The 114,223-nt window shown below is 70.0% G+C and carries 99 protein-coding genes, 3 tRNA genes and 3 pseudogenes (2 of these 105 running past the window's edge); 55 read left to right on the top strand and 50 right to left on the bottom strand.

From position 1 onward, the window contains the following. On the top strand, window positions 1-1,020 hold the 3' portion of the coding sequence (locus tag EV385_RS05770; protein ID WP_242624730.1) for a diacylglycerol/lipid kinase family protein. The gene continues 324 nt to the left of window position 1, outside the view; 1,020 of the gene's 1,344 nt are visible here — the last part of the coding sequence; its start codon lies beyond the left edge, outside the window; it ends in the stop codon at window positions 1,018-1,020. Continuing rightward, window positions 1,017-1,799 carry a metallophosphoesterase family protein gene (locus tag EV385_RS05765; protein WP_130508504.1) on the top strand — a complete coding sequence of 261 codons (783 nt, stop codon included), beginning with the start codon at window positions 1,017-1,019 and terminating at the stop codon, window positions 1,797-1,799. Before EV385_RS05770 ends, EV385_RS05765 begins: the two co-directional genes overlap by 4 nt. A gap of 7 nt (window positions 1,800-1,806) precedes the next feature. Here EV385_RS05765 and EV385_RS05760 read toward each other — a convergent pair whose 3' ends face one another. The 4 genes from EV385_RS05760 to EV385_RS05745 form a co-directional block, all read right to left on the bottom strand. Then, window positions 1,807-2,265 (bottom strand): RDD family protein, encoded by a 459-nt coding sequence (locus EV385_RS05760; protein ID WP_130508503.1) that lies wholly within the window; start codon window positions 2,263-2,265, stop codon window positions 1,807-1,809. Next, on the bottom strand, window positions 2,262-2,969 hold the full coding sequence (locus EV385_RS05755) for a hypothetical protein (protein ID WP_130508502.1): 708 nt from the start codon (window positions 2,967-2,969) through the stop codon (window positions 2,262-2,264). The genes EV385_RS05760 and EV385_RS05755 overlap by 4 nt, the downstream gene beginning before the upstream one ends. Before the next feature lie 208 nt (window positions 2,970-3,177). Continuing rightward, window positions 3,178-3,726 (bottom strand): hypothetical protein, encoded by a 549-nt coding sequence (locus EV385_RS05750; protein WP_130508501.1) that lies wholly within the window; start codon window positions 3,724-3,726, stop codon window positions 3,178-3,180. Between the two features lie 147 nt (window positions 3,727-3,873). Further along, a complete protein-coding gene (locus tag EV385_RS05745) occupies window positions 3,874-4,149 on the bottom strand; it encodes a hypothetical protein (protein WP_130508500.1) in 276 nt (91 codons plus the stop codon). Window positions 4,150-4,526: 377 nt separating this feature from the next. Here EV385_RS05745 and EV385_RS05740 point away from each other — a divergent pair, with 377 nt between their 5' ends. Beyond that, a complete protein-coding gene (locus EV385_RS05740; protein ID WP_207229763.1) occupies window positions 4,527-7,259 on the top strand; it encodes a winged helix-turn-helix domain-containing protein in 2,733 nt (910 codons plus the stop codon). A 6-nt stretch (window positions 7,260-7,265) separates the two neighbouring features. On the opposite strand, the gene EV385_RS05735 is transcribed toward EV385_RS05740, so the two are convergent. Genes EV385_RS05735 through EV385_RS05720 form a run of 4 tightly spaced genes read right to left on the bottom strand, consistent with a single transcriptional unit; the run spans window position 7,266 to window position 10,185 of the window. After that, window positions 7,266-7,796, bottom strand: a complete 531-nt coding sequence (locus tag EV385_RS05735; protein ID WP_242624729.1) for a hypothetical protein — start codon at window positions 7,794-7,796, stop codon at window positions 7,266-7,268. Next, the gene (locus EV385_RS05730) at window positions 7,793-9,232 is read right to left on the bottom strand and encodes a hypothetical protein (RefSeq protein ID WP_242624728.1); all 1,440 of its coding nucleotides are present in this window, start codon (window positions 9,230-9,232) and stop codon (window positions 7,793-7,795) included. The genes EV385_RS05735 and EV385_RS05730 overlap by 4 nt, the downstream gene beginning before the upstream one ends. Next, window positions 9,229-9,678 carry a DUF7144 family membrane protein gene (locus EV385_RS05725; protein WP_130508498.1) on the bottom strand — a complete coding sequence of 150 codons (450 nt, stop codon included), beginning with the start codon at window positions 9,676-9,678 and terminating at the stop codon, window positions 9,229-9,231. The genes EV385_RS05730 and EV385_RS05725 overlap by 4 nt, the downstream gene beginning before the upstream one ends. 18 nt (window positions 9,679-9,696) lie before the next feature. Next, window positions 9,697-10,185, bottom strand: coding sequence for a DUF6069 family protein (locus EV385_RS05720; RefSeq protein WP_130508497.1), 489 nt, complete (start codon window positions 10,183-10,185; stop codon window positions 9,697-9,699). A 322-nt stretch (window positions 10,186-10,507) separates the two neighbouring features. Between EV385_RS05720 and EV385_RS05715 the strand changes: the two genes are divergently transcribed. The 10 genes from EV385_RS05715 (at window position 10,508) to EV385_RS05670 (ending at window position 21,444) form a co-directional block, all read left to right on the top strand. Next, entirely contained in the window at window positions 10,508-11,059 is a 552-nt protein-coding gene (locus tag EV385_RS05715) for a DUF1269 domain-containing protein (RefSeq protein WP_130508496.1), read from the top strand. A gap of 164 nt (window positions 11,060-11,223) precedes the next feature. Continuing rightward, window positions 11,224-11,622, top strand: a complete 399-nt coding sequence (locus EV385_RS05710; protein ID WP_130508495.1) for a hypothetical protein — start codon at window positions 11,224-11,226, stop codon at window positions 11,620-11,622. Next, window positions 11,622-12,104: a DUF7144 family membrane protein gene (locus EV385_RS33780; RefSeq protein ID WP_165449402.1), complete on the top strand. Its 483-nt coding sequence runs from the start codon at window positions 11,622-11,624 to the stop codon at window positions 12,102-12,104. Before EV385_RS05710 ends, EV385_RS33780 begins: the two co-directional genes overlap by 1 nt. 12 nt (window positions 12,105-12,116) lie before the next feature. Then, on the top strand, window positions 12,117-13,847 hold the full coding sequence (locus EV385_RS05700) for a SulP family inorganic anion transporter (protein WP_130508494.1): 1,731 nt from the start codon (window positions 12,117-12,119) through the stop codon (window positions 13,845-13,847). 58 nt (window positions 13,848-13,905) lie between these two features. Then, window positions 13,906-16,692 (top strand): MGH1-like glycoside hydrolase domain-containing protein, encoded by a 2,787-nt coding sequence (locus EV385_RS05695; protein WP_242624727.1) that lies wholly within the window; start codon window positions 13,906-13,908, stop codon window positions 16,690-16,692. Beyond that, complete coding sequence (locus tag EV385_RS05690; protein ID WP_130508493.1) at window positions 16,689-18,161, top strand: alpha-amylase family glycosyl hydrolase; 1,473 nt, start codon at window positions 16,689-16,691, stop codon at window positions 18,159-18,161. Before EV385_RS05695 ends, EV385_RS05690 begins: the two co-directional genes overlap by 4 nt. Before the next feature lie 4 nt (window positions 18,162-18,165). Continuing rightward, window positions 18,166-19,134: a YihY/virulence factor BrkB family protein gene (locus EV385_RS05685; protein ID WP_242624726.1), complete on the top strand. Its 969-nt coding sequence runs from the start codon at window positions 18,166-18,168 to the stop codon at window positions 19,132-19,134. A gap of 26 nt (window positions 19,135-19,160) precedes the next feature. Further along, the gene (locus tag EV385_RS34870) at window positions 19,161-19,433 is read left to right on the top strand and encodes a helix-hairpin-helix domain-containing protein (RefSeq protein WP_242624725.1); all 273 of its coding nucleotides are present in this window, start codon (window positions 19,161-19,163) and stop codon (window positions 19,431-19,433) included. A gap of 244 nt (window positions 19,434-19,677) precedes the next feature. Continuing rightward, window positions 19,678-20,040 carry an effector-associated constant component EACC1 gene (locus EV385_RS05675; protein WP_130508492.1) on the top strand — a complete coding sequence of 121 codons (363 nt, stop codon included), beginning with the start codon at window positions 19,678-19,680 and terminating at the stop codon, window positions 20,038-20,040. After that, the gene (locus EV385_RS05670; RefSeq protein ID WP_130508491.1) at window positions 20,041-21,444 is read left to right on the top strand and encodes a caspase family protein; all 1,404 of its coding nucleotides are present in this window, start codon (window positions 20,041-20,043) and stop codon (window positions 21,442-21,444) included. 59 nt (window positions 21,445-21,503) lie between these two features. Here the strand turns inward: EV385_RS05670 and EV385_RS33775 are convergent, their stop codons facing one another. The 4 genes from EV385_RS33775 to EV385_RS05650 all read right to left on the bottom strand — a co-directional run bounded on the left by EV385_RS33775 (window position 21,504) and on the right by EV385_RS05650 (window position 26,692). Next, window positions 21,504-23,540, bottom strand: a complete 2,037-nt coding sequence (locus EV385_RS33775) for a hypothetical protein (protein WP_165449401.1) — start codon at window positions 23,538-23,540, stop codon at window positions 21,504-21,506. A gap of 7 nt (window positions 23,541-23,547) precedes the next feature. Further along, the gene (locus tag EV385_RS05660; protein WP_207229762.1) at window positions 23,548-23,886 is read right to left on the bottom strand and encodes a PadR family transcriptional regulator; all 339 of its coding nucleotides are present in this window, start codon (window positions 23,884-23,886) and stop codon (window positions 23,548-23,550) included. 129 nt (window positions 23,887-24,015) lie between these two features. Beyond that, window positions 24,016-25,053: a PKD domain-containing protein gene (locus EV385_RS05655; RefSeq protein ID WP_130508490.1), complete on the bottom strand. Its 1,038-nt coding sequence runs from the start codon at window positions 25,051-25,053 to the stop codon at window positions 24,016-24,018. 115 nt (window positions 25,054-25,168) lie between these two features. After that, window positions 25,169-26,692: an MFS transporter gene (locus EV385_RS05650; protein ID WP_130508489.1), complete on the bottom strand. Its 1,524-nt coding sequence runs from the start codon at window positions 26,690-26,692 to the stop codon at window positions 25,169-25,171. Between the two features lie 163 nt (window positions 26,693-26,855). On the opposite strand from EV385_RS05650, the gene EV385_RS05645 reads away from it, so the two are divergent. Next, complete coding sequence (locus EV385_RS05645; protein WP_130508488.1) at window positions 26,856-28,724, top strand: glycoside hydrolase family 15 protein; 1,869 nt, start codon at window positions 26,856-26,858, stop codon at window positions 28,722-28,724. Between the two features lie 50 nt (window positions 28,725-28,774). On the opposite strand, the gene EV385_RS05640 is transcribed toward EV385_RS05645, so the two are convergent. From EV385_RS05640 to EV385_RS05630, 3 genes are read right to left on the bottom strand one after another with little or no spacing between them, the layout of a single operon-like run. Further along, entirely contained in the window at window positions 28,775-30,865 is a 2,091-nt protein-coding gene (locus tag EV385_RS05640) for an amylo-alpha-1,6-glucosidase (protein ID WP_130508487.1), read from the bottom strand. After that, window positions 30,862-31,239 carry an SCP2 sterol-binding domain-containing protein gene (locus EV385_RS05635; protein WP_130508486.1) on the bottom strand — a complete coding sequence of 126 codons (378 nt, stop codon included), beginning with the start codon at window positions 31,237-31,239 and terminating at the stop codon, window positions 30,862-30,864. Before EV385_RS05635 ends, EV385_RS05640 begins: the two co-directional genes overlap by 4 nt. Before the next feature lie 40 nt (window positions 31,240-31,279). Beyond that, window positions 31,280-31,612, bottom strand: a complete 333-nt coding sequence (locus EV385_RS05630; protein ID WP_130508485.1) for a carboxymuconolactone decarboxylase family protein — start codon at window positions 31,610-31,612, stop codon at window positions 31,280-31,282. A 237-nt stretch (window positions 31,613-31,849) separates the two neighbouring features. Between EV385_RS05630 and EV385_RS05625 the strand changes: the two genes are divergently transcribed. Next, complete coding sequence (locus EV385_RS05625) at window positions 31,850-33,448, top strand: CocE/NonD family hydrolase (RefSeq protein WP_242624724.1); 1,599 nt, start codon at window positions 31,850-31,852, stop codon at window positions 33,446-33,448. 79 nt (window positions 33,449-33,527) lie between these two features. On the opposite strand, the gene EV385_RS05620 is transcribed toward EV385_RS05625, so the two are convergent. After that, the gene (locus EV385_RS05620) at window positions 33,528-33,932 is read right to left on the bottom strand and encodes a hypothetical protein (RefSeq protein ID WP_130508484.1); all 405 of its coding nucleotides are present in this window, start codon (window positions 33,930-33,932) and stop codon (window positions 33,528-33,530) included. Window positions 33,933-34,117: 185 nt separating this feature from the next. On the opposite strand from EV385_RS05620, the gene EV385_RS05615 reads away from it, so the two are divergent. Continuing rightward, window positions 34,118-35,062 (top strand): DUF5995 family protein, encoded by a 945-nt coding sequence (locus EV385_RS05615; RefSeq protein ID WP_207229761.1) that lies wholly within the window; start codon window positions 34,118-34,120, stop codon window positions 35,060-35,062. A 98-nt stretch (window positions 35,063-35,160) separates the two neighbouring features. Continuing rightward, window positions 35,161-35,886, top strand: a complete 726-nt coding sequence (locus EV385_RS05610) for a peptidylprolyl isomerase (RefSeq protein WP_130513099.1) — start codon at window positions 35,161-35,163, stop codon at window positions 35,884-35,886. Window positions 35,887-35,940: 54 nt separating this feature from the next. Here EV385_RS05610 and EV385_RS05605 read toward each other — a convergent pair whose 3' ends face one another. After that, the gene (locus tag EV385_RS05605; RefSeq protein WP_130508483.1) at window positions 35,941-37,569 is read right to left on the bottom strand and encodes a methyl-accepting chemotaxis protein; all 1,629 of its coding nucleotides are present in this window, start codon (window positions 37,567-37,569) and stop codon (window positions 35,941-35,943) included. A gap of 255 nt (window positions 37,570-37,824) precedes the next feature. Here EV385_RS05605 and EV385_RS05600 point away from each other — a divergent pair, with 255 nt between their 5' ends. Beyond that, entirely contained in the window at window positions 37,825-39,117 is a 1,293-nt protein-coding gene (locus EV385_RS05600; RefSeq protein ID WP_130508482.1) for an extracellular solute-binding protein, read from the top strand. Window positions 39,118-39,178: 61 nt separating this feature from the next. Here the strand turns inward: EV385_RS05600 and EV385_RS05595 are convergent, their stop codons facing one another. Beyond that, entirely contained in the window at window positions 39,179-40,021 is an 843-nt protein-coding gene (locus EV385_RS05595; protein ID WP_130508481.1) for a class I SAM-dependent methyltransferase, read from the bottom strand. A gap of 112 nt (window positions 40,022-40,133) precedes the next feature. Here EV385_RS05595 and EV385_RS05590 point away from each other — a divergent pair, with 112 nt between their 5' ends. Next, window positions 40,134-40,811 (top strand): winged helix-turn-helix transcriptional regulator, encoded by a 678-nt coding sequence (locus tag EV385_RS05590; RefSeq protein WP_130508480.1) that lies wholly within the window; start codon window positions 40,134-40,136, stop codon window positions 40,809-40,811. Window positions 40,812-40,838: 27 nt separating this feature from the next. Here the strand turns inward: EV385_RS05590 and EV385_RS05585 are convergent, their stop codons facing one another. Then, the gene (locus EV385_RS05585) at window positions 40,839-42,728 is read right to left on the bottom strand and encodes a hybrid sensor histidine kinase/response regulator (RefSeq protein WP_130508479.1); all 1,890 of its coding nucleotides are present in this window, start codon (window positions 42,726-42,728) and stop codon (window positions 40,839-40,841) included. Between the two features lie 323 nt (window positions 42,729-43,051). Between EV385_RS05585 and EV385_RS05580 the strand changes: the two genes are divergently transcribed. Further along, complete coding sequence (locus EV385_RS05580; protein ID WP_130508478.1) at window positions 43,052-45,166, top strand: PKD domain-containing protein; 2,115 nt, start codon at window positions 43,052-43,054, stop codon at window positions 45,164-45,166. 43 nt (window positions 45,167-45,209) lie between these two features. Here the strand turns inward: EV385_RS05580 and EV385_RS05575 are convergent, their stop codons facing one another. Then, window positions 45,210-47,006, bottom strand: coding sequence for an AfsR/SARP family transcriptional regulator (locus tag EV385_RS05575; RefSeq protein WP_130508477.1), 1,797 nt, complete (start codon window positions 47,004-47,006; stop codon window positions 45,210-45,212). A 199-nt stretch (window positions 47,007-47,205) separates the two neighbouring features. Between EV385_RS05575 and EV385_RS05570 the strand changes: the two genes are divergently transcribed. From EV385_RS05570 to EV385_RS05555, 4 genes are all read left to right on the top strand, one after another. After that, window positions 47,206-48,876 carry a multicopper oxidase family protein gene (locus tag EV385_RS05570; protein WP_130508476.1) on the top strand — a complete coding sequence of 557 codons (1,671 nt, stop codon included), beginning with the start codon at window positions 47,206-47,208 and terminating at the stop codon, window positions 48,874-48,876. Beyond that, window positions 48,834-49,649 carry a hypothetical protein gene (locus tag EV385_RS05565; protein WP_207229760.1) on the top strand — a complete coding sequence of 272 codons (816 nt, stop codon included), beginning with the start codon at window positions 48,834-48,836 and terminating at the stop codon, window positions 49,647-49,649. The genes EV385_RS05570 and EV385_RS05565 overlap by 43 nt, the downstream gene beginning before the upstream one ends. 156 nt (window positions 49,650-49,805) lie before the next feature. After that, window positions 49,806-55,169 (top strand): peroxidase family protein, encoded by a 5,364-nt coding sequence (locus EV385_RS05560; RefSeq protein WP_130508474.1) that lies wholly within the window; start codon window positions 49,806-49,808, stop codon window positions 55,167-55,169. Window positions 55,170-55,280: 111 nt separating this feature from the next. Further along, entirely contained in the window at window positions 55,281-55,688 is a 408-nt protein-coding gene (locus EV385_RS05555; RefSeq protein ID WP_130508473.1) for a DUF1801 domain-containing protein, read from the top strand. A gap of 105 nt (window positions 55,689-55,793) precedes the next feature. On the opposite strand, the gene EV385_RS05550 is transcribed toward EV385_RS05555, so the two are convergent. Next, entirely contained in the window at window positions 55,794-56,168 is a 375-nt protein-coding gene (locus EV385_RS05550; protein WP_130508472.1) for a cupin domain-containing protein, read from the bottom strand. Window positions 56,169-56,226: 58 nt separating this feature from the next. Here EV385_RS05550 and EV385_RS05545 point away from each other — a divergent pair, with 58 nt between their 5' ends. Beyond that, the gene (locus tag EV385_RS05545) at window positions 56,227-56,697 is read left to right on the top strand and encodes a MarR family winged helix-turn-helix transcriptional regulator (RefSeq protein ID WP_130508471.1); all 471 of its coding nucleotides are present in this window, start codon (window positions 56,227-56,229) and stop codon (window positions 56,695-56,697) included. Here the strand turns inward: EV385_RS05545 and EV385_RS05540 are convergent. After that, window positions 56,694-58,643 carry a hypothetical protein gene (locus EV385_RS05540; RefSeq protein ID WP_130508470.1) on the bottom strand — a complete coding sequence of 650 codons (1,950 nt, stop codon included), beginning with the start codon at window positions 58,641-58,643 and terminating at the stop codon, window positions 56,694-56,696. The genes EV385_RS05545 and EV385_RS05540 overlap by 4 nt on opposite strands. Before the next feature lie 77 nt (window positions 58,644-58,720). On the opposite strand from EV385_RS05540, the gene EV385_RS05535 reads away from it, so the two are divergent. Together EV385_RS05535 and EV385_RS05530 are read left to right on the top strand one after the other, a co-directional pair. Next, complete coding sequence (locus EV385_RS05535) at window positions 58,721-59,095, top strand: MmcQ/YjbR family DNA-binding protein (RefSeq protein WP_130508469.1); 375 nt, start codon at window positions 58,721-58,723, stop codon at window positions 59,093-59,095. 205 nt (window positions 59,096-59,300) lie between these two features. Continuing rightward, window positions 59,301-60,902, top strand: coding sequence for a tetratricopeptide repeat-containing diguanylate cyclase (locus EV385_RS05530; RefSeq protein WP_242624723.1), 1,602 nt, complete (start codon window positions 59,301-59,303; stop codon window positions 60,900-60,902). Between the two features lie 70 nt (window positions 60,903-60,972). Here EV385_RS05530 and EV385_RS05525 read toward each other — a convergent pair whose 3' ends face one another. Together EV385_RS05525 and EV385_RS05520 are read right to left on the bottom strand one after the other, a co-directional pair. Next, the gene (locus EV385_RS05525; protein WP_130508467.1) at window positions 60,973-62,805 is read right to left on the bottom strand and encodes a VWD domain-containing protein; all 1,833 of its coding nucleotides are present in this window, start codon (window positions 62,803-62,805) and stop codon (window positions 60,973-60,975) included. A 108-nt stretch (window positions 62,806-62,913) separates the two neighbouring features. Beyond that, the gene (locus EV385_RS05520) at window positions 62,914-65,166 is read right to left on the bottom strand and encodes a tetratricopeptide repeat protein (protein ID WP_130508466.1); all 2,253 of its coding nucleotides are present in this window, start codon (window positions 65,164-65,166) and stop codon (window positions 62,914-62,916) included. A 185-nt stretch (window positions 65,167-65,351) separates the two neighbouring features. Here EV385_RS05520 and EV385_RS05515 point away from each other — a divergent pair, with 185 nt between their 5' ends. After that, complete coding sequence (locus EV385_RS05515; protein WP_165449400.1) at window positions 65,352-66,101, top strand: AfsR/SARP family transcriptional regulator; 750 nt, start codon at window positions 65,352-65,354, stop codon at window positions 66,099-66,101. Between the two features lie 73 nt (window positions 66,102-66,174). Further along, entirely contained in the window at window positions 66,175-67,509 is a 1,335-nt protein-coding gene (locus EV385_RS05510; protein WP_130508464.1) for a hypothetical protein, read from the top strand. A 3-nt stretch (window positions 67,510-67,512) separates the two neighbouring features. Here EV385_RS05510 and EV385_RS05505 read toward each other — a convergent pair whose 3' ends face one another. From EV385_RS05505 to EV385_RS34865, 3 genes are all read right to left on the bottom strand, one after another. After that, the gene (locus EV385_RS05505) at window positions 67,513-68,280 is read right to left on the bottom strand and encodes a hypothetical protein (protein ID WP_130508463.1); all 768 of its coding nucleotides are present in this window, start codon (window positions 68,278-68,280) and stop codon (window positions 67,513-67,515) included. Then, window positions 68,277-70,310 carry a GGDEF domain-containing protein gene (locus EV385_RS05500; RefSeq protein WP_130508462.1) on the bottom strand — a complete coding sequence of 678 codons (2,034 nt, stop codon included), beginning with the start codon at window positions 70,308-70,310 and terminating at the stop codon, window positions 68,277-68,279. The genes EV385_RS05505 and EV385_RS05500 overlap by 4 nt, the downstream gene beginning before the upstream one ends. Window positions 70,311-70,444: 134 nt before the next feature. Continuing rightward, the gene (locus EV385_RS34865; RefSeq protein ID WP_341273920.1) at window positions 70,445-70,714 is read right to left on the bottom strand and encodes a helix-turn-helix transcriptional regulator; all 270 of its coding nucleotides are present in this window, start codon (window positions 70,712-70,714) and stop codon (window positions 70,445-70,447) included. A 95-nt stretch (window positions 70,715-70,809) separates the two neighbouring features. Here EV385_RS34865 and EV385_RS05490 point away from each other — a divergent pair, with 95 nt between their 5' ends. Further along, window positions 70,810-72,402, top strand: a complete 1,593-nt coding sequence (locus EV385_RS05490) for a GGDEF domain-containing protein (RefSeq protein WP_242624722.1) — start codon at window positions 70,810-70,812, stop codon at window positions 72,400-72,402. A 71-nt stretch (window positions 72,403-72,473) separates the two neighbouring features. Here EV385_RS05490 and EV385_RS05485 read toward each other — a convergent pair whose 3' ends face one another. The 4 genes from EV385_RS05485 to EV385_RS05470 form a co-directional block, all read right to left on the bottom strand. After that, a complete protein-coding gene (locus tag EV385_RS05485) occupies window positions 72,474-72,806 on the bottom strand; it encodes a YnfA family protein (protein ID WP_130508461.1) in 333 nt (110 codons plus the stop codon). Between the two features lie 72 nt (window positions 72,807-72,878). Then, the gene (locus EV385_RS05480; protein WP_130508460.1) at window positions 72,879-73,127 is read right to left on the bottom strand and encodes a hypothetical protein; all 249 of its coding nucleotides are present in this window, start codon (window positions 73,125-73,127) and stop codon (window positions 72,879-72,881) included. Continuing rightward, window positions 73,124-73,558 (bottom strand): MerR family transcriptional regulator, encoded by a 435-nt coding sequence (locus tag EV385_RS05475; protein ID WP_130508459.1) that lies wholly within the window; start codon window positions 73,556-73,558, stop codon window positions 73,124-73,126. The genes EV385_RS05480 and EV385_RS05475 overlap by 4 nt, the downstream gene beginning before the upstream one ends. Beyond that, window positions 73,558-74,436, bottom strand: coding sequence for a hypothetical protein (locus EV385_RS05470; RefSeq protein ID WP_130508458.1), 879 nt, complete (start codon window positions 74,434-74,436; stop codon window positions 73,558-73,560). Before EV385_RS05470 ends, EV385_RS05475 begins: the two co-directional genes overlap by 1 nt. Window positions 74,437-74,564: 128 nt before the next feature. Here EV385_RS05470 and EV385_RS05465 point away from each other — a divergent pair, with 128 nt between their 5' ends. Beyond that, a complete protein-coding gene (locus EV385_RS05465; RefSeq protein WP_130508457.1) occupies window positions 74,565-75,134 on the top strand; it encodes a GNAT family N-acetyltransferase in 570 nt (189 codons plus the stop codon). Between the two features lie 150 nt (window positions 75,135-75,284). Next, on the top strand, window positions 75,285-77,546 hold the full coding sequence (locus tag EV385_RS05460) for an Orn/Lys/Arg family decarboxylase (protein ID WP_165449399.1): 2,262 nt from the start codon (window positions 75,285-75,287) through the stop codon (window positions 77,544-77,546). A gap of 100 nt (window positions 77,547-77,646) precedes the next feature. Here the strand turns inward: EV385_RS05460 and EV385_RS05455 are convergent, their stop codons facing one another. Then, window positions 77,647-78,468 (bottom strand): hypothetical protein, encoded by an 822-nt coding sequence (locus EV385_RS05455; protein ID WP_130508455.1) that lies wholly within the window; start codon window positions 78,466-78,468, stop codon window positions 77,647-77,649. A 304-nt stretch (window positions 78,469-78,772) separates the two neighbouring features. Between EV385_RS05455 and EV385_RS05450 the strand changes: the two genes are divergently transcribed. Beyond that, window positions 78,773-79,207, top strand: coding sequence for a hypothetical protein (locus EV385_RS05450; RefSeq protein ID WP_130508454.1), 435 nt, complete (start codon window positions 78,773-78,775; stop codon window positions 79,205-79,207). Window positions 79,208-79,374: 167 nt separating this feature from the next. Here the strand turns inward: EV385_RS05450 and EV385_RS34860 are convergent, their stop codons facing one another. Beyond that, window positions 79,375-79,695 carry a hypothetical protein gene (locus EV385_RS34860; protein ID WP_242624721.1) on the bottom strand — a complete coding sequence of 107 codons (321 nt, stop codon included), beginning with the start codon at window positions 79,693-79,695 and terminating at the stop codon, window positions 79,375-79,377. 111 nt (window positions 79,696-79,806) lie between these two features. Here EV385_RS34860 and EV385_RS05440 point away from each other — a divergent pair, with 111 nt between their 5' ends. Next, window positions 79,807-81,522: an alpha/beta hydrolase gene (locus EV385_RS05440; RefSeq protein ID WP_242624720.1), complete on the top strand. Its 1,716-nt coding sequence runs from the start codon at window positions 79,807-79,809 to the stop codon at window positions 81,520-81,522. Beyond that, a complete protein-coding gene (locus tag EV385_RS05435) occupies window positions 81,519-81,986 on the top strand; it encodes a hypothetical protein (protein WP_130508452.1) in 468 nt (155 codons plus the stop codon). The genes EV385_RS05440 and EV385_RS05435 overlap by 4 nt, the downstream gene beginning before the upstream one ends. Before the next feature lie 413 nt (window positions 81,987-82,399). On the opposite strand, the gene EV385_RS05430 is transcribed toward EV385_RS05435, so the two are convergent. The 8 genes and pseudogenes from EV385_RS05430 to EV385_RS05395 form a co-directional block, all read right to left on the bottom strand. Then, window positions 82,400-83,869 (bottom strand): glycosyl hydrolase, encoded by a 1,470-nt coding sequence (locus EV385_RS05430; RefSeq protein WP_130508451.1) that lies wholly within the window; start codon window positions 83,867-83,869, stop codon window positions 82,400-82,402. A 936-nt stretch (window positions 83,870-84,805) separates the two neighbouring features. Then, window positions 84,806-85,111 carry a hypothetical protein gene (locus tag EV385_RS35925; RefSeq protein ID WP_341273919.1) on the bottom strand — a complete coding sequence of 102 codons (306 nt, stop codon included), beginning with the start codon at window positions 85,109-85,111 and terminating at the stop codon, window positions 84,806-84,808. Between the two features lie 359 nt (window positions 85,112-85,470). Next, window positions 85,471-86,613: an FAD-dependent monooxygenase gene (locus EV385_RS05420; RefSeq protein ID WP_130508450.1), complete on the bottom strand. Its 1,143-nt coding sequence runs from the start codon at window positions 86,611-86,613 to the stop codon at window positions 85,471-85,473. Window positions 86,614-86,833: 220 nt separating this feature from the next. Further along, complete coding sequence (locus EV385_RS05415) at window positions 86,834-87,751, bottom strand: tyrosine-type recombinase/integrase (protein WP_207229758.1); 918 nt, start codon at window positions 87,749-87,751, stop codon at window positions 86,834-86,836. 91 nt (window positions 87,752-87,842) lie between these two features. After that, window positions 87,843-88,424: a TetR/AcrR family transcriptional regulator gene (locus EV385_RS05410; RefSeq protein ID WP_130508449.1), complete on the bottom strand. Its 582-nt coding sequence runs from the start codon at window positions 88,422-88,424 to the stop codon at window positions 87,843-87,845. Between the two features lie 9 nt (window positions 88,425-88,433). After that, a complete protein-coding gene (locus tag EV385_RS05405; RefSeq protein WP_130508448.1) occupies window positions 88,434-88,961 on the bottom strand; it encodes a hypothetical protein in 528 nt (175 codons plus the stop codon). 170 nt (window positions 88,962-89,131) lie between these two features. Next, window positions 89,132-89,767, bottom strand: a pseudogene (locus tag EV385_RS05400) (MraY family glycosyltransferase); the annotation flags it as partial. A gap of 28 nt (window positions 89,768-89,795) precedes the next feature. Next, entirely contained in the window at window positions 89,796-90,419 is a 624-nt protein-coding gene (locus EV385_RS05395; RefSeq protein ID WP_130508447.1) for a DinB family protein, read from the bottom strand. A gap of 257 nt (window positions 90,420-90,676) precedes the next feature. On the opposite strand from EV385_RS05395, the gene EV385_RS05390 reads away from it, so the two are divergent. Further along, entirely contained in the window at window positions 90,677-91,009 is a 333-nt protein-coding gene (locus EV385_RS05390; RefSeq protein WP_130508446.1) for a hypothetical protein, read from the top strand. A 291-nt stretch (window positions 91,010-91,300) separates the two neighbouring features. Here the strand turns inward: EV385_RS05390 and EV385_RS34855 are convergent. The 4 genes and pseudogenes from EV385_RS34855 to EV385_RS05370 all read right to left on the bottom strand — a co-directional run. Then, window positions 91,301-91,910: pseudogene (locus EV385_RS34855) on the bottom strand (transposase); the annotation flags it as partial. A 90-nt stretch (window positions 91,911-92,000) separates the two neighbouring features. After that, window positions 92,001-92,435: pseudogene (locus tag EV385_RS36055) on the bottom strand (IS3 family transposase); the annotation flags it as partial. A gap of 1,347 nt (window positions 92,436-93,782) precedes the next feature. Further along, a complete protein-coding gene (locus tag EV385_RS05375) occupies window positions 93,783-94,883 on the bottom strand; it encodes a DUF262 domain-containing protein (RefSeq protein ID WP_207229757.1) in 1,101 nt (366 codons plus the stop codon). 658 nt (window positions 94,884-95,541) lie between these two features. After that, entirely contained in the window at window positions 95,542-96,435 is an 894-nt protein-coding gene (locus tag EV385_RS05370; RefSeq protein WP_130508444.1) for an alpha/beta fold hydrolase, read from the bottom strand. 824 nt (window positions 96,436-97,259) lie between these two features. Between EV385_RS05370 and EV385_RS05365 the strand changes: the two genes are divergently transcribed. Then, the gene (locus EV385_RS05365) at window positions 97,260-97,646 is read left to right on the top strand and encodes an NADAR family protein (RefSeq protein ID WP_207229756.1); all 387 of its coding nucleotides are present in this window, start codon (window positions 97,260-97,262) and stop codon (window positions 97,644-97,646) included. Between the two features lie 220 nt (window positions 97,647-97,866). Continuing rightward, on the top strand, window positions 97,867-98,346 hold the full coding sequence (locus EV385_RS05360; protein ID WP_130508443.1) for a hypothetical protein: 480 nt from the start codon (window positions 97,867-97,869) through the stop codon (window positions 98,344-98,346). 109 nt (window positions 98,347-98,455) lie between these two features. Here the strand turns inward: EV385_RS05360 and EV385_RS05355 are convergent, their stop codons facing one another. Continuing rightward, the gene (locus tag EV385_RS05355) at window positions 98,456-100,330 is read right to left on the bottom strand and encodes a translocation/assembly module TamB domain-containing protein (RefSeq protein WP_130508442.1); all 1,875 of its coding nucleotides are present in this window, start codon (window positions 100,328-100,330) and stop codon (window positions 98,456-98,458) included. 309 nt (window positions 100,331-100,639) lie between these two features. After that, window positions 100,640-101,059, bottom strand: coding sequence for an NUDIX hydrolase (locus EV385_RS05350; RefSeq protein ID WP_130508441.1), 420 nt, complete (start codon window positions 101,057-101,059; stop codon window positions 100,640-100,642). Between the two features lie 376 nt (window positions 101,060-101,435). On the opposite strand from EV385_RS05350, the gene EV385_RS05345 reads away from it, so the two are divergent. The 16 genes from EV385_RS05345 (at window position 101,436) to EV385_RS05265 (ending at window position 112,905) form a co-directional block, all read left to right on the top strand. After that, the gene (locus EV385_RS05345) at window positions 101,436-102,647 is read left to right on the top strand and encodes a helix-turn-helix domain-containing protein (protein ID WP_130508440.1); all 1,212 of its coding nucleotides are present in this window, start codon (window positions 101,436-101,438) and stop codon (window positions 102,645-102,647) included. An 11-nt stretch (window positions 102,648-102,658) separates the two neighbouring features. Further along, window positions 102,659-103,219, top strand: coding sequence for a flavoprotein (locus EV385_RS05340; RefSeq protein ID WP_130508439.1), 561 nt, complete (start codon window positions 102,659-102,661; stop codon window positions 103,217-103,219). A gap of 151 nt (window positions 103,220-103,370) precedes the next feature. Further along, complete coding sequence (locus EV385_RS05335; protein WP_130508438.1) at window positions 103,371-103,745, top strand: hypothetical protein; 375 nt, start codon at window positions 103,371-103,373, stop codon at window positions 103,743-103,745. 155 nt (window positions 103,746-103,900) lie between these two features. Continuing rightward, complete coding sequence (locus EV385_RS05330; protein ID WP_242624719.1) at window positions 103,901-104,830, top strand: hypothetical protein; 930 nt, start codon at window positions 103,901-103,903, stop codon at window positions 104,828-104,830. Between the two features lie 18 nt (window positions 104,831-104,848). Continuing rightward, complete coding sequence (locus EV385_RS05325) at window positions 104,849-105,208, top strand: hypothetical protein (protein WP_130508436.1); 360 nt, start codon at window positions 104,849-104,851, stop codon at window positions 105,206-105,208. A gap of 86 nt (window positions 105,209-105,294) precedes the next feature. Continuing rightward, a complete protein-coding gene (locus tag EV385_RS05320; protein ID WP_130508435.1) occupies window positions 105,295-105,507 on the top strand; it encodes a hypothetical protein in 213 nt (70 codons plus the stop codon). Next, on the top strand, window positions 105,504-106,367 hold the full coding sequence (locus EV385_RS05315) for an FtsK/SpoIIIE domain-containing protein (RefSeq protein WP_130508434.1): 864 nt from the start codon (window positions 105,504-105,506) through the stop codon (window positions 106,365-106,367). Before EV385_RS05320 ends, EV385_RS05315 begins: the two co-directional genes overlap by 4 nt. 326 nt (window positions 106,368-106,693) lie before the next feature. Further along, a complete protein-coding gene (locus EV385_RS05310) occupies window positions 106,694-106,894 on the top strand; it encodes a hypothetical protein (protein WP_130508433.1) in 201 nt (66 codons plus the stop codon). A 16-nt stretch (window positions 106,895-106,910) separates the two neighbouring features. Next, window positions 106,911-107,102, top strand: coding sequence for a hypothetical protein (locus tag EV385_RS05305; protein ID WP_130508432.1), 192 nt, complete (start codon window positions 106,911-106,913; stop codon window positions 107,100-107,102). An 896-nt stretch (window positions 107,103-107,998) separates the two neighbouring features. Further along, a complete protein-coding gene (locus EV385_RS05295) occupies window positions 107,999-108,343 on the top strand; it encodes an RRQRL motif-containing zinc-binding protein (protein ID WP_130513094.1) in 345 nt (114 codons plus the stop codon). Continuing rightward, window positions 108,340-108,612, top strand: a complete 273-nt coding sequence (locus tag EV385_RS05290; RefSeq protein ID WP_130508431.1) for a hypothetical protein — start codon at window positions 108,340-108,342, stop codon at window positions 108,610-108,612. Before EV385_RS05295 ends, EV385_RS05290 begins: the two co-directional genes overlap by 4 nt. Then, window positions 108,609-109,517 carry a hypothetical protein gene (locus tag EV385_RS35920; protein WP_207229754.1) on the top strand — a complete coding sequence of 303 codons (909 nt, stop codon included), beginning with the start codon at window positions 108,609-108,611 and terminating at the stop codon, window positions 109,515-109,517. The genes EV385_RS05290 and EV385_RS35920 overlap by 4 nt, the downstream gene beginning before the upstream one ends. Beyond that, window positions 109,517-111,106, top strand: a complete 1,590-nt coding sequence (locus tag EV385_RS05280; RefSeq protein ID WP_130508430.1) for a replication initiator — start codon at window positions 109,517-109,519, stop codon at window positions 111,104-111,106. The genes EV385_RS35920 and EV385_RS05280 overlap by 1 nt, the downstream gene beginning before the upstream one ends. A gap of 178 nt (window positions 111,107-111,284) precedes the next feature. After that, the gene (locus EV385_RS05275; protein ID WP_130508429.1) at window positions 111,285-111,491 is read left to right on the top strand and encodes a hypothetical protein; all 207 of its coding nucleotides are present in this window, start codon (window positions 111,285-111,287) and stop codon (window positions 111,489-111,491) included. Continuing rightward, complete coding sequence (locus tag EV385_RS05270) at window positions 111,488-111,685, top strand: excisionase family DNA-binding protein (protein WP_130508428.1); 198 nt, start codon at window positions 111,488-111,490, stop codon at window positions 111,683-111,685. The genes EV385_RS05275 and EV385_RS05270 overlap by 4 nt, the downstream gene beginning before the upstream one ends. After that, window positions 111,685-112,905, top strand: coding sequence for a tyrosine-type recombinase/integrase (locus EV385_RS05265; RefSeq protein WP_130508427.1), 1,221 nt, complete (start codon window positions 111,685-111,687; stop codon window positions 112,903-112,905). The genes EV385_RS05270 and EV385_RS05265 overlap by 1 nt, the downstream gene beginning before the upstream one ends. A 71-nt stretch (window positions 112,906-112,976) precedes the next feature. Here the strand turns inward: EV385_RS05265 and EV385_RS05260 are convergent. The 3 genes from EV385_RS05260 to EV385_RS05250 form a co-directional block, all read right to left on the bottom strand. Next, a tRNA-Val gene (locus EV385_RS05260) sits at window positions 112,977-113,051 on the bottom strand. 17 nt (window positions 113,052-113,068) lie between these two features. Further along, window positions 113,069-113,139, bottom strand: a tRNA-Cys gene (locus EV385_RS05255). A gap of 37 nt (window positions 113,140-113,176) precedes the next feature. Continuing rightward, a tRNA-Gly gene (locus EV385_RS05250) sits at window positions 113,177-113,249 on the bottom strand. A 147-nt stretch (window positions 113,250-113,396) separates the two neighbouring features. Here EV385_RS05250 and EV385_RS05245 point away from each other — a divergent pair. Then, window positions 113,397-114,223 carry the 5' portion of a GNAT family N-acetyltransferase gene (locus EV385_RS05245; protein WP_165449397.1) on the top strand. 364 nt of this gene lie beyond the right edge of the window, so the window shows 827 of its 1,191 coding nt (coding positions 1-827); its start codon is at window positions 113,397-113,399; its stop codon lies beyond the right edge, outside the window.

Genomic DNA, 114,223 nt, shown 5'->3' with positions numbered 1-114,223 from the left:
CTGTGGACGGCGGCGCTGGCCGCCGGGCGGCGCGCGCTCGCGGCGCCCGCGATCACCGACGGCCCCGCCGAGCGGGAGACCCCGCCGCCGCGACGGCCGTACCTGATCATGAATCCGCGCTCCGGTGGCGGCAAAGTGGAACGTTTCCAGCTCATCGAGAAGGCCCGCGAGATGGGCGCCGAGGTGGCCGTGCTGGAGGGCGAAGTGGACGTCGTCGAGCTGGCCCGCCAGGCCGTCCGCGACGGCGCGGACCTGCTCGGCGTGGCGGGCGGCGACGGCACCCAGGCCCTGGTGGCGGGCATCGCCGCCGAGCACGGGCTGCCCTTCATGGTGATCTCCGCCGGCACCCGCAACCACTTCGCCCTCGACCTGGGCCTGGACCGGCAGAACCCGGCCACCTGCCTGGACGCTCTCACCGACGGGGTGGAGCTGCGGGTGGACCTGGGCCTGATCGGCGACCGCACATTCGTCAACAACGCCTCCTTCGGGGCGTACGCGGCGGTCGTGCAGAGTCCCGCGTACCGCGACGACAAGACGCGCACCACCCTGGACCTGCTGCCCGACCTGCTGGCCGGGCAGCAGGGCCCGCGGCTGCGGGTGCGGGCGGGCGACGTGGAGCTGTCCGGGCCGCAGGCGGTGCTGGTCAGCAACAATCCGTACGGGTCGGACGACCTGGCCGGGCTGGGTCGTCGGCCCCGCGTCGACGGCGGGGTGCTCGGCGTCCTCGCGGTCACGGTGCACGGCGCGATCGAGGCCGCGGGCTTCGCGCAGGGGCTGCGCCGGGCCAAGGCGCTGACCGTCCTCACCGCCGACGAGGCGGTCGTCGACGCGGACGAGCCCACGGTGCCGGTCGGCATCGACGGGGAGGCGGTCACCCTGCCGACCCCGGTGCGGTGCACGATCCGGCCCGGCGCGCTGCGCGTCCGCGTGCCACGGCACCGGCCGGGCGTGCCCCCGCCGCGCCCCGAACTGGACTGGGCGCGCCTGCGCCGGCTCGCCCTGTCCGCGGGCGGCGGATGACCGCGGCAGACCCCCCGGTTGTCATCGCGCACCTGTCCGACCTGCATCTGGGCGCCCACGACCCGGTGGCGGCGCGGACGCTGGCCGCGGACGTCGCGGCCGTGCACCCCACGGTCACCGTGGTCACCGGGGACTGCACGATGCGCGCCCGCACCGGGCAGTTCCGGCAGGCCCGGGAACTGCTCGACGGGCTGCCCGACCCGCTGCTCGTGGTGACCGGCAACCACGACGTGCCGCTGGACAGCCCGGCACGGCTGGTCTCGCCGTACGCCCGGTTCCGGCACTGGCTGGAGGAGGACCTGGATCCGGTGCTGCGGCTTCCGGCGGTGACCGTGATGGGCCTGGAGAGCACCCCGCGGTGGCGGTGGAAGAGCGGCCGGGTGTCGCGGCGGCAGGCCGACGCCGTGCGTACGGTGCTCGGCGCCGCCCCGCCCGGGGCGGTCCGGGTGCTGGCGCTGCACCACCCGCCGCGCGCCACCGGGCTGGCCCGGGTGGTCGGGCGCGACCGCCTGCTGCGGGCGCTGGCCGCCGCCCAGGTCGACCTGGTGCTGGCCGGGCACACCCACCTGCCAGCCGCCAGCAGCTACGAGCTCGACAGCTCGGCGCACCGGGTGATCGAGGTGGTGGCCGGTACGGCCACGAGCGTACGCACCCGCGGGGTGGGCCGCTCGTGGTCGGTGATCACCGTGGACAGCGACGAGATCGTGGTCGAGGAACGTCATCAGGCCGGATCCGGGTGGCACGCCCTCGGCACCACGCGGTACCCGCGCCACGGGTGAGCGCGCCTCAGTGGGCGGGTGCCGTGGTGGCGGGCGCGCGTACCCGGACCACGGCGGTGCGCGCCAGCTTGTCGTGGAGGCCCTGGTGGCGACCGTCCACCGGGATCCACGCGGCCCCGATCGGAAAGTACGCCAGCACGACACCCCGGATCAGCGCGGCGATCCAGGACAACCGCCGCCCGCTGACCGTGACCACCCGCAGGCCCAGCAGCGCCATCCCCGGCGTCCGTCCCGCCAGCGCCCAGAACACCGTGTCGTACAGCGCCAGCGTCGGCGGCAACAGCAGCAGGTACGCCGAGGCGGTGAGGCGCAGTACATCGGGATCGGTGGGGGAGACGACCGCGCCGACCAGGATCGTGACGAGCACACCACCGGTGAACACGGTCGCCACCAGCATGAGGTCCAGGACGTAGGCGATGACCCTGCTGACCGGACCGGCGTAACCCCCAGCGTCGGGATCGGTCATGGTGTGTCGGCGGGCGCGGGGCGCGGTCCGCGGTGGAAGACCCGGTAGGTGAACCGGTCGACCGCGGTGTCACCGGCTTCCGCGCCGGTGCGGATCCGGGTGACCAGCTCGTCCACCATGCTTTCACGCTGCCCGCGGATCAGATCCCGGATCCGGTCCGGCTCGCGCTCCAGCAGGCTCAGCACGTCGTCCAGCACCGTCAGCACGACGGGGCGCAGCACGCGTTCCAGTTGGGCGTCCACGAACCGGTCGACCACCGCGGAGGTGGCGACCGCGTTGACCGCCGACTGCACCGTCGCGCTCGCCCGCTGACGGCCGCGCAGGCGTTCACGGGCCCCGCGCTCGGCCAGTTCGGCGACGATTTCGGTGCGGCGGGCAGCGGCGCGCCTCAGGCCGTCGAGCATCCCGGCGGCGGCCTCCTCGGCCTCGAACGCCGCGCCGACGGCGGCGTCGCGCCACCGGAGGATTCCGGCCAGCAGGCCCGGCGCGGTGCCCTCCACGCTGGCGGCCGGTGGTTTCGCGGAATCGGCCGGGACGTCGCCGGCCGTGGCGGCCAGGGGGTCGCCGGCCGTGGCGGCCAGGGGTACGCCGTTGACGGGTGCCGGGTCGGCGGGCAGCCCGTCGCGCGGCGCGGTGGGTTCGGGGAGGATCGGCGGCACCGCCGTTGTGATCTCCATCGGCTGCTCCGGGTCGCTGGTCGTCATCTACCGACGGTGCGCCGCGGCGGCGGTCCGGGGACCACCCGCCACGGATGAGGGATGCGGCCGGGAAGTTCCCGGCCGCATCGATCGCGTCCGCGTTCAGCGGCGGCGGCGCTGCACCCGCCGCGCCGTGCGCCGCGAGGTACGCCGGGCCACCCGACGAGTTCCGAACATTGCCTGCACCTCCGTGTCCCCGTGACGGGTGGATGGTTCAGCGGGCCGCGCCCGCGGTCTCCAGGTCGTGCAGTTCCTTGGCCTCCTCGGCCGTCAACAGCCCGATCCCGACCAGGTCGAGCGGGTTGATGAAGCCGTCGCCGAGGCGGAAGCCGCCCGCCCGCGCGATCGCGTCGCGCAGCGGCACGGCCCAGTGGTGCTCGATCAGCAACAGCGCGGCCGCGCTGTCGTTGGGGATCTCCGCGATGACGTCCCAGGCGTCGGCATCGCTGAAGACCCGGACGCCGCCCTGCTCGGCCGCCGCCTCGGCGCCCGCCACGGCACCCGCCTCGAAGCCCGCCTCGCCCTCGATACCGAGGCCCACCAGCGCGCCGATCTTGCTGCCCAGCTCGATCGCCTCTTCGGTGGACAGGTTGCTCAGATGCTCGACCTCGATGTCGCCGTCGGCGTCCTTGTAGACCGCGAGGGCGTCGATCACGCGTACGGTGTCGCTCTTGCGCAGCCGCTCCAGTTCGGCGACGACCTCGCCGTGGAAGTTGGGATGTTCGAAGCCCAGCACGATCAGCTGGACCGGACCGATGGCCATCTGCTGCCGCTCCTTCGCTCGATCCGACAGGGGGCGATCCGCCGTCGGCCGAACGACACGGTGAGGCCAGGGGGTCACCGCGCAACGGTCACACGGCGCCGGGGGATCGTCCGATCTCGATCCTCGCGGCGCCCGCCGGGCGCCACCTCATCCGGCCGGGGTGACCACCGCCTGCGTCCAGTCCGGTTCCGCCGCGGTGTCGTCCGGGGCGGGCTCCTCGGGCCGGTCGTGCTGGTAGCGCACGCGGATCAGCTCCACCCCGCACCGGTCCAGCCGGACCAGCAGGGCCCCCAGTTGATCCGCGGACAGCCGGCCGCGGATCGTCCACTCCCGGGCCACGGACTCGCAGCGCAGTCCGGTGAAGGCGGCACGCAGCGCCGGTCCGACAAATCCCTGCACGCGGATCTCGTATCTCTCCTCCATGGCGCACACAGCCTCCGGCCCGTGGTACGTGATATCGGATGTTCTTCACGGTCTACCCATTGCGCCGTCTCCTGTTCCTCCACAAGGGGTGATAGGTGCGGCGAAGCCGGGCGGTAGAGCGCCGGGGCGTAGCGCAAATCGGATGATCGGGGCCGTAAAGCGGATGTTGCCACGCTGGTGATCCACGTGTTTGGCTGAGGACGGCAGTGGCCCCCCGCCCATCCGGCCCCACCGGCAACGGCGGTGGACTGCCGTGCTGGTGCCGAGGATGTCACCCGGCACGGCTGGGCCGGTGCCGCAAACCCCATCCCGCCCGGACACGCGACGCGGTTGCTTTCGGCCGGCGAAGGGCGCGGATGGCTGCCAAAGGGGGCGGCATGGAGGGTGACAACGTTCTTGACGACGTGACGAACCGAAAGCTGCGGACCGCGCGCGGCAAGCGCCCCAAGGGGCGGCGGCCGGCGCTGCCCACGATAGCGCCGTTCATCGCGGCCAAGACCGCCCGGCCGCAGATGCTGCGGGCCCGGATCCGGCGCCAACGCCTGTTCGACGCGCTGGACGCCGCGGTGCGGTGCCCGCTGACGGTGGTCTGCGCCGGGGCGGGCTGGGGCAAGACCGTGCTGGTCTCCGCCTGGGCCGACACCCGGCGCACCCCGGTCGCCTGGCTCACCCTCGACGCCCACGACAACGACGTCCAGCTCTTCTGGTCGAGCGTGGCGGCGGCGCTGCGGGCGGCGGGCGCGGTGCCGCCGGACAGCCCGCTGGCCGAGCTGGGCACCGTTCCCACCGATCATGTGGAACGCCTGCGGCATGTGGCGCGCGGCCTGGGCCGGCTGGCCGCACCGACCGTCCTGGTGCTCGACGACTTCCACGAGATCACCGACGACGACGTGCTGCGGGAGCTGTCCGGGCTGCTGCGCCACCCGCCGGCGGGGCTGCGCCTCGTGCTGCTCACCCGTACCCAAGTGGTCCTGCCGGTGCACCGCATGCGCGCCACCGGGGAGATGGCCGAGATCCGGGCCGGCGAACTGGCCTTCACCGTGCCGGAGGCGGCCGATCTGCTGTCCCGGCACGGCCTGGCGCTGCCCGACGACGAGGTGGTCGCGCTGGTCGAGCACACCGAGGGGTGGGCGGCCGGCCTGCAGCTCGGGGCGACGTTCCTGGCCGGGCCGGGCGGTCCGCGTACGGTGGCCGACTTCGCCGGGGACGTGCGGGCCGTCGACGAGTACCTGGCGGACGAGGTGCTGGCCGGGCAGTCCCCGCACCTCTACCGGTTCCTGCTGCAGACGAGCATCTGCGAGCACGTCTGCGGTGACCTGGCCGACGCGATCACGCTGGGCTCCGACGGGCAGCGGACCCTGGAGGAGCTGGAACGGGTCAACGACTTCGTCGTCCGGCTCGGCGCCAAGCCCCGCTGGTTCCGGTACCACCACCTGCTGCGCGACGTGTTGCGGCACCGGCTGCTGCTGGAATCTCCCACGGCGCTGCCGGAACTGCACCGCCGCGCGGCCGGCTGGCACGCCGCGCACAACTCGGTCTTCGAGGCCATCGAACACGCCGTGGCCGCCGGGGACTGGCCGTACGTGGGCCGCCTCGTGGTGACCCAGGCCGCGCCGCTGATCGCCTCGGCGCACCGGGCGGCCCTGGTCCGGCTGCTCGCCCAGATCCCGCCGGGGGCGTTCGCGGCCACCCCGGAGCTGATGGTGTGCGTCGCCCTGATGCTGTTCCACGCGGGCGACTACGACGCGATCGAGGCCCAGCTGGCCGGTACGGACGAGCTGCTGGCGGGCCGCGCCGAGGCGGAGCGGCTGCCCGTGGAGATCACGTCGCGCTCGTTGCGGGTGGCGGTGCACCGGGCGGGCGGCGACATGCCCGCCGTGGTTGCGGAGACGACGCAGCTGCTGGCGATGCTGGCCAAGGTGCGCTTCGCCGAGGTGCCCTCGGCCGTGCAGTACCGCGCGATCGCCTTGAACAACAAGGGGTTCGGCCTGCTGTGGACCGACCGCCCGGACCGGGCCCAGCGCTACCTGTGGGCCGCTTCGACCGCGGCCCGGGCGGCCGGGGTGGAACTGGTGGAGATCAGCGCGCTCGGCAACCTCGCCCTGGTGGAGGTGATGTCGGGTTCGGTGCAGGAGGCGGCCCGGCTCGCCGGCGACGCCCGCGACCTGGCCGAACGCCGGGGCCTGCTGTCCGCGCTGCAGACCGGGGCGGCGCATCTCGCCCTGGCCCTGGTGCACCTGGAGAGCGGGGACCTGGCGGCGGCCGAGCGCGCCGTGCAGCAGGCGACGCGGTCCCACCGTGGGGAGCCCGCCGCGGCGCAGTGGCTGATCCGGGTGGGTGTGCAGGCCCGGCTGGCCCTGGCGAAGGGCGATCCGGGGGCGGCCCGCGCGTTTCTCGACGAGGCGCGCCGGGGCGCGGACCCCCGGCTGCGGGCCCCCGGCCTGGAACGCTGGCTGCTGCTGGCCGAGTCGGAGGTGGATCTCGCCACGGGCGACGCCGACACGGTCGCCCGCCGGTACGCCCTGCTGTCGCGCACGGACCGGCTGACCAGTCCCGAGCGGGTCTGCGCGGCCCGGGCCGGGTACGCGACGCACGACCTGCGGAGCGCGATGGAGCTGCTGGCCGGGCTGCGCGCGCCGATGTCGGACACGGCCGCGACCGTGGCGGCGGGGATCGTGGGCGCCCAGGTCGCCGACGCCGCCGGGCACGGGTTGCGGGCCACCGACCGCCTCGCCGAGGCGTTCGCCCTGGCCGACTCCGAGGGCATCCGCCGGCCGTTCCTGGCGCTGCGTGACGCGCGCCTGGACGCGCTGGTGGCCCGGCAGAACCTGCTGACCCACCGCAACGCGGACTTCGTCGCCGAGATCCAGGCCGCGATGCGCACCAGCGCCCCGGCACACCGCGCGGCGCTGCCCGCGGGCCCGCTCAGCGAGCGGGAGACGGAGGTGTTGCGCTACCTGCCCACGATGCTGACCGCCGGGGAGATCGCGGGAGAGCTGGGGGTCTCGGTCAACACCATCAAGGCGCACATGCGTTCGATCTACCGCAAGCTGGAGGCTCCGCGCCGCAGCGCCGTGGTGACCCGCGCCCGCGAGTACGGCCTGCTCTGATCCGGCTCAGTGCAGGAAGGACTTCAAGGCGATCATCGTGAGGCCGAAGATCCCGGCGATCGCCGAGGAGACCAGGCGCTCCGCCCGGGTCAGCCGCCCCTTGCGGCCGACCCGCCACCCGGCGATGCACAGCAGCACGGTGCTGGTGCCCAGCCCCCACAGGATCGCGGTCCGCTGGGTGGCGCCGAACCAGTAGGCGAGCATCAGCACGATCAGCGGGAACAGCGACGCCGTGACCATCTCCCAGCCGCCGGTGAGCTGCTGCCGGAGGCTGTGCCAGCGGGGCCGGTGGCCGACGTGGATGCGCTCGGCCACGATCCGGGCGTACCGTTCGGCGGCCCAGTAGATGACCAGGGTGACGAGGACGGCCACCACCGTGGCGGGCACGGTCGGCTGGTGCGCGGCGGCCATCACCGCCGCGCTGATGATGACGCCGTAGATGCCCGCCGTGGTGGCTTCCTGCGCCTCGCTGATCACCACCATGTGGGTTTCGGCGGGATCGGTCTGGGACTCGTCCACGATCCGTTCTCCGCTCACGCGGGATCACCGGCGGCGACACCCGGGGGCGGCTCCGCGTCGTGCCCGGCCGCCGCGCGGCCGACCAGGGTGACCAGCACCTCGTAGGCCGCGAGCGCCACGACGATCACCAGCAGGGACGTCCACGACGACAGCACCAGGGCCAGCACCACGGCGACCCCGAGACCACCGACGCGCAGCGCGTCCAGGTGCCGGGCCGTGAAGCCGGGCCCGTGCGTGACCACGGCACGCCCGCCGGTGCGGGTCCAGCGGCCGACGGCCCGCGCCCCGGCGGCGATCTGGTGGCGCAGCCAGGTCGGGCCCCGGCCCGGACCGATCAGGTACATCACCGCGGCCAGCACGGCGCCGATCCAGATGATCTGGTCGCCGCGCGTGCGCAGCTCGCTGAAGACCGTCGTGACGGCCGCCGCGGCGCCGTCGCGGTACAGGCCCGCCGGGACCTCGTTGAGGATCTGGTCGCGGACGGCGCGGATCACCGCCGCGACGGTCACCGCCGCCACGACCAGCCACAGACCGAGCTGCAGCAACGTACGCCGCCGCCCGGGCGAGATCAGCAGGGCCAGTCCGAGCAGCACGAACGTGGCGACCACGAAGAGCACCAGGTCCCGTTTCGCGGTCTTGATCATCTGCTGGACGGCCGCCAGCTGGCCGGAGTCGTACACGGTGAACTGGGCGAAGTTCGCGGGTAGCGTGACCCCGAGGGCGTTCTCCACCCGCAGGCGCAGGTTCTCCGGGATCTCGCCGCTGCTCAGGTCGGGCAGCGTGAGCTGTCTGCCGAACATGGTGGGCAGCTGGGCGCTGAGCGCCCGCAGCACCTGGTTGATCAGCGGCAGCAGGTCGATGTCGACCCGGTCGTTGCGGGCCACCGCGACGTCGCTGGTGCCGTTGAGGATGGCCACGGCCCGGTCATGCGTCCGGCGGTTCAGTTCCAGCCAGATCCGCTGGAACTGGTCGCTCTGCAGCACGTTGTAGACGGTCCGCTCGATCACGTCGTGCAGCTGGCCGGTGACCGGCCCGGCGATGAACCCGGCCTGCGCGGGCAGCACGTTGCGCACCCGCTGCTCCACGTCGATCGCGGTGAACACCTCGTTCGTTGCGTAGTCCGCCACCGCCGCGGCGACCGTCGGGTCCTGCGGCAGCGGGGCGATGGTGGCCATCCACTTGTCGGTGTTGAAGGCGGTGCGCGCGGACCACACGCCGACGACGCTGGCCACGAGCGCGAACGCGGTGATCGCGATGAGCACCGCGGCGGCGATCCGGCGCATCGTGGTGATCGCGGAGGCGCGGCGCTGCCGGGTGTCGAGCCGGGTGTGCAGGTCGGCGACCTCGGCCCGCAGCCGGGCCAGTTCCTCCACGTCCGAGGCCCACGCGGGCTCACCGGTACGACCGGGCGGCGTGATGTCCTGGGTGGTGTCCGGGGTCGGCTTGATGCTCATCGCCGCTGCTCCCGCGGCGCCCTGACCTCACCGCCATGCACCACCAGCGTGTAGATGGCGATGAAGTCGAACGTCACCGCGAAGATCGTCCACGCCGGGTAGGCGGTGACGAACCCGATGTTCACGAACGCGTTGACCGAGGCCGCGATGACACCGACCGTCCGGGCCCACGTGCTGCCGCGCAGGACGCCGATGCCGGCGGCCACCAGGGCGGCGCCCATCAGCAGCAGCGTCCACCCCCACACGGCGTAGCTGAGGTTGATCACCAGTTTCGACGCGGGTTGGAGATAGAAGTTCTCGTCGAGGAGCGCGATTAGGCCCTGCATGACGTTGATCAGGCCCGCGCCGACCAGCACGATGCCGACGAAGAGCACCCAGCCGAACCAGGCGGTGGCCGGATTCGCGTAGTTGCGCAGATGCGCGGGTGTCTGCTGTACGTGAGCCATGGCGAGTCCGTTCTCCGGTCACCGGTACGGGCGCGGCGCGGGCCGGGCCGGGGCGGTGGGTTGGACGGCGGTGTGCGCCGTGCCGGCCAGCAGTGAGCCGATCGCGACGCCGAGGATGAAGTTGAGCCCCGCGGTGAACATGCGCGAGCCGAGTCCCGTTTCCGTGACGAACGGCGCCAGCATGGCCACCACAGTCGCCAGTGTCATCACCCAGCCGAAGAACCGCAGCGGTTTCGGCGTGTAGAGCAGCAGCAGATGCAGCACCCCGGTGGCCGCGAGAGCACACATGGCCGCGCCGACGGCGTACCAGCCGGTGTCGGCGTCGCCCCAGACCCCTGCGCCCTTGGGGGCGAGGATCTCCACGCCGAACAGGCCGCGCCCGACCAGGATGCCCACGATCGCCAGCAGCGCGGCCACCAGCGCGGTGGCCACCCCACCGGCCCACAGTTTCGAAGCGTTCACCACCGGGTGCGACGATGCGCCGGCCGAACCGTACATCGCGGTCATGGCGTCCTCCTCGGGCGGTTTCGGCGCGTGCGGCCGTGTCCCGCCGAGCCTCATCGACGGCCGGGCGGCGCTGCCTCATCCGGCGGGGATGAACGGATTCCGGGCCTGGCCACCGCCCCGGAAACCCTGCCGGGGGGCAATCGGGGCACCAGCCGGATGCCCGGCAGCTTCATTCGCCCGGAATGAGGTCCCGGGGTGCCCTGTCGTGGCTGACTGACCTTGACGCCAGCGACCGCAACTCAGCGGCGCGACCGCCGGGCGGGCGGGGCCCGCCGCCGCGCGGCGGCGGACCGGTTCAGTACAGAAGGGATGTGTACGGATCATGGCAACACTCGTCGCCATCGGCTACCCCGACGAGACGACCGCGACGGCCGCGTCACTGGAGGCTCAGCGGCTCAGCAAGGATCTCATCATCCAGCCCGACGCGATCGCGGTGATCATCCGGGACCGGGAAGGCAAGTTCCACGTCACGACGAACCACCACGCGGTGGGCGGCGGCGCGACCTGGGGCATGTTCTGGGGCCTGTTGTTCGGTCTGCTGTTCTTCATCCCGTTCCTGGGCATGGCGGTCGGCGCCGGGCTCGGCGCGCTGATGGGCAAGATGACCAAGGGCGCGATCAACAAGGAGTTCCAGGACCAGGTCCGTGACCTGGTGCAGCCCGGAACCTCCGCGCTGTTCCTGGTCGTCGAGAAGGTCACCCCGGACAAGGCGATCGACGCCCTGTCGAAGTTCGGCGGCACGGTGCTGAAGTCCTCGCTGCCCAAGGAGACCGAGGCCAAGCTGCAGGAGGCCCTGCACAGCGGCACGGACACCGAGGAGATCATCAAGACGGCCGAGGCCGAGGAGGAGACCCAGGCGACGTCCACCCCGTGACCTGCGTTCCGGCGGGCCAGGTCCGGGCGGCGAGCGCCACCCGGCCCGATCGGACACCGGATGCCGGTCCGCGCCCGCGGGCCGGCATCCGCGCGTCTGCCCCGTCCGCCGTTCATCCATCGCAGATGACGTGCGGACACCGCCGCGGTGGCCATCCTTCCGCCATGAGACGGATGACATGGGTTTCGGCCGGCGCGGCACTGGTGCTGCTGGGCGCCGGCGGGTGCGGGTCGGATTCGCCGGCGGTCTGCGACGGCTTCGACCAGGTGCAGAACTCGATCAATCAGGTCAAGAACACGAACGTGTCCGAGAACGGGCTCACGCAGCTCAAGACGAACCTGCAGGCGCTGCAGACGAATCTGCAGCGGCTGAAGGTCGACGCCAAGACGCAGTTCACCACCCAGCTGAGCTCCGTGCAGGCGGCCGCGGACCAGCTCAAGGCCAGCGTCGACTCGGCGAAGACCACGCCGAGCGCGGCCACCCTGGGCAACGTGCGTACGGCCGTGGCAGGGCTGGGCACCAGCCTCCAGCAACTCGGCGACAGCATGTCGGGGACCTGCTGATGGGCATGGTGACGCCGGCTTCCTATGGCCCGAGCCGGCCCTGGCCGGGACCGGACCCGCCGTACACCCGGGTGCAGCACAGCGAGGCGACCGACTGGGTCGCCTGGGTCCTGTTCGGCGGGATCCTGCTGGTGCTGTTCGGCGCGGTCCACCTCGGGTCCGGGCTCGTGGCGCTGTGGCGCCCGGAGATCCTGCACGGAAGCCGCGCGGACATGTTGCTGCCGATCGGCCTGACCGCACTGGCCTGGACGCAGGTGGTGCTGGGCGCGGTCGCGCTCGTGGTCGGCGTGGGGCTCATGCGGGGCCCGCGGTGGGCCCGGGTCGGCGCGGTCGTGCTGGGCGGCCTGTCGATGCTGGTGGACTTCGCGTTCATCGGGGTCTATCCAGTGTGGTCGGTGACGGCGATGATATTGGCGACCGTGGTGATCTACGCGGTGGTGGTGCACGGAGGCGAGGTGGCTTCCGCGTACGCCGACCGCTGACGGGAGGGCGGGATGACGTCGATCGGCCAGTGGGTGCCGGGGCTGCACGCCGTCTCGACGTACCGCCGGGAATGGCTAATGAAGGACCTGGTGGCCGGGCTGGTCCTGACGACGCTGCTGGTGCCGCAGGGCATGGCGTACGCGGAACTGGCGGGCCTGCCGCCGATCACCGGCCTGTACACGTCGATCCTGTGCCTGATCGGCTATGCGCTGTTCGGGCCGTCGCGGATCCTGGTGCTCGGGCCGGACTCCTCGCTCGGCCCGATGATCGCCGCGGTGCTGGTCCCGATCATCGGGTCGGGTGGCGATCCGGCCAAGGCGATCGCGCTGGCCTCGATGCTGGCGCTGATGGTCGGCGTGACGATGGTGGTGCTCGGGATCGCGAAGCTCGGCTTCATCGCCGACCTGCTGTCCAAGCCGACCCAGATCGGCTACATGAACGGCCTGGCGGTGACCATCCTGGTCAGCCAGTTGCCGAAGCTGTGCGGGTTCTCCGTGGACGCCGAGGGCCTGATCGGCGAGGCGGTCGGCTTCGTGCGCGGCCTGGCCGACGGCGAGGCAGTGGGAGCGGCGGTCGCGGTGGGCGTGTTCACCCTGGCCGTGATCCTGGTACTGCAACGCCTTCTGCCGAAGATTCCCGCCGTACTCGTCGGGGTGGTCGTCGCGATCGCCGCGACCTGGGTGCTGGACCTGGGGGAGCGCGGGGTGAAGCTGGTGGGGGCCCTGCCGCAGGGCTTTCCACCGCTCACCCTGCCGCACGCCTCCTGGTCGGAGCTGGGGTTGCTGCTGGTCGGCGCGTTCGGCATCACCCTGGTGTCGCTGACCGACACGATCTCGACCGCCTCCGCGTTCGCGGCCCGCACCGGCCAGGAGGTACGCGGCAACCAGGAGATGATCGGCATCGGGGCGGCGAACATCGCGGCGTCGTTCTTCCAGGGCTTCCCGGTCAGCACCAGCGGTTCGCGCACCGCGGTGGCGGAACAGTCCGGCGCCCGCTCGCAACTGACCGGGGTGGTCGGCGCGGGCCTGATCCTGCTCATGCTGGTGCTCGTCCCCGGCCTGCTCAAGGACCTGCCGCAACCCGCCCTGGGCGCGGTGGTGATCGCCGCGTCGCTGTCGCTGGCCGACATCCCCGGTACGGTCCGGCTGTGGCGGCACCGCCGCACCGAGTTCGCCGTGGCGATGATCGCGTTCCTCGGCGTCGCGCTGCTCGGCGTGCTGCCCGGCATCGTGGTGGCCGTCGTGCTGTCCGTGCTGAACGTGTTCCGCCGCCTGTGGTGGCCCTACCAGGCGGTGCTCGGCCGCGTGCCCGGCGTCGGCGGCTACCACGACGTGACCTCGTACCCGCACGCCGAGCGGCTGCCCGGCATGGTGCTGTTCCGCTTCGACGCACCGCTGATCTTCGCGAACGCCCGGGTGTTCCGGGAGCAGATCCGCGAACTGGCCGCCACCGAACCGGCACCACGGTGGATCGTCATCGCGGCCGAGCCGATCACGGACGTCGACACCACCGCCTCCGACGTGCTGGAGGATCTCGATGAGGAGCTGAACGCCCGCGGCGTTTCCCTGGTTTTCGCCGAACTCAAGGACCCGGTGCGCCGTAAGATCGACCGGTACCACCTGACCCGCACGATCGAGCCGGAGCACTTCTACCCGACGCTGGAGGACGCGGTCACCGCGTACCAGGCGCTGACCGGTGCGCAGTGGACGGCACCCGACGCCGAGCGGCAGCCGCGCGGCTGAACCCCGTCATTCGTCCCGGATGACGCGGCCGGACCGGGCTGCGCCGAGCATGGCGGGCATGAGCAGCGCAGCCTCCCCCGGATCCTTCGGCGCTGACCAGCAGCGCCCGCACGAGACCGGCGCCGACCCGGCGCACCAGCCCGATACCGGCGCCGAACAGCGGCGTCTGCACGAGGCCGATGCGGCCGGCGTCGGATGGCGTCGATGGGGCCCCTACCTGAGCGAGCGGCAGTGGGGCACGGTCCGCGAGGACTACAGCGCGAACGGCGACGCCTGGGCCTACTTCACCCACGACCAGGCGCGCTCGCGTGCGTACCGGTGGGGTGAGGACGGCATCGCCGGGTTCTGCGACGAGCAGCAGTTCCTCTGCCTCGCGGTGGCGATGTGGAACGGCCGCGACCCCATCCTCAAGGAACGCCTGTTCGGCCTCACCAACGCCGAGGGCAACCACGGTGAGGACGTCAAGGAGTACTACTTCTACCTGGACTGCACCCCCACCCACTCGTATCAGCGGATGCTGTACAAGTATCCGCAGGCCGAGTTCCCGTACACGGATCTGGTGGCCACCAACGGCGCCCGCAGCCGGGAGGAGTTCGAGTACGAGCTTCTCGACACCGGCATCTTCGACGACGGCCGCTACTTCGACGTCGTCGTCGAGTACGCCAAGGACGGCCCGGAGGACGTGCTGCTGCGGATCACCGTGCACAACCGGGGCCCGGAGGAGGCGCATCTGCGGCTGCTGCCGACCGCGTGGTTCCGCGACATCTGGTCGGCGGCGCCGGACGCGCCCCGCCCACGGCTGAGCGCGGAGCCCGGCACGTCGGTGATCGCGTTGTCCCACCCGCACCTCGGCGAGCGCTGGCTGCTGTCGCTGGATGGCGACCGCCTGCTGTTCACCGAGAACGCGACGAACACCGAGCGCCTGTTCGGCAGCCCGAACGCCACCCCGTACGTCAAGGACGCCTTCGACCGGTACGTGGTTCACGGCGACGACGCCGCCGTGAACCCCGACCTGACCGGCACCAAGGCCGCCGTGGACGTCCCGTTGACGCTCCCGCCCGGCGGCAGCGCCGCGGTGCGGCTGCGGCTCACCGACACCCCGCCCGCCCCGGACGACCCCCGGCTGTCCGCGTCGGGCTTCGACGACGTCGTCGAGCGGCGCCGCGCCGAGGCCGACGCGTTCTACGACGGCATTCTCGACCCCGAGCTGGCCGAGGCGGAACGGCCCGTGGTGCGCCAGGCGATGGCCGGGATGCTGTGGAGCAAGCAGTACTTCGGCTACGACGTCGAACAGTGGCTCACCGAGCACGGCCTCGACCCGCTGGACGCGGACGGCGTCCGCAACGGCGACTGGTTCCACCTGGTCGCGCACGACGTCATCTCGATGCCGGACAAGTGGGAGTACCCGTGGTTCGCGGCGTGGGACCTCGCCTTCCACGCGATCACCCTCGGCCTGGTCGACACCACCTTCGCCAAGCACCAGCTCGACCTCCTGCTGAGCCGCCGCTACCTGCACCCCAACGGCCAGATCCCGGCGTACGAGTGGAACTTCGGCGACGTGAACCCGCCGGTGCACGCCTGGGCCACCTACCTGCTGTACGAGCTGGAGAAGGCGAACACTGGCCGCGGCGACCGTGCCTGGCTGAAGAATGCGTTCCTCAAGCTGGCCAAGAACTTCACCTGGTGGATCAACCGCAAGGACGTGGACGGCCGCAACGTGTTCCAGGGCGGCTTCCTCGGGCTGGACAACATCGGCGTCTTCGACCGCAGCGCCCCGCTGCCCACCGGCGGGCACCTGGACCAGGCCGACGGCACCGCGTGGATGGCCCTGTACTGCCAGAACATGCTGCAGATCGCGCTGGAACTGGCCGACGACGAGCCGGTCTACCTGGAGCAGGCGCAGACGTTCCTGCAACATTTCATGCTGATCGCGGTGGCGGTCAACCGTTCGGGCGGCAAGGCCGAGAGCATGTGGGACGAGCAGGACGGCTTCTTCTACGACCTGCTGCGGCTGCCCGACGGCAGCGCCACCCGAATGCGGGTCCGTTCCATGGTGGGGCTGCTGCCGCTGGCCGCGGCCACGGTGCTGCGCCCGGAGGTGGCCGACCGGCATCCGGAACTGCTGGCCGGCGCTCAGGAATTCGTGACCCGCCATCCCAGCATCGCCTCGGTGCTCACTCCCGGCCGGTTCCGCGGCGACGGCGGTCACTACCTGCTGGCCCTGTTCGACCGGGACCGGCTGCGCCGGGTGCTGGCCATCCTGCTGGACGAGCAGGAGTTCCTCAGCCCGTACGGCATCCGCTCGGTGTCGCGCTATCACGCCGATCATCCGTACCGCCTGGACGTGGACGGGCAGCGGCACGAGGTGTCGTACCAGCCCGCCGAGTCGGACTCCGGGATGTTCGGCGGCAACTCGAACTGGCGCGGCCCGCTCTGGGTCCCGATGAACGCGCTGCTGATCCGCGCCCTGCTCAACCTGCACGTCGGCTACGGCGACGAGTTCACCGTGGAATGCCCGACCGGCTCGGGGCGCCAGCTCACCCTGTTCGAGGTGGCGCGGGAGATCTCCGACCGGCTGACCCGGATCTTCGTGCCCGACGAGCAGGGCCGCCGCCCCTGCTACGGCGGCCAGTCGATCTTCGCGACCGACGAGCACTGGCGGGATCTGCTCACGTTCTCCGAGTACTTCCACGGCGACAACGGTGCCGGGCTCGGCGCCAGCCACCAGACCGGCTGGACCGGACTGGTGGCGGTGTTCCCCAACCTGTTCGCCGGGCTGCAGAGCCAGGATCTGCTGGCCCATGGGATGATCGGCGTCCGGCGCACGCGACAGGAGAGACGATGAGCGGCTGGCCGTCCCACCCGGTCGTCTACGAGGTCGACACCTGGCCGTGGCTGGCCGAGCTGAGCCGCCGCGCGGGCGCCCCGGTGACTCTCGCCCAGGTGCCCGCCGACGCCTGGGACGAGCTGGCTCAGCCCGGTATTGACGCGGTGTGGCTGATGGGGGTGTGGCAGCGCAGCCCCGCCGGGCTCGCCGTGGCCCGGCAGAACGCGGGCCTTCGGGACGCGTTCCGCGCCGCCCTGCCCGACCTCACCCCCGAGGACGTCGTCGGGTCGCCGTACTGTGTCCGCCGGTACGTGGTGGACGACCGCCTGGGCGGCCCCGCCGCCCTGGCCACGGCCCGCGCCGAACTGGCCCGCCGCGGCCTGCGCCTGATCCTGGACTACGTGCCCAACCACGTCGCACCCGACCACCCGGCCCTGCTGGAGCACCCGGACTGGTTCGTGCGCGGCACGGCCCGCGACCAGGCCGCCGCCCCCGACGACTGGCTCGACATCCGCGGGCTGACCGTGGCGCGCGGCCGGGACCCGTTCTTCCCGGCGTGGCCGGACGTGGTGCAGCTGAACGCGTTCCGCCCCGAGCTGCGCCAGGCCACCACCGACGTACTGGACCGGATTCTGCAGCAGTGCGACGGGGTCCGGTGCGACATGGCGATGCTGGTGACCAACGACGTGTTCGGCAAGACCTGGGGCGGGCACGTCGGCGCGGCCCCCGCCGAGGAGTTCTGGCCCGCCGTGTTGGGACCGCTGCGGCTGCGCCACCCCAACGCGGTGCTGATCGCCGAGGCGTACTGGGACATGGAGTGGGCCCTGCAGCAGCAGGGCTTCGACTTCTGCTACGACAAGCGCCTCTACGACCGGCTGGCGCACGGCGACGCCGCCACGGTACGCAGCCACCTGTCCGCCGGGTACGACTACCAGCGCCGCCTGATCCGCTTCACCGAGAACCACGACGAGCCCCGCGCCGCCGCGGAACTGCCCGCCGGGCGGGACCGCGCCGCCGCCGTCGCCGTGGCCACCCTGCCCGGCGCGACACTGTGGCACGAGGGCCAGTTCGAGGGCCGCCGGGTACGCCTGCCGGTGTTCCTCGGGCGGCGCCCCGACGAGCCGGCCGACGAGGACCTGCGGCGCTTCTACCACCGGCTGCTGGGCGCGGCCACCGATCTGCGCCGCGGCGGCTGGACGCTGCTGGACGTGCACGGCTGGCCGGACAACCCCACGCACCGCGACGTGCTGGCCTGGGCGTGGCATGCCGGGGATCCGCACCACCTGGTGGCGGTGAACCTGTCCGGCCATCCCTCCCAGGGCCGGGTGGCGCTGCCGTGGCAGACGCTGCGCGGACGGTCGTGGCGGCTCACGGACCTGCTCGACGGGCGGGTCTTCGACCGCGACGGCGACGAGTTGGCCACCGACGGCCTCTTCGTCGACCTGCCCGCGTGGGGTTTCCACGTCCTCGCCGTGGAGCCTCTCTGACGCCGTGGGCGGGCTCGTCGGCCGGGTGGACCGCCTGCAACAGCAGCACCGGGTGCTGGGGTTCGGGTACGCCGTCGTACGCAAGTACCTCGACGACGGCGGCGGCCGGGAAGCCGCGCTGATCACGTACTACGGCTTCCTCAGCATCTTCCCGGTGCTGCTGCTCGGTGTCACCATCGTGTCCCGGGTGCTGGCCGCGCGGCCGGACCTGCGGCACCGGCTGATCGAGGCGTTCGTGCCGTCGTCGTTACGGTCCAGTGTGGACAGCGCGGCGGCGGCCATGCCGACCTCCGCCGTGCCACTGACCATCGGCATCATCGGCCTGCTGTTCTCCGGCGCCGGGGTGGTCTTCTCGGCGTACCACACGGTCAACCACCTCGCTGCCGTCCCGTACCGGCTGCGGCACGGCATCGTGTCGTGGCTGCTGCGGGTCCTGGTCGTCCTCGTCCTGCTGCTGGCCGGGGTGGTGGCGGTAGGCGGGCTCACCGTGGCGGTCACGGTCGTGCCCGGCCTGAGCGCGATGCCGCAGGCCGCCGCCGCGCTCGGCTCCTGGCTCATCGGGTACGGGGTGCTCCTGCTGGCCGCCCGCCTGCTGCTGTCGCGCCCCGCCCCGGTGCGGGCACTGTGGCCGGGCGCCGCGCTCGGGGCGACCGCGTTGACGGTGGTGCTGACCGTGGGCGCCGCGGTCCTGCCCGGGCTGGTCCGCCGGGCGGGCGCGGTGTACGGCGGCTTCGCCGCCGTGGCCGGCATGTTCTCCCTGCTGTACGTGCTGAGCCTGGCTCTGGTGTTCGCGGCCGAGGTCGCGGCGGTGCGCCAAGGGCGGCTGTGGCCGCGCGCCCTGGACCGGGACCGGCCTACCGTGGCGGACGCCCGCGCCCTGGCCCTGCAGGCCCGCGAGCAGGAACGCGACCCCGCCGACCGCATCGAGCCCCGGACGGCCGCACCCTCCGCCGCGCGTGCCGGCCCAAGCTGACGGCACGGATCGCTAGGCTTCAACACGTGACAGGCATTCTTCAGGTGACAACCGCCGTCGAAAGTGAGGAAGCCGCGTCCTCACTCGCTGAGGAGGCAGTCCGCCGCCGGCTCGCCGCCTCGGCCTTGCCGAAGATCGGCGCGCCAGCGACAAGGGCGTTGAACGGGGCGGGCTATACGTCACTGCGTCAGCTCGCAGGGGTGCCGCGCGCGGAGCTCGCCCTGCTGCACGGCATGGGGCCGAAGGCGCTGGGGATCATCGAGGCTGCCCTCGCCGAGCACCGTCTCCGGTTGGGCTGACGTGAGTGGGCCAGTGAGATCTTGAAGAGTTCGGGTGCGAGGCTGACCGGAACTCCACATCTCACCGTGCCGCCGACGCAAGGGTGCACCGACGGTGGTCAGCGCAGCGTCGACCGCCCTGTGGCTGTGTCCAAGATCTGACATCCCTCCGGGGGCCCCGATCGGCTATGTGGACTGTCCAGTGCGCTCACCGGCCGTTACCCTTCCCTCGACCAAGGGCGGGACGGCCGGAGAGGCGACACGGGTGGTTGAAGCCGAGATCAGAATCGAGAGCGCCGACGCCGACGTCGAATCGCTGTGGTTGCGGCTCGGCGAGATTCCGGAGTTGCGAGGGCACCTGCGTCTGCGAGGCATGTCGTCCGCCCCCGGCACGATGGGCGCGGAGACCGTCATCGGCGTGATGGCGACGGCGGCCGTGCTGGCCCGCGCCTGCACCCCGATGGTCCAGGCGGTGTTGGACTATCTGAAGGAGCGTGCGCGGCTCAAGCGCTCCGACGTGGTCATCGTGAGCGGCCCGAACGGCAAGGCGCAGCTCAGCGTCAGCAACACCGCCGACCCAGCGCGGCTGGTGCGCGAGGCCTTGGGCGTCATCGAACCGGGCCCATAGGTGCACACCAGACTGCCAGATCCGGCTCGATCGTTCGCGGTCCTCATCGGCGTCAGCAGGTATCGCCATCTCGACGACCTGCCGACGGTGCGCGACAACCTCGTCGACCTGCGGGCCGCGTTGACCGATCCGGGCCTTGGCGGCCTGCCGCCCGACCGCTGCGAGTTGATCCTCGACCCGCCCGACGCGGGCCATGTCCTGCAGGTGCTCCACGATCGGGCGGAGCGCGCCGGGGACACCCTGCTGATCTATTTCGCCGGGCATGGGCTGGCCGGTCACCGCAGCGGCGAACTGCATCTGGCGATGCGCGACACTCACCCGGACCGTCCTTTCGTAACCGCGCTGAACTACCGCGACATCCGGGAGATCTTCCTCGCCAGCCCGGTCTACCCGAGCGCGAGCCGGGTGGTCGTCCTCGACTGCTGCTACAGCGGGCGGGCGTTGATGAGCGGTGACGTCCTCGGCATGATCGAGATTTCGGGCACCTATGTGATGACCGCGACGCGCTGGCACCAGGCGGCCCTGGCGACGTCGCCGGATGGCCGGCACACCCGGTTCACCGGCGAACTCCTGCGTGTCCTCGAGAAGGGCATACCCGGGCCGTTTCCGCTGCTGTCACTTCACGCGATCTACCACCAGATTCAGCTCTCCATGCGGGCGCAGAACCTGCCGGAACCGAGCCAGCTGAACAAGGAGACCGTCGGAAACCTCGCGTTGGCGCGTAACCGTGCGTTCGATCCGGCCGCGCCCGTACCCGTGCCGCCGCAGGCACCGCCGCCCGCGGCGCCGGCCGTTCCCATGGCAGTCGCCGGACGTGCGCTGACCGCCGCCCGGCCCGTCGCACCGGCGCCGTCGCGTCCGTCCATGCCCGCCGTTTCCCGCCGGCCACGGCGCTACCGCATGCTGTGGGTCGTCGTGCTCCTGGCGGCACTGGGATTCGCCGTCCAGCAGGCGGTCGTCAACAAGGACGAGATACTGGGTTGGCTGCCGTCGTCGCCGTTCACCCCGGCCCGGCAGATCACCGTCGACGCTGTAGGCCAGGGGCCCTGGAAGGTCGAGGGATACGGCTACCGGTTCGAACTGACGAGCATCAAACGGACGACCAACGAGGGCCCGAAGTCCCGGCATCAGGCCTCCATCACCATCACCGGCTACGTGACGGTCACCGAGGGAACGACCCACTCCAGGATGCAGTACACGGTCACCGCGAAGGACGGCACACTGCTCGAAAACGTACCCTTCACCGGCAGCGGAACCGGAAATCCACCCGTCAATCAGCGCACCAAGCTGGTCCTCGTGGACTGGGACACCAACCCCCGGACCAAGGCGGTCACGGTGGTGATCCATGACTTCTTCTGGCCGCAGGGAAAGGATCTGATCCTGCGCAACGTCCCGGTCACCTGAACGTGCCGCCGTTGAGATCTTGATGGCTTCGGGTGCGTGGCCGACCCGAACTCCACATCTCAGCGCGGCGCCGACCGCTGCGCGGACTCGGGTGCGGGCAACGGATCGGGGTCCGGCGAGGGAGCACGCCCCCGCGATCCGTCGAGGCGCGCCGCGGCCAGCGCGGCCAGCGGCAGCATCAGCGTCGCCGCGCCCGGCACGAACGACAGCCCGTCGAACGAGTAGCCGCCGCCGTCGATGGCGAAGACCAGATTCGGCACGAAGTTCAGCAGCAACCCGCCACCGGCGATGATCAGGACGGTGCCGGGCAGCGCGGCCAGGGCCAGCCCGGTCCACACCGCGGCGGTCCGGTACGGGCGGCGCGCCCGGTGCCGGCGCAGCAGCGCGAGACACCCGACCGTGAGCGGCAGCGCGGCGAAGGCGGCGTACGCGCCGACACCGGTGTCGTCTTCGGACGGCGGCGGCGGGATCAGTCCGGCCCCGACGGTCAGCGCGACGGGCACCACGACCAGCAGGATCGCGGCCCAGACCGGTACCGGGCGGCGGCTGAGCGCGAGCGCCGGGACGATCCCGAGCAGCATCCCGGCCACCGCCAGGCCGATGGTCGTCACCGTCAGGCCGACCGGCAGGAACGGGTGGTTCACGCCGGGAGTCCCCTGCAGGGTGATCAGGGGAACGACGCTCACCGCCACCAGCGCGCCGACCGTCACGCGGCGCAGCGCGGCGTCGGGTTGCCGGCCGTGCGGGGCGCGCCCGGCCACCACCCAGCCGGCGATCACCGGCACCACGCCGACCAGCAACGCGAGCCGCAGACCGCCCGGTCCGCTGACGTTCATCCGGTTGAGCACCGCGTTCGCCAGCGTGAGTCCGGCGCCGACCAGCAGTGTGCCCGCCGGGCCGAACCGGCGCTCGGCGGTGGCGACCAGCATGCCGAGCGTGGCCAGCAGGATCGTGGTGGCGCGCAGCTCCGCGGTCCACATGTAGAGCTCGCCATCGCCGCCGGGCATCGGCGCGGACTGCGACACGTCGAGCATCCCCGGCGTGAGGACGGCCAGGGTGTACGCCCAGCCGATCACGGCCACGGCGAGCGCGCCGGCCCCGGCCACCACGACGGCCAGCGGGAACGGCCCTCGCCGCGTGGCCGCATTCGGCGCCGCGACCGTCGTCGGCGCGGGTGCCGTTGCCCGGCGCGGGCGCAGCGCGCCGAAGCCGTAGGCCAGTGTGAACGCCGCGAAGCAGGCTAGCGCCAGCGCCCACGGACCCTGGTAGTAGAAGCCACGGCTGGTGAGGCCGTTCACGATCTCCCCGAACTCCGGGGGCGGCTCGGTTCCGGTCAGCGACGCCAGCATCGTGGCCTGCCCGTCGCGGCTGCTCAGCGCGAACGGAACGGCGGACGCCGCCGCGGCGAGTGCGCTGACCGCCGGCACGCCGAGCAGCATCAGCAATGCGACCCGGCCGCGTCCGGCGGCACGCACCGCGGCGACGCTCACCGCCGCGGTGCCGGTCGCCCAGACCAGCAACCCGACGAGTACGCCGAGCAGGTGCGGCAGGTCCCCATCGGGGAGCGCGCCGAGGAGCACCATCGGCGCGAACCCGACCGGTGCGAGCGCGGCCGGGCCCGCGTCGCCGAACCGGCCGGTGCGCGACAGCGGCCAGCGCCGGCCCAGCCAGCGCCCGGCCGGGAGGCACCAGGCGAGTGTGATGACGGCTGCGACCAGGGCGACCAGCCAGTCGGCGCCGAAGGAGGCCGGCACCGCGCCGGCCAGGTCGAGCAGCCAGGAGGCGAGGTTGCCGGCGTAGTCGGAGACGGCCAGCGTGATCAGTGCGGCGACCAGCAGGCCGACGGCCGGCGCGCCGGGTGCCAGCGACTCGCCCCAGCCGCGCGGCGCTCCGCTCGCGTCGCGGACCGGTGGCGCGGTGAGCAGGCTGAAGGCGAACCCCAGCCGTTGCTTCGCGGTAGCCTGGTCCGCTTCTAGCGCGGCCAGCTCGGCGAGCCACTCCGCATGCATCTCGTCGCGCAGCTCGGCGGGCCAGCGCCGGGCGGCTCGCGCCAGGCACCAGCGGGTGAACCGGTCCAATGCCGACCTCGCCTTCACCGCGCGCTCACGCGGTCCGTGGGTTCGTGGTCGGCGTCGCCGCGCCGAGGCCTCGGTTGAGCTGGGCCTGCAGGGCCGCGAGCTCGGTGCGTGCCGAGAGCTGCCCGTCCGGCGTGAGGCGGTAGTAGCGGCGGGCGGGGCGACCGGCCGCGACCGGGTCGATCTTCTCCCAGTGCGCCTCGACCCAACCGGCGTTCTGCAGGCGCAGCAGGATCGGGTAGAGCGTGCCGCTGGGATGTCCGCTGGCACGCATCAGGTCCAGGCCGTAGCGGTCTGCCTCGGGGTCTTCGAGGAACGCGGCCAGCACCTTGGAGACGGCCGCGGTCACCCGTATCGGGTTCGCCATGCCGGACACCGTAACCGACCCTCGCAAGATTTTCTACATAGGGTCCGAGCTGGCCCTATCGATTCCGGACCATCCCCATGTACGGCGAAGGCCGGGCATCCCGCAAGGGGATGCCCGGCCTGCGAACGATCAGCTCCGGGTGAGCTTGGCCGTGGTGAAGGCGGACCTGCTGCTCCAGTTGCCGGCCCGGTCCTGCACCCACACCTCGACGTAGAGCTTGCCCTTGCGGATGCCGGGCACGCGCAGCGACCACTTGCCACGGCTGACCTTCACGTAGAGCGGCGGCGTGCAGTACTTGTTGAACTGCGCCTCGGACCGCACGCGCTTCCACTTCCGCGCAGAGGTGAAGCAGTAGACCTTGCTGCCGGTGACCCGGGTGACGTGGACCTCGGCTCGGAAAGCACCGGCGCCCCGGTCGGTCGCCGTTCCCTTGACGTACTTCCAGGAGCTGACCCGGCTGGGGCGCAGCGGCCTCTTGATCTTCGGGACGGGGCGCCAGCTGTCCACCTTGACGTTGATCGTGCCGATCCGGATCGGGGACGAGGCGCCGTACTTGTTGTAGAACGTCGCCCGCAGCGTGACCGGGCCCTTGACGAGCCCGCCGTTCTTGCGGGTGTGGTAGAGGATCGTGACGCTCTGGTTCTTGCCCTTCAGGATCGGCACCCACCCGTCGCCATTGTCGAAGGCGATCTTGGTGGTGCCGGCGGGGACGTTCGAGAACGTGACGACGGTGTCCTCGTACCACCAGACCGAGGTCTTGCTGATCCGGAAGGTGCCCGGCGTCGTGACGGTCACGGCGGAGGCGGCGGTGCTGCTGTTGCCCGCCTCGTCCGTGTAGGTCACGGTCACCGTGAAGCGGCCGTTCGACGCGTACCTGTGCGCCACCGTGGCCGCGCCGGCCGCCACCGTGCTGGACGTGCCGTCACCCCACGTAACCTTGCGCGTGATCAGCTCCGGGGCGCTCACGTCGTCGGTGACCGCGCCCTGGGTCAGGACGACGGACTGGCCGATCCAGAGCGCCGGCGTGTTCAGCGTGAACGCGCCGACCGGAGCGGTCGTGTCCGGCAGCGTGTCGGCGAAGGCCGGCGAGGGTACGGCGGCGCTGCCCGCGATCATGGCACCGCTGAGGGCCATGGTCAGCAAGGGGCGGGTGAGGCGTGAGTTCATCAATCTCCTCCGAGGCTCGACCTCATGAAGGAGAGGTACGGCAACGTCCTACCGACGTGTGCTTGTGTAACTCCCCGTGATCGGCGCCGAAGCTACCTCACGCTCAGTGGCTAGATCAATCAGCTTTGGAGTCAGGCGTCGCTGTGCTCTTGTCCACACCATCGGGGGAGGTGAATCCCGGTATACCGCGTTCGCTCCGTTTCGCGTGGGGATGGGGCGTGGTGGGCAGCCCGTCCGCCGCCGGGGCGGCGGGGCGGGTGGACGGGAGGAAGGACGCGGCGATCAACCCGCCGACGGCGATGGCGGCCAGCACGGTCAGTGCCAGCGCGTACGACCGCTCCGGGGTCTTGGTGATCCCGGCGACGAGGATGGTGCCCGCGATCGCGGTGCCCAGCGACGAGCCGAGGTTGGAGACGCTGCGGGACAGCCCGGAGATCTCGCCCTGCTTCTCGTCCGGGAAGGCCGACTGCACGACGTTCACCGACGGGGTGAGCATCGCGCCGACGCCGACCCCGATCAGGAACAGCCCGGGCAGGAACGCCCAGACCGACGTGGAGACCGAGACCAGGGCGATGCCGAGGACGATGCCGGTGGCCGTCAGCACGAAGCCCGCCATGACCAAAGTGCGCTGGGCGCGGCGCTTCGCGAGCCGTTCGGCGGCGGCGGACGACAGCAGCAACCCGACCGTGGCGGCGGTGAGGATCAGGCCGGTCTCGATGGAGTTGTAGCCGCGCACCACCTGCAGGTAGGCCGAAATCGTGAACGAGATGCCCAGCAGCACCAGCCACTGCATGTTCTGGGTGACCAGGCCCAGGTTCGACGTGCGGTTGCGGAACAGATCGAGGGTCAGCAGTGGCTCGCGGCCGGAGCGCTCCTTTGCCCGTACGGTGAGGAAGAACCAGGCCAGCACGAGTGCACCGGCGACCATCAGTCCCAGCATCAGCCAGCCGTTGTTGTCCGCCGCGAGGATGCCCATGACGATGAGCACGAGCCCGAGCGCGGACAGCGCCGCGCCCGTGTAGTCGAACGGGCGGTCCGGCTCGGCGGGCAGTGGGTCCCGCACGTCGCGGCGGCTCAACAGCACGATCACCACGATGATCGCCGCCTGGAACACGAACGCGGCCCGCCAGCTGATCGCTGTCGCGATGATGCCGCCGATCAGCGGGCCGGTGGCGGCGCCGATGCCGCCCATCCCGTTGATGGCGCCGAACGCGCGGGCCCGCGAGGTGATGTCGGTGAACAGCATCGTGGTGAGGATGTAGACCGGCGGGATGAGCAGCGCGGTCCCGATCCCCTCCAGGATCGAGTAGCCGATGATGAGCGTGGGCAGGCCCTGGGCGAACGAGCTGATCAGCGCGCCGAGGCCGAACACGGCGAGGCCCAGGTTCAGGCACCGTTTGCGGCCGAACTTGTCGGTCAGCTTGCCGCCCGGGATCATCAGCGCCGCCATGACCAGCAGGAACAGCGTGATCGCCAACTGGATGCCCTGGACCGTGGTGCCCAGGTCCTTGGCGATCTCGTTGATCATCACGTTCATGTTGGAGCCGGCGAAGCTGCAGATGAACTGGGCCAGCGCGAGCGGGATCAGCACCCGGCGCAATGCGCGCGACGGCCGCCCCGACGTGACCTTCTCAGCCATCGTGTACCTGCTTCCCGTACGAGTCGGCCACGCTGCCGAGACCATCGGACGTCTCCGCGCAGCCTGCACCCTGCGCGGGCGGGCGGGCATCATCCTCCGCGCATGATGCCGCCGCTCGGCCGCGGCCGAATGATCGGACGAAAGCACGGGAAGGGTGACTGCCATGCCTGACTACCCGCTCATCGCCGACCACGGCCTCATCGGTGACCTGCAGACCGCGGCACTGGTGAGCACGGACGGCTGCGTCGACTGGTTCTGCGCGCCCCGCTTCGACTCGCCCAGCATCTTCGGCGCCCTGCTCGACGCGGCGCGCGGCGGTCACTTCCGGATCCGGCCGGCGGCCGGTGCCTTCACCACCAAACAGCTGTACTTCCCGGACAGCGCGGTGCTGGTCACCCGGTTCCTCACCGAGGCGGGGGTCGGCGAGGTCGTCGACTTCATGCCGGTCGGGGGCGCGGTCGCCACGACCAGTCACCGCCTGGTGCGGATGGTCCGGTGCGTACGCGGCGAGATGACGTTCGCCGTCGACATCGCCCCCCGTTTCGACTACGGCCGGGAGAACTTCGAGACGCACCTGAGCGAGGACGGCGCGGTGTTCGAAGGCCCCCGCACCGCCGTGACGGTGCATCTGGTCCGGCAGGCGGACGACGAGCGGATCGCGCGGACCTGGGTCGAGGACGGCGACGTGCGGGGAGAGGTCCGGCTCGCCGCGGGGCAGATGCGCGGACTGATGCTGCAGACCGGTACGGCGGGCCCGGTGCGCCAGATGCGGGTCGCGGAGGCGCAGCACCTGTTCGAGGAGACCGTCGACTTCTGGGAAGGCTGGCTGCGCGGCTCCACGTACGCGGGGCGGTGGCGGGAGACGCTGAACCGTTCGGCGATCACGCTGAAGCTGATGACGTACGCGCCGACCGGGGCGCTGGTCGCCGCGCCGACCGCGGCCCTGCCGGAGCAGATCGGCGGCGAGCGCAACTGGGACTACCGCTACACCTGGGTCCGCGACGCCTCGTTCTCCGTGTACTCGTTGCTCGGCATGGGCTTCACGGACGAGGCGGCGGCGCTGGGCCGGTGGCTGCGCGACCGGGTCGACGAGCAGGCCGACAAGAACGGCGGCGGCCCGCTGAAGATCATGTACCGGGTGGACGGCTCCAGCGACCTGCACGAGGAGACGCTGGAGCACTGGGAGGGCTACCGCGGCTCGGCCCCGGTGCGCATCGGCAACGGCGCGGCCGACCAGCTGCAGCTCGACATCTACGGCGAGGCGCTGGACAGCCTGTACGTCGCGGACCGGCACGGGCTGGCCCCGGGCCACCAGGGCTGGCTGCGGATCTGCGAGCTGCTCGACTGGGTGGCCGGGAACTGGGACCAGCCCGAGGAGGGCATCTGGGAGACCCGCGGCGGGCGACAGGACTTCACGTACGGGCGGCTGATGTGCTGGGTGGCGCTGGACCGCGGCATCCGGCTGGCGGCAGAGCACGGCCGTCCCGGCCCGGTGGCGCGCTGGGAGCGCGAGCGCGACGCGGTGTACCAGCAGATCATGGATCGGGGGTGGAGCCCCACCCGGCGCGCGTTCCGTCAGCACTACGCCACGGACGTGCTGGACTCGGCGCTGCTGCGGATGCCGACGGTCGGCTTCGTCACCCCCGCCGACCCGATGTGGCTGTCCACTCTGGACGCTATGGACACCGAGCTGGTCACCGACAGCCTGGTGTACCGCTACGATCCGGCCGCCTCACCGGACGGGTTGCGCGGCTCCGAGGGCACGTTCTCGCTCTGCACGTTCTCGTACGTGACGGCGCTGGCCGGTGCGGGCCGGCTGGGCAAGGCGCGGGTGACGTTCGAGAAGATGCTGACGTACGCGAACCATCTGGGTCTGTATTCGGAGGAGATCGCGCTCACCGGCGAGCAGATCGGCAACTTCCCGCAGGCGTTCACTCACCTGGCTCTGATCGACGCGGCGATCGCGCTGGATCGGGAGCTGGACCGGCACCCGTCGGTGGGGCGGCGCGGCACCGTCCTGGCCGGCCTCTGACCGCAGGGCCTGACGGGACACGTCCGTCAGTCCCTGCGACCGGCATTTCGTCAGGGTGCGCTCGCGTCCGCCCGCTCGGACTCCGTGGCGTCCTTCTTGACGGACGAGGGCGCGCGGGCCACCCGGCCCCGGCCGAACGCGTCCAGGCGTCCCCACCTGCCGGGGATGTCGAGCAACTCCACCCGGCCCACCCCTTCGGGCAGCGCCGGGTCCACCACCAGGTGCTCACCCAGCGGTTCGAGGCCCAGCATCGTACGCAGCAGCAGCAACGGCGCACCCGACGACCAGGCTTGCGGGCTGCAGGCGGTCGGGTACTGCACCGGGTACTTCGTCAGCGCGCGCTCGTAGCCGCCGAACGCCTCGGGCAGCCGGCCGTTGAAGAACTCCGCGGCCTCCAGGATGCCGTCCGCGACCCGGGCGGCCTCCTCCTTGAAGCCGTAGCGGCGCAGGCCCCACGCGATGATGGAGCTGTCGAACGGCCACACCGTTCCGACGTGGTAGCCGATGGGGTTGTACCGGTGCTCGCCCTCGGCCATGGTCCGCACTCCCCAGCCGCTGAACAGCCGGGGCCCGAGCAGGTGCTTGGCGATCGACTGTGCCCGCTCCTGTTCGACGATCCCGCTCCACAGCAGGTGGCCGACGTTGGAGGCGAGCGCGTCGACCCGGCTGCCGTCCGCGTCGAGGGCCAGCGCGAAGTAGTCGCCGTCGGCGACCCAGAAGTCCCGGTTGAAGCGGCGCTTCAGGTCGGCGGCCTCCCGTTCCAGGCGGTCGGCGTACGCGTTGTCGTGCCAGACCAGCCGGGCCAGCCGCGCTCCGCGCACCTTCGCGTCGTACGCGTAGCCCTGCAGTTCCGCGGTCGCCCGCGGGAAGCCGGGGATCCGGCCGTCGCGGTAGGCGATGGAGTCCCACGAGTCCTTCCAGCACTGGTTCTCCAGGCCGGTGTCCTTGTTGCGCCGCTCGTACGAGATGTAGCCGTTGTCCATCAGGTCGGCGTACTGGTCGATCCAGTCCAGTGCGGCGCGGGCCTCGTACTCCAGGTCCCGGACGAGGTTGGTGTCGCCGGACCACCGCTCGTACTCGTCGAGCAGGACCACGTACAGCGGGGTGGCGTCGGCGCTGCCGTAGTACGGCGTGTGCGGCCGTTCCTCGAACGCGCTCAGCTCGCCGTAGCGCATCTCGTGCAGGATCCGGCCCGGGTCCTCGTCGCGGAAGTCGTCGACCCGGGTGCCCTGCCACCGGCCCAGCACCCGCAGCGTGGTCTCCGCCAGTTCGGGGACGAACGGCAGCGCCTGCAGGCTGGTGAAGATGCTGTCGCGGCCGAACATCGTCATGAACCACGGCAGGCCCGCGGCGGGCAGGCTGTGCCGTCCCGCGATCGCGGGCGCGAAGCGCAGCGCGGCCAGGTCGACGATGCTGCGCCGGTAGGTGACCTTCAAGGGCTCCCAGTCGCATTCCAGCTTCGGCGCCCGCGCGATCCACTCCTGCAGGTCCATGTGCAGGTCCCGAGGTTCGCGGTGTTTGCCGTTCGCGACGATCGGGTTGCCGTTCCGGTGGGTCATCAGCGGGTTGGCGCGCAGTTCCGTGGACCACTCGTCGTGCGGCTGCACCTCGATCTCGTAGGTGAGTCCGTCCTGGGTGATCTGCGCGGGCTCGCTGGTGGTGATCTCGGTACCCCGGTGGAAGGGACCGCGCTCGTAGTGCAGCACCAGACGGTTGCCCTCCACCTCGGTGCGGTACGTGCCCTTCTTCTTCAGGGCGTCCTTCACCTCGAACAGGTCCGCGAAGTCGCTGCCGGCGGCGATCTTGAGGGTCAGCTTGGCGGGCTCGTCGGCGTGGTTCAGCACGCTGACCCGCTCCTGGAAGCCGTCGCTGATGGTGCGGTGCCGGATCACCGAGACCTTGGCGTCGACATACACCGTGCCGGTGCCCACGACGAGGAAGAAGCGCGTCTCGAAGTACTGCAGGTCGTCGACGGACAGCGCGGAGAGCTGGTGGCCGTCGACCGTGAGCACCCAGGTCGACAGGTACCGGGTGTCGTTGGCGAAGAAGCCGTCGGGGTCGGTCGGTGAGGCCTCGATGTCGCCGCGGCCGTCGCTGACGACGAAGTGGTTGCCGTCCAGGATCCGTACGTCGTCGGTCATGAGGAGGCACCCGCCTTCGCGGGGATCGTCCGTGGTGAGCGCCCGCCGGGTGGCCCGGGGAAGAGCCGCTGGACCGACACGATGAGGTTCGCGTTTCCTTCCAGGAGGAGTTCGCCGCGCAGCAGGGCCGCCATCGCATTGACCGTGCCGCTGACGAGGCCCTCGAAGACGGTCCGTTCGGCGGTGACGGTGGCGTCGGCGGCGCCGTCACCGGGTTCCACCTCGAGCTGTCCGTCCCGCACGACGAGCCGCCAGGAGTCGGTCTGCCGACCGTCGACGATGTCGAAACGAACCGTCGCCGTGACGTGGCTCAGTCTGGGGTCGTGCTTGCGTTGGCTCAGGTCCTCGAAGAAGTCGCTGATCGGATCAGCCATGGTGTGTGTTCCCCTCGCTGTGCGCGCCGCCCAGCGGCGCTCACCCGGACGCGAGCTGGATCGCTCGCTCGATGTTGGCGGCCGCGGAGACGATGCGGGCGCTGCCCACCACGGGCGCCAGTTCGATGAGCACGCCCCGGATGTCCTCCGGTGCGATCCCGAGCTGGTCGGCCATCCCGAGGTGGACCAGGTAGGAGGCGGGTGAAGCGTCCAGCGCGATGAGGGCGGCGAACCGCGACATGACCGCGGTCCGCTCGTCGAGGCCGCCCTGCAGCATCGTGTCGGCGTTCATCTTTGCCAGGGTCTCGAGTACGGGGCCACTGCCCTGCGTCAGGTCGTGGATGAGTTCCTGCAGCTGTGCCTGGGCTGGCATCCGGCTCTCCGATCGTCGCACAGATGTGGTGTGACGTCGCGAGAATCGCAGCACCGGAGCGCGGACGCGTCATCCGTCCAGGGCGAAATCGCGAGGCATAAAAATTGACAACTGTCAATGTCTTGTGTCACGCGAAACATCTCGGTTACCGTACGGTAACATCCGCCCGGTAGGCGCCGCCGGACACCCCCAGCCCACCCCTGACCGGGGTGTGGCTCCGTTCCTGTGAGGCCCGGCATGACGCTGCGCAGAATCCTGACCTCGCTCGCCGCCGTGATGTTCCTGATCGTCGGCGGCCCGGCAACGGCGGCGGTCGCCACCACCACCGCCACCAGCACCGTCGCCTCGGCGCGTCCCGCGCTGCGGCTCGTCGACATCACCGCATCCGACGGCGTCGTCCTCAAAGCCAACGTGATGACCCCGGTGATCGGCAACAACCACCCCGCGATCGTGTTCGCTGCCAGCTGGGGGCTCAGCGACGCCGAATACCTCGTTCAGGCGACGAAGTTCGCGCAGGACGGGTTCGTCGTCCTGTCGTACACCACGCGCGGCTTCTGGTTCTCGGGCGGCAAGATCGACGTGGCCGGCCCGAAGGACATCGACGACGCCAAGGTCGTCGTCGACTGGCTCATCGCCAACACCCCGACCGACCCCACGCGCATCGGCTTCGGCGGGGTCTCCTACGGCAGTGGCATCAGCCTGCTGGCCGCCGCCAACGACCCGCGCATCAGGAGCGTGGTCATGATGTCCGGCTGGACCGACCTGGTGCAGTCGCTGTACGCCGACCAGACGCGGCATGTCCAGTCCACCTGGCTGCTGCTGACCGTCGGCCGGATCGTCGGTCGCCTCAGCGACGAATTCAAGGCGATCGCGGACGACTTCTTCGCCGGGCGCAACGTCCCCGCCCTCATCGAGTACGGCGCCAAACGCTCCGCGATGACCTACCTCGCCCAGCTCCAGCGGAACCGCCCCGCGATCATGATGGCCCAAGCGTACGGGGACAGCGTGTTCGGCCCCAACCAGCACGTCGACTTCTTCAACGCCTACCACGGGCCCAAGCGCCTGGAGTACGCCCCGGGCGACCACGCCATACCCGAGATGAGCGGCCTCGCCGGGCTGCCCAACCACGTGTGGACCAGCACCCACCGCTGGTTCGGCCACTACCTCAACGGCGTCGACAACGGCATCGACACCGATGACGCGCTGGTGCTGCAGGTCCGCAACGCACACGGCAAGGTGGAGCAGTACCCGGACTGGGCGCACGTGACCGGTTCCACCACCCGCTACCACCTCGGCGACAAGCGGTGGACCGGCAGCGGCCCGATGAGCACCAACGAGATCACCGGGAACTGGTCCGAGCGGATCTCGACCGCGGGTGACACGGTCGCGGACTCCGGGGTCGTGATCCTTTCCAACACCGTCGAGGGGCTGACCGGCCGTACGCCGCACGCCTGGCTGCCCGCGGTGGACCGGCGCCGGGGCGTGGTGTGGAGCACCGACTGGCTGCGCGCCACGCCGATCCGCGGCATGCCCCGGATGCACCTGACCGTGCGGCCCAGCGCGGCGAACGGCACCGTCGTGGCGTATCTGTACGACGTCAACGCCGTCGGCCGGGGAGCGCTGATCACGCAGGCGCCCATCAGCTGGGTGGATGCCAAGCCGGGCGAGCCGATCACGCTGGACCTGCGGCTGCCACTGACCGCGTGGGACGTGCCGTCCGGGCACTACCTCTCGCTGGTCGTCGACACGAAGGACCCGCTCTACCAGGGCACCAACTCACGGAACGCGAGCGTGACGGTGACCGGACCGAGCTGGTTCGAGCTGCCGCTGCGCTGAGCGGCACAGCCTGAAGTGGCGGCGACCTCCGTCCGGTCGCCGCCACTTCCTCGCCGCATCTTGATCTTGTCGGGGCGGCTCAGCCCGCGCCCGCCTCGATCAGCAGCACCTCGTCGGTGCCCACCACCGGTACGTGATGCCTGTCCTGGTGGGTCCGGACCGCCGCCGCGTACGCCGGGTCGTCGTGGGGCAGGATCCGGCCGCTGCCGTTGCGGACCAGCCCGCCACGGCGCAGTTCGACCGGCGCCTCCCGGCGGAAATGCCGCCACCACTTCTTGTCCGGGGCGTCGCCGACGAGCACCACGTACCGGTCGCCGTCGGCCGCGTACAGCACCGGCAGGGCGACGGTACGGGTGCCGTCGGCGGTGCGGTACCGCAGCTCGCACAGTTCCGCGTCGAGCAGCCGGTGCAGCCGGGTCGAGCGCAGCACGGCCAGGACCGCACGGTTGATCAGCGCGGGCGGCCGGTGCGGACGGCGGGCCAAGCGGTTTCGCCCCCTTCGCGCGCTTTCGCCGGTTATCGGTACGGTGGCTTCCGTCATCGTGGCCGACCGCACGCCGTGTCGCGCAGGGTCTTCCGGCCTCTTTCGTCCGAGAAGTGTGAGCTTCACTCGACCTTTTTCCGACATCACAGTGGTGCGGCGCCCCGGCAATCGGCAGGCTGGCAATCGTGATTTCCTTCGATCGGGACTTGGCCCGCAGCAGCGCAGACATGCTCCGGGAAAGGCGGCGTACGCTGTCGGACCTGCCCATCCCGGCGGGGCGCGGCTGGGAGCCGTTACGGCTGCGGATGACCGAGGCGCTGCACGAGCCGCCGACCGGGATCGCCGGCGTGATCTCCAAGCTGGAGACGGTGCAGGGCATCCTCGACGACCTGCCCCCGAGCCCCGCCAACAACCGGGTGTCCGCCTTCAACGACCTCTACCTGACCATCACCCGCCGCGTCGACGGGGCGCTGCGCACCGATGCCACCTCCCCGGAGTTCCTCGAACTGCTCGACGTCGAGTTCGCCAAGCGCTACTTCGCCGCGCTGGACCTGTGGAACTGCGACGACGAGGACACCCCCGACGTCTGGGAGGTGCTGTTCAAGCGTGCGCACGACCTTGAGGTGAGCCAGCTCGTCGCCGCGATCCTCGGGGTCAACGCGCACATCAACCACGACCTGGCGCTCGCGCTGATCTCCACCTGGGACCAGCTCGGCGCGCCCGACGGCGACCGGATCGAACCGGACTACCTGCTGGTCAACTACATCTTCTACGACGAGATCCAGCCGTTGCGACGGGGCTTCTCGGACGCCTGGCAGCTCGAACTGGACAAGCTCGTCGGGCCGCTGGACGACTGGAGCCAGCGCGTGCTGGTCAACGTCACCCGCGCGCACGCCTGGCAGCAGGCGCTGCGGATGTGGGAGCTGCGCGCCGACCCGGACGACTTCGAGCAGGCCCGGCGCACGATGGACCGCGCCGCGTCGCTGCTCGGGGAGTGGATGCTGACCGCCGACCGGGTCGTCACCGACGCCGGTGACGTGGTCGAGGGCGGCTGGCGTTTCGTGCGCGGCCTGTTCGGCTGGGACGACGCCGAGCGGCCCGCCGACGTGGCCGCCGCCCGGGCGCGGTGAGCCGCCCTTGACCGATCCATGAACTTCGATTAAACCGAGGGCTGGTGTCAGCCAAGCCCAAGGAGGACGAAGTGGTCCGCAATCGTCCGCGTCGCCGCATGCGGCCGCTCAGCCAGGTGCTCGCCGCGTTGGTCATCGCCGGGTCCAGCCTCGCCGGAGCGTCCCCGGCGGCCGCGAACGGCGCCGACCCGACGGAACCCACCGGCGGTCCGTGCGCGTTCACACCGACGCCGGACGACCCGGCCGCCCGGCCGGTGCCGCTGCCCCCCGACCCCCGGCGTACGCCGAGCCGGGGGACCGTCCATGTCGTCCTGCGGACCAACCTCGGACCGATCCCGTTGGTGCTCGACCGCGCCCAGGCGCCCTGCACGGTGCTGAGCTTCCTGCACCTGACCCGTCATCGGTTCTACGACCGGACCCACTGCCACCGGCTCACCGCGTACCCGACGCTCAAGGTGTTGCAGTGCGGTGACCCGACCGGGACGGGAGAGGGCGGACCGGGCTATCGCTACCAGGACGAACTGCCCACCGACCTGCCGCCGGCCCCGACCGATCCGACCGGTGCCCGCCGCGTCTACGCGCGCGGCGTGCTGGCGATGGCCAACGCCGGCCCGGACACCAACGGCAGCCAGTTCTTCCTGGTCTACGCGGATTCCGCGCTTCGGCCGAACTACACCATCTTCGGCACCGTCGATCCGGCGGGCCTGGACACGCTCGACCGGGTGGCGGCCGGGGGAGTGGCGCCGACCCCGGACGACCCGGCACCGGTCGACGGCGCCCCCGCGCTGTCCACCGAGATCAGAGTGGCGCGGATCCACCGGTAGCAGTACGCCCACGGACCTCTCGTCGGCGGTCTCAACCGAGGTCAGGCGTACCGATCAGAAGCGGAAGCGGCCGATCATCGCGTCCAGTTCCTTGGTGAGATCGGCCAGCTGGGCCGCGGCCACCTGGCTGTCCTCGACACCCCGGGCGGTGGCCTCGGCGGCACCGGCGAGGCCGTCGACGTTGCCCGCGATCGTGGCGCCGCCGGCCGCGGCGTAGCCGACGCTGCGGTTCATCTCGTTGGTGGTGGCGCTCTGCTCCTCCACCGCCGAGGCGATGGTGGCCTGCAGGCCGTTGACCCGGCTGATGATCTCGCTGATCTCGGCGATGGCCGCGACCGCGCGTTCCGTGTCGCTCTGGATGGCCTCCACCCGGCGCGAGATGTCCTCGGTGGCCTTGGCGGTCTCCTGGGCGAGGTCCTTGACCTCACCGGCGACCACGGCGAAGCCCTTGCCGGACTCGCCCGCCCGGGCGGCTTCGATGGTCGCGTTCAGCGCCAGCAGGTTGGTCTGCGCCGCGATCGAGGTGATCGTGGCGATCACGCTGCCGATCTCGGCGGAGGAGGCGCCCAGGCTGGCGATGGTCTGGCCCGCGGACTCGGCCACCTCGACCGCCTGCGCGGCGACCTGGGCACCCTCGTTCGCGCTGCCCGCGATCTCCCGGATGGAGGCGCCCATCTCCTCGCTGCCGGCCGCGACCATCTGCAGGTTGCGCGAGACGTCCTCGGCGGTCTGCGCCACCGTGGACGCCTGGGCGGATCCCTCGCGGGACAGTTCGCGGATCGACATGCTGGTCTCGGTCAGCGTGCTGGCGTGGTTCGCCACACTGTGGACGCTGGTGGAGATGGTGCCCATGGCGGCGCGCAGGGCTTCCGAGGCGCGCTGCATCGCGGAGGCCATCTGGCCGAGCTCGTCGTTGCTGTGCACCTGCGGCGTGTGCGTGTAGTCGCCTTCGGCGGTCGCCTCCAGGGCCGTGGCGACCTCGCGAAGCTGGCGGACCATCGGGCGGGCGATCAGCAACGACAGCGCCAGGCCCAGCAGCAGCGCGGCCAGGGTCAGCACGATGGTGACGGTCAGCGCGGTGTGATACTCGCTGCGGCCCTTGTCGGCGGCCGCGTCGGCGCTGGCCCGCTCACTGCCGATCAGGGCGCTCAGGGCGTCGCCCATCCGGTCGGCGTTCTGCCGGAACTGCAGGATCACCGACGGGCCCGGGGTGCCGGTGGACTTGAAGACCCAGTTGTCGCGGACCTTCTGGTAGTCCGTCCAGGCCTGGGTGAACTTGGCGATCTCCACCTGCCGTGGATCGTCGGAGCGGATGCCGGCCCGGTACGAGGCCAGCGCCTTGTCCAGGTCGGCCCCGTCCTGCTTGGCCTGGCCGACGACCTGCGCCTTGGCGTCGATGCCGCGCGCGGCCAGGTACGCCGCGAGGTCACCGTTGGCGAGCTGGACGCCCTTCCGGACGGTGTCGAGGCGCTCCTGGCCCGCCACGTTGACCGAGCGCATCCGGTCCAGGCTGTTGCTCAGGTGGGCCATCCGGGTCATCGCGAAGATGCTGACCAGCACCGCGGCCAGGGCCACCGAACCCACCGCGAGCATGATCTTGGTGGCCAGCCGGCGGTTGGCGAACCACCTCGTGACGAGCCGGGTGGGAATGCGGTGCGGCGGCTTGACGGCGTCGATCTTCATGGGCCCTCGTTCCAGATCGCCCGGCAGCACGGGTCAGCCGGGACGACCGGCGGTGGCGGCCCGCGCCGGGTTGGGCGCCACGTTCCGCCGATCGGCCAGTGGTCACCTCCGGGTTAGTCAAGTGCGAAATCATGGAAAATCTCACATTGGTGGCAGGTCTGTCATGTCCCGGCGTCGGGGCCCGATGGAGCGCTGTACATCGGCGAGCGCCGGGCCCCGGTGCGGGGAATCCGGCTGGAAAGACAGGTGGGCACCATGCGTCGTACGGGATTGTCGGCGGTCGCCGCCGTGGGGGTACTCGGACTCACGCTGACCGCGTGCACCTCCGTCGGCGAGGTCGCCAACCAGCAGGCCGCGATGCGGGCCACCGAGGTGTCGGGCACCCTCACGTACTGGGACACCGCCGACGCCAAGGCCGAAGGCCCGGTGTACGACCAGCTGATCTCCGCCTTCCAGGCCAAGTACCCCGCGGTGAAGGTCAACCACGTCTACGTCGACTTCAACGAGGCGCAGAGCAAGTTCATCGCCGCCGCCGGCGCCGGCAAGGACGTCCCGGACGTGCTGCGGATCGACGGCGGCGCCATCCCGGCGCTGGTCAACGCGAGCGCCATCGCACCTCTGGACGGCACCCCCGCCCTTGAGGACCAACCCGACTTCCTGCCCGGCCCGCTGGACACCACCGTCTACAAGGACCACGTCTACGGCGCCCCACAGGTCACCGACACGCTCGGCCTGCTGTACAACAAGGCGCTGTTCAAGAAGGCCGGCGTCGCGAACCCGCCGCGCACCTGGGCGGAGCTCAAGGCGGCCGGCAAGGCCATCAAGGCCAAGACCGGCGCCGACGGCCTCTACCTCAACAGCGCCGCGTACTTCTTCCTGCCGTTCCTGTACGGCGAGGGCACCGACTGGGTCGACGCCGACAACAAGAAGATCACCGTGAACTCGCCGAAGGTCACCGCCGCCATCCGCACCGCCCAGGACCTGATCGCCTCCGGCGCGGCCGTCGCGCCGAACTACGCCGACCTGTACGGCGGCATGCAGTCCGCCTTCAAGGAGGGCAAGGTCGCCATGGTGATCAACGGACCGTGGTCCGTGCCGGACGACTACTCCGGCCCGGCGTTCAAGGACAAGAGCAACCTCGGCATCGCCCCCGTACCGGCCGGCGGCTCCGGCACGGCGGGCGCGCCCACCGGCGGCCAGAACCTGGTCGTGTACGCCAAGAGCCAGAACTCGGCCGCGGCGCACGCCTTCATCCGGTTCATGAACTCGGCGGCCAGCCAGGCCACCGTCGCGGTCAAGAACGGCACCCTGCCCACCCGCGCCTCGGCGTACACCGCGGAGGTCAAGCGGAACCCCACCATCGCCGGGTTCCAGCCGGTGCTGGAGATCGCCCGGGCCCGGCCCGCGGTCGCCAAGGGCGGCGAGCTGTACACCCCGTTCGAGACCACGCTCGGCCGCATCCTGCAGGGCAAGGTCGGCGTCCAGCGGGGCCTGGACGAGACCGCCAAGCAGTTCCGCGAGATCCTCACGGACTACCACGCAGGCTGATCGCGGCAGAAAGTCGGGGCCAGCACCGCGACCGACGGGCCGTTCACCGAGGCCGAGGAGGTCAGCGGCGGCGGCCGGTGACCAGCAGGTACTCCCACTCCATGACGCCGTCGCGCAGGAACCGGTAGGCCAGTTCGGTCAGGGCCCGGTCGAGCGCGGCCACCGACTCCGGCTCACCGGCGATCGACCGGTACACCGCGATCGTGGGCCCGTAGTTGGCCTTGAAGTACTCGACGAACGCCGCCGGCTCGGCGAACCGGTCGACCCGCAGCGACCCACGGCGCGCCGTGAGCCCGTCGAGGTGATCACCGAGCAGCCCCCGGACGTGCTCCTCGCTGCCCCACAGCGGCGGCGGCTGGGCGCCCGGCGGGGGCGGCGGCGCGTACGGCTTCATCGTCGCGAACATCTGGCCGATGAACCCCTCCGGCGTCCAGTTCAGCACCCCGACGGTCCCGCCGGGGCGGCACACGCGGGCGAGTTCGTCCGCGGCGCTGCGGTGGTGCGGGGCGAACATCACCCCGAGACACGACAGCACGGTGTCGAAGTCCCCGTCGGGATACGGCAGGTTCTCCGCGTCCGCCTGCGCCCAGGTGAGCTCGGCGCCGTGCTGGGCGGCCCACGCCTGCCCGGGCTCGAACAGCTCCGGCGTCAGGTCGCTGGCGATCACCCGCCCCCCGGCCAGTGCCGCGCGGATCGCGGCGCTGCCGGACCCGGCGGCCACGTCCAGCACCCGGTCGCCCGGGCGCACCGCGCAGGCGTCCACCAGCACGGCGCCCAGGTCGCCGACCAGCTCGGCGGCCACCCGGTGATAGTCGCCCAGGGCCCACATGGCCCGGTGCTTGGCCTTCAACGTACGGTCGGCCTCCGCGGTGGTGGGCGCCGGCGCGATCGTCTGCGTGTTCATCTCTTCTCCCCCTCGTCGGTCCCTGCGACCGGAACCGACATTAGGAATCCGGCGTCCCCCGAACTAGTACGAAATCTGTACCGGGGGGCGTCGCCACCCCTAGCCTTTCGGCATGGGGTCTCCGTACCGGCAGTTCTGCCCGGTCGCCAAGGCGATGGAGTTGCTCGACGAGCGCTGGACGCTGCTCGTCGTCCGGGAGCTCGTGTCGGGCTCGGAGCGTTTCAACGAGCTGCGGCGCGGGCTGCCGCGGATGTCGCCCACCCTGCTGTCGCGGCGGCTACAGCAGCTGGTCAAGGCCGGTGTGGTGGAACGCCGCGCGGACGGCGGCGACGTCCGGTACGTGCTGACTCCCGCGGGGCGCGAGTTGCGTCCGGTGGTGGAGGCGCTCGGCGCCTGGGGTACCCGCTGGATCGGTGAGCTGGGCGACGAGGACCTCGACCCCAAGCTGCTGCTGTGGGACATGCACCGGCACGTCGACCAGGAGGCCGTCCCGGACGGCCGGACGGTAGTGCAGTTCCGGTTCCCCCATGCGCGGCCGCAATCGCGCGACTGGTGGCTCGTCATCACCCCGGACGATGTGGATGTCTGCGACGGCGACCCGGGCCACCCGGTGGCCGTCACGGTGACCGCCGACCTGCGCAGCCTGGTGCGGGTGTGGCGGGGCGACCTGAGCTGGTCCGCCGCGTTGCGGGCGGGTGACGTGGAGATCCAGGGGCCCGCCGCCCTGCGCCGGTCGTTGCCCGGTTGGTTCACGCTCTCGCCGTTCGCCGCGGTGGCCCGCCCGGTCTGACCCTCCGGAATGGACGGAGGCCGGACGCTAGGTCGCGGCCGGCGTGGTGCCGGCGGTCGCTTGGGTGCATTCGTGGACGGCCTGCAGCAGTTCCTCGGCGGTGAACGGCTTGTAGATCATCGGGACCCCGTCGGTGCGCAGGCGCCGGGTCGAGGAGGTGTCCTCACTGGACCCGGAGATGAGCATGATCAGGGTGGTGGGGTGGTCGCGGAGGGCGGTTTCGGCGAGTTGGTAGCCGGACATGCCGGGCATGACGATGTCGGTGAGGAGGAGGTCGTAGGGGTGTTGTTTGAGGTGTTCGAGGGCGGTGTAGCCGTCGGCGGCGGCGGTGGTGTGGTAGCCGTGGCGTTGCAGGATGCGGGTGGTGGCCTGGCGGACGTCGGGGTCGTCGTCGACGACGAGGATGTGTTGGCCGTGGCCGGGTGGGGCTTTGGTGGTGGGGGTGGGGTGGGTGGTGGCGTTGGTGGTGCTCAGGGGTAGGAGGATGCGGAAGGTGGTGCCGACGCCGGGTTCGGTGGTGAGGGTGATGGTGCCGCCGGCTTCGGTGATGATGCCGTAGACGGTGGCGAGGCCGAGGCCGGTGCCGTGGTGTTTGGTTTTGGTGGTGAAGAAGGGTTCGAAGACGTGGGTGGCGACGTCGGGGGGCATGCCGGTGCCGGTGTCGGTGATGTTGAGGTGGGCGTGGGGGTGGGGGTTGTCGTCGGGGGTGGTGGTGCCGGTTTCGATGATGATCATTCCGCCGTCGGGCATGGCGTCGCGGGCGTTGATGGTGAGGTTGAGCAGGACCTGTTCGAGGCGGCTGCGGTCGGCGTGGATGGGTAGGGGGTGGGGGTGGAGGTGGGTGATGAGTTCGTTGGTGGTGCCGATGGCGCGCTCGAGCAGGGTGTGGTTGTCGGTGATGATGGTGTTGAGGTCGTGGGTGTGGGCGGTGGTGGGGACTTTGCCGGCGAAGACGAGGAGTTGGCGGGTGAGGTCGCGGGCGCGTTCGGCGCTGGCTTTGGCGCGGGCGAGGTCGTTGTGGATGTCGGGGTCGGTGGTTTGTTCGAGGGCGAATTCGAGGTAGTTGAGGTTGATGGCGAGCAGGTTGTTGAAGTCGTGGGCGATGCCGCCGGCGAGCTGGCCGAGGCTTTCGAGGCGTTCGGCGCGGGCGGAGCGTTCGAGGATCTGTTGACGGCGCCGCTCGGCGCCGAGCTGCTCGGTGACGTCACGTTCGATCCCCGCGGCGCCGATCACCGTGCCGTGCCGGTCCCGCACCGGTGATGCGGTGACCGAGACGTTGATGAGGGTGCCGTCCTTGCGGATCCGCGGCGACTCCATGGACACGGCGCTCTCGCCGGCGGCGAGCCTCTCCAGGATCGGCCGAACGGCACGCATATGCTCGGGCGGATTGGTGATGGCGATGCTGCGTCCGATGGCTTCCTCCGCCGTCCAGCCGTACAGGCGCGTGGCGCTCTCATTCCACGTCATGATCGTGCCGTGCGGGTCCGTACTCATGATCGCGTCTTCGGACGATTCGACGATTCCGGCAAGCATGGACTCGTCTTCGGCGGCCCGGATGGCGTGGCGTTCCAGGATCTGTTGACGGTATGCGACCGCGACGCTGATCAGGACCATGCCCGTGATCACCCAGAGGCGCAGCGACTGGTTGAGGCTCCCGCCCGACCCGTTCCAGGTCGAGGTGCCCCAGCCCACCAGCAGCGCGAGGACGCCGACGGCGGCCACCGCCCACGGCCGGGCGGTCGCGGCCGCCAGCACCGGCCCGACCACGACGAGGCCGAACAGCATGAGGTGCGGTGGGGCCAGCAGCTCGGCGACGCCGGCGATCAGGATGATCAGCACCGCGAGCAGCAGAATCCCAACCCGCCACCAGCGGCGGGTGAGAGCGCCGCTGTCGCTTCGCAGATCCGCCAGCTTCACGCGTAGCCCCTCACGGCGCCCGGATCGATCGGGCGCGGTTCCGAGTCCTAGTCCACCCTAGGTGGGAAAGATGGGAAATCCGACGCTTCCGAGCAGTACGCGGTTTTAGCGGTATGCGGCCTTCCGGCGGTAGATAGCTGGCAGTGGCGTTATAGGCGACTTGGCCCTCGGGAGAATTCCCGGAGCGTCCACCCCTGGCCGGAAGATCACCGTCAACCTCAGCCGGACCTCAGCGCAACCTCAACCGAACCTCAGCCGGACGAGACCGCTGCCACGGGCCGTTCGGCCATCGTCGGCGGACCCGGAAACTGCTGAGGAGTTCCATGAAGAAGACATTGGCCCGCCTGCCGGTCACGCTGGGCGTGATCGCGGCGGTGTTGGCGCCGCTGGCCGGTACCGCGGCCGCGGTGGTCGTCACCCCGAGCGCCCCCCGGTCCGGCAAGCTCACGCAGGTCGGCCCGATCGCCGACCACGGCTTCCCGGCCTGGTACCGCGACAGCAACAACGTCCGGCTGGAGCTGTGCACCGACCCGGCCGACCTGCTCTGCCCGGGCCCGGCCGACGAGATGCCGGACCCGGACGCACCGGTGTCCTTCCCGGACAACTTCCCCGGTGAGTCCTTCTACCAGCTCGCCGGCTCCGAGGTCACTCTGACCAACGGCGTGCGCGCGGTCATCGGCATGAACCTCGAAGCCGCGTTCGCCCGCGAGGAGCCGATCGACGGTGACCAGATGGTCTTCGGCCGGGTCCGGATCCGCTTCGACGCCACCGCGGGCCAGCGCTTCCGCATCACCCACCCGTACGGGATCGACGACATCGTCGCCGACGACCGCGGGGTGAACATGACCGAGGACATCGGTGCCGCCCCGCTCGCGTTCGGTTCGGCCTTCAACAGCCGGATCGGTCCGTTCCTGAAGTGGGACCCGGCCGTGGCCCCCGCCGCGCCCGCCGGGTACACCGGCGACCCGGGCGTCGACCACAAGGTCGTCGGTAGCCCGTACAACACCAACTTCGTGCGCATCGAGCAGCTGGACCCCAGCACGGGTGCGGTGCTCGGTCAGGTCGGCTTCTCGGACCTGTTCAGTGTCCAGGGCCGCTACGCGACCAACGCGGGCGTCGACATCGACCAGGCCACCTACACCCGGGCCGCGAACGGCACCGGCACGGTAGAGGTGTTCGCCAGCAGCGAGCCGGGCCAGGTCATCGAGATCCAGGCCGACCCGGCGCTGGGCTTCCACAACACCAAGCTGCGGGGCGACAACGGCCGCTACTACGGCCGGTTCCCGCTCACCGGGACGCTGCCGGCGGACCCGAAGGTCGAGGTGGTCAACGTCAGCGACCGTCCGACGACGCACAAGACGCGGGCCCTGGTCGACGTCGTGACGGCCACGGCCGCGTACGACGCGGACACGCAGCAGCTCACGGTGGTGGCCAGCTCCAGCGACAAGCAGGCCAACCCGGCCCTGTCGGTCGCCGGGTTCGGTCCGGTCACCGCGACGCCGTTCAGCAACGTCGCGGCCCCGCCGGCCGCGATCACGGTCACCTCCGCCGCGGGTGGTTCCACCACCGTTCCGCTGGTCAGCACCGGTGGGGAGTTCCTGCCGACCGCCCCGGTGGCCGCGGCGACCGCCGACACCCCGGCTCTGGTCAACCAGACCGTGCGCCTGGACGCCACCGGCTCGGCCGGTGAGATCACCAAGTACACCTGGACGCAGACCGCCGGTACGGCCGTCACGCTGACGAATGCGGCGACCTCGCTCGCGACGTTCGCGCCGACGGCACCGGGCCGGTACGAGTTCAAGGTCGTCGTCGAGGGGCCGGGCGGTACCGGCCAGGCGACCACATCGGTCGACGTGACCGATGTGGTCGCGCCGAAGGCCGACGCCGGTGTCGACCAGAGCATCCTGCGGGGCCGCGCGGTCACCCTCGACGGCTCGAAGTCGACCGCGGCCGAGACCTACTCGTGGACCCAGGTGTCCGGCCCGGCGGTGACGCTGGCCGGCGCGACGTCCGCGAAGCCGTCGTTCACCTACCCGGTGCAGGCGCTGCCCGCGGCTCCGGGCCCGAACGCGACGTACGTCTACAACAACGCCCCCGTGGTGCTGGAGCTGACGGTCCGCAACGCGGCCGGGGTGAGCACCGACCGGGTCGTGGTCACGCCGCAGCCGGAGACGTTCTCGGGGCTGGCGGTGCGCTACCGCACCGGCAACAACGAGTGGCGGATCTCGGGCAGCAGCAGCATCCTCGCGGGCCAGCGGGTCTCCGTGGTGCTGGGCAGCACGCTCACCGGCCGGGTCATCGGCACGGCGAACGTGGACGCGACCGGGGCGTTCAGCCTGCGGGTGACCGGCCCGAACCCGGGCACGGTGCGTACGGTCAGCTTCGTCTCGACGACCGGCGGCCGCCAGCTCGGCTTCGCGGTCAGCGTGACCAACTGACGGGCTGAGCGAAACAGCAACACCAGCGGCGGCGGTCTCCTGCTCAGGAGGCCGCCGCCAGCTTTTCCCGCAGGTGCGCGCTGGAGGCCTGCGACACCTGTTCCCGGATGGCGTCGCGGACCAGCGAGCTGCGGTGCTGCACCGTGCCGCCGGGGCCGTCGCTGAGCAGGTGCGCGTGCACCAGGTCGTCGATGGCGGTCAGCACCTCCGGCACGGGCCGGCCGGTCAGCGGGGCCAGGTCGGCGGCGCTGAGCGGGCCGAGCACGGCGCACAGGCGCAGCACGTCCCAGGCGGGCTCGCGCATCCACCGGGTGCGCTGCCGGGCGATCTGCATCGCGACCGCGCAGGCGATCTCCGGCGGCCGGGTCGCGACCGGCACGAGAGCGGGGATCCCGCCGCTGCGTTCGGCCACCCGCTCGTCGCCCAGGGGCGCGAGTTCGGCGTGGGTGAGCGGGCCGAGCCGCAGCACCACCGCCGTGTCGAGGGCCGCCAGCGGCCGGTCGACGACCTGCGACGGGTAGCGGTACGTCAGCACCACGCGCAGCTGCGGGCAGTGCCGGCTGAGCCAGGCGAGTTCGGCGACGCCCGCGGCGTCCAGGTCCGCCGCGTCGTCCACGGCCAGGAACACCCGCTCGGGACGGTCGAACACCGTACCGATCAGCTCCAGGTCCTCCGGGCCGAGCGCCCGGTCCGGCCGGGCGCCGTCGACGGCCGCAAGGACGTCGGGGCCGGCGCCGAGGTCGATCAGGGCGGCGCGCAGCCACGCCAGCCGGAACACCCCGGCCAGCGATCCCGCGTGCCCGATGCCGACCCGTCCGGGGGCGCGCCGGGCCAGCTCGGTAAGGAAGGCCGACTTGCCCGCGCCGACCGGCCCGACGACGTGCATCATCAGCGGGGCCGCCGGTTCGAACAGCACGTCCAGCAGCGGCTGGCGGCCCACGAAGCCGCCCAGTGCGACGGCGGCCCGGTCCAGCTCGGAGGTCTGGGGGGTGGCCGGCCGCGCGGAAACGGCCGGCTCGGTCGGGGGTGGCGTCGGTGCGGGCTGGGCCTCGGCGGGGCGGGGGAGGCGGTGCGCCAGGGCGGCGGCCTGCAGCCGGACCAGTTCGGCCGATGGCGGCACCCCCAGCTCCTCGTTGAGGACCCGGCGGCACCGGTCGAAGATCCGCAGGGCCTCGTCGGGCCGGTCCATGGCCACGGCCGCGGACATGGCGGCCTGGTAGCCCGATTCCAGGAACGGGCTGAGCCCGACCGCCTCCTGGGCCAGGCGCAGGGAGCGCGCGGGGTCGTCGGGCAGCGCGGCCGCGGCGAGTGCCAGCAGCGCGTTCACCGCCGCGAACTGGACCTCGGTGCGGGCCGGCTCGGCCCAGTCGGCGTACGGGTCCTCCGGGAACGGCAGCTGGCGGGCCAGGGCGAGGATCTGGCCGTGCGCGGCCAGCCGCTCGGAGCCCTCCGGCGGGAGGTCGTCGAGGCCGCGGATCCGGGTACGCAGCTCGGCGAGGTCGAGTTCGGCGCGGCCGGTGTCGAACAGGTAGCCGCTGCCCCGGGTCACGATGAACCACGACGCCGCATTGCTCCCGGGCTGCAGCCGCCGCCGGATCATCGACACGTAGTGTTCCAGCGTGGCGACGTGGTTGCCGGGCAGGTCGTTGCCCCACACCGCGTCGGCCAGGGCGTCCTTCGACTGGATGCGGTCGTGCCGGGCGGACAGCACCGCCAGCACCTGACGGGCGCGGCGGGGCAGCTCACCGGCGGGCAGCACGACGCCGTCGCCGTCGGCGACCGTCAGTGGTCCCAGCACCGTGACCCGCATCGCCTGAATGACCTCCTCTGCAGGATGCATCGATCGGTGAGTCCCCGGGGATCCTGAGCCTTTCGCTCCCGTCCCGGCCGGATCCTGAGGTCTTATCCAGCCGCGGCTGAGGTTCTGCTGTGTGTCCTTTCGGCCACTCCCGGTGCCGGCGACAGGATTTCCACCGGGACACCTCAGCGCCCGCCGCTAGCTTCTCGCCCACCTGGTACGTGGAAGGCGGAGAATGCGGATGACTGACTCAAAGCTGACCCGCCGCGGTCTGCTCAAGGGCGCACTCGCCATCGGCGGTGGCGGTCTGATCGTGGCGGCCTCCGGCGGTGAGGTTGTCGCCGCCTCCAGCGCGCTCGCGGCGAAGAACAGGCCCACGCCGTACACGAACATGTTCCGGCGTCCGCCGGTGCTCCTGCCCTACGCGCAGGGTGTCGACGCCAAGGGCCCGTTCGCCCGGTACGCGCTCACCCAGAAGGTCGGCACGGCCAGCATCGTCCCCGGCCTGACCACGAAGATCGCCGGGTACAACGGGATCTTCCCCGGCCCCACCCTGAAGGTGCAGCAGGGCACCCGTACCGAGGTGCGGATCGCGAACAAGCTGACCGTGAACCCGCTGCACGGCCGCGAGTTCAGCACCGTCACCCACCTGCACGGCTCCGCGTCGCTGCCGCAGTACGACGGCTACGCCAACGACCAGACCCGCCCGGGCCACTGCAAGGTCTACCAGTACCCGAACTGGCAGCAGGCGCGCACGCTCTGGTACCACGACCACAACCACCGCACCACCGCCCAGAACGTGTTCGCCGGCCTGGCGGCGATGTACCACCTGCACGACAAGTACGAGCAGGCGCAGTTGCCGCAGGGCGAGTTCGACGTGCCGCTGATCGTCAGCGACATGGCGTTCAAGGCCGACGGCTCGGTGGCCTTCGACGGCGAGGACAACGCCGGTTTCATGGGCGACGTGATCCTGGTGAACGGGGTTCCGTGGCCCAAGATGAAGGTCAAGCCGCGCGTCTACCGCTTCCGGGTGCTGGTGGCCAGCATCTCCCGGTCGTTCCGGTTCGCGCTGAGCACCGGTGACGCGTTCCATGTCGTCGGGACCGACGCCGGCATGACCCCGAAGGTCAACGCCGTGACGTCGTGGCGGCACGGCGCCGCCGAGCGCTACGAGGTGCTGATCGACTTCCGGAAGTACAAGCCCGGCCAGAAGATCGAGCTGCGGAACCTCAGCAACAAGAACAACGTCGACTTCGCCAACACCGGCAAGGTCATGCAGTTCGAGGTCGTCGCGGACTCCGGCCCGGCGGACACGTACAAGATCCCCACGGTGCTGGACCTCGGCCCGCAGCCGTACGCGAACCTCGGCGCGATCGACGTCAACAAGCTGACCCCCGCCATGGCCAAGGCGCGCCGCTCCATGCGCCTGGAGCGCAAGCACGGCGTCTGGACCATCAACGGCGAGACCTGGGACGACATCGAGAAGACCAACTTCCAGCGGGTCTTCGCCAACCCGAAGCCGTACGACGTCGAGATCTGGGACCTGGTCAACGAGTCGGGCGGCTGGTTCCACCCGCTGCACATCCACCTGATCGACGCCAAGATCATCGCCCGGAACACCACCGCCAACCGCCAGGCACACGCCTGGGAGGGCGGCGGCAAGGACGTCTTCTACCTCGGCGAGAACGAGACGGTCAGCGTGCTCATGCAGTTCACCACGGGTCCCGGCAACGCCGGTGGCCGGTACATGATGCACTGTCACAACCTCATCCACGAGGACGACGACATGATGATCCAGTTTGCGGTGGGCGACATCAACGCAAACGACCCGATCAAGATGGACGCCCCGAAGTACGACGCGGATGCGACGTGGCCCGCGACGTACGCCCCCAGCTACCCGCTGGGCACCTGATGGACCGCCGGAAGCGGGACACCGGCCTGCGCTGGTGCCTGGCCGTCGCGCTGATCCTGTGCGGTGCGGCCGCGCTGGGCGGCTGGGGTGGCTGGAGCGCCACGCCGGCCCCCGCCGTGGCGGCCGGGCCGGTCAACGACGACGCCGGTGACGAGCTCGCCACGACGAGTTATGACGGCCCGATGCTGCGCCTGCGGGCGGCCATCGGTATCCACCCGGTCAAGGGCGCCGACCGGCGCCAGATCGCCCGCGACCTGCGCGCCGCGGCGAAGCGGGACGGGTACGGCGAGCTGACCGACGCGACGTTCGCGGTGTTCGACAAGGGGCTGCTGGAGACGGTGGTGCCGGAGTTGACGCTGGTACTGCCCGAGGGCGCCTCGGCGGGCGACGCGGACCGGTTCATGCGCGACCACCAGCCCGCCACCGTCGGGTTCTACACGGCGCGGCCGGTGCTGGTGCACCACCTGACGTTCGCGGTCGTCCCGGCTGCCGGGGTCACCCCGGCCCAGGCGCAGGCGGCCGAGGACGCCGAGGGCGTGCTGTCCGACTCGCTGAACAGCTACGTCACCACGGTGCAGCCCGCCGGGCTGACCGTGCGGTACTTCGGCGCGGTCCTTTCCGACGGCCAGATCGAGGCCGTACGGCAGGCGATGGGCCGGGCCGCGCGGGTGCCGGCCGAGCGGGTGGCCGTCGCGGCCAGCGAGCCCGGTCCGGGCGTGGACCTGGCCCACGGCATGCCCGACCTGACCAAGCACGGCGGCGGGCACCACTGATCGAATAGCACAGCCTGAAGGGCCGTTCCCGGAGTCGGGGACGGCCCTTCAGCGTGTCCTCAGCCGGACGGGAGCGGGACGGCAGCCGGACCACACCGGCGCTGCCCAAGATGTGCGAATTCAGCGCTTTTCCCCGACTCCCACGGAGATGCGTCAATGAGGCTCCCCCTCCGCACCGCCATCGGTGCCCTGGTCACCACCCTGGTCGCCGGTGCGGCCGTCGCCACCCCCGCCGCCGCCGCGCCGATCGGCCAGGGCTTCACCGTCACCCCCGCCGACCTGGCGTACATCCTCAAGCAGATCAAGATCGCTGAGGCGCACGTCGCGAACACCACCAGCGCGACCGGCCCCTGCGGCGCCCTGCTCGGCGACGGGCCGGACCAACTGCCCAGCCCCCTGCTCTCGCAGGGTCTGCGCACGGTCGATGGCAGCTGCAACAACCTCACCGCCGGACAGGAGATGTTCGGCGCCGCCGACCAGAAGTTCCCCCGGCTCGCCAGCAAGACCTTCAAGGCCGCGGAGACCGCCCCGGCGAACATGTTCGGTCCGGGCAGCCCGGCGATGTCCACCACCTACGCGGACAAGACCAGGAACAACACCGTCGTCGACTCGCAGCCCCGGCTGATCAGCAACCTGATCGCCGACCAGACCGCGAACAACCCGGCCGCCGTCGCGGCCGCGGGCAACCCGGTCCGGTCGCAGAGCGGCGCGAAGCCCCCGACGACCGAGGGCCAGACGCTGTTCATCCCCAACGTCACCACCGACGTCGGCCTGTCCGCCCCTTACAACTCGTGGTTCACGCTGTTCGGGCAGTTCTTCGACCACGGCATCGACCAGACCGTCAAGGGCGGCGGGACGGTCATCGTGCCGCTCAAGGCCGACGACCCGCTGATCGCCGGGCCGGACACCACCCCCGGCACCGCCGACGACCCCAAGCCCGGCGACGCCAGGTACGTGCCCCCGGCGATGCGGTTCATGGTGCTCACCCGGGCCGCCAACCAGCCCGGTCCCGACGGCAAGCTCGGCACCGCCGACGACGTGCAGGACGCGGTCAACACCGACACCCCGTTCGTCGACCTCTCCCAGGCGTACACCTCGCACGCCGCGCACCAGGTCTTCCTGCGCGAGTACGCCAACGACCCGCAGGGCCGCCCGGTGACCACCGGCAACCTGCTCTCCGGCCCGCTCGGCGGCATGCCCACCTGGGAGGACACCAAGCGCCAGGCCCGTGAACTGCTCGGCCTCGAACTCACCGACGCCGACGTCACCAACGTGCCGATGATCCTCGCCGATCCCTACGGCAGGTTCGTCCCGGGCCCGGAGCGCGGCCTGCCGCAGTACGTCACCGGATCCGGCCTGGTCGAGGGCGACACCGCGAACCCGGTCCGGGTGCCCGCCGACGCGCTGCACTTCAACACGCCGTTCCTGACCGACATCGCGCACCACGCCGACCCGAGCCCGGTCGACACCGACCACAACCCGGCCACCGCGCCGGTCGCGCCCCGCAAGGACGACGACGACACCGCCAGCGCCGACTTCGCCAGGCAGCCGGCCGGCACGTACGACGACGAGATGCTCGACGCCCACTACATCGCCGGTGACGGCCGGGCCAACGAGAACATCGGCCTCACCGCCGTGCACGAGATCTGGCACGCCGAGCACAACCGGCTCGTCGGCGACATCGAGCGGGTCCTGACCGAGGACGGCACCGCCCTGTCCGAGTGGCAGATCGGCGACGCCTGGAACGGCGAGCGGATCTTCCAGGCCGCCCGGTTCGTCAACGAGATGGAGTACCAGCACCTGGTCTTCGAGGAGTTCGCTCGCAAGATCCAGCCGGGGATCAACCCGTTCCAGCCGTTCGCGTTCACCCAGACCGAGCTCAACCCGGCCGTGTACGCCGAGTTCGCGCACGCCGTCTACCGCTTCGGCCACTCCATGCTCACCGAGCGCATCTCGCGGATCCGCGAGGACGGCTCCGACGCCTCGTTGTCGCTGCTCGACGGGTTCCTCAACCCGATGGCGTACACCGACAACGGGACGCTGAGCCCCGAGCAGGCCGCCGGCCAGATCGTCATGGGCATGTCCGGCCAGGTCGGCAACGAGCTCGACGAGTTCATGACCGACACGCTGCGCAGCAACCTGCTCGGCCTCCCGATGGACCTCGCCGCGATCAACATCGCCCGGGGCCGCTCCGAGGGTGTGCCGTCGCTGAACAACTTCCGCCGCGAGCTGCACGAGAAGACCAACGACGGCCAGCTCGCCCCGTACACCAGCTGGGTCGACCTCGGTGAGCACCTCAAGCACCCCGAGTCGCTGGTGAACTTCGTCGCCGCGTACGGAAAGCACCCGAGCATCGTCGCGGCCACCACGGCCGCCGCGAAGCGGGCCGCGGCCCGCGCCATCGTGGACCCGCAGACCGGTGACACGCCGCCGGCCGACGCCGCCGCGTTCATGAACGCCACCGGCACCTGGACCCCGGCCACCTCCGGACTCGACGACGTCGACCTGTGGATCGGCGGTCTCGCCGAGGTCACCAACCCGTTCGGCGGCCTGCTCGGCAGCACTTTCAACTACGTGTTCGAGGAGCAGCTCACCCGCCTGCAGAACGGCGACCGGCTGTACTACCTGGCCCGTACGCCCGGCATGAACCTGCGCGCCCAGCTCGAGGGCAACTCGTTCGCCGAGCTGATCGGCCGCACCACCACCGCGCACAGCCTGCGGGCCGACTCGTTCGCGACCGCCGACTGCACCTTCGAGCTGTCCCAGCTCGCCGGCACCCCGGCCGGGTACGAGCAGTTCGGCAACCTGGTCGCCGACGACCCCGCCACCGCCTGCGACGAGAAGGCGCTGCTGATCCGCATGCCGGACGGCACCATCAAGTACCGCTCGCGCAACACCGTCGACAAGCCCGGCATCAACGCCCAGTCGACCTTCTCCGGCACCGACGAGCGGGACCGGGTCAGCGCGGGCAACGACAACGACACCGCCTGGGGTGGCGAGGGCGACGACGTCATCGAGGGCGGCGCGGGCAACGACATCGCGCTCGGCGGGGAGGGCGACGACGTCCTCACCGACCTCGGCGGCGACGACATCAGCAAGGGCGGCCCCGGCAACGACGCCATCGACGGCGGCCCCGGCCTCGACATCGTGCTCGGCGGCGACGGCAACGACTTCACCAACGGCGGCGCCAACACCAACGAGACGTTCGGCGGCGAGGGCGACGACATCATCAACGCCGGCGACGGCGAGGACGCCGTCTTCGGCGACGCCGGCGACGACTGGCAGGAGGGCGGCAACTCGCCCGACCTGCTGCAGGGTGACAGCGGCAACCTGTTCTTCCTGGACGACTCCAACAAGCCCGGCCACGACGTGCTGATCGGCCAGGGCGGCGACGACGACTACGACATGGAGGGCGGCGACGACATCGGGGTCCAGGGCCCCGGCATCGAGAAGAACGCGGGCGGCTCCGGCTACGACTGGTCCATCGCGGCGCGCCCCGAGCAGGGCGGCGACGACCAGCCGATGGACGCCGACCTGGACCTCCCGCTGCTGCCCCTGAGCATCCTCGCCGTCGGGGTCCGCGACCGGTACAACGAGCTCGAGGCGCTCTCCGGCGGCGTGCACGACGACACCCTGCGCGGCGACGACGTGACCCCGTCCACCCGGGGCGGCGGCGGCTTCCTCGGCTGCGACGCCCTCGACGCCGACGGCATCGCCCGGATCAAGGGCCTGGACCAGGTCGTCACCAGCCTGCCCATCGCGGCCTCCGCGGTGGGCAACCAGACCGGGCGCCCCTGCGACCTGCACGGCAACGTGTGGGGTGAGGGCAACATCCTGCTCGGCGGGCCCGGCAGCGACACCATCGAGGGTCGCGGCGGCGACGACATCATCGACGGCGACCGCTACCTGACCGTCCGGCTCAGCGTCCGCGACGCCGACGGCAAGGAGATCCGCACCGCGAACAGCATGGCCGAACTGCAGGCCGACGTCTTCGCCGGCAAGATCAACCCCAAGGACATCGTCACCGTACGGGAGATCCGCACCGGCACCGGTGGCGAGGACACCGCCGTCTTCTCGGGCGACCGCGACCAGTACGCGGTCACCCCGGTCGGCGACGCCCTGATCGTCTCCGGCCCGGACGGCACCGACACGATCCGCAACGTCGAGAAGCTGGCCTTCGCCGACCAGACCGTCGAGGTCACCGCGGCGACCGCGGCCACGGCCGTCACCGCCTTCGCGGGCGACGCCGAGGCGACCGTCCTGTGGACCGTGCCCGTGGACGCCAGCGGGGCGACCGTCACCGGCTACGAGATCGAGGTCAACGACGGCACCACGACCCGGCTGGTCGAGGCGCCCGCCACGGCGACCAGCATGGTCGTCACCGGCCTCACCAACGGCGTACCGGTGACCTTCCGGGTCCGTCCCGTCACTCCCGCCGGTCCGGGCGAGTTCAGCGCGCCGTCGGCGCCGGTCACCCCCGTGGCCGCGCCCGACTCGCCGGTGACCCCGGTGGCCCCGGACGCGCCCACCATCGGCACGGCCACGACCGGCAACGGCACCGCGGTGGTCCGGTGGACCGCGCCCGCCCGCAACGGCGGCAGCGACATCTACGGGTACGAGGTGCAGGCGCTCGACGCCGAGTCCGGCATCGTGCTCGACGTGGACGTCGCCGGGCCGGACGCCACCGAACTCACCTTCAGCAGCCTGGTGCCGGGCGGGTCGTACGTCTTCTGGGTCCGCGCGGTCAACGCCGCCGGGGCCAGCGACTTCTCGGCGACCTCCAACGCCGTCACGATCGGCGCCGGTGACCCGGGCACCCCGACGGACCCGGGCACCCCGACGGACCCGGGCACCCCGGTGGACCCCGGCACCCCGACCGACCCGGCCGACCCGGTGCCGCCGGTCACCCGCACCGCGCCGGGCCAGCCGACGATCCGCCAGGCGTCGGCGGGCAACGGGGTCGGCACGGTCCGGTGGACCGCCCCGGCGCAGGACGGCGGCGCGCCGATCACCCGCTTCGAGGTGCAGGTCCTCAACGCGAAGGGCAGCCAGGTCGGCGCGCTGCGCACCACGTCGGCCGCGGCCTCCGTCCTGACGGTGACGGGTCTGTCCAACGGAGTGGCCTACCGGTTCCGGGTCCGCGCCGTGAACTCGGTCGGTACCGGCGCCTTCTCGGCCGGCTCGGCCGCGGTGACCCCGCGGACCGCGCCCAGCGCACCGGGGCGCCTCACCGGCACCCGGGGCCCGCAGGGTGGCAAGCTCACCGCCACCCTGCGGTGGACGGCCCCCACGTCGACCGGCGGCGCGCCGGTCACCGCGTACCGGATCACCCGGCAGCGGCTGGACGCCAAGGGCCGCCCGTACGGCGCCCCGGTGGTGACCGTGGTGTCGGGTAGCCGCCGCGCCCTGTCGTTCACGGTCACCGGTGTCCGGGCGGGCACCCGCTACCGCTGCACCGTGCAGGCCGTCAACGCGGCCGGTACGGGCCGGGCCCGGGCGGTCACCACGACCGTCCGGTAAGGGCAGGACGAGCGGAACCGGCGGTGCTGTCGACCAGCACCGCCGGTTCCGTGCGTTTCGGCACGCCATCGTTGCCGCCCGGCGCGGGCGAAAGGGCGGATGATCGGAGTCATGGCCACCTTGAAGACCACACGTACGGATGCCAGTGTCGATGAATTCCTCGACGGCCTCGCCGATGAGGGCAGGCGCCGCGACGCCCGCACCGTGCGGGATCTCATGACCCGCGTCACGGGCGAGCCCGGCGCCATGTGGGGCGATGCCATCGTCGGTTTCGGCGAGCGGCATCTGCGCTACGCCAGCGGCCGGGAGCTGGACTGGTTTGTCGTCGGGTTCTCCCCGCGCAAGCAGGCCATCACCATCTACCTGTCGGAGGGCTTCGACGCCTTCGACGACCTGCTGACCCGCCTCGGCAACCCGAAGACCGGCAAGGGCTGCCTCTACGTCAAACACGTCACCGACCTGGACCTCGATGCCCTGCGCGAGCTGATCGACCGCTCCGTGTCGCAGGCCGGAGGCTGAGTCGCAGGCCGACCGGTACCAGGGCCGGCGGCCTGACGACTCCCTACCACCGTCGTTCCTGACTCGACTATCGCCGGCCGTCCCCCGTGCGGCGGCCGGCGACTGTCACTGCGCCCAGGGCGGCGTGCCGATCGGGGTGCCGTCGGCGGTCCGGGCGGTGAACCCGGCGCGGATCGCCACGTACACCTCGGCGGGCTGGGCGCCCGGGTTGCACACCTGGATCGGCTCGCCCGCCGGTACGACGGCCGCGTCCCCGGGGCCGAGCGGTTCGGCGTCCAGGCCGAGTTGGACGGTGCCGGACACGACCATGAAGACCTCGTCGGCGTCGAGGGTGTGCGGCTCCGGTGACTTGAGGCCCGGCTCCACGGTGAGCAGCCAGGTGCAGATGTCGGCCGAACCGCGGCTGGGCGCCGCCATCGCGGTGAACGCGACGCCGGGCACCTCGAAGCGCGGGGCCTGCGCGGTGCGGATGATGTGCATCGGTTTCCTCCAGATAGACAAGCCAGCTTGTCCAAGCTGACTTGTCTATCATGAGGACATGGCGGCACAAGCGCAACCCCTTGATCTCGGCATCCTGCTGGCGCTCGCGTACCAGAACTTCGTGCGCGACCTCCGAAGCCACCTGGCGGAGCAGGGCTTCGACGACCTGGGCCGCTCCGACGGGTTCGTGTTCCGGGCTCTGGGCGCCAGCCCGATGTCCATCAGTGAGCTCGCCGTCCGGCTCGAAGTGACCAAGCAGGCCGCGGCACAGATCGTCGACGACATGCAGCGGCGCGGCTACGTCCGCCGTACCCCGGACCCCCACGATCGGCGCGCGCAGCGCCTGGAGCTCACCGACCGGGGCGCCGCGGCGCTGGCGGCGGCGCGCCAGTTCCACCAGCGCTACGAACGGCGCCTGGCCCGCGCACACGGGGCAGCGGCGATGGCCGCGCTGCGCGACGTGCTCAACGCGGTCGCCGGTGGACCCGACGAGACGCTCGCCCCCCGGCTGCGCGCGATGTACCTCTAACCGGCGGCCGGTGGCGGCGTGACCAGCAGGACGCGGTCCGGTCGGACGATCAGCACCCGGCCGTCCCCGCCGACCGCCAGCGCCTCCCGCCCGGGCGGGTCGGCCGGCAGATCGAGGGGCACGCGCTCGGGCTCCGTGCACTGTGCCCGCGGGCACCGCCACAGGATCTGCTGCCATGGCCCGCGCGGCCTGCCCACCCTGACGCGCAGGCCCGGCTCCCGATCCGCGACGGCGGTGGTGGCCACGGTTGCCGTGGCGTACAGCTCGGAACCCGCGACGGCGATCGCACCCGACTGCGCACCGACGTCGCCGGCCAGGACGACCCCGCCGCCGCCGACGCGCAGCTCGCCGTGCCGCAGCGACACGACATCCTGACCGAGCCCGGTCGGCGTGCTCCACCGGGCGTCGGGCGGGGCGGCGTCGGCATCCGTCGCCCGGGGGTTGGCGCAGGTGACCGGGTCGCACGTCACCACGTGCACGGAGTGCCCGATCCAGAACGCGGCGACGGGACGCCCGTCGGCGCCGATCGACAGCCGGCCCCGCCGGCCGTCCGGAAAGCCGTCCGCCGGCGTCCGCTCGGTGGTGCCGACCACGTGCCGCTCGGGCTTGGCGCAGGGGACCTGCGCGCACCGGATCAACGAGATCGTGTACGTCGGCCGCCCGGGCCGGTCCTCCGGCGACGGCATGGCCAGGGCGAACCAGACGGCGCCGTCGGGCGCGCTGGACACGGCCAGTTCGGGCCAACCGAACGGCTCCCTGGCCGAGGCGCGGACCGGCAGCCACTGCCGGATGCAGCCGGCGCGCGTGCACCGCCCGTACTCGATGAAGGGTCCGCCCCTGTCCTCGCTGCCGGTCACCGCCGCCGTGACCACCGCGCCGTCGGGTCCGATGCCGGCCGTGCCCCAACCCTCCACCACCGGCGGACCGCCGTCGCGGTCGATGTAGCGGTCGCACAGGTCGGTGTCGCAGAACCGCACCGCCGTGTCGGTGACGATGACCGGATGCTGCCCGGCCGGCCACGCGACGGCCACCGCGCCCCCGGGCGAGCCGGTGGTCCGCAGCGCGGGCGCGTCGAAGGGGTTCGCCGCGGCGACGCCGGTCGACAGCACCACGGGCAGCGCCAGCGCGGCCAGGCCGAGCCAGGCCCAGCCCACCCGCCCGCCGGCCAGCGGCGCCAGCCGGGCGTCGAGCGCGCCGAGATCCGCCCCGTCCGACCGCTGTTCGACCCGCCGCACGTAGACGTGGGCGAGGATGCCGGCCTGCACGGCGACGACACCGGTCAGCAGGACCGCGTCCAGCACATCCGCCAGCACGGGCGAGGCCGTCAACGTCGCCAGCCGGTAGGCGAAGGTCGACGCGAGAACCGGACACACGACGCCGCCGAGCAGGAACGCCCCGGCGGTGCCGAGCACCCTGCCCCGGGTCAGCTCCCACGCGGAGCCGCCGAAGACCCGGGTGGCCACCCCCAGCAGCGTCCGCGCCACCGCCAGCGCGATCATCGCCCCGGCCGCCACCACGAGGACGATGCCGAACGGATGATCGACCGCGCCCGCGACACCGACCACCGCCCACGTCGCCAGCACCGCGACGCCCCCGACCGCGCACGTGCCGAGCGCCAGCGCCGGGAACTGCCGGACGGCCACCGCCAGCGCCCGGAGCGGATCCACCGGGCGTTCGCGCAGCGCGCCGACCACGGTCACCGTCCCCGCCGTCAGCGCCAGCAGCCAGGCGGCGACGGCCAACGCCAGCTTCAGCCACCACCGCGGGTCGGCCCCGCCGCCGACGAGCAGGCCGCCGTCGACGATCACCACCTGGTCCCGGCCCATCGACAGATCCAGTGCCAGTGCCCCGATCAGGGACAGCGCGAGCGGGGGCAGTATCGCGGCCAGCAGCCGACCCCCATGGATCAACGCCAGCCGATAGCCGCTCAGCGCGTTGGCCAGCACGGGAAGCCGATCGAGGGGGGACGCATCGGGGCAGGATAGCCTCGGTACCGCGAACCGCGGGTACCGGAGGAGGACGGGTGGCTGACGCCGACGACGTTCGCCGCCTGGCGCTGGCCTTGCCGCACGTGGTGGAGATCGACAGCGACGGGTTCGACTTCCGGGTCGCCGGCAAGGGATTCGTCTGGTCCTACCCCGAGCGCAGTCCCGGAAAGCCACGGGTGATCCGCACCGACATCGCGGTGCTGTACGTGGGCGACGAGGCCGAGAAGCAGGCGCTGCTGCTCGGCGAGCCCGACCTGTTCTTCACCACCGCCGGCTACGACGGTCTGCCGCTGGTGATGCTCCGCCTGACCCGGGTCGGTGTCGAGCGGCTCCGCGAGCTCGTGACCGATGCCTGGCGGATGCGCGCACCGGACGAGCTGCACGCCGAGCTGGACGCGGCCGGCAACTGACGCTCACCCGGCCGCCAGCCCGTCCACGTCGGCACTCGCCCATGCGGTGAGCATGCCACCGCCGAACGGCCGGTCGTCGCGATCCGCGCCGCCACCACCGGGAGGTGCGTCCGGACGTGTCCCCGCCCACGTGCCTCCGAATTGCTTCAGCCCGGTGGGCAGGGGACCGATCGGTACCCGCAGCGACGAAGGGGGTGGTGGACCGGTGGACGAGGGCGCGCTGGGCCCGGCGGAGCTGTCGGCTGCGCTGGAGACCCTCGAAGATCAGATCGTCCTGAACATCGAGGCCTGCCACGCCACCGCGGTCGAGCTCGAACGCCACGCCACGGCCCTCGGCGACGAGCGGCTGCTGGTCCGCGCCCGCCTGTGCGCGGCCGGGATGCTGCTGCGCACCGGCGAGACTGCCACCGCCGCCCGGCAGATCCACGCGCTGCACCAGTGGGCCGTTACCCACGGTGACCGGCGGCTGCAGTCGCGCACCCACATGGCCTGCGGGAACGTCCAGCGGCTGGCCGGCGACGCGGCCAAGATGCTGGAGCACGCGCTGAGCGCGGTCGAGCTGCTCGACGAGACCGCGACCCCGTACATGCAGGTGGCGCACCGGCTCCGGCTGGCCGAGTCACTGGCCCTCAACGGCCCGGTCGACGCGGCCCGGCCCCGCTTTCACCAGACGGAACAGCTGGCCCGGGAGCTGGAGCAGTGGGAACTGCTCACGGTCGTGCTCAACAACTGGGCGTACGTCGAGTACACCGGCGGGGAGTTCGCCCGCGCCGAACAGGTGGCGGGGCGGCTCCTGGCCCACGCGGCGGCGCACGGCTTCGACCTGGATCCCACGGCCCTGGACACCATCGGCGGGATCCAGATCGAGAACGGCCAGTACGCCGAGGCCGAACAGACGATGCGGTTGTGCATCGCCCGCTACCACGCCGGGTACAGCGACGACGCCGACGACATGGCCGAATATCTGCTGACCCTGGCGCGGGCGCTGCGCGGCCTGGGGGAGCTGGACCAGGCTCAGGCCAGCGTGGACTCGTCCCGCGACCTGTGCACCGAACGGAATCTGGCCGAGGTCATGGTCCGCGTGCACCAGGAGCAGGCGGAGCTGCATGCGGCCCGCGGTGACTTCGGCGCGGCGTTCGCGGAGCAGAAGGTGTTCTTCGAGGCCCGCGAGAATCTGCGCTCGCAGCAGCGGGAGGCGCAGGCGCAGACCCGGCAGGTCATGTTCGAGACCGCCGAGGCCCGCCAGGAGGCCGAGCAGTTCCGCGAGCAGGCCCGCCGCGACCCGCTGACCGGGCTGCGCAACCGCCGGTACGTCGACGAGGAGCTGCCCGGCCTGGTCGCCGCCGACCCGGACCTGGTCGTGGCGATCGCCGACGTCGACCACTTCAAGCGGATCAACGACACGCTGTCGCACGACGCCGGCGACCAGGTCCTCGTGCGCGTCGCCGCGCTGCTGGACTCCGGGCTGGCCCGGGTCTCGCCGGGCGGGTTCGTCGCCCGGCTCGGCGGGGAGGAGTTCCTGCTGGTGCTGCCCGCCACCCGGGTGGGGGCGGCGACCGAGCACCTGGACGGGATCCGGCGGGCCATCGGCGACCACGACTGGCGGGACATCGCCGCGGATCTGCCCGTGACGGTCAGCATCGGCGTGGCCGGGGTGAACGAGAGCACGCCGCGCAGCCAGGGGGCCGCGCTGTCCACCGCCGACCGCAACCTCTACGCCGCCAAGCGCGCGGGCCGCAACCGCGTCGTCGCCGGCACGCCCCGCGAGCGGCGCCCCCGCGCCTACCGCGACCGCGGCGCCACCTGATCCACCGGTTCGCCAGCACACCTCTGGCCGGCCACGCGGGGCCGGCCAGAGGGTCGGTGCGGCGATGCCGTTACCGGTTACCGTCGAGGACCGGTGGCGGCTTGCCGACGTACACCGCCGCCGCCTTCTCGCCGAGCACCGCGACGTCGAGCGTGCAGGCGCCGATCCAGGCATCCTGGACTCCGGCCTGGCGGCAGATCGACATTCCCCGTTCGCGGATCTTCGGCTCGAGGTCCTCCGCGAAGAACGGCTTCGCGGGGTTGCTCTCCTCGACCTTGGTGCCGCACGGAGCCAGCAGCGAGTCGGTCGGCTTGACCCGCCAGCTGTCGCCGTAGCGGTAGTACAGGTCGTCGAAGGACAGCGGCACCTTGAACACGGTCCCGTCGCTGGCCTCCAGCAGCTGGACGTTGTTGTCCGGGTTGCCCAGCAGCCCGCGCACCCTCGTCGGCCAGGTGCCGAGGCCGACCGCCACGTCCATGTAGTCGGGCGAGTGGTGCGGCGTCACCCGGACACTGTTGCCGTCCGGATCGGTCACCACGTACGCCCCGCCCGCCAGCGTGATGTCCACACCGGACGGCAGCGACAGCGGCTTGCCCTCCCGCAGCTGGACGTCGCGCCCGTCCACGACGAGCCTCGGCCCGCCGCACACGGCCACCGTGGTGCCGCCCATCCGCGTCGCGACCGCCTGGTTGACCGAGGCGTTCGGCCACGTCGGCGCCCCGGAGATGTGCCGGGCCTGCACCTCGAAGTCCGGGCCGACCTGGGCCAGCTCGAAGTCGCCGACGGCCTGGAAGTCGTAGGACAGACCGGCGACGGTGTGCGCGTGGACGTCGCCGATGGTGGTGGCCGCCGCGCAGTTCGTGGCGGCGCCGCCGACGGTGTCCTCGACGAACTGGACGGCCGGGCCGGGCGGCGTCATCGCCGGGGCGGGCGTACCGAAGCTGAGGTTGTTCTTCTCCGCCGTGAAGCCGGTGGCCACGCAGAGCGGCGCGGCCGTGCCCCCGTAGATGGTTCTGGTCCGTACGGTCAGGGCCGCCCCGGCGTTGAAGGTGGCCGTGCCGCCGCCGGAGCTGTTGCCGCCGTAGCCGAACACGTTGAACTCGGCGGTGTCCCAGCCGGTGGCCGCGTCGACGGCGTTGTCGCCGACCCGCGAGTACGCCGTGGCCCCGTTGAACAGCGTGACGCTGTCGCCGCCGCCGCTCACCTGGCCGGACAGGCTCAGCGCACCGAGGTTCGTGATCGGCTGGTTGGGCACCCCGACCGCGCCACCGGTGTTGTTCTTCCAGCAGTAGATGTCCGGGTCACCCGTGAACGAGAAGGTGTTCCAGCCGGCCCCCGCCGGGCACGCCGCGTTGTACCGCAGCAGCCAGTACTGGATGAAAGCGGCCCCGGAGGAGCCGTCGTTGCCGTACACGAACTGCTGCCAGCCCTGGCATCCCGGGTTCGGCGAGCCCGCGCAGGCCGTACTGGCGAAGAAGTTGGTGTTGAGCTGCAGCGTGTAGGCGTTGGCGATCGACGGCCCGGTGTTGCCGATCGGCCCGCTCTCGCTGGTCACGTTGACGACGCTGTCGAACGAGCCGATCGCGGTCGAGATGAACCCGCTCGGCACCCGCGCCGCGATGTCACTGCCGTTGCCGATCACCAGGGGCCGGGGCCCACGGCGCGGTGGCTGCGGAATGTCCGGTGCGGTGACGCACCCGACCGGCCGCCACACGAGCCTCGGATACGTGGCGGTGTAGCAGCCCCGCCCCGGCCGGGGGGCCGTGGCGATGCTGTTCTGCCAGTCCTGCCGGCCCGGACGTGGGGGCTGCGCCGCGCTGGCCGGCGCCCAGATCGTGGATGCCACCAAGGTCAGCAGCGCCACGACGCCGAGCACCGTGGGCCGCCTGTTCTGTGATCTCATGGCCGTTCCTCTCCTGAAGGAGCTGCTGACGAACGCCCGGGGTGGACCGACCAAGCAGACGGCTACCGCCGCTGGCGAAGCAATGCCGCGGCTGCTTCCGATGTGCCGTCAGTCCGCCGGTGTCAGATAGCCGAACTGGCGCATGAGCTGGCGCACCTTCGCCTCGCGTTGGGTCTGGCCCAGCCGCCCGTAGAGTCGCAGCGCCTCGGCGAAGTTCTGCCGGGCCCGGTCGAACTGCTCCTGGGCGTGGTAGTCGGCGCCGATGCACCGGTGGGTGATGGCGAGGATGTGTTCGTTGCTGGTGTCCACGGCGATCGCCTTCGCCTCGTGGTGGTAGCGCAACGCGGTCTCGACACCCAGCTCGAAGGTGGCCGAGCCGAGGTTGTTGAGGAAGATGGCCTCCGCCGCCCGGTCACCCAGGGCGCGGCTGAGCTGGACGCCGCGCTCGGTCAGCTCCCGCACCCGGGCATAGTCGTGTCGCCGGAACGCCGCGACGCTGTGCGCCTCCAGCACCCGCATCGTGCCGACCTCGTCCGCCTCGGCCTCGGCCAGCGCGTACGCCTCGGCGAACGTCTCCTCGGCCGGCTCGTGCCGCCCGGCCTCGGCCAGGGCCTTGGCGATGACACTGAGCATGATCACTCGGCGTTGCGCGGTCGGCGCCAGCGCGAGCGCGTCCCGGTAGAAGCCGACCGCCTCGTCGAACTCGCCGGCGTTGAAGCTGGCGTTGCCGCGCTTGCTCAGCAGCAGATGCAGCCGTTCGGTGCCGGGTTGGGCCCGGCTCAGGTCGATGGCCGCGTCGAGCAGCCGCAGCAGTGCCAGGGTGTGCCCGTGGGTGTCGAGGTATCCGCGCGCGGCCAGGGTCTCCACGATCGCGACGAAGTCCTCGACCGCGCTGTGCCGGGCCCGGCCCGCGGCCGCCACGATGTTGTCGAGGTCGCGGGCGATCACCTCGTGGTCGTCGGCGTAGGCCGCCACGAAATCGCGGACGGCGGCCACCGCCGACTTCGCCCCGGCGCCGTCGTCCCGCAACACCGTGCGGGCGTAGCTCACGGTCAGATCATGGATGACGTACGTGCCGCCCGAGCGCTTCGCGAAGCTCACGTCGACCAGGGCATTGAGCGCCGACCGGGATCGGCCCAGGCCGACGCCCAGGTAGCAGGAGAGCAGCTCCGGTGTGACGCTGCCGCTGAACAGCGCGCCGACCGCGGCCAGCGCGTCCCGGGCGTCGGCGTGGGGCAGCGCGCCGATCGTGGTGTCCAGCAGCCGCCGGCCGCTCTGCCGCCCGGGGGCGGCGAACCCGGCGGGCATCTCCAGCTCGTGCGGGGAGCCGTCGACGTCGCGGCGCAGTTCGGCCGGGGTCAGCGCGTACTGGCGCAGGCGGTGCCCGGCGATCTCGATCAGGTAGGGGTGGAATCTCAGGTCCCGGCACAGCGCCTCGGCGTCGGGATGCGCCGCGACGGCGTCGTCGTGCGCGTGATGGGCGAGCAGCCGTACCGCCTCGCCCGCCTCGAGCCCGTCCACCTCCACCTGGTGCTCGACGCCCAGCCGGAGCCGGGAGGTGACCAGGACCGCGACGTTCGCCGGTATCGCCTGCAGGACGGTGTGCAGGGCGGCCGGGTTCCACACGTCGTCGAGGACGCACAGGCCGATCCCGGCCCGCGACACCTGACCCTCGATCGCCAGCAGGCGGGCGTCACCCGGCGGCGGCAGGGCACCCCCGGTACCGAAGGCCGTGGACAGGCACCGCGCCAGCCCGTCCAGGACGACGTCGGCGTCCGCGTCGCCGACGCGCATCCAGACGTACGGGCCCCGGTGCGCGTCGACGTACCGGTCGGCGACGGTCGCCGCGATCGCGGTCTTGCCCGCGCCGCCCAGCCCGTACAGCAGGACCCGGCCGTTGACGTCCAGCCAGGCGGTCACCGTCTCGATGAGGCGCTGCCGGCCGACCATCAGCTCCGGGCGGTTCAGCCGGTTCGCGGCGGTGTCGAACAGGATGACGTCGAGCCGCGTCGTACTGTCGTCGGTGGCGGCGGCCGACCAGCCGGGCCCAGAACCGGACCGCGCGGCCGGGACCGGCAGGCCGGCGCGCCGGTCGTTGCGGACCGTGGCGGCCGAACGCCGCAGCCGCTCCGCGCGCGCCGCGTCACCGCCCAGGAACCCGACGACGGCCTCCAGCCGTTCCGGCCCGATCGGGCGGGCCGCGGTGAAGAAGGCCGACACCGTGCCGGCCGCCAGCCCCACCGCCTTGCCGATGCGGGCCATCGAGGGCTGGCCGTGCGCGCGGTGCAGCTCGTCCAGGTACTCCAGCAGCTCGCGCTCCGGGCCGTCGGCCGGCCACCGGTGCTTGCTGAATCCGGCCACTGCTCCTCCCGCGGCTCGAGCCGATGGTCCATCCAACCGCACGCGCGGGCCGCGCCGCACATCGCTGTCGGCCTGCCGATCCTCAGCAGTCCGTCCGCAAACCGTCAGCATTGCCGCCGCATCCCTGTCCTGGGCCGGCAGCGGCGGCGCAGGCTGGGCGGCATACCGACCACGGGAGGAAACCGATGACCATCGCCGCTCTCGCACGTGACACCGACCGCGTCCCGTCGGCCCGTGGCGCCGACGTGGGTGACCGGGTCGCGCTGGCGCCGCACTACCGGAGCGCCACGGCGCGGACCCGCCTGCGGTTCACCGGGTTCGGGGTGTTCCGGGCCGACATCGACGGGGCCCGGGTCCTGCTGCCGCCGATCAGCCGGACCATGCTGGCCCGCCTGGTGCTGGCCCGGGGCGGCCTGGTCTACGCCGACGACCTCTACCGGGACTGCTGGAGCGACCCGACGGCGGTGGTCCGGCGCGAGCAGCGCGTCGCCGTGCACAAGCGCATCGGCGAACTGCGGCGCTGCCTCGCGCCGGGGCCCGACGCCGACGGTACGGCCCTGCTGGTGACCGAACGCTCGGCCCGCACCGGTTACCGGCTGCTGCTCGACGACGACCAGGTGGACCTGCACGTGTTCGCCGATCTCGTGTACCGGGCCGCCGCCGTCCAGGACGTCGTCGCCGTGGACCTGCTGATGCGCTCGCTGGCGATGTGGACCGAGCCGCCGCTGCTCGGCCTGCCCGACGCCGGCTTCGTCCGCGACCGCGTGTCCTGGCTGACCCAGCTGCGCGACCGCGCCTGCCGGGAGCTCGCGGTGGCGTGCCGGGCGCTCGGCCGGGGCCGCGACGCGCGGGCCGCGTTCGACCGGCTGCAGGCGCGGCACAGCGACGACGCCGGTCTGCGGCAGGCCATCGACCGGCTGCGCGGCGATCGATAACCCGTCACATCCATTGCGTACGGCGGCCGGGCCGACGAGGCTGCCGGTAGTCGCGGAATCGCCGGAGGTTCGCATGAAGCGCCCGTACGGGACCCTGCTGGCCCTGCTTGTCCTGATCGGACCGGCCGTCGCCGGTGGCGCCGCGGCGGCCGCACCGGGTGAATCCCGGCCCGGCGACGTCGCCGTGCTCGTGATCGACGACTTCGGGCTGGGCAAGGATCCCCAGGCCGAGCCGGGCGACCGCGACGAGAACTGCACGGTCGGCACCAACGACGTCGGATCCAACGGCGCGGGCGACGACCTGCCGGTCTCCACGTACGGCCACGGGGAGCTGGTGTACCGGGTGCTGGCGGACGAGCTGACCGCCGTCCTGGGCCAGCCGCCGGTCGGATCCACGACGATGCCCCGGCCGGTGCCCGGCCCGCCCATCGAGACGACGACCGAGTGGAAGTTCCCGATCGGCGGGGCCCACCACGCGGCGCGGCTCGTCGCCGTGCACACCGACCGGTACCGCACGGACGACCTGCTCGACGGAATCCGGGACCGGATCACGGCCCTGCGGCGCGACGGGTTCCAGCGCTTCGTGCTGAACCTGAGTTTCGTGGTCATCCCGTGCGACGTCGTCGGCTGGCTGAACGACGCCGACCTCGACGCGCTGCTGCGGACCTACGATGCCATGATCCAGAAGGACCCGGCGTTGAAGGCCGGTCTGCTGGGCTACCTCGACGCGGCGGGCAAACTCGACCCGGGCCTGGTGCGCTCCGGCGGCTTCACCGCGACCCTGTTGCGCGACGACGGGCTCGGCCCGATGCGCCCCTACCTGGCGGGCGCGTTCTACCAGACCATCGACATCCAGGAATTCAGCGTGGAGCAACGTCCGCTGTCGACGATCTACGACGACCCCGGCTGGCGCGGCTTCCGCAAGCAGTTCGTCGAGCCCGGCGCGTCCGGCGCCACGCTGAAGGTCATCCCGGTCGGCGCGGCGGGCAACGGCGTGAAGTACCCCGACCCCAAGGCGGACCCCGACACGGCGCACGACCCGGCCAACCTCATCCGCCGGGGCCTGCCGTTCCCGTTCGCGCCGGCCCTGTGGGACTTCGTGGTCAGCGCCAGCGCGGACGGCGACAAGGACGTGACCGCCCGGCTCAACTCCGGCGAGGTCAAGCTCGACGGCACCGGGCCGGGTCTGGTCCCGGGCAGCTTCGGCACGTCGTTCGCGGCGCCGAGGCTCAGCACGCTGGAAGCGAAGTACCTGGCGGAGACCGGAACGGTGGCGTGCGGGGGCACCCCACCACTGGGGTACGTGGATCTGAGCGGCAGCCCCGTACTCAACCTGGCCGTCGACTCGCCGTGGAAGAACCGCGAGCGGGCCGACTGGCCGAGCATCTGCGCCACGTTCCCGACGTAGCCCTCACCGGGTGAAGCCGAGCGACGGGTGCGCCGGGCCGCCCAGCCGGGTCGAGATCTGATCCAGCAGCCGCCACAGTGCCGACCCGTCCGGGATCCCGTCGCCCTCGGCCGCCATCTCGTCGGCGATGCTGGCAGACGAGGCCAGTTCCGTCGCGACGCTGACCCACTGGGCTCCGGTCAGGCTGACCGGCACCGGGCGGCTCGCGCTCGCGGCGCGGATCCGGCCGCGGACGGCCGCCACGATCCCCGGCACGTGGTCCGTCGCCGCCCCGTCCGGGTCGTCGGGCAGGTGGGAGACGAAGTCGAGCGGTTCGAGGACCGCGCGCCACTGCCGGGCCGTCAAGGTGACGGTGGACGACCGTCCGGGAGCCAGCCCGAGTTCCAGCAGGGCGGCGATGTCGGTGTCCGAGCCGACCGGGCGCGGGTCCGGCGCGTCGGGGGAGACGGCGGGCTCACACGAGCCCGACCAGCCCAGCATCGCCGCCAGGTCGTCGGCGCCGACCCGCCGCCGGTACGACTCGCCCGGGCCGAGACGGTTGGGCCCGATCTGCGTGGCCGGAATCTCGCCCGGCTCGTATCCGCCCGCCGGGGTCGAGTCGTGCTGCCCGTTCAGGCGCCGTAGTTCGACGGCGACCTGATCGACGCTCGCCTCCAGACAGACCTTCCCCGGATCATGCGGCGCCCTGGCGGCCGGGCGCGGCGGCACCGGCAGTGCACCGGCGACGATCAGCAGGACCACGGCCACCAGCACGTACGGGCGGCGGGTCATGCGGGTCTCAACTCGTCCGGGGCGGCGGCTTCCCGGCGCTCGGGGTGCCCGTAGGCGCGGGGAGTCCGGCGCCGGTTCTGGGCCGGTGCCGGCGGTGCGGCGGTGCGGCGACGCTTGCGCGCGTACAGATCGGCGTCGGCGTGGGCGTACAGGGCGTCGAAGTCGCCGCCGTGGGCGCCGAGGGTGGCCGTACCGATGCTGGCGGAGGTCCGCTCGGCCAGCGCCGACCGCAGCCGGTCGGCGGTGGCCGCGGCCTCGGCCGCGTCGGCGGAGGTGAGCAGCACCACGAACTCGTCACCACCGAGGCGGCCCACCACGTCGGTGGGCGCCACGGTGGCCCGCAGCGTGCCGGCGACCCAGGTGAGCAGCGCGTCACCCGCCGCGTGCCCCTGCTGATCGTTGACGTCCTTGAACCGGTCCAGGTCCAGAATCAGCAGCGAGAGGTCGGAGCCGGCGCGGGCCAGCGCGGCGGCGAACCGCTGCTCGAATCCGTGCCGGTTGAGGATGCCGGTCAGCGCGTCCATGCGGGACAGTTCGGTCAGCCGTCGGCGCTGCCGCCCGGCCTCGGCGCCCTGGGACCCGCAGGCCATCGTCACCGCGATGGTGCCGCCGAGGTGCACCGCGACGTGCCAGGGGCTGTCCGCGCCGACGAACACCGCGACGGCCAGGTAGCAACTGGAGACGACGCCGAGCAGCGGCACCCCGATCCGGGGTGGGGTGCTCAGCGCGATCAGCGGCATCGGCGCCAGCAGACCGACCGCCAGCGTGCTGGTCGCGCCGCCGCTGAACGCGACGATGCCGGTGGAGAGCACGAACTCCACCAGGCCGAAGCCCACCATCCACCACCGCAGCGCCGTGGAGCGGCTGAGCTTCTCGGCGCCCGCGACGACCATGGCCCCAAGCAGCCAGCCGGCCGCCAGCAGGGTGCCCATGCCGAGGCGGTGCGGATGCCCCTGCGCGAACAGGACGACATAGCCCAGCCCGATGGCACAGATCGAGACCGCCAGCCAGCCGCCGTCCGCGACCGAACGCCGCCGCCGTTCCCGCCCGGAGACCGCCGGGGCCGTGCGCCGCTCGATCTGGACCCGCGCCCGCGCCGCGGACTCACCGGCTGGCGGGCCGGGCTGGCGGGCGAGCTTGTCGGCGTAGAGGCGTTCGTCGGCGAGCTGCCGCAGCGCCGCGAGGCTGTCCGCGTCCGCGGGGTACGACGCGTAACCGATACTGGCGGGCGAGACCGGGTCGAGCTCGGCACGCAGCCGTTCCACCACCGAACGGGCGTCGTCTACGTCCGCGTCGACGAGCACCGCGGCGAACTCGTCGCCGCCGATCCGGCCGACGGAGTCGTTGCCGCGGATGCCGCGCGCCAGCGTCCGGCCCGTCCAGGCCAGCAGTTGGTCACCCGCCCGGTGACCGTGCCGGTCGTTGACGTCCTTGAACCGGTCGAGGTCGGCCAGGATCAGGGTGACCGGCTCCCCGCGGCGGGCCGCGGCCGAGAAGTCGGCGTCCAGCCGCTCGTCGAAGCCGCGACGGTTGAGGCAGCCCGTCAACGCGTCGATCCGGGAGACCGCGCCCAGCCGGCGGCGCAGCGAGGCCAGCGTCGCCGTGTGCCGCATGGCGAGGTAGGCCACACCGGCGTAGGTGAAGGCGAAGACCCACGCGAAGCCCGGCGGCGCGGCGCCGCCGGCCAGCGCCACCGTCGCGTACGCCGCGACGCAGAGCAGCGCCATCGGGGCGAACATGCGGGTGGGCAGCACGACCGCGAAGAAGACCAGCGAGAACAGTTCCAGGGCTGCGAGTGGGCTGGTCACGCCACCGTCGAGCAGGGCGAGTCCGGAGGCGCCGACCAGGGTCATGACCGCAATGGCGAGCTGGATCGGCACCCGCAGCCGCGAACGCGCCACCGCGGGGGCGCCCGCCCAGGCCAGCAGGGCCATGACAGCCATACCCGCCGAGATCGCCAACATGACCCGGCGGTGCGGCCCGTCCGGCGTACCCAGGACATAGATCATCGCCGCCGCTGGCGGCAGCATGGTACGCAGGGCGCTCGCCCTGATCCTGCCCTGGCGAGCGGAGGTGGCACCCCTCCACACCGAGGGCAACATGTGCGCTGACCTTCTTCCAGTCGAGGTGCCCCAAACATCGGCCGCGCGGGGACGGATCTGAGCTAAGGCCTGCCTGGCCCGGCGGGCCGGTCGTCCGCCGGACCGCCACCGGTCGGTGCCGGTGACGGCTCCCGCCGTGGTGACCGGGCCGGTCGGCAAGTGTTGATCCACATCTCGACCTCCACGGCGAGCCACACGTTCCCCATCGCCAGCTTGACCGCCGGGGCGGGGAAGTCTTTCCGGCTCGTGAGCTGGTAGGCCCGCTGCCGGCTGACCCCCAACCGGACGCGGATCTCGTGTGCACCCATGAGGTGCGGTCCCAGGTCAACCATGCGCACGACTATAGCGTGAGACTAGGTAGGTATGAAGGGTGAATGTCTCAGCGCAGGACGCCCGGGGCCGATGAGAGATGGTTGGGGGTGGGCCGGTGAACGACGTCGGAATGAGCGCCGAGGAACTGTCGGCTGCCCTGCTCGCGCTCGAGGTGGACCGGACCGGGGACCCCGAGGCCGCGCACGCCGCAGCGGTCGGGTACGAAAAGCGGGCCCTGGCCCTGGGGGACGAGCATCTGCTCATGCGCGCCCGCCTCTGGCAGGTCGCGATGCGGGTGCGGACCGGCGACGTCGCGGGGGTGGACGGGCAGCTCGGCGAGATCATGGACTCGGCCACCCGCTGCGGCGACCGCCTGCTGCAGGCCCGCACGCACATCCTCTTCGCGACCATCCGCTGGATCTCCGGTGATGCCGCCAAGTTCCTGGAGCACTCCCTGAGCGGGGTGGAACTGCTGGACGACACCGCCCCGGCGGTCCTGCGCATCAGCCACCGCGTCACGTTGGCCGACGCGCTGGCCTTCACCGGCGACATGGACTCGGCCCGGCTGCGCTACCGGCAGGCGGAGAGCCTCGCCCGCGAGGCCAACGAATGGAACCGCCTGGTGCTCCTGCTGAACAACTGGTCCTACGCGGAGTACAAGATCGGGGATTTCGTACGAGCGGGACAGGTCGCGCACCGGATGGTGGACCTCGCCGCAACGCACGACATCGAGCTCGTTCCCGGACTGCTGCACACGATCGGCGACATCCAGGCCGCCAACGGCGAATACGCGGAGGCCGAGCGAACCTTGCAGACCTGCCTCGCCCGCCACGAGGCCGGGGAGGTCGATGAGATCAACGACCTCCCCTACTACCTGCTCAGCCTGGCGCAGGTCCAGCGCGCTCTCGGCGCCACCGACCGGGCCCAGGACAGCCTGGACGCCTGCCGGGTGCTGTGTACCCAGAGCGACCAGCAGGGTCTCTTGCTGCGGGTGCACGAGGAGCAGGCGGAACTGCATGCCGCGCGCGGTGACTTCGCCGCGGCGTACGCGGCGCAGAAGACGTTCCGGACCGCCAGCGAGGGCCTGCGCTCCCCGTCGCGGGAGGCTCAGGTGCTGGCGCGGCATGTCGAATTCGAGACCGCCGAGGCCCGCACGGCGGCCGAGCGGTTCCGCGAGGAGGCCCGCCGCGATCCCCTCACCGGCCTGCACAACCGCCGCTATGTCGACGAGGTGCTGCCCGCGCTGATCGCCGCCGACCCCGGACTGACCGTGGCGATCACCGACATCGACCACTTCAAGAAGATCAACGACGAGCTGTCCCACGACACCGGCGACCAGGTGCTCGTACAGGTGGCGAAGCTACTGGAGAACGGCCTGGCCGTGGCCGCCCCGGACGGGTTCGTCGCCCGCCTCGGCGGGGAGGAGTTCCTGCTCGTGCTGCCCGCCACCCCGGTCGCCGAAGCGGCCGCGCGGGTCGACGGGATCCGGCAGGCCATCAGCGAGCACGACTGGCAGGGCAGCACCCGCGGCCGGAGCGTCACCGTCAGCATGGGCGTCGCCGGAGCGGGGGAGACCTCGCCGCCCAGCCCGGCGGGCGCCATGTCCACCGCCGACCGCAACCTCTACGTCGCGAAACGGCAGGGCCGCAACCGGGTCGTCGCGGGACTGCCACCGGAACCCCGGCCCCGCGCCTGCGACGTCGACTGACGTAATTGACGGAGATGCCGATGGGTACGGACGCCAACATGGTTGAACCACCAGCTCACCGCGGGTGTGAGTCAGGTGCGCGGGGCGTACATGATGACGGTGACGCCGGCCAGGCAGAGTAGAGCGCCGGCGATGTCGTAGCGGTCGGGGCGGAACTTGTCGACGACGACGGCCCAGCCCAGCGAGCCGGCGACGAATACGCCGCCGTATGCGGCCAGGACCCGGCCGAAGTGCGGGTCGGGTTGGAACGCGGCGACGAACCCGTAGGCGCCGAGGGCGATGACCCCGGCGGCGGCGAACCAGGCCGAGCGGTGTTCGCGCACGGTCTGCCAGATCAGCCAGGCCCCGCCGATTTCGGCGAGGGCGGCGATGCTGAACAGCAGCAGCGAGCGGATGATCGTCACAGTGGTATCGCAGCAGACTCGTCCCGGCCGGGGCGCTCGGGGCTTGCTCCCAAGTCGCCTCCCGCCGCAAGGTCAGCAGCCGCAGGTGCCGCCCGCGCAGCCACCCGCACCGGCCGCCGTCTTGCGGGCGGTACGGCGCCGGTGCAGCCACCACATCCCGGAGGCCGCGGCCACCAGCACCCCGGAGGTGGCGAGCAGGAGGTTCTCGGCCAGGGCGGCGCCGGCACCGGTGAGGACCCCGGCGGCGATGAGCAGCGGCAGCGCGCAACAGGCGGCGCACGCGAGGGCGGCGAGCCCGGTGGTGACCTTCTGGACGGTCATCGCGGGTCTCCCTCGGCGAGTTCGGCGAACGGCAGGGGGCAGTCGTGGCAGGTGCAGTGGGTCAGGCTGTCGCAGCCGGCCGCGACCACCTTCCTGAGCGCGTCCCGGATGGTGGTCAGGTCGGCGATCTTCCGGTCGACCTCGGTGATCTTCTCCGTGGCGCGGGCTTTCAGGTCCCGGGTGGGGTGTCCGCGCCGGCCGGTGTCGAGCAGCTCGGCCACCTCGTTGAGGGTGAAGCCGAGGCGTTGGGCGGCCTTGATGACCCCGAGCAGGGTGACCGTGTCGGCCGGGTAGGTGCGGTGCCCGCCGGGGCTGCGCTGCGGTTCGGCGATCAGCCCCCGTCGTTCGTAATAGCGCAGGGTCTGGATGTTCACTCCCGCGCGTGCGGCGACCTCGCCGGTACGCAGGCGCCGGTTCTCGATGTCGTGCATCAGGCAGCCGCCTTCCCGCGCGTACCCAAGGGCAGCCCGGCCTCGGCCCGGCCGCCGAACAAGGCGGTCACCACATCCTGCGCGTCGGGCGGGGCGGTCACCGTGAACCGCACCCCGTCCGGGCCCACGATCAGGGTGAAGGTGAAGAACGAGCAGCAGGCGTACTCGGCGGCGGCCAGCCGGGCCAGCTCGACAGTCACCGCCGGGTCGTGGCTGAAGCTCAGGACCACTCCACCGTCGGCGGGCTCGCGCCCGGTCGCCCGGCCCAGGACGGCCTGCCACTCGGTGATCCTGGCCCGCATCGCGTCGATCCCGCCCTCGATCGTGCACACCAGGTCCGGACCGTTCAGCTCGCTGCCGGACAGGGCGGCGCGGCTCGCGGGGATCCGTGGACTCGATACTGCCGATGCGGCGGTCACGCACGGGCAGTCCGCGTCGCACGCCCCACTGCCGGTGGGCTGCGCCAACCGATGCGCGGCGCCCTGCAGCCGCGCCACCAGCGCGGTCAGCTCGGTCACCGCACCCGGCAACCCCGCATCCGCCGGACCCGATCCAGGACCGAGCCCGCCCGCCCCGGCCTGAACGCGGGCGGCCTGCTCGATCTGCTCCACCACCCGCAGCTCGGCGGCGGCCAGCCTCGCCTGCACCAGTTGCGCCATGTGCCGCCGCACCGCCGCGCAGTCCCCACGATGGAACAGCGTCACCAGGGCGGCGAGGTCGTCGCCGGCAATGCCGAGCTGCTCGGCCCCCGCGACGAACCGGATCCGCGTCGTGGAGCCGTCCTCGTCGGCGCCGGCCCCGCTCGCTGCACCAGTTGATCTATCGGCGGGACCGCAGCACCCGCACCCACCGCTCTGCCTCAGCTCGATTAGCGCCATGCAACGACGGTAAGCCTGTACCTAGGTACCGAATTCAAGTCCCCACTTCCGAGTAGCCCGGGTTGGGGGGATCGGCATCGCCATTCTCGTTTGCGGGGCCGCCCCGCACGAGAGGCAACATGGCACGTATGTCCCTGCCTACGCCCACGCTCCAGACCGCGCGCCTGCGACTGCGCCCCTTCAACGACGCGGACGCGGACGCCCTCTTCGCGCTGCACAGCAGTGCGTACGTGCTGCGCTACTGGGACGCGCCGCCCTGGACCGAACGTGCCCGGGCCGAGCGGTTCATCACGGCGTGCCGGCAGATGGCGGAGGAAAGCACCGGGGCGCGGCTAGCTGTCGACCGTGCCTCCGACGGGGCGTTCATCGGCTGGTGCAGCCTGAACCGGTGGAACCCGGACTACCGCAGCGCGGCGATGGGCTATTGCTTCGACGATGCGGCATGGGGCCACGGCTACGCGACGGAGGCCGCGCGCGCCGTGCTGCACTGGGCATTCGACACGCTGAACCTGAATCGGGTCCAGGCCGAGACCGACACGCGCAACGCGGCATCGGCCCGGGTCCTGGAGAAGCTCGGCTTCGTACGTGAAGGCACGCTGCGGGAAGACTGCGTCGTGAACGGCGACGTCTCGGACTCCTGGGTGTACGGGCTACTCCGGCGGGAGTGGCGGTCGGGAAGCGAGGGCCCTCTGAAATGAGAGTCGCGCAGGCTCTGCGACACCGCATGTGGATGTCACCCGGCTCGGGGACCCGCACGGGTTCCCCGCCCGGGCCGCCCACGTCCTGGCTAGGTTCACGGCGATGCACCTGCCCCGCTGCGCCAGCCACCCGCCGAGAGGGCGTTCACCTTGTCGTTCCCGGTCACGATCGTCACCCCCGCGGAAGGCCCCGCCGGGGCGCAACGGCCACTGGAACTTCTCGAGGCAGCGCTGATCCGGGCTGGTCTGGAGATCGCGCGGTTCGGCTACGAAGGGCGGGGCACCGAGCGGCTGGCGACGCTGGCACACGTAGCCCGGTCGAGCTCGGCTGTTCTCTACACGCTGCAGCTCACCGTCGGCCGGTCTCACGACGGGCCCGAGGAACCCTCCGACGTGGCCGCCGTCCGCGCGGCAGCCGAGTTCGTGCAGGCCGTCCGCGTACACAATGACCGTGTTCCGCTCCTGCTGTTCGGCGAGCAGGTGACGGCACGACGAATTCCGCAGACGGTGCTCTCCCGCATCGACGGCGTCGTCAACGCCTACGAGGACACTCCCGACTTCGTGGCCCGCAAGATCCTGCGGGAGGTCAGCCACTATCTCGGTCAGTTGGCACCGCCGTTCTTCGCGGCGCTGATGCGCTACGCCAACGACGGCGCCTACTCCTGGCACTGCCCCGGCCACTCCGGCGGCACCGCGTTCCTGAAAAGCCCCATCGGCACCCTCTTCCACGAGTTCTTCGGCGAGAACCTGCTGCGTGCCGACGTGTGCAACGCCGTCGAGGAACTGGGGCAGTTGCTCGATCACACCGGCCCCATCGCGGACAGCGAACGCCTCGCCGCCCGGACGTTCCGCGCCGACCACCTCTACTTCGTCACCAACGGCACCTCCACCTCGAACAAGATCGTGTGGAACTCGCTGGTCGGGCCGGGCGACGTCGTGGCGGTGGACCGCAACTGCCACAAGTCGGTCCTGCACGCCATCGTGCTCACCGGAGCCGTACCGATCTACCTGATGCCGACCCGCAACAAGGCCGGCACCATCGGACCCATCCCACGCAGCGAGTTCACCGCCGCCGCACTCCAGGCCAAGATCGACGCCAGCCCTCTGGTCGCCGACAAGAGCAAGCGGGTCCGCCTGCTGGCCCTGACCCAATCCACCTACGACGGCATCATCTACCGCGCCGACGAACTGAGGAAAAGCCTGGACGGCATCGTCGACGCCCTCCACTTCGACGAGGCCTGGCTGCCGCACGCCGCCTTCCACGAGATGTACGAAGGCATGCACGGTGTCGCCAACAACCGCGACCGCACCGACCGGACCGTGGTCTACTCCACCCAGTCCACCCACAAACTCCTCGCCGGGCTCTCCCAGGCGTCCCAGATCCTCGTCCAGGACACCACCGGCGGCCACTTCGACAGCCGGGTTCTGGCCCAGGCGTACCGCATGCACACCTCGACCAGCCCGCAGTACGCCATCATCGCCAGTTGCGACGTGTCCGCGGAGATGATGGCCGGCAAACGTGGCCCCGCCCTGGTCGAGGAAAGCATCATGGAGGCGATGGAGTTCCGCCGCACCATCATCCGCGTCGGCGAGGAACGCGACGACTGGTGGTTCGGCGTCTGGGGACCGGACACCCCGCCCCGGACGGGACTGCCCGAACGCTCCGAGTGGGAGCTGACCACTGACGCGCCCTGGCACGGCTTCGACCAGGTCGACGACCGTTTCACCATGCTCGACCCGATCAAGGTCACGCTGACGACGCCGGGCCTGACCGTGCGCGGCGAGTTCAGCGAACCCGGCTCACCGAGCATCCCGGGCGTGGTGCTGGCGCGCTATCTCGCCGAACACGGTGTGGTGGTGGAGAAGACCGGCCTGTACTCGCTGCTCGTGCTCTTCACCATCGGTATCACCAAGGGCCGCTGGAACTCCCTCGTCGCCGAACTGCACCGCTTCAAGAGCGCCTACGACGGCAACGCCGCGATCGAACGGCTCATGCCGGCGTTCGCCGCCGCGTATCCCGGTTACGCGGGGCTCGGACTACGGGACCTCTGCGCTGCCCTGCACACCACCTACCGCGACGCCGACCTCGCCGAGCTGACCACGACGATCTACACCGAGCCCGTGGAGCAGGTGACGCTCCCGGCCGACGCGTGGACCGCCATGGCCGCCGGGCACGTCGAACACGTGCCGTTGGACAAGCTGGCGGGCCGGACGACCGCGGTGCTTCTCACCCCGTACCCGCCGGGAATTCCGCTGCTGGTTCCCGGCGAGCGGATCGGCGCGACGATCGTGCGCTTCCTCCGGCACGAACAGGTCCTGGCCCAGCGCTGGCCCGGCTTCACCGGCATCACCCACGGCGTCGATGACGAGGGCACCGGCGATCGTACGGTCGCTTGCCTGCTTGACTCGTAGACCAGCCCGGCAGCACGACAAGTGACGTCAGGGTGCTCGCCTGCCGAAAGGGGATTCGCAGGCTGAATCCGGGCCTGTCGCAGCACTGCTCGCCGATGAGTCAGGAGCGGGGGTGCTGGCGCCGCTCGAAGCCCGGCATGTCGATGTGCGGATCGAGGCCGTCGCCGGAGGACACCTGGGCGGCCAGGCGCTGGGTGAGGCGGCGGGCCCCGGGCCGGCGGCGGCCGTTGGCGTCCGGGACCTCGGGCTGGCTGAGCAGCTCGGCCATATCGCCCATTGAGCGGGCAATCTCCTCGAACGGGATGTACAGGGCGCGGTTCGCGGGCGAGCCGAGGTACTCGAACGGCGTGGAGCCGGCCATCGGGATGAACCGGACGCCCAGCATGTCCAGGTTGCGGAAGGCGGCCGAGTCGAGCATGCAGACGACGTGCCGGACGTCCCAGCGGTGGCCGGCATTGATGAACGAACGGTAGAGCATGCTGCTGACCGTCAGGCCGTTGCGATCGGCGCGGTAGCGGGGGAGTACCGCGAGCGTGGCGTAGTCCCAGATCTTGCCGCCGTCGTGCATGCCGTGCGTCTCGACGATCTCGGACAACGACACACCGATCAGGTCGGGCGCGTCGTCCAGGGTCTTGCCGCCACCCTCGATCGCCCGTGCGGCGCCCGCCGGCATCCCGGTCTCCCGGTCCAGGACCAGGAAGAAGTAGCTCTGCTCCTCGTACGGGGTGTACTCGGCGATCATCGCGGCCTCGTCCAGCCCGAACGACTCCTCGAACACGATCCGCTCGACGGTCCGCGCGATGTCGGCCAGCGGGTCGTGCGTGGCGAGGGCCAGGGCGACGAAACGGTTCTCCGACGCGTGTTCGCTCAGCGCCACGGCGCAGAGCTCACGGAGGGTGTCGTCGTCGAGGGCATAGGACATCTGGGGGCTCCTTGACGGTGCCAGCGGGGGATGCTGGGTGCACCGGGCATGACAGGGGGGGAATGAGCCCATGCAGCATTAAGGATAAATAGTGCTATGTCAAGAAATTGGGTATCACCCCGCCTGCTCCCGCACGGAGGGTGCCCCAATGGATCTGTCTGGTTCAGGTGGGGACGTGCGGCGTCGACGACCGCGGACATCAGCGTGTATAGCTCTCGGACCGACGTGCCGACGCGAGCGGCTCGCTGGTGGGCGCCGGCGGGACGTAGGCCGGCCGGAACCTCTGGCGGCCGAGACGCGTCACATGGTCGTGATGCGTCTCGTGGGTGTGGTCCTTCTGCTGGTGGTCGCCGGCTGTGCCGCCCCGCCGTCGGCCGGGCCGGTGTCGCCTTCTGCGGCGACCCCGTCCTTGTCGCCAGCCTTGTCTCCGGAGCCGGCCGTGTCCGACTGCGGCAGCTTCACTCTCCGCCAGGGCGAGGAGATGCCGGAGCCGCCGGTGACGTGCTTCCTCGACGCGCATCGAGCGAAGCGGGCGGCCAGGCTCGAGCGGACTGCGCCTTCAACCGAGGGCAATCCGGTGCGTGAGGAGTACGTCACGGACGATTCGGGCCTGATCGCCGTCACCATCGACATGAGCCAGGACCCCTACGGCGGCTTCCGGATCGACCGCAAGGTCTGCACCGAGGTCGCGGCCACCGCAACTCGTTCTCTCGCCTTCGAAGGCTGCAAGCTCAGGTAGGCCTTGTCGCGAGCCGGCTGGTAGCGGTGCACCGTCGTCCAGACACATGCAGACCATCTCCGACGAAGGCCGACACCGTGACGCTCGGTGAGATCCTGCTGCAGGCAAACTGTCGGCAATTGCACGGTGAACCCGGGCGCATCCGGACATTCGAGTACGCGAGTGGTTCACGACGGCGTCAGCGCCCCCATGATCGTCCGGCGGGTGTTGTACCGTCCGTGTGCGCGGCCGTGGCGGCTTGCGTGCCACGGGGAGGCGGCGGGGTCATGGGTTATCCGACCGGACAGGTCGATCCGGCGGCGCTGGAGAGAGTCGGCGCCGCGGTGCAACAGTCGTCGGCGAAGTTCTCGAAGGCGTTCGGCGCTCATGCCGGGCAGGTGGGTGCCGTCGGTGCTCTGCGGGGTTGGGGGACCGGTGACGCGTTGGCCGAGGCCGAACACGCGTGGTCGACGTTCGTGGGCAATCTCGCCGCCCAGGTCGATGCCCACGGGGCGTCCTTGAGTCAGTCCGCCAGGGAGTACACGAGTACCGACCGTGCTGCCGCCGGTCGAGTCACCGCTGCTGGGCACCTTCACCCCGGCGTTCGGTAGGCGGCGCAGATGGCATTCACCATGCAAACCCTGCTCGATGCCGACCCGGGCCGCATCCACATCGCGGCTGAGGCGTGGCTGGCGATGGCCGGTGACCTCGACGACGCATGCGAGGAACTGATCCGAGGCAGCCGGGACCTGCCCGACGCGTGGCAGCTCGGCCCCGCCGCGGAGGCCGCACAGGCGGCGAACCGGGATCTGCTGGCCGAGGCCAGTAACACCGAGCCGCCGGCACGGCGCATCGGTCAGGCGTTGCGTACGCACGCGGACACGGTGCGTGGCCTGCAGGAGATGGCCCGGCAAATCGCCGCCGAAGCGACCGGCCGGGGTTTCGTCGTCGACCTGGCCGCCGGCACGGTCGCGGCGGGTACGGCGCTGGCGTCGGACTCCAGCGGCGGGCAGCAGATCGGGCAGACGATCTCGTCGTACGTGCAGCAGTTGCAGTCAATCATCGAGCGGGCCGTGGACCTCGACGAGTCGACGATGAACGCGATCCGGGTGAACCTGCCGAACGCGCGCACCGGTTTCGGCACCGGGCGCCTGCAGAACGTTTCCCGGACCGATCTCGAGGCGCAGGCCAAGCGTTCGCCGGCCGAGGTCAAGGGCTGGTGGGACTCGCTCACTCCGCTGCAGCAGGAGCAGGCGATTTTGGAGTTCCCGTACCTTGTCGGGTCGATGAACGGCGTCCCGGTCACCGACCGCGACACCGCTAACCGGTCCGTGCTGCAGCGCGAGATCGATCTGTCGAAGCAACAACTCTCCCCGATCGACGCCCGCCTGCAGTACCTGCAGAGCATGTTCGACCAGGGTCGGATCCATGAGGTGTACCCGGACACGTCCGACCCGCGAACCTCGATGGACGTCGAGATGCTGAAGCTGGGAGTTCAGCGGTCGGAGATCGCGGACAAGCTCCATGGAATGGAGGCGATCAGTTCCCGCCTCGATGACCCCGACAAGCCGGGTGCGTACCTGATGGGCTTGTCCGCCGCCGGTGACGGCAGGGCGATCGTCGCCGTCGGAAACCCGGACACCGCCGACAACGTCGTCACCTTCACCCCTGGTACCACCTCGGACGTGGCCGGGATCGCCACTGACCTGGAGCGCACCGACCGGATGGCGGTCGACGCCAACCAGATGGACCCCGGGCGGAAGACCTCGGCGGTCTACTGGCTGGACTATGACGCTCCGGACGCCGTGACCAACGCCGGGTCGTCGGACTATGCGGACTCGGGCGCACCCGCCCTGCGGGAATTCCAGGCCGGTCTGCGTGCCACCCACGACGGCCCGCCGTCGCACAACACGGTCCTCGGGCACAGTTACGGCAGTACCGTCGTCGGGTACGCCGCCCGTGAGGGTCTGGCCGCCAACGACATCGTCTTTCTGGGTAGCCCCGGGGTGGGCTGGGTGGAAGGCGCCGACGGGTTCAAGGTGGAGAACCAGGTAACGGAGCCCGGCGGTCAGGTGTCGTGGCAGAAGGCGGGGAAGGAACACGTGTACGCCAGTACCTCACCCCTCGACGCCATCGACGTCACCGGCATTGGCGATCTCAAGCGTTTCGGTGTCGACCCGACCAACTCTGCCTTCGGCGCCACTACGTTCACCACGGACAACAAGTCGTGGTGGAACCCGGTCGAGAATCACTCCAACTCGTACTGGGAGCAGGGCAACCCGAGTCGTGCGAACATTGCCAAGATCGTCATCGGGAAGGGTGGGCAGGTGTCATGACCCGCATCCGCCGAAGGGCAGCCGTCATCGTCACCGCGCTCACCGCAGCGCTTCTCACGACTGGATGTGACATGGAACCGACCGTGACCAAGCAGCAAGCGATCGAGCGGGTCGCTCAGCGCGCGCAGGAGAGTTTCGCGCAGCTTCCGCCGGGGGCCACCCTGGTCAAGGAATTCGCGCAGGACGGCTTGCCGTGTGACGACGGGAACGTGATGGTCGAGACGGACTACAACATCGCGTTCTCGTCGGGCTGGCCGGTGGACCAGACCATCGCGACCCTCGCCAAGTACTGGGAGAGTGCCGGCTACAAGGTTGCCCGTGACGATCGCTCGAGCCCGGACGTGCCGGAGCTCGTGGTCGAACATCCTGACGACGGATTCCAGCTGGGTATCCTCGTCGCTCGCGGCAGCGATGGCACCATCAAAGCCACACTGCGCAGCAGTTCCAGCTGCGTCAAGCCGTAACGCCGGTCTTGCCGGAACCGCAGCTGGCCTCGGTGCTGACGGACTGTGCGCAGCAGGACGTGCAGGCGGAACGGCATACCGGGTCGGCCCCCTGGGGCCACCGCCGTTAGGTGGGATGTCCGTCAAGGGGCCGCGCCTGCCGATCAGCGCCAACCAAGACTTCCTGGCCGGAGCTGTTGGGTGCGTACGGCTAAGCGGGCAACGAAATTGACTGGTGGCCTGCGACAATAGTGTGTGGCGATGTTGCTGACGAACTTGACCGCCCTGGCGGATCCGCCGGACGAGGCGATCGACGTTCCGCTTCCCGAGGACTTCACCGTTTGTGAGTCGCAGAGGCCCGCGCGAACGGCCGCTAGCGGATTCCGGTCGGTCACCTCCCCGGACGCCCGGCATGGGTCTCCTGGGTGCGGGGTTCAGTCGCCGTACACGCTTATCGACCAGAGCGAATAGCCGTACCTCGCGTCGAGCCGCTCCCAGGCGTAGATCTTCACGTACCTCGCGGGGGTTGAGTCGTCGATGATGATGTCGCGCAGTGTCGGCGAGGTGCTGGTGTCGGTCAGCGTGGCTACCGTCCGCCAAGTGCTGCCGTCGGCGGAGAGCTGGACCTGGTACTTCTTGGCGCGTGCCGTCTCCCAATCCAAGCGGACGCGGCGGACCACCGCGGCCTCCGCCAGCTCGACGTAGATCCACTGATCGTCCAAGTAGGTGCTGCCCCAGCGGGTGCGGCTGTCGCCGTCCGTGGCCCAACGCGCCCCCATCCAGGAATTCTCGCTGGTCTTGGCATAAGCCGGCCGATTCCTCGCAAGATCGGCGCCGGGCTCGGCTGGCGTGGCACGGCGCAGGTCTGCCTGGTCGAGCACTGCCTTGGCGGCGTAGGTCGCGCGCAGCCGAGCCGGCGGGTTCTCGGCGTCGTATTCCGGCCACTGCATGAACCACGACCAACGAGGCTGGCGGGTCAGCAAGGCCTCGGTCGGCACCTTCTTCGTCTCGCCGAGGGCGACCGGGCGACCCGCCGCGAGGCGGACGAGCATGTCGTATTCGGTGGTGGTGGGCTCATCACCGTCCCACTCTTGGCAGTTGTCGACCGTCCCGACGATGCAGCTGTGCCAAAGGTCGAGCGACAGCACGTCGACGTAGGGCGCGGACGGCAGATAACTGGCCCACGCGTCCGTTTCCTTGTCAACGACGTTCCAGACCCAGACGAGATTGGTCAGGCCCAAGCTGTCGTAGTAGTGGTGCATCATCTGGTAAAGCCGCCGGCTGCGCTCGCCGTGCCCTGCCCACCAGATCCAGTCGTCGTTCATCTCGTGATAAGGCCGCCACAGCACGCCGACGCCCGCATCGCGTAGCTGGAGCAGGTAGCCGGCCACCTCGTCGAGGTCCCGCCGCCACGCCCGGTTGAGCGTCGAGCCGTCGGTCAACAGTTCCGTCCACTCGGCATCAGTCAACGTCTCGCCGGGTGTACCCGTCCGGGGGTCCTTGGTGCAGATGCCCGGAGAAACCTTAGGCCGGCACTGGTGCCACATGAGGGTCACCAAAGAGCCGGCCTGCCATTGCTTCTTCGCCTCGGCGACCAGTTGGTCCTGATGGCCGTCGTACCACAGGAAGTCCGCTCCCCAGAGACCTGGTCGATGCCCGGTAACCGTAGTCACGGCATCGGAGGAGAAAGTCACCCAGTCAGCCGGATTCTCCACGCTGTGCACCTCCGGCTTGTGGTGCTGGCCGCCTATGGTGCGGCCGTTCGCGTAGCCGTACAGGTAGTTGAGTACCGTCTCGTGCGGAGTCGGCGGAACAGGCGCCTCGGCGGCCTCTGCCGGCAAGGCCACAGCGACCGTGACACCGGCCAGCACCACGCCCAGCATGGCGGAGACATACTTCGACACGTGCGCACCTTACCGGTGCCACGAGGCCGCGCGGTCAGTGTCATCGACCACTCTGCTGGCCGCGACCGTCTACGCGAGGCAGAGAACTTCCAAACCACGTCCTCGGCCACCATTGATCCCGCGACGCGCTGAGATCGACAGAGCTGACTACGTGTGTTGGTATTGCCGAGCCGAGGCCGGCGGCGGGGACCGCGATGAAGGCGCGCCCTTGTGCCGGTTGCGCCCGTGAAGAGCGACGACGCAACCGGCGTCTCGTGCGCCGCTGCCAGCGTAAAGCCGAACACTTCCAGGCCTTCGCTGACCTGGGCTGTCTCCTCCTGACCTACCGCCGCCTGGCCAAACACAACCATCTGGGATGAGCCCTTAACCGTTACAGCGCGTCAACGAGCCGTGGCGCCGAACCCGCGCATGCGGTAGGCGTGCTGATACGGCGGACGCCGGATCGGGGGCGGATGAATTTTTCGACCTTGACGGCATTCGGCTCGGGCAGGTCAGTAGCGACGCCGTTTCTGCAGTCGGCTGAACAACCCGCGCAGTCGACGTTGATTCTCCGGCTTGGCCAACTGTTGACGCCCCTGATCGACCAGCCGCTGACCCTGCGGGCTCTGGAAAAATGCGCGGACGCGTTGGGCGAGAGTCGCCATCGTGGTGCCTCCTCGAATCGAGAACTCGATACTTACCCGCCCACCGAGCGCTGCAACCCCGGCGAAGTACTTCGGCCCAGGACGCGAGCCGCCACGGCAAAGGCGTAGCCGTTGGGCAGCAGATTCGGCGTGGCACCGGCACGGGTCACGAACGGCCCAGCTGCCCGACGACCGGGGCGGTCTGGTGGCTGGACTTGAGAGCGCAGTCTGTCAAGCCCAGGTGAAATCGGCTCGGCTGAGTCGCTTATGTCGTGCCCTTAAGACCCGCACCGCGGCATGTGAGTAAACCGGCTCATTCTGGTTGACAGCCAACGAGCCACCGACGAATCGGTGAGAAATCTGTATCGGTAAGGCCGGCGGTCGGGTCGACGCGATGCACCAAAGCCCTCCCTGGATGGTTATCCATCACCCGCCGCTGGTCAGCGTCGGTGGTCTCGTCGTCGATCCAGACGAATGGGCTCCCGGCTGCCCACCGGGTAAGGAACATCGTCTTCCAATGCAGCCCACGCTCCAGCTGATCCTCGGCATCGGGGAAGTCAACGACGGGCAACTCTGGGAGCCCGAGCCTGGGCGAGATGACTTCGTTCGCCTCTCCCATCCACGTCGTCGCCCAAACGAGTTGGCAACCCAGCTCCAACAGCCTGGGTCCATCCGCTGGGTGGAGCCGGTCTATCAGGGGATTGCCCGACGCATCACTCGACGTGCCGGCGCCGTCGCGTGAGGGAGATCTGCGCGGGACCGGTCGGAAGTGGAAGGGATCAGCGGCCCATCCACGTCGAGGAAGAGCAGCGGGCGGTCAGCAGAGCCAGCCATCATCGCTGCGAACCTACCCGAGTAACCCGCTTCAAGGACGTCCTGCGCGATGTACCGAGACAGAGAGCGTCTGGCTGGCTTACGGCGCGTCCTACTCCTCGCCCCCGAGGGCCACGTGCTGGCCGGCCGGACCCTCACCAGCGCTCAAACCAAGTCGGTCTGCGCCGGAGGGTGCCAATCGGCGTAGCGGGCCATGGAGCGCAGCGCCATCCGCGGCGGCGTCAGGCGCATCACCGTGTTGCGGGCGGCCACCGCGATCGGGTTCTGGAGTTGCTGGCCGAAGCGGCCCATCATCCGCGACGCCTTCGCCACCTGCTGACTACGGGGGCGGCGCTGGGCATCGTAGGCGGCGAGCCCGTCCGGCCGGCCGGCGACGCCGGCCAGTACGACGGCGTCCTCCAGGGCCTGGTTGGCGCCCTGGCCAAGGTTCGGCGTCATCGCGTGCGCGGCGTCGCCCAGGAGCGCGACGCGGCCGCGGACGTACGTCGGCAGCGGCTCGTCGAGGCAGGCCAGGTCGTCGCGCAGCACGGTGCCGGTGGCCGCGATGAGGGCGGGTATCGGCTCGTGCCAGCCGCCGAACCTGTGCAGCACCAGGGCCTTGTCGTCGCCGGCCGGCCCGCCGGGCACGGCGTTCACGGCGGCGAACCAGTAGACGCGGCCGTCCACCAGCGGCACGATGCCGAACTCGGCGCCCCGGTCCCAGGTGAACGCAACGGCGAGGTCCCCGTCCCAGGGCGGCGTCACCCCGCGCCAGACCCGCACGCCGACGTGCACAGGGGCGGCGGCCGGCCACATCAGCCGGCGCACCGTGCTGTGTATGCCGTCCGCGCCGACCACGAGGTCGGCCGCGATCCGGACCGGTCCGGACGGGCCGTCGTAGTCGACCAGGCCGTCCGCGGTGACGGCGGTGACCTGCGCGCCGGTCAGCACGGTGCCTGCCGGCAGCGCGCCGAGCAGGATCTCGTGCAGGGCGGCGCGGTGGATGCCGACCGCGGATGTCTTGAGCAACCGTTCCAGGTCGCCCGCCGGAATGCGGGCCAGCCACCGGCCGTCCGGCCGGCGGGTGCCGGCGGACGCGTCGGCGAGGCCCCGCATCCGCACGGCCTCGCCGAGGCCGAGGGCGTCGAGGCAGCGCAAGCCGTTCGCCTGCAGCACCAGGCCCGCTCCGACCGGCCGAAAGGCCGCGACCCGCTCGAGCACCGTCACGTCCCAGCCCCCGCGGCGCAGGCCGATCGCGGCGCTCAGTCCGCCGATGCCGGCCCCGACCACGACTGCCGTCCGCGTCATTCCCCGCTCCTCCTAAAAAGTAGAAGCGCCACACTACAGCCGGCACCAACGCTGACGACAACTCACCAAGATCCAACTCGCTCACCGCCCCACCGCGCACCATTACCACCGTAGGTATGGCAACAACCAGTAACCGGTACCATCAAATAGAAGGTCACCAACCCGAAGATCAGACGCACTACTCTCGGCAGAGTCGCTCGATCTGGTCCGTCGCTCGCTGTTATGTACCGGACGCCGTGTAGGCGGCGAGGATGTAGTTGGGGTGCCGGTCAAGGTTCTTGCGAGCACGGTCGTAGCGCATGGTGGTCTTGGGATCGGCATGGCGGGCGGCAATCTGCACGTCTCGGAGGCTGACGCCAGCGTCGAGCATGGTGGTCACGAACGTATGGCGCAGCATATGCGGGTGCATTCTCGGCATCCGGATGTCAGCGGTGGCGGCGAGATGCTTGAGCCGGCGGGTCGCGGCGTGCCGGTCCATCCGGGCGCCGATTGTGCTGCGCAGGATCGGCCCGCCGAGGCGTTCCTCAACGGCCCGGTCGATGGCTCGGGCTACAGCGGGTGGCCGGGGGGCGAGTACAACCTTGCCACCCTTGCCGTGGACGCGCAGCACACGGTGGCCTTGTTCCTCGCTCAGGTCGGTGATGCTGGCGCCACAGGCTTCGAAGATCCGCAGTCCGAGTAGGCCCAGCAGCGCGATCAAGGCGAAGTCGTTCGGGTTGGTGGACTGCCGGGCGGTGGTGATCAGTGCCTCGAATTTGCAGGTGTCCGAGGCCAAGGGTCGGTGATTTGGCCGGCACGGTGGGGCGGCGGACGTAGTCGGCTGGGAGTGTTCGAGGATGGCGTCGATGACGCAGACGCGGTAGAAGCCGACCACGACCGACAGTCGCCGGGAGACCGTCGAGGGCTGGTATCGACGTACTTCCCGCAGCCAGCGCCCATACCGCTCGACGTCGGCCCGGCGTGCGGTCAGCGGGTTGAGGTCCTGGTCGGTGCACCAGCGCAGGAAGACGCGCAGGTCGGAGTCGGTGTGCACGCGGGTCTGGCCGCGGTAGCGGCCCAGGAAGGAGGACGCTGCGGCCCGCACGACGAGTTGATCGGAAGAGACGACATCGGACTCGGAGATGGGAAAGGCAGCCATGCACTACCGTGCGTCACCAACGTCGGTGAACGTCAGCACGCTCGGAGCGGCATGTGCGCGCATTATCCAAGGACAGTCGTTGGGGTCGCGGTCAATGCATGCGCAAGTCGTTAGGGGTGTTCCAAAGTCGTGAAAGCAGAAGGGTCAGCGTGGGCGCGAGGGAGTCGTGGAGTTCGTCTGAACGGTCCAGGGTCCAGGCGTCGACGGTGGCGATGACCGCGGCGGTGGCCAGTGTGATCAGTTCGATGTCAGGGTGGGGGTCGATGAGGCCGAGGCGTAGGCCATTGTCGAGGAGTTGGTCGATCCATGGGTGGTGGCCGTCCGGGCGGGCGGCGGCGAGTATCGCCCGGTCGTCGGGGTGGTCGCGGAGGTGTGCGGCCAGCCGGTTGGCGCCTGTGGCGATCTGTTCCCACAAGGCCTGCGCGCTGTCGACCTCGGTCCAGGGGCCGAGTACGGCCAGGGCTCGGTCGGCCGCGTCGGCGGCGACGGCGGTGAAGAGGTCGTCTTTGCCGTCGAAGTAGTGGTACGCGCTGGTCTTGGAGATTCCTGCATCGGCGATGATCTGGTTGAATGATGCGGCGTCTTTGCCGTCGCGGGCGAAGTGTGCCCGCGCGACGGTGAGGATGGCGGCGCGGGCGCTCGGTGCCAGCCGGTCGAAGCGGGGCAGGGGCATCCGACAAACCTATCCGGTGGCGAGTGTCGCGGCCGGCGTGCGGTCGGCGAGGCGGCGGTTGATCCGGACCGTCATCACCCAATGCGCCACCCACACTGGCATTGCGCCGATGCCGCCCAGGTAGCCGGCGATGCCGGGAAACAGTGACAGCAGTTGCAGCCCGCACCAGCCGTACCCCAGCACCGACCATCGGTGCAGCTCACGCGCCGGCACATAGGCGTCGGCAGCCAGGGCCGTGCCGACCGTGCCGACGATGAAGAAGTCCTCGATGAAGTTGAAGGGGATGGCGAACATCCGCCAGACATAGGCGGCGGGTGTGGTCCTGGCGTCGGGGCGGACCAGAGTCAGAGTCCGCTGCAGGGTGCGGCAGTACAACGCGACGAGACCGAAGAACGCGGCGACGAGGACCACTGTCCCGGGCGGGGACAGGCCCGCGATGTCGCCGAGGATGCCCCGGCCCCACCGGGGGGCCCAGAGTGGGTAACTGAGCAGGACCACCACGCCTGCGGTTCCCACGATCTTGAAAATGGTTCGCATGAATGAGCACCGTACCAGTGGTATGTACCACCAGTACATACCACTGGTTGGAGACGCTGGCCAGGCGTTGCCGCCCGCGGAACTCGCCCACCGCATCGATCACCACCACGACATCTGATGTGAAGCCGCCGGCCGGCACTCGCCAACTATGGGCCGCAGACTCGCCAACAGAAGCCGATCAGTGCGTATGCGCCGAGCACCAGGGTTGATGCACCGGTGGCCAGGCCGTCGAGGCCGTCGGTGAGGTTCACGCCGTTCGACATTGCCGTGATCACGAAGACGAACATGATCACCGAGCCGACCTTGCCGACGTCCAGCCAGGTGAGGTCCCGGATGAACGAGATGTGCTCGCTGGCTACGGTCTGGCCGTTGGTGCTGGCCACGTAGAGCGCGGTGATGCCGAACCCGCCGCCGACGATCGCCTGGCCGAGTAGTTTGCCTTTGGCGGAGAGGCCGTCGGAGTTGGGCTTGCGGACCTTGAGGTAGTCGTCGAGGAAGCCGACCGCGCCGCAGAAGACGAACAGCCCGAGCAGGACCAGCGCCGTCATGGTGGGCTTCTCCTGCGCGATCTGCCGCTCGGGCAGCGTGGTCAGCGCCAGATGCCCGGCGACGTAGGCGCAGAGGGTCGCCACGATGAACACGACCCCACCCATCGCGGGGGTGCCGTTCTTGCCCTGGTTCGAGGCGAGCCCGAGGGAGCGGATCGGCTGTCCGGCCTTGAGCGCGGTGAAGACCCGGATCGCCACCGGTGTGCCGAACAGGGAGATGAGGAACGCGACGGCGGCCGCGACGATGACCGCCCTCACGGGCGAGCCTCCACGAGATCGGGAACACTCACAGCGCGGGTCCCACCGCTCGATGAGCGTCGGATAGCTCGGCAGGATGCGCGCCGCCGGCCGCTTCCCGCGCAGCGCGCTCGATCGTCGCCCAGTGCGCCTCGCGGGCCTCCGTGTCTACCTGTTCCTCGTACTCAGCCATTACCCCGGTCCGGCCGTCGATGTGCTCACGCAGGATGTCGGCGTGCCCGGCATGTCGGCCGGTCTCTTGAAGAACGTGGACCATGATGTTGAACAGCTTGACGTCGGGCCGCGACCACCATGGCACGTGGCCAGGCGCGTCAAGGGGAAGATCGTTGATCGTCGCGCCCGCGTGTACCCAGGCCCGCTGATAGAAGTCGATGATCTGGTCGCGGCTCTCGGTCGGGCTCACCCACAGGTCGCTGCCGTCCGCGTCCTGCCATCGCCCCAGCGGCGCCGGGAACGGGCGGCCGAAGACCTCACCGAAATACCAGGCCTCCACGGTCGCCACGTGCTTCACCAGGCCCAGGAGATTCGTTCCCGTCACCGTCAGAGGACGCCGGAGGTCGTACTCGGACAGGCCATCGAGCTTCCACACCAGCGCCCGACGTGTCGACCTGAGCTGGCCGTGCAAGTAGTCCTTCACGAGATCATCGATCACGGGACACGAGCTTGCCATCCGGCGACAAGCGGAGCAGCGCCTGACTGTCCACACGATCGACCGCCTCGGCCGGAACCTTGGCATGGGCGACAAGTTCCTGATGGGGCCGTGGAGCACACGTGCGACGCGCAGACCGGGCTGTGCATGCCCGAGGGCCGGGGCATGTCAAAGAATCCGACACTGCGGGTTGCCAGGTGGGCTGCTCGCGCATAGTCAAAGTGAGGCACGCGAGGGAGAGGGCGGAGATGGTCACGATGGTGCGAAAGCCCCCAGGCTGCCCGGACCAGCTCAGCGCCGCCGAAGCGGTGCAGTTCCTGACCCCGGACCTGCTCGAGTTCCTGACTGACCTGTACGGGGCGCCGGCGTCCATCGCGCAGGGCGCCGTCCAGTTGTTGCCGTTTGGGTCCCGGGCTGTGTTGCTAGCCACCGGTCTGGTCACCATCCGCAGCGACGGTGCGGGCCCGGAACAGGGCGAGATTTTGCAGTTCAGCGACCTCGCGTTCGAGGTGATGGCGACGGCTGCCGACGACGAGATCGACGAGGTGGCGGCGCAGGCCGCCGCGATCGTCGCCGCGCGTCTACGCGGCTGACCGCGGCCGGACCAGCCCAGGACGCGGCACGTTCCTGGCTGGCCCAGGGGTCAGGAACGACGGAGGTGCCGCCGTTCTGATCGATGAGCGGGCCGGATTCGCATGAGCAGGCCCCTTGGGGCGGTAGGCGGCGCTACGGGGTGCAGGTGAAGCTCGGTGGGCATACAGTGGGTTGGCCCTGAGCGTCGGTCGCAGCGACGACGCGATGTCGAACGACGGCCACCCCCTCCCGGCGGGTCATGGCGGTGAGCCGGGTGCGGCCTAAATGATTGAGTCCTAAGTCTTTGCTGGTCAATGGTCGTATGCGAAGAGTGATCGTGGGTTGGGTGCGCCGATGTTGGTGTGGTGCCAGATCACGGCGGCCAAGGCGAGGAGACGCTGACCGACGCGGGCGAACTGGCCGTCGTGGCGGCGGGCGCCGTGTCGTTCCAGGGAGAGCTGACCTTTCAGGGTCTGGAAGATCGACTCGATCCACTGGCGGGCGCGGAGCAGCGCCTTCTCGGCCGGGCTGCGCGGCGCGTCGGCCTTGGTGTTCGCGCGTTTCGGGCGGACCAGGTGGATGTTCTGCAGGTCGCAGAACTGGTCGAACTTCGGGCTGGCGAACCCGCGGTCGGCCAGGATGACCTGCCCGTCGGTGATCAGGTGATGGTCGGCCTCGATGAGTGCGGCCATTACCTCCCGCTCGTCGAGTTTCGTTCGCCAGGCACCACAGCACAGGCAGGCCCTCGGCCGTGGCCAGCAGGTACAGGCGCATGCCCCAGAAGTAGCGTGAGTGCGAGGCGCTGCAGTCATAGCCGGCGTCACCGGCCAGGTCTGAACGCTTCGCGGTCTCCCGGGACGTGCCGCACGGCACCGGGGTCGAATCGATCAACCGCAGGATCCGGGGGCACTCGTAGGTGTCAAGCCCCGGGTTTGATGGAGAGTTTGATGTTCCCCGGGTTCCGTGGAGTCGTGACGGCTGGGTCATCGCGTGTAGTGCCTCGTGTTCAGCGGGCGGAACGTGCCCGAGCTCGCCGTGCAAGCGGCGGTTGTTGTACCAGTCGATGTACTCGATGGTGGCCATCTCCAGGTCGTCCAGGCCGCGCCACGGGCCGGTGTTGCGCACGAGTTCGGCCTTGTAGAGGGAGTTGAACGCCTCGGCCATGGCGTTGTCGAAGGAGTCGCCCTTGGAGCCGACCGACGCGACGGCGCCGGCCTCGGCGAGCCGCTGGCTGTAGCGGATCGCTCGATATTGGACGCCCCGGTCCGAGTGATGGACGAGTCCGCCCAGGTCAGCGCCCTGATTCTCGCGGCGCCAGATCGCCATCTTCAGCGCGTCCAACGCCAGATCGGTGTAGAGCGACGTCGACACCTGCCAGCCGACGATCATCCGGGAGTACACATCCAGGACGAACGCGGCGTACACCCAGCCCACGCTGGTGCACACATAGGTCAGGCCAGCTCGCCCAGCGGAGCTGACAAGGCGGGTCCGTCATCGACTCAGGCAGCGCATGTCGTGGAGCTGACCAGTCGCGCTTCTCGGGGTGCGCGGCTGGCTGGCACAACCGAGATCTTGTGCTCCCAATCTGCTCCCACCGTAAGCGGCGCAACGCGAACGGATCGTTACCGAAGATCCGGTAACGATCCGCTGAGCACGTGAAACTCTGGTGGGCGATACTGGGATCGAACCAGTGACCTCTTCCGTGTCAAATTTGCGCGAGCCGGTCAGATGGAGTGTCCTACGAGGTCAGGTGGATGGGCGACGGGGCTACCGGTTCGTTGCGGTGGGCTGGGTTGCTGTACTTTCCTGCTGTACAGCGACACGCGGTGCCGAATGAACGTCGGCGACCAACGGGCACGACGTCTGCCATGGACGTTGCGCAGCGGTTACGGACATTCGGGATATACCCAATCCAGGACCTGCCGTGCGGCATCCGTAGCAACAACGACCTGCATTTGCCCCTTGGCGTTGGTCATCGCGTATCGCATAACAGTCTGTACGTCAGGCCCGACACGCTTGGCGCGACTCGCGCCTTCCGGTACATCGGCCCATTGCTTGCTACGTTTCTGCACGAACCTGAACGTAATTCGACTCGCGGTGAACCATTTCTCATCAGAGTAGAAGGACGCATCAGCTTGCCGCATTCTTTCGGCCGCAACCGACATCGCAATATCCGCCGCAAGTGCAAGCTGAATTATTTGACCTGGTATCGTTCGAACAAATAGATTTGACACGACGTAGGACGACTGGTGAGCACACTTGTTCCTCTCTTGGAGGAGATTGTGCAACACGGACCTCGGATCATGCATCGGCATGCCGACCCGCCTCGCAATCTCACCAACCGTGTCCCAAGGCTGGTCTACATGGAACAATCTAAGTGTCCTGGTGTAATCATCTACCGACATGTTACTTTTGGACCACTGCCACATTAGAGGCGACAGGCGAAGGGCTCCGGCAGTGGACGCCAGACTCTCACCTACATCTCGTGTGTAGTCCAGAATCGACGCCAAGTCTGAAGTCGACCACTGAAGCTGCGAGTTCGCTATCCTCAATAGGTCGTGGGCGGCGGCCTTCTGCAGCTTGGGTGGAAGGTCGGAAAAGTGACTCAACCCAGAATTCACATGTCCTGCGATCTCCGTGGTTCGTTCAACCATAAAAGCTTCGAGAAGGTTGTAGCTGACGATCGTGAGGCCCCGTCGCAGGAACTGACCTACGGTATCGCTGCCGGAAACCAGACTGCTAACGAGAGATTGCCTAAGGGCCTCAACGCCGGTTATTAGGGACTTCCTGGCCTTACTCGCCACCAGAAGCCCCTGCTATGTTGCTCAAGACCCGCAACATCATATCGATCCGCTTCTTCAACCTGGCCGGCGTATTGGTGCCGATGCGTGCGGCCTCATCGAAATACTTGTCCGCAAAAAGGTTCGCGCTTTCTGTGCGAACTCTGTCTCGCGACCGAATCAGCGCCTCATGTTTCGACCTTCCAATCTCGTGTAGAGCCACCATCTGTGCGTCGAAGAGTCCTGCTAGCGCTTGATCGCGTCCAGGTCTCTTGAATGCGTCCAGCTCCCAAATCGCTTCTGCTGCACCAATGCATTCATTGAAGGACTCCCTCATCTGCTCCAACTCGATGTCGTCAGCGAACCTCTTTGCGACCATAAAGTCGTCGAATGCCCCACGAAGATCGCCTTTGAATTCCCGCCAACCATCGGCCAAGGTAAGAAAGCGAAGGACGTATTCTGCATCCAGCATCTGACGGAAGTTGGGAGAGGAAGGTGGGTTGACCTTGAGCTGGTGTCGCAGGAAAGGGTGCTCGGCAAGTGAGTAGATAAGGTCGTTAAGCGGTCCTCGGTAGGCAACGTTTCTAATCTCTTGTGCATTTAGGACCTCGCCACCCGTGTTAAGGCGAAGGAACACTTCATGCTTAAGCTCCGGATCCGATGCCCGAAGCAGTGTAATTGTTCGGAGCGCCTTCATGCCGAGCGGGTTACGGATTTCACGCGGAAGGGCGTCATACCTTAGTCCGTTTAGTCCCCCGAGACGCGTCAGCCCACGTAGGACCAGTTCGTTCTGGAAGAAGGACGAGATGGAAGTTAGCCGCTGTTTTCCATCAATGACCGCATAGCTCCCCAGAACGACCGAGTCCTCTGCCAGGTACACGGGAGGAACCGGTATGTTCGTTAGAAAAGATTCGATTAGCAGAGACTGCTTTTCGGGACTCCAACGCTCCCTGCGCTGGAAGTTTGGTGAGACGTCGACCGCGCCAGAGGCGACCAGATTTGTAAGGGTAAGAAGCCCTTGGTCGGCGACCTCGAGGACCGCACCCTCTTGGGCTTTCCTAAATTGATTGATCGCTTCGATCCGCATCTTTTCGTTCGAGATCGTGTGCGTCATCTGGTCCGATCGCTCCAAGTCTCCGTGGCGTTATCACAGCGTACCGGATTCGAACATGAGCGGGGCGTTCCTTCGGCGTGCCCCCATCCCGTCGGCCTTCGTCCACACACCGTGGGGCAGACGGGGCCTGCCTGGGCAAGGTGGAGCACCCTACGTCTGACCGACCTTGACCGGGCAGGCCCCGTCTGCTCGGCTTCGCCTGGACGAAGGCCGACGGGATGGCGCCCACCATCCCGGAGCGCCCGAGCGCCCCGCCGGAGGCACGCTGTTCCTGATCTATCGAAGCTGCAAGCAAGCCCGGAACTGCCCGGCGTAACCCGGCGGCTCCGGGCCTTCTGCATTTCTCGCGCTGTCCGGCGGGCTGGAACCGCCGGGTCCGCGCCGTGGCCGCCAGGCCTAAGGCGTGGATCCCGAGCGGCGGACCGTAGGTCCGGCCCTGGTCCGGCGGCGCGAGCGGCCCGCGTCAGCGGGCCGCCTTGAACTCGTATAGAAAGTTCTCACGGGGGCATGGATCGACATTTGTCCTGTCTCATGACGTTGGCGACGGATCGGTCTCGGGACCTGGGCGACACTGCGCCGTGTGCTGGGGGAACCGCCGTGGTGAGGCAGTCCGAATGCGGCTGACTGGGTGCCGCGGGCTCGGATTCGCGATGACAAGTCAGACAGACTCGTCCCGCATTGAGGCGAAGATCGTGTCCCAGTGGCCGAAGCTTGCTATTCCATGTCCGGCATCCGGCCACGTCACTTGAATAGCGCCCGGAATCCGGTCTGCCAGCCAACGGCCATGGCTTGGGGAAACGAGCCGGTCCAGATTGCCGTAGTAGAGCCGAACGGGACAGCGGATAGCGGCTATGTCGATGTCCCACCGGCCGCCCCAAGCGACGTTGTCGCGTGCGTACCCGTCGCCGGTACGTACGGCTTCCCGGAGATCCACCGCCCAGAGCAATCGCTTCTCCTGGTCGAGCCATTGCAGGTCGTCCGGTGGGGCACCGTCCAGATACGCCTCGACCAGGGCGCTGTCGTCGCCGATGGCTAGCAGGTCACCGATCTCCGCCGTCAGCACTGCCCGGTATCCGGCCAGAGCAGCGTCGATCTTTCCGGCATCCGCGAGGGCGAGCAGCTCGCGTTCTGGATCGCTCGGGTCTTCCGGCTCGATTAGCCGCCACGGCCCGATGCCGGCGACGACGGCGACCTGGGAAACGCGTCCCGGCCCGGCAAGCGCCGTCGCTAACGCATAGGGGCCGCCCCCGGACACTCCCACCGTGCTGAACTGCTCAAGATCGAGCGCGTCGGCGATGTGGACCGCGTCGGTTCCCACCGAGGCGAGACTCGGTGGGGTTTCGGGCGCGCTGCCGTACCCGGGACGGTTGAAGGACACCACTCGAATGCCGTGGCAGCGGGCTGCAGCCTCGATGAAACCGGCCTGGTATCGCGAAGCCGGTGTGCCGTGGTGGTACACCACCGCTGCGCCGGCCAGGTCCCCGCCTTCGCGGATCGCCAGTGCACGCCCATCCGGCAACGTCACGACGCGCTCAATGTCGCCTGCCGCCATGCCCACACAATCAACCTAGCTGCCGACATGGCCCAGCAGCGTTCACATCGGCCGGAAATAGATGCCGAGCGCACCCGACAACGGAAGATAAGACGATCGCATCTAGCCGAAGGTGTCGCCCAGGTCCCGAGACCGATCCGTCGCCAACGTCATGAGACTCGGCATCGGAACATCAGAATCAGCATTGGAATCAGAGGAATCAGAGGGCTCGACCACCCCGATTTGCCGTAGCCTGCCGATGTGCTCATGGCGTTCAACGCGGCCGTCGGTCGGCATCACCGATTCATCCTGGTCGTCGGCCTGGGTTGATCAGCCCGCATAGGCAGATCTCACGTATCTCGGTACGAGCGTTCCCGGATTACGGCGAACCGCACGTAGCGTGACGAATACGACAGCGACTACGTACGACCGGCGGCTGATGAGTAGTTCGAAGGACGACTGTATGGGCCGATGCGATCATGGATCGTGCTGTACTTCGTGGCGACTGAACGTCTGGGATGGCCACGTCAGGGATGGTGGCACGTCGTTACGTGTCTGTTCGGCGAGTCGCAGACGCGCTTGCGGTATGACACCGAGCCCGAAACGCCGACCGCGACGTGTCATCTGCAGCCGAGCGAAGCGCGGAACGCCGCCTGTGGCTACCCGTGGGAGCTGCTTGTCGCGGTGCGAGGCCAGCCCGCTTGGAACCAGTTACCGGAGTGGATCCGATGCGACGAGTGCGAGGCCGAGACCGACCCAGACCAACGTCCCTGATCGCGCGAGTCCCGGCAGATCCGGTGGCGTGGTGGCATATCGGTTGCCGCTTTGTCGATGTGTGGCACCGTGTGGATCCCCGCCCCTACTGCGAGGCCAAGGTGACGATCTACTTCTACGGCGCCGACGAGGTTCCGTACGGCTGCTTTTCCAACTTCTCCTCGCATGGCTTTGACCTCGACGGGCACTGGTGGCCGACGTCCGAGCACTACTTCCAGGCCCAGAAGTTCGTCGGCACCCGCCACGCCGACCTGATTCGTCGGACGGCCAGCCCGGTGCGCGCCGCCGAACTGGGCCGCGGCCGGGCCCTACCGCTGCGCCGCGACTGGGAGCGGGTCAAGGACGACGTGATGCGCCGGGCCGTAGCGGCCAAGTTCGCCGCCCATGCCGACATCCGCGCCATCCTGCTGGACACGGGCAACGCCGAGATCGTCGAGGACACCGGCACCGACCACTAATGGGGACGAGGCCGGACCGGCACCGGTCAGGACGTGCTCGGCCGGATTCTGATGCGCACCCGCACCCAACTACGCGCCGACCTTACCCACAACGACGGCATCCGAGACGGCCGACAGCATCGATAGTTCTCGAGCGCAACTTATCGGCAACCGCCCTGTCGGCGGCATGAGAGACGTACCGTCTCGCTGGACGCTTTGACACGGTAGAGACAATTGAGCGATGACCGCCGCTGTATATCTTACGTTGGCACAGGTGCTGCCAGCCTTAATGATCGCCGTAGTGTTGGAGATGCGTAGTTTGCGTCAAGCGGCCGACGAATTCGCAGCCTCTCTTGTCGAGTGGATTCCTTCACATCCAACCCTTCACAACCCGAACGGCTGGCTACTTAAGGCGCTGAACTTGCGCAAGGATATTACACACCTTTACGGCGTGCTCCCCTCCTCCGCCCCGCACTACGCACTGGGATGGCGCGTCGCCAATGCCTTCGCGGCGATTGGAGCGGCCTTTGTGGTGACCGAAGGTCTATGCCTCTTCGCTGTCGTCGTAGAGCCGCACGGTTGGTTGAATCGCTTCGCCGAGATCCTCGTCCTGGCCGGCTTAACAATTCTAGGCCTATGTCTGGTTGCAATGCCTTATGTTACTAACGCGTTGAGAACTGAGACAATGGCAATGCGCGCAGAACTTCAGGCGGGCGAATAGGGCAGTAAGTGATGCCGAATATGGGCATCACTTACTGCGCATATTCCTCAACGGTCGACGCACTGTCATCGGCAAATCAACGCGACGCGATTTCGTGGTCGATTGGGGATCAGTTCCGGTTAAGGGCCCGCCCTGCAGCGGCTGCGATGGTGGTGGCCAGAACCCAGCCGCTGATCAGAAGGGCCAGCGTGACGATCTTGTCGATTCCGATGGGGTCCCATGCTTTCTCGTGGTTGAGGTCGATCACCGGCAGGAGGACGTCGAGCACGTATAGGAAGGGGTCCCAGGTGGGATGTTCGGTCGGCTTGATCGGGCAGAGCCCGTCCTGGCCGTTGCAGTTGGCCGCGAGAGCGAAGTAGGCGGTACCGCTCAGCAGGAGTGCCACGAAGATGCTGGCGGCGCGTCCGGGGAGATAACCGTAGCCGATGGTGAGGTCTTGTACGGCGCCCCATAGCCGTCGTGGCCATCGGCCGGATCGAGCTTCGCGTCGTTGCTTCTCGCGGAGCACTCGCCGGGCTTCCTCGTCTCGTCCGGCGGCACGAAGGACGTTCGCCAGTTGTTCGTACGGCTGTGGCTCGGCGGTCGGGGTCGCATCGTGGATCATTTCAAGCCGGTCGGCCACCGCTGTGTAGTTGCGCAGTTGCTGGTAGCTAAAGCCGGTGAGGATCGGCCTTCCGGAGCCAGCGGGCCAAGAGGTCAGCCTGTCGCAGAGCAGCTCGACACGGGCATGGCTGAGGTCGATGTGGCCCGCTGGGCGGTGGCATTGGACGGTCAGCTCGAACGCGACGAGGCCGTCGGCCTGGATCGAGACGCCGTTGGCACTTCCGACCTTCGCTCCGTCGAGGTCGGCTGTTCCTTCAATGCGGGCCCCGCGCAGCGAGATTGGCCCGAAGATCGTTGCCCGGGTGAGGTTCATGTCGCCTGCGGTCGATAGGTTGTTTGCATCCATACGCCCGAGCTTTGTCGCAGATAGATCGACTCCGGCTGAGATCTGGGTGTGCGTGAGCGTGACCAGGCCGTCGATCTGGGCGCCGGACGCGCGAAGTGCTCCGCGGATGGTGGCTCGCGGAAGATGCAAGGCGCCGTCCGGGCCGGGAGCCGAAATCCGAGCGTCAGCCAGGTCGAGTCCGCCGTAAATGTCGGCCGATTGGAGGTCGACCGTGCCGGTGAAGCACGAGCTGGCGTCCGCCATGATCGAACCGTGGACGGACATGCCCCACCCACCGAAGGAGATCTCTCCCGGATTGTCGATCATGGCGCCGCCCAGTTCGATCGGACCGTTGATCACCGCGTTGAACAGATTGATGGTGCCGGCCAGGGTGAATCCCCGGCGTGCATAAACGCCGCCCACGATCAGACTGGGTGCTTGCACGAAGCCGTCGGGGATCTGTGCACCCTGCAATCCAAGCGCCCCGTCGATCCGTGCCAAGTTGAGGAACAGCCCGCCGCGCAGAGTTAACCCGTTCCCGTCGAAGTCCCCGCCGATGACCGCGTTCTCCGCATCGACGCCGACATACGAGTCGGGGTGCCGGTCGCCGTTGTGCCGTGGGGCGGCACCGGTGTAGCCCGTAGGTGTGATCCGGGCGCCCGCCAGGTCGAGCTCCGCGCCGATACGTGCGTCACGCAGATACACGCACCCATCCACCCTAGAGTTCGCCAGGCTAAGACTGCGATCAACCCGAATCCGGTCCGCCCGCAGCCCTGGAACAGTGCAGTCGGACAGGATCATCGACGGAACCGTGAGCCCGTGAGCCAGAATCGGGTCGGTAAAGGTGCTGCGATAGAATCGCACCACGCATCCGAGCACGGCGTCGCGTAGGTCTAACTGCCCCTGAATCGTCACCCCGTCCGCTCGCAGGCTGGCCTGGTGACCCGGCTCGGCCGCCGGTTGCGCCAGCAGCAGGTAACGGACTCGATCCGCCCGGACCGCAGTAGCCTGGTGAGGCCCACCGAAAGGCTCGCCCTTGCGGAACGCCTGCCACATCGCCCGCTCCGCCGCCGACCAACCACGAGGTGGCCGGTGACCTGTCGATGACGAATTCACGTGCTGATTGTCGCGGGTCGACATGCAGCCTGACGACGGCGGTCGGATCGCCGACTGAACACGTATGGACCACGCGCGTGTGCGCACGTTTCCGGCTGATGGCCTCCCGGAACCGACTGGCTGTCGCAGCCCATGCGGAGCGAGTGATGGGGCGCATTCTCATCGGCAGATTCGTGCGTGGTAACAGCGGCACACCGTGTGCTTGCCACCCGGCGCAGCTCCGTTGTCGGAAGACGTGTCGCACGCCAGTCACCCAGACTCTAGGCAGCCGTCGAGGTATCTCTGGACCGGGTCGTGGAGTGGGTACGGCACGTGTTGGAGAAGCTTGGTGCGGTCGCACCATTCGACCGCGGCGATTTCGTCGGCGTCGGCCACTCGTGCAGTGCCGCCCACAACGTCGCAGGCTACATAGATCATGGTTCGGCCGGTGGTCGGGTGGACGCGCTCGCCCAGGCGTCGACTGGCGCGTACCTCCAAGCCGACCTCTTCGGACGTTTCGCGTATCGCCGCTTCAACGTCGGACTCGCCGGGCTCAACCTTGCCTGCCGGAAACTGCCAGGAGAGCGTTCCCTCGCTGACTCGTCGCCGGACCAGCAGAACCTTGCCGTCATGCACGATGATGGCTGCTGCAATCGAGGCCTGACCGCTGACTGACTCTTGCTCTGCCATCGTCTCTCCAGTCGCTTAAGGCTGGGCGCCCAGATGTGCCGTCGCCGGCTGGCTCGACGGTGTCGCCCGGGTGGACCTGACGTACCAACGCCTCTGCCTCCGCGCAAGCCGACCGGGTCGCCCAAAGCTGCGGCGGGGTGGATGTCTGCATCGGCATCACCCAGCAGAGCTGTCTTCGCGCCCTTGTCTGCCGCTCCGGCAGGCCAGAGCAGCGGACAAGTGCCTGACACTACCTGCCTCCACAAGATCGTCAGCCAGATATGTCACCCACGTTCCGAGACGGATCCGTCATGCAGGTCCTGATAGCCGGCCCGCGCTTCGCAACCTCCGAAAATAAAGGCCCCATTGTGCCGTCCATGTGTGAGACAATGGATACATGGTGTCGGGATCGATTGGTGAGCGGATAGCAGCGTACCGTCGTCGTCGTGGAATGAGCCAGGCAGCACTTGCCGGACTCATCGGTCGTTCCGAGTCGTGGCTTTCTCAAGTGGAGCGTGGAGTCCGGTCGGTTGACAGGCTCTCGATTCTCCTTGACTTGGCTAAGATTCTTCACGTCGAGGCAGAAGCGTTGACTGGACGTCCGTGGCAGTATGCGCCCAATGGTGGAACTACGCCCACAGATTTGGATGACGTCAGGAAGTACTTCGCAAGGTATGACCACCTCTTCGGTGCCACTGGCGAACCTTCGATGGACTTTGCTGGCTTGCGAACATTTGCAGCGGATGCTCATCGCATTTATCAGGCAGCAGAATACGAGCCTCTCGTTCGCCAGTTGCCCGAGCTTCTGCTCGCCGCTGACTCCTTGCATGCGTCGTCGCCTGGGCCGAATCGTCGCGAGACGCTACTTAGCTACGTATCCGCGTACGTCGTTGCTGCGAAGCTTCTTACAAAAATGGGTGCTAGTGATCTTGCGCTTCTTGCGGCGGACCGGTGTGCCACTGCCGCTCTGGAGGCGGACTCGGACGAGGCGCAAGGTATGGCGGCCTATCAGGTCGTTTGCGCGTTGCTGAAGGCCGATCGACCCGAAGATGCCGAAGGGCTTGCCATTAGGATGGCTACCCGTCTCCAGTCAGTTGCGCGATCCGACTCCCCGAGTCTCGTGTCCGTGTGCGGTGCTCTGTGGCTCGCTAGCGCGGTGATCGCGGCTCGACGTACGGATCGTGATGAGGCTTGGAGGCGCCTGGGCATCGCGCAGGAACTTGCGGAGAAGCTGGGGCATGACGCGAACTTCGCTTGGACGGCGTTCGGGCCCACCAATGTTGCGATCCATCGCGTAAGTGTTGCCGCCGAGCTGGGTGACACGGCCGAGGCACTTCATGCCGCAACGGCGGTCAATACCGACCAGCTTCCGGCGGGCCTCAACAGCCGGCGGGCTCAGGTCAGCTTGGACTTGGCGTGGGCTCAGGCCCAACGCAAACGAGACGCTGAGGCTCTTCTCCATCTGCTGGAGGCCGAGCGAAGCGCGCCCGCAGCCGTTCGATACAACGTGGTAGTTCGTGAGATGGTCCGTGAGATGCTCACGAGGTCGAAGCGTTCAAAGAACAGTGCGTTACACAGCCTCGCCGTCCGGTCCGGAGTTTTGGACTGAGGGACTGAAAGATGCCGAACGTTACGCTCGTCGTTTGTGCGGCGCCATTATCTAGCCGGACCGTTGACATTGCTACCTATCTAATGAGGGATGCTTGGTCTGTATCGATTGTCGGTACACCATCGTCTGCGGCGTGGCTTGACATACCTCTGCTGGTCTCGACTCTCGGATCGCCTCCACGCATCGACTACCGAACGCCGGATCAGAACAGATCGGCGGCAGATCCCGATGCAGTCGTCGTCTGCCCGGCAACGTTTAATACCGTCAATAAGGTCGCGGCTGGCATCGCCGACAACTATGCCGTGAGCCTCATTTGCGAGAGTGTCGGCGCCGGGCTGCCGGTGCTGATGGCGCCAATGGTAAACGACAAGCTTTGGCGACACACGGCGTTGCCCGGAGCAATCGAGGCGCTCAGCAAGTCTGGCGTGAGATTCATGGATCTCCAATCAGGTGAGCACAGCCTGCAGCCGATTCAATCTGGCAGCGGCGCAGGTGTGGTCGAATCGTTCCAGCCCCGTTGGCTCGCCGCCGCTCTGAGGGAGATGCTTTCGGGCGCTGCCATTGACACGTAGGTGTCAATTCGTCCGATCATCACCTGCTGCGACCCGCACAAAAGTGCGGGTCGTATTTTTGTGCGGGTTGAGCTTCGGCTGTAGATGGATGCTGTCCTCACCAGTCGCCGCCCACCAAAGCGGCATCAACGGATGATGAAGGAGCACAGCTATGCCGAGCAATCTCCAGCCGCGTCTGATGCTGGACATCACCAACGTCATCTTCGAGGTGTCGCAGCCTGCGACGCCGAAGTTGGACGAGAAGACGAACACGCAGAAGGTGGACTTCGAGACGAAGCTGCCGGTGTGGATGGTCGTGCTCTACGCCCGTGGTCGCGGGTGGAGCGCGGTGTTCAACGTTGCCGTCACCAACGTCGACAAGCCGACCGCGGACGTGTGTGAGCAGGTCGTACCGCTCGACCTGGAGGCGTTCCCGTGGGCGAACAAGCGCAAGGACGGCGACATCAACTCGGGTGTTTCGTTCAAGTGCACCGCGCTGGAGCCCGTGGAGACGCGAGTCCCTGCGATGGCAGGTGCCTCCGCCTGACCCTATCCACTGCTCCGGCCTGCCGGAGCGTCTGAGCTCGCAGGAGGCGGGACCGCCAGAGATTGGCGTCCAAGCGCGGCCCCGCACTCCTTCCAACCCAATCCCTAGCCCTGCATCAGGGAGGAATCGTCGTGTCCCAGTCTAGCGGCCGAACGATGTTCGGCAGTTCAACCCGGGGGCAGACCGTCACGGTCATCGAGGCCCCGACCCGCCGCAGCCAGCGGCGTAAGGCCATCGTCGCGTTCTGGGTCACCCTCGTGGTCGTCGCCCTGCTCGGCGGCACCGTCGCGAGCCACTACCTGCATCCGATCCTCGGCGGCCTGCTCGGCGTGCTGGGCGGGCTGGTGTTGGGCGCGGTGGTGTTCGCGCTGATCGTGGCGTGGCCGGTCCTGCGGATCGTTTGGCACTGGCTAGCCGAGATCGTCATCGCACTCGTTGTCGTCTACGGCTGGACGTGGCTGATGCAGGCCACCCCGCTGTGGCTGGCTCTGGTCCTGGTGGTCGTCCTGGTCGGTGTCCCCGCCGCGTTCGGGCGGGTCCGGCACTGGGTTCTCGCCCCGGTGTGGTGCCTGATCGTGCGGCACCGCCTTCGGGTGTGCTTCGCGGCGTTCATCGCCACGAACCGCTCCGGGACGCTGCCGCTGATCCTGCTCGCCCGGCCGACCCCGGCGGGAGAACGGGTGTGGCTTTGGCTTCGCCCCGGCCTGTCGATCCGCGACCTGGAGCAGGACGGCCAGGTGCAGAAACTCGCCGTGGCGTGCTGGGCCAACGAGGTCCGCGTCACCCGCGCCTCCCGCAAACGGGCGGCGCTCATCCGGGTGGACATCACCCGACGCGAACCCCTCACGGGCACCGTGATGTCCCCGCTACCGAACCGCGTACCGGCCGACATGCCGGACAACACGCTGACCGCCCCGGCGACCCCACCGGTCGGCGTGAACCTGGCCGACGTGCCGCATCCCCGCAACACGCGGGCCACCAACACCAACAGCACGACCGAACCCCGGCCACGCCGTGGCCGCAACACCGCGGCCACCCCGCCCGAGGACGAACCGTCCGGCTTTGACCCCCGCGACTACGCCTGACCCGAATCGGAGCCTGCCATGTTGAACGAACACAACACCCACGCCGAAGTCGGCCACCTGGGATTCACCCTCGACGCGAACCCCGCCGACGACCTGTACGACCCGCCCGTGCCCTCCACGGCGGTGACCCTCTACGGCCCCATCATCGCGGTCACCATGGCCGCACTCACCCTCCACGGCACCCCCGGTGTCGTCATCGTCGACCTGGACACACCGCAGCCCTGCTCCCTGATGCACGGGTGCGTCATCGCCGGCCTCGTCCTCGACGGCCACATCGCCTACCAGGCGCTGCGCGACGCCATCAGCGCCGTGTTCGGCCCACCCGCCGACGTCGAAGACCTGTCGCTTCTGCGGCCGATCAACCCCCACCTCAACTAACCCGGGCACGTCCGGCGCGGCCCTCGACCATTCGGTCACCGCCGCCGCGCCGGACACCCGTCCCCCCGATGGAAGGACGGCATCCGATGCCCACCACCCCGCGGCGCTGCGCAGCCTGCGGCGAACTCGGCCAGTACTGGGACGGCAACTGCGAAGCCACCCTGTGCGGCTGGTGCGTCCCGGAACACGACGAGTACGTCGTCGCGTGGAGCGACATCCAGATCGGCAAAGCCCACTGGCGCCGCCGCCCCCGTCAGCCCGGCGAGCTGCCCCGACACCCCCGTTGGAGAACCCGATGACAACCACCCGACCCGCCGCCGACACGGGCACTGTTCCGGTCGGCACCCTGATGTCCATCTTCGACCCGCTGTTCCTTGGCATCGACGAGTTCGGCCAGCCGGTCTACCTGCCCCTGATCTACCGCAACATGCTCATCGGCGGCGAACCCGGCGCCGGAAAGTCCAGCCTGTTGAACACGATCGTCGGGCACGCCGCCCTCTGCGACGACGTCCGGCTCTGCCTGCTCGACGGCAAGCTGGTCGAACTGGGCCTCTACGAAGGCAGCGCCGACGTGTTCGTCGGCCCCGACCTCGACCTGGCCATTCTCACCCTGGAACGCCTGCAAACCGTGATGGACAACCGGTACGCCTTCCTGCGCTCGGTGAACCGGCAGAAGTTCCTGCCCCGCGACGCCTTCGACGCGATCCTCGTCGCCATCGATGAGATCGCCTACTTCTCCGCCACCGTCGGCGACAAGAAGGACCAGGAACGGTTCATGGCCCTGCTCCGCGACCTGACCGCCCGCGGCCGCGCCGTCGGGATCATCGTCGTCGCCGCCACCCAACGCCCGTCCTCGGACATCATCCTGCCCTCGCTGCGCGCCCTGTTCGCCTGGCGGTTCGCCGGTCGCTGCACCGACGACGTGTCGTCGGACATCGTCCTCGGCCACGGCTGGGCCAAGCGCGGCTACAGCGCCAACACGGTCGACCCGAACAACCAGGGCTGCGGCTACCTCATCGCCGAAGGCGGCATCCCCGCCCTGGTCAAAGCCTGCTTCATGACCAACGCCGACATCATCCGCGTCGCCAACTACGCCGCCTGGGTCCGGCGCAGCAGCACCGAAACCCGCCTCACCACCGAACTGCGGGCCGCCGCATGAGCCGCGCCGACCAACCACTCACCCGGCAAGCACTGAGATTCACGACGGCCTGGCGGATGCGCCGCAACCACCGCGCCTGCACCACCCGAACCCTGGAGATCCGCTGCGCGGCGTGCCGCCGCTGGCGACACTCCCGCCGCTACCGACCGAACAGCGTCATCTGCCGCGACTGCACGCGAGGACGCGACCCGTACCCGGCCGCACGCGGCTGACCAACGGCACCACCGCACCAACCCATAGGAACAGCCGACGAACCGGACCTCGCCCTAGGAAAGCCGGACCGGCTCGTCGGCCACCACCACCGCCTACGAAAGGACGTGGCATCCATGCACCCTACCCAACACCCGGACAGCTCCGCCGCCGAGCCAGACAACGGACCGGTTGTCACCCCGGCGACCATCCAGCGCGGAGCCACCAACGACCTCGACACCGCAGCGGCCGACCTGCCGCTGCTGGACGTGGGCGGCTATCTCGCCTGCGGCTGTCACGGATCGCAACGCGACCACACCTGCGGACCCCTCGACTGACGGGCGGGTGACCGCGATGACCACCACCATCACCGCACCAGCGCGACTCTGCGACCGCTGCCAGCACGACCTCACCGAGCACGCCAGCCCGGATCAGGGCTTCGGCTACTCCCGCGACCCCGACACCAGCACCACGCCGGTGCCAGTGCCCGAGGGCGTCGAACTCGTCTTCCTCACCGGCCGCATCCGTACGGAGGCCAACCGATGACCACCACCGACACGCCCGTCTTGACACCTACGTGTCAACCCAGCCCGTTCACCACTGCCGGACTGCTGTCCGCACTCGAATCCTGCTGGGCCGCGATCCGTACCCGGCATCCCGAGGTCCCCGCAGCCGTCCTGATCGTCGGCTCCGGCTCCCCCGCCACCGGGAGCAAGTCCATGAAGTGGGGGCACTTCGCGTCCCTGCGCTGGCAGCACGGCGACCAGCAACTACCCGAAGTCCTCATCTCCGGCGAAGGACTCAAGCGCACCCCCGCCGAGGTGTTCACCACCCTGCTCCACGAGGCCACCCACGGCCTCGCCGACACCCGAGGCGTCCAGGACACATCGCGCCAGGGCCGATGGCACAACAAGAAGTTCGCCACCCTCGCCGCCGAACTCGGCCTCACCGCCGTCAAGGACGACAAGCTCGGCTACTCACCCTGCACCCTCAACGACACCACCGCCGCCGACTACGCGGACGTCATCACCACCCTCGCCGACGCGCTCAAGGCGTACCGGCACCCGGAACCGACCGGGGACGGCAAACAGCGCACGAACAACAACAACGGCGTCAGCGCCGAGTGCGAATGCCCCCGCAAGATCCGCCTCTCCGGGAAGGCATTCGAGGAAGGCCCGATCGTCTGCGCCGCCTGCACCGCGGCGTTCCTCCCGGACGAAATCGACCGGGACACCTACGAACACCCCACCTTCGGCCCCGCCTGCACCCACGGCGACGCCCTGGCCGACGACACCCGACAGATCGGCGGGTGCGAAATCTGCGGCACGCCCGGCGTACCGGTCATGCGCACATCCGATCCGGACCCCCGCGTCCCGCAGCTCGTCTGCGTGAACCAGCAGTCCTGCGCCTCCCACTTCGACGGCACCGATTCGGAGGACCTGATGGTGTTCTACGACCCCACCGGCGCCAAGTACGGCATCCCGACCTACCCGTTCAAGATGGCCCCGACCGGACTCGCCACCGTCCGGCAGCTCCGCGCCCGTGGCCTGCGGCCCGGCGGCCAGGAGATCGCCGCGCAGATCCTGTGGCGTCGCGGCGACCGCCGCGCCTACCTCTACCGCATCGACCTGGCCAAGCCCAAGCGGCAGGCCACCCCGGCGCAGCGCGCCGCGATCGACAAAGCCCTGACCGCCCGCCGCACCTGCGGCACCTGCGGCCAACTCCGCGACTACTACATCCCGACCCGCACCGGCGCCTGCCTCGACTGCACGGAGGTCAAACGATGACCACCGCCATTATCGACTGCCGGTTCTGCATCGACACCAATATGCCCGCTGGGCGTGACGAGGACATGGGCGAACTGTTCGAGCGCTGCCCGGTCTGCACCCAGCCCTGCCCGCGCTGCGACGGCATCGCCGTCTACCCGGCCAACTACAACACCCCCTTCGAGCTGGCCGCCGACCTCGCGGTCCTGCGCCTGGCCCCGGTCTTCTGCATGGGCTGTACCGGCGTCGTCGCCCTTGCCCCTCTCGCCGCGTGGGAGGACCTGCCATGACCACCACCGCACAGGTGTCCTCACCGGACACACGTACCCCTCGCCGACGCTTGTCGGTCGACACCGCTCAGGTGCTCGTCCTGGTCGTCATCGTGCTCTTCGTCGGCCTCATGGCCGGAGCCGCCTCGTTCCACCACGTCAAGGAATGGACTCTGGACAACAGCCCTACCGGCACCGCTGCCTGGTTCGGCTGGGCCAACGCCGTCATCTCCGAACTCATCCCCACCGCTTCGATCATCGAGATCGGCCGCCGCCGACGCCGCAACCCCGCCGCCAGCGTGCGGTACCCGATGGTGCTGCTCGTCGGCTCCGTCGGCTTCTCCCTGACCGCGCAGCTCGCCGTCGCCAAACCCGGCCCGTCCGGCTGGGTGGTCTCCGCGCTGCCCGCGCTGGCCTTCCTCGGCCTGTCCAAGCTCGTCTTCACCGCCACCGCAACACCCCGGCCCACCAACCCGGTCACGGCACCCATGCCGGCCACCTCCCGCGCCCCGTCACTCGACACCACGCGCGCGAAGGTCCGCCCGGCCGCCGCAACACCCAAGACCAGGGCCACCACCACCGCCAAGAAGAGCCCCCCGGCGACGAAGACGGCACCACGCAAGCGGACACCCGCCAAGAAGACCAGCACCGCAGCACCCGACACCACTGCATCGGCCCCGGCCACGGCCACCGCGTCGGCACCGGCCGCCCGGCAGTTCCCGGAGCCGTTGCTGTCCAACGCGCGGACCATCGCACGCGCGCACCGCGACGAACGCGGCGAGGACATCAACCCCAACCAACTCGCGGTCCGGCTACGCGTACCCACCACCACGGCCACCGACATCCTCACCCACCTCCACACCAACCCGCCGACCCCGGCCACCACACGGCCGCACAACGGCACCACCCTCGGAGTCAACGCCTGATGAGTAGCTCGACGCTGCCTCTCACACCCACCATCACGGTGGGTGTGGGGGAGAACGCCGAGACCCCGGCCACCCACCACGGCCGCGCACCCGACTCCGGTCGCCGTCCGATCTACGCCGACGACTACGCCCGCCTGCGTGCCCGCGACCCGCGCTACTTCGAGTGGCTGCGCCACATCGCCCCGGCCGCCGGGTGTACCCGCCCGATCCGGCTCGCCGGAACCATGCTGACCGGCGAAACCGCCGGACGCGCGCGACTCGGCACCGCATCAGCCGTCGAAGTCGAGACGGCCCGCGTGCTGTCCGTCACCAACACGGAGGACATGCCGGACGGGGTGATCTACAAGCCGTGCGGCAACCGCCGCACCTCCGTCTGCCCCTCCTGCGCCGAGGTGTACCGGCGCGACGCGTACCAACTCATCCGCTCCGGCCTCGCCGGAGGCAAAGGCGTACCGGCCGGGGTCGGCACCCACCCGGCCGTGTTCCTCACCCTGACCGCACCCTCGTTCGGACTGGTCCACACCCGCCGCACCTCCAAGACCGGCCAGCAGATCCCCTGCCGCCCCCGCCGGAACCCGGACGTCTGCCCGCACGGCGTCGACCTGCGCTGCACCCGTATCCACGCCAGCGGCGAACACATCCTCGGCACCCCGCTGTGCCTCGACTGCTACGACCACCACGCCCAGGTCGTCTTCAACCACCAGGCAGGCGAACTGTGGCGACGCACCACCATCGCCATCCGCCGCGCCCTGGCTCGCACCGCCCGCCAGTTCGGCCTCCGCGCGGGCGACTTCCGCCTGTCCTACGGCAAGGTCGCCGAGATGCAACGCCGCGGCGTCGTGCACTACCACGTCATCGTCCGCCTCGACGGCGTCAACCCCGACTGCCCCGGCGCGATCGTGCCCCCGCCCGCGCCGCTCGGCCTACTCGACCTGGCGACCGCGATCGAACACGCCGCCGCGACCACCCACTTCCAGACAGCCGGCCACCCCCAGCAGCCGGACGGCTGGCCGATCGGGTGGGGCGACGAAGGACGCGGCCACTACGCCGACATCCGCCCCGTCAAACTCACCGGCGACGGCGACATCACCGACGCCATGGTCGCCGCCTACCTCGCCAAGTACGCCACCAAGAGCACCGAAACCACCGGCCACGTCTCCGGACGCCTCACCGGCGACACGATCGACCTGTACGCCAACCCGACCGGCAGCCACCCGGAACGGCTCATCGACGCTGCCTGGACCCTCGGCGGCGTCCGCGAATGGTCCGGTCTGCGGCGGTGGGCGCACATGCTCGGCTTCGGCGGCCACTTCCTCACCAAGAGCCGCCGCTACTCGGTCACCTTCCGCATCCTCCGCGACGCCCGGGTCATCTGGCGCCGCACCCTCGACTCCAGCGACCAGGCCGAGCAGCACGACCAAGAAACCACCGTCGTGATCAACCTGCTCGCCTACAACGGCGCGGGCTGGCGCACCACCGGCGACGCCCTGCTCGCCAACTCCGCCGCCGACGCCGCCCGCCGACACGCCCGAGCCGCCCGCGACGCCGCCGCCGACTACACGGCGGCGGACCACCACCGCGCCTTCTGACACGTACGTGTCAACTCGTCTCTTGATAACTCCACAGTGACTGAACGATCACCCGTCCCGCCAGGCTGCCCGCTCCACCACGGTCCGCGCCACCACCCGACCAACGCCACCACCGGCACGACCCCAGGAATCCCGTGCTCACGCCCGCACCCCCGACCACCCAAACGAAAGACATCACATGTCCGGACGACCCAAACCCATCCTCGCGGTCCGACTCATCGGCCCCGCCGAGATTGCCGCCACGCAGGCGAGATACCTGGCCGCCTACCTCGCCAAGAGCTACAGCGGCCGAGCCACCTGCCACACCAGCACCCGCCCCGCCCGCAACCCGGGCGAGATCCGCGTCTACCTCACCGTCACCCCCATGGAGGCACTACCACGATGACCCCACCCCTGACACCCCGCTGGTACTCACCCGCCGAGGTCGCCGTCCTGCTCGGCTTCGGCCTCTCCAAGGTCAAGATGAAGATTGCCACCGGCGAACTCCGCTCCATCAAGGACGGCAAGTACCGCCGCATCCTGCCCGAATGGGTCGACCAATACGTGCAAGACCAGATCGACCGGCAGGAGGCCGCCTGATGGCAACCCGCGCCCGAGCCAACGGGGAAGGCTCGATCTTCCCGTACCGCAACGGCTATGCCGCCTACGTCTGGGTCACCAAGCCGGACGGCAAACGCACCCGCAAGTACGTCTACGGCAAGACCCGCGAGGACGTCCACGCCAAGTGGATCAAGCTCCACCAGCAGGCCAAAGCCGGACCGGTCGCCACCCGCGTGCCGACGGTGGGGGAGTACCTGGACTACTGGCACAAGGAAGTCGTCCGGCCGAACCTGGCACCGCTGACAGCGGCGACTTACGAGACGCTGATCCGGCTCTACATCAAGCCGGGCCTCGGTCCGAAGCGGCTGGACCGGCTCCAGGTCCGCGACGTCCAGGCGTGGCTCAACACCCTCGCCACGACGTGCCAATGCTGCGCACAGGGCAAGGACGCCCGCCGCCCCATCGAGAAACGGCGGTGTTGCGCGCTCGGGGCCTGCTGCACGTCCTACCCGGTGACCAGCACGCTCGGTGATGCCCGCAAGGTGCTGCGCTCGGCACTGTCGCACGCGCAGACCGAAGAACTGGTGGCGCGCAACGTGGCCGGACTCGCCAAGCTCCCCGCCGACCGCAGACGCAAGGGCAAGGCATGGTCAACCGACGAGGCGCGCCGGTTCCTCGAATCCGCCCGCCGCGACGGCGACCCGATGTACGCGGCCTACGTCCTGGTCCTCGTCTGCGGGCTACGCAAGGGCGAGGTGCTGGGGCTGACCCGCGAGGACGTCGACCTCGACGGCGCCGAGCTGACCATCGGCCGGCAACTCCAACGGGTAGCCCGGCAACTGCTGCACCGCGAGACCAAGACCCGCGCCTCGGACGCCAGCCTGCCCCTACCGGCCATCTGCGTCACCGCCCTGCGGCAGCGCCTGGCCGACGCCGACCAGGCCCGCCCGGCCGCTGGGTCGGCATGGCAGCACACCGGGCTGGTGTTCTGCTCGGCGTTCGGCACACCGGTCGACCCGCGCAACTTCAATCGCTCCTGGGACGCCCGGTGCCGCAAGGCGGGCATCCGGAAGATCACCGTGCACGACGCCCGGCGTACCTGTGGATCACTGCTCGCGGATCTCGACGTGCACCCCCGGGTGGCGATGACGATCCTGCGGCACGCCCGGTTCTCGATCACGATGGAGATCTACACGCAGGTGTCATCGAGATCGACGCGGGAAGCGCTCAAGAAGCTGGGGGAGAGCCTCGATGGGTGACCGCTGCTGTACTTTGGTGCTGTACTGGCACGAAAGAGGCCATGTTCATCGATTGAACATGGCCTCTGAGCTGGTGGGCGATACTGGGATCGAACCAGTGACCTCTTCCGTGTCAAGGAAGCGCGCTCCCGCTGCGCCAATCGCCCTCGGTCATACCTCGCCGAGGTGGAGACGGGATTTGAACCCGTGTACACGGCTTTGCAGGCCGTTGCCTCGCCTCTCGGCCACTCCACCGAGTGGGCCCCGCACGTTACCTGTGGAAGCCTCTCCGAGCGGACGACGGGATTCGAACCCGCGACCCTCACCTTGGCAAGGTGATGCGCTACCAGCTGCGCTACGTCCGCTTGTCGCTCCGGTGGTGTTCCCCGGTGACGGATAGGAACTTTAGCCGGTTGCCCCAGGGGTTGCCAAACCGGGGTCCCCCGGCGCGTCGCGGCCTGCATCGGCAACGCCCTGACCTGGGCGGCCGGGAGATGGAGTTGGATGGTGGCATGGAGATCCGGCAGATCAGCGCCGAGGAGCGGACCCACACCATGCGGCCGCTGCAGGCGTACGCCTTCCAGCCGTCCCCGGGATCGGACGAGGACACCGAAACGTACGCGCGGCGCATGCGGTTCTACCGCTCCGCGGTCAGCCTGATCGCGCAGGAGGAGGGGGAGACCCTCGCCGGCGCGACCGCCTTCCCGATGCGGCAGAACGTACGCGGCGTGGTGCACGACATGGCCGGGGTCGCGTCGGTGGCCTCCCATCCCGCCGCCCGGCGCCGTGGTCTGGTACGCATGCTGCTGGAGCGCCTCCTGCGCCAGATGCGCGACCAGGGGTGCACGGTGAGCGCGTTGTACCCGTTCCGCCCTTCGTTCTACGAGCGCTTCGGGTTCGTGGGACTGCCCAGGTGGCGCACGGCCACGTTCGCGCCGGAGGGCTTGGGGCACCTGCAGCGCGCCGAGCTGCCGGGCACGGTCGAGTGGCGACGGCTGCGCGACGGCTTCGACGACTACCGGGCGTTCACTCTGCGCCTGCTGGGGGAGCGGCACGGCTTCAGCGTGTTCGACGAGATCCGTACGGCGGAGTTCCGCGACAGCCCGCCACGGTGGGTCGCGCTCGCCCGGGTGGACGGGGAGGTGGTGGGCGCGGTGACGTATCGGGTGGACCAGTACGGCGGGGACCTGATCGCTGATCACCTGCTTACCACCGGCCCGCTGAGCCGGGCCCTGCTGCTGCAGTTCTTCGCCCGCCATGTGGATCAGGTTGCCCGTGTCGCCGTGTTCGTGGACACGGATGAGGTGCCGGAGCTGTGGGGCACCGACCTGATCGCGAC

This window comes from Krasilnikovia cinnamomea (genome assembly GCF_004217545.1).
GTDB lineage: Bacteria > Actinomycetota > Actinomycetes > Mycobacteriales > Micromonosporaceae > Actinoplanes > Actinoplanes cinnamomeus.
Note: the sequence above shows the minus strand (reverse complement) of the source record. Positions and strands in the feature narration are given on the sequence as shown.

What these genes read in the sequence shown, in the direction of transcription:
- EV385_RS05315 (WP_130508434.1), top strand. Translation starts at nt 105,504, where the DNA reads ATGACAACCACCCGACCCGCCGCCGACACGGGCACTGTTCCGGTCGGC.
- EV385_RS05600 (WP_130508482.1), top strand. Translation starts at nt 37,825, where the DNA reads ATGCGTCGTACGGGATTGTCGGCGGTCGCCGCCGTGGGGGTACTCGGA.
- EV385_RS05455 (WP_130508455.1), bottom strand. Translation starts at nt 78,468, where the DNA reads ATGTCCTATGCCCTCGACGACGACACCCTCCGTGAGCTCTGCGCCGTG.
- EV385_RS05450 (WP_130508454.1), top strand. Translation starts at nt 78,773, where the DNA reads ATGGTCGTGATGCGTCTCGTGGGTGTGGTCCTTCTGCTGGTGGTCGCC.
- EV385_RS05700 (WP_130508494.1), top strand. Translation starts at nt 12,117, where the DNA reads ATGACGTCGATCGGCCAGTGGGTGCCGGGGCTGCACGCCGTCTCGACG.
- EV385_RS05440 (WP_242624720.1), top strand. Translation starts at nt 79,807, where the DNA reads ATGGCATTCACCATGCAAACCCTGCTCGATGCCGACCCGGGCCGCATC.
- EV385_RS05640 (WP_130508487.1), bottom strand. Translation starts at nt 30,865, where the DNA reads ATGACCGACGACGTACGGATCCTGGACGGCAACCACTTCGTCGTCAGC.
- EV385_RS05370 (WP_130508444.1), bottom strand. Translation starts at nt 96,435, where the DNA reads ATGGCGGCAGGCGACATTGAGCGCGTCGTGACGTTGCCGGATGGGCGT.
- EV385_RS05305 (WP_130508432.1), top strand. Translation starts at nt 106,911, where the DNA reads ATGACCACCACCATCACCGCACCAGCGCGACTCTGCGACCGCTGCCAG.
- EV385_RS05295 (WP_130513094.1), top strand. Translation starts at nt 107,999, where the DNA reads ATGGTGTTCTACGACCCCACCGGCGCCAAGTACGGCATCCCGACCTAC.
- EV385_RS05560 (WP_130508474.1), top strand. Translation starts at nt 49,806, where the DNA reads ATGAGGCTCCCCCTCCGCACCGCCATCGGTGCCCTGGTCACCACCCTG.
- EV385_RS05510 (WP_130508464.1), top strand. Translation starts at nt 66,175, where the DNA reads ATGAAGCGCCCGTACGGGACCCTGCTGGCCCTGCTTGTCCTGATCGGA.
- EV385_RS05345 (WP_130508440.1), top strand. Translation starts at nt 101,436, where the DNA reads ATGGTGTCGGGATCGATTGGTGAGCGGATAGCAGCGTACCGTCGTCGT.
- EV385_RS05745 (WP_130508500.1), bottom strand. Translation starts at nt 4,149, where the DNA reads ATGGAGGAGAGATACGAGATCCGCGTGCAGGGATTTGTCGGACCGGCG.
- EV385_RS05265 (WP_130508427.1), top strand. Translation starts at nt 111,685, where the DNA reads ATGGCAACCCGCGCCCGAGCCAACGGGGAAGGCTCGATCTTCCCGTAC.
- EV385_RS05410 (WP_130508449.1), bottom strand. Translation starts at nt 88,424, where the DNA reads ATGCCCCTGCCCCGCTTCGACCGGCTGGCACCGAGCGCCCGCGCCGCC.
- EV385_RS05505 (WP_130508463.1), bottom strand. Translation starts at nt 68,280, where the DNA reads ATGACCCGCCGCCCGTACGTGCTGGTGGCCGTGGTCCTGCTGATCGTC.
- EV385_RS05360 (WP_130508443.1), top strand. Translation starts at nt 97,867, where the DNA reads ATGACCGCCGCTGTATATCTTACGTTGGCACAGGTGCTGCCAGCCTTA.
- EV385_RS05595 (WP_130508481.1), bottom strand. Translation starts at nt 40,021, where the DNA reads ATGAACACGCAGACGATCGCGCCGGCGCCCACCACCGCGGAGGCCGAC.
- EV385_RS05340 (WP_130508439.1), top strand. Translation starts at nt 102,659, where the DNA reads ATGCCGAACGTTACGCTCGTCGTTTGTGCGGCGCCATTATCTAGCCGG.
- EV385_RS05635 (WP_130508486.1), bottom strand. Translation starts at nt 31,239, where the DNA reads ATGGCTGATCCGATCAGCGACTTCTTCGAGGACCTGAGCCAACGCAAG.
- EV385_RS05610 (WP_130513099.1), top strand. Translation starts at nt 35,161, where the DNA reads ATGCGGCCGCTCAGCCAGGTGCTCGCCGCGTTGGTCATCGCCGGGTCC.
- EV385_RS05350 (WP_130508441.1), bottom strand. Translation starts at nt 101,059, where the DNA reads ATGGCAGAGCAAGAGTCAGTCAGCGGTCAGGCCTCGATTGCAGCAGCC.
- EV385_RS05730 (WP_242624728.1), bottom strand. Translation starts at nt 9,232, where the DNA reads ATGAGCATCAAGCCGACCCCGGACACCACCCAGGACATCACGCCGCCC.
- EV385_RS05375 (WP_207229757.1), bottom strand. Translation starts at nt 94,883, where the DNA reads ATGACGCACACGATCTCGAACGAAAAGATGCGGATCGAAGCGATCAAT.
- EV385_RS35920 (WP_207229754.1), top strand. Translation starts at nt 108,609, where the DNA reads ATGACCACCACCGCACAGGTGTCCTCACCGGACACACGTACCCCTCGC.
- EV385_RS05480 (WP_130508460.1), bottom strand. Translation starts at nt 73,127, where the DNA reads ATGACCGTCCAGAAGGTCACCACCGGGCTCGCCGCCCTCGCGTGCGCC.
- EV385_RS05765 (WP_130508504.1), top strand. Translation starts at nt 1,017, where the DNA reads ATGACCGCGGCAGACCCCCCGGTTGTCATCGCGCACCTGTCCGACCTG.
- EV385_RS05525 (WP_130508467.1), bottom strand. Translation starts at nt 62,805, where the DNA reads ATGAGATCACAGAACAGGCGGCCCACGGTGCTCGGCGTCGTGGCGCTG.
- EV385_RS05625 (WP_242624724.1), top strand. Translation starts at nt 31,850, where the DNA reads ATGACGCTGCGCAGAATCCTGACCTCGCTCGCCGCCGTGATGTTCCTG.
- EV385_RS05550 (WP_130508472.1), bottom strand. Translation starts at nt 56,168, where the DNA reads ATGCACATCATCCGCACCGCGCAGGCCCCGCGCTTCGAGGTGCCCGGC.
- EV385_RS05590 (WP_130508480.1), top strand. Translation starts at nt 40,134, where the DNA reads ATGGGGTCTCCGTACCGGCAGTTCTGCCCGGTCGCCAAGGCGATGGAG.
- EV385_RS05760 (WP_130508503.1), bottom strand. Translation starts at nt 2,265, where the DNA reads ATGACCGATCCCGACGCTGGGGGTTACGCCGGTCCGGTCAGCAGGGTC.
- EV385_RS05630 (WP_130508485.1), bottom strand. Translation starts at nt 31,612, where the DNA reads ATGCCAGCCCAGGCACAGCTGCAGGAACTCATCCACGACCTGACGCAG.
- EV385_RS05695 (WP_242624727.1), top strand. Translation starts at nt 13,906, where the DNA reads ATGAGCAGCGCAGCCTCCCCCGGATCCTTCGGCGCTGACCAGCAGCGC.
- EV385_RS05500 (WP_130508462.1), bottom strand. Translation starts at nt 70,310, where the DNA reads ATGCTGCCGCCAGCGGCGGCGATGATCTATGTCCTGGGTACGCCGGAC.
- EV385_RS05435 (WP_130508452.1), top strand. Translation starts at nt 81,519, where the DNA reads ATGACCCGCATCCGCCGAAGGGCAGCCGTCATCGTCACCGCGCTCACC.
- EV385_RS05750 (WP_130508501.1), bottom strand. Translation starts at nt 3,726, where the DNA reads ATGGCCATCGGTCCGGTCCAGCTGATCGTGCTGGGCTTCGAACATCCC.
- EV385_RS05310 (WP_130508433.1), top strand. Translation starts at nt 106,694, where the DNA reads ATGCACCCTACCCAACACCCGGACAGCTCCGCCGCCGAGCCAGACAAC.
- EV385_RS05740 (WP_207229763.1), top strand. Translation starts at nt 4,527, where the DNA reads ATGGAGGGTGACAACGTTCTTGACGACGTGACGAACCGAAAGCTGCGG.
- EV385_RS05355 (WP_130508442.1), bottom strand. Translation starts at nt 100,330, where the DNA reads ATGTGGCAGGCGTTCCGCAAGGGCGAGCCTTTCGGTGGGCCTCACCAG.
- EV385_RS05690 (WP_130508493.1), top strand. Translation starts at nt 16,689, where the DNA reads ATGAGCGGCTGGCCGTCCCACCCGGTCGTCTACGAGGTCGACACCTGG.
- EV385_RS34865 (WP_341273920.1), bottom strand. Translation starts at nt 70,714, where the DNA reads ATGGTTGACCTGGGACCGCACCTCATGGGTGCACACGAGATCCGCGTC.
- EV385_RS33780 (WP_165449402.1), top strand. Translation starts at nt 11,622, where the DNA reads ATGGGCATGGTGACGCCGGCTTCCTATGGCCCGAGCCGGCCCTGGCCG.
- EV385_RS05415 (WP_207229758.1), bottom strand. Translation starts at nt 87,751, where the DNA reads ATGGCTGCCTTTCCCATCTCCGAGTCCGATGTCGTCTCTTCCGATCAA.
- EV385_RS05715 (WP_130508496.1), top strand. Translation starts at nt 10,508, where the DNA reads ATGGCAACACTCGTCGCCATCGGCTACCCCGACGAGACGACCGCGACG.
- EV385_RS05710 (WP_130508495.1), top strand. Translation starts at nt 11,224, where the DNA reads ATGAGACGGATGACATGGGTTTCGGCCGGCGCGGCACTGGTGCTGCTG.
- EV385_RS05330 (WP_242624719.1), top strand. Translation starts at nt 103,901, where the DNA reads ATGTTCGGCAGTTCAACCCGGGGGCAGACCGTCACGGTCATCGAGGCC.
- EV385_RS05515 (WP_165449400.1), top strand. Translation starts at nt 65,352, where the DNA reads ATGACCATCGCCGCTCTCGCACGTGACACCGACCGCGTCCCGTCGGCC.
- EV385_RS05575 (WP_130508477.1), bottom strand. Translation starts at nt 47,006, where the DNA reads ATGCATCCTGCAGAGGAGGTCATTCAGGCGATGCGGGTCACGGTGCTG.
- EV385_RS05280 (WP_130508430.1), top strand. Translation starts at nt 109,517, where the DNA reads ATGAGTAGCTCGACGCTGCCTCTCACACCCACCATCACGGTGGGTGTG.
- EV385_RS05475 (WP_130508459.1), bottom strand. Translation starts at nt 73,558, where the DNA reads ATGCACGACATCGAGAACCGGCGCCTGCGTACCGGCGAGGTCGCCGCA.
- EV385_RS05335 (WP_130508438.1), top strand. Translation starts at nt 103,371, where the DNA reads ATGCCGAGCAATCTCCAGCCGCGTCTGATGCTGGACATCACCAACGTC.
- EV385_RS05580 (WP_130508478.1), top strand. Translation starts at nt 43,052, where the DNA reads ATGAAGAAGACATTGGCCCGCCTGCCGGTCACGCTGGGCGTGATCGCG.
- EV385_RS05420 (WP_130508450.1), bottom strand. Translation starts at nt 86,613, where the DNA reads ATGACGCGGACGGCAGTCGTGGTCGGGGCCGGCATCGGCGGACTGAGC.
- EV385_RS05325 (WP_130508436.1), top strand. Translation starts at nt 104,849, where the DNA reads ATGTTGAACGAACACAACACCCACGCCGAAGTCGGCCACCTGGGATTC.
- EV385_RS05545 (WP_130508471.1), top strand. Translation starts at nt 56,227, where the DNA reads ATGGCGGCACAAGCGCAACCCCTTGATCTCGGCATCCTGCTGGCGCTC.
- EV385_RS05725 (WP_130508498.1), bottom strand. Translation starts at nt 9,678, where the DNA reads ATGGCTCACGTACAGCAGACACCCGCGCATCTGCGCAACTACGCGAAT.
- EV385_RS05720 (WP_130508497.1), bottom strand. Translation starts at nt 10,185, where the DNA reads ATGACCGCGATGTACGGTTCGGCCGGCGCATCGTCGCACCCGGTGGTG.
- EV385_RS05275 (WP_130508429.1), top strand. Translation starts at nt 111,285, where the DNA reads ATGTCCGGACGACCCAAACCCATCCTCGCGGTCCGACTCATCGGCCCC.
- EV385_RS05470 (WP_130508458.1), bottom strand. Translation starts at nt 74,436, where the DNA reads ATGGCGCTAATCGAGCTGAGGCAGAGCGGTGGGTGCGGGTGCTGCGGT.
- EV385_RS05655 (WP_130508490.1), bottom strand. Translation starts at nt 25,053, where the DNA reads ATGAACTCACGCCTCACCCGCCCCTTGCTGACCATGGCCCTCAGCGGT.
- EV385_RS05320 (WP_130508435.1), top strand. Translation starts at nt 105,295, where the DNA reads ATGCCCACCACCCCGCGGCGCTGCGCAGCCTGCGGCGAACTCGGCCAG.
- EV385_RS05660 (WP_207229762.1), bottom strand. Translation starts at nt 23,886, where the DNA reads ATGGCGAACCCGATACGGGTGACCGCGGCCGTCTCCAAGGTGCTGGCC.
- EV385_RS05290 (WP_130508431.1), top strand. Translation starts at nt 108,340, where the DNA reads ATGACCACCGCCATTATCGACTGCCGGTTCTGCATCGACACCAATATG.
- EV385_RS05555 (WP_130508473.1), top strand. Translation starts at nt 55,281, where the DNA reads ATGGCCACCTTGAAGACCACACGTACGGATGCCAGTGTCGATGAATTC.
- EV385_RS05605 (WP_130508483.1), bottom strand. Translation starts at nt 37,569, where the DNA reads ATGAAGATCGACGCCGTCAAGCCGCCGCACCGCATTCCCACCCGGCTC.
- EV385_RS35925 (WP_341273919.1), bottom strand. Translation starts at nt 85,111, where the DNA reads ATGGGAGAGGCGAACGAAGTCATCTCGCCCAGGCTCGGGCTCCCAGAG.
- EV385_RS05645 (WP_130508488.1), top strand. Translation starts at nt 26,856, where the DNA reads ATGCCTGACTACCCGCTCATCGCCGACCACGGCCTCATCGGTGACCTG.
- EV385_RS05465 (WP_130508457.1), top strand. Translation starts at nt 74,565, where the DNA reads ATGTCCCTGCCTACGCCCACGCTCCAGACCGCGCGCCTGCGACTGCGC.
- EV385_RS05405 (WP_130508448.1), bottom strand. Translation starts at nt 88,961, where the DNA reads ATGCGAACCATTTTCAAGATCGTGGGAACCGCAGGCGTGGTGGTCCTG.
- EV385_RS05570 (WP_130508476.1), top strand. Translation starts at nt 47,206, where the DNA reads ATGACTGACTCAAAGCTGACCCGCCGCGGTCTGCTCAAGGGCGCACTC.
- EV385_RS05270 (WP_130508428.1), top strand. Translation starts at nt 111,488, where the DNA reads ATGACCCCACCCCTGACACCCCGCTGGTACTCACCCGCCGAGGTCGCC.
- EV385_RS05650 (WP_130508489.1), bottom strand. Translation starts at nt 26,692, where the DNA reads ATGGCTGAGAAGGTCACGTCGGGGCGGCCGTCGCGCGCATTGCGCCGG.
- EV385_RS05755 (WP_130508502.1), bottom strand. Translation starts at nt 2,969, where the DNA reads ATGACGACCAGCGACCCGGAGCAGCCGATGGAGATCACAACGGCGGTG.